The sequence below is a fragment of the Hydrogenophaga sp. 2FB genome, assembly GCF_005503365.1.
In the GTDB taxonomy this organism is placed as follows: domain Bacteria; phylum Pseudomonadota; class Gammaproteobacteria; order Burkholderiales; family Burkholderiaceae_C; genus Hydrogenophaga.
Genome location: NZ_SCML01000003.1, coordinates 109,011 through 208,475, shown reverse-complemented (window position 1 = coordinate 208,475; position 99,465 = coordinate 109,011). Strand labels below are relative to the sequence as shown.

General features: G+C 67.2%; 93 protein-coding genes, 1 pseudogene and 1 riboswitch. Of the genes and pseudogenes, 49 read left to right on the top strand and 45 right to left on the bottom strand.

From position 1 onward, the window contains the following. The first annotated feature begins 74 nt into the window (after window positions 1-74). The 13 genes and pseudogenes from FFS09_RS03220 (at window position 75) to FFS09_RS03160 (ending at window position 14,833) form a co-directional block, all read left to right on the top strand. Entirely contained in the window at window positions 75-839 is a 765-nt protein-coding gene (locus FFS09_RS03220) for a pseudouridine synthase (RefSeq protein ID WP_137917434.1), read from the top strand. Window positions 840-874: 35 nt separating this feature from the next. Continuing rightward, window positions 875-1,780: a LysR substrate-binding domain-containing protein gene (locus FFS09_RS03215; RefSeq protein ID WP_137917417.1), complete on the top strand. Its 906-nt coding sequence runs from the start codon at window positions 875-877 to the stop codon at window positions 1,778-1,780. Between the two features lie 153 nt (window positions 1,781-1,933). After that, the gene (locus FFS09_RS03210) at window positions 1,934-3,358 is read left to right on the top strand and encodes a nucleobase:cation symporter-2 family protein (protein WP_137917416.1); all 1,425 of its coding nucleotides are present in this window, start codon (window positions 1,934-1,936) and stop codon (window positions 3,356-3,358) included. Between the two features lies 1 nt (window position 3,359). Next, a complete protein-coding gene (locus FFS09_RS03205) occupies window positions 3,360-4,778 on the top strand; it encodes an 8-oxoguanine deaminase (protein ID WP_137917415.1) in 1,419 nt (472 codons plus the stop codon). Between the two features lie 68 nt (window positions 4,779-4,846). Continuing rightward, the gene (locus FFS09_RS03200; protein ID WP_137917414.1) at window positions 4,847-6,124 is read left to right on the top strand and encodes an esterase/lipase family protein; all 1,278 of its coding nucleotides are present in this window, start codon (window positions 4,847-4,849) and stop codon (window positions 6,122-6,124) included. Between the two features lie 119 nt (window positions 6,125-6,243). Next, complete coding sequence (gene htpG / locus FFS09_RS03195; RefSeq protein ID WP_137917413.1) at window positions 6,244-8,190, top strand: molecular chaperone HtpG; 1,947 nt, start codon at window positions 6,244-6,246, stop codon at window positions 8,188-8,190. Between the two features lie 115 nt (window positions 8,191-8,305). Next, entirely contained in the window at window positions 8,306-9,712 is a 1,407-nt protein-coding gene (locus tag FFS09_RS03190; protein ID WP_252374206.1) for a class I SAM-dependent methyltransferase, read from the top strand. Window positions 9,713-9,725: 13 nt separating this feature from the next. Then, window positions 9,726-11,048, top strand: coding sequence for a sensor histidine kinase (locus tag FFS09_RS03185; RefSeq protein WP_137917412.1), 1,323 nt, complete (start codon window positions 9,726-9,728; stop codon window positions 11,046-11,048). Beyond that, entirely contained in the window at window positions 11,049-12,230 is a 1,182-nt protein-coding gene (locus FFS09_RS03180; RefSeq protein WP_137917411.1) for a hybrid sensor histidine kinase/response regulator, read from the top strand. A 28-nt stretch (window positions 12,231-12,258) separates the two neighbouring features. Further along, window positions 12,259-13,215 (top strand): response regulator, encoded by a 957-nt coding sequence (locus FFS09_RS03175; protein WP_137917410.1) that lies wholly within the window; start codon window positions 12,259-12,261, stop codon window positions 13,213-13,215. Between the two features lie 96 nt (window positions 13,216-13,311). After that, window positions 13,312-13,629, top strand: a pseudogene (locus FFS09_RS03170) (hypothetical protein); the annotation flags it as partial. A gap of 108 nt (window positions 13,630-13,737) precedes the next feature. Beyond that, window positions 13,738-14,253, top strand: a complete 516-nt coding sequence (locus FFS09_RS03165; protein ID WP_171019847.1) for a type II toxin-antitoxin system Phd/YefM family antitoxin — start codon at window positions 13,738-13,740, stop codon at window positions 14,251-14,253. Further along, on the top strand, window positions 14,237-14,833 hold the full coding sequence (locus FFS09_RS03160) for a DUF6036 family nucleotidyltransferase (protein ID WP_212745039.1): 597 nt from the start codon (window positions 14,237-14,239) through the stop codon (window positions 14,831-14,833). The genes FFS09_RS03165 and FFS09_RS03160 overlap by 17 nt, the downstream gene beginning before the upstream one ends. 6 nt (window positions 14,834-14,839) lie before the next feature. Here the strand turns inward: FFS09_RS03160 and FFS09_RS03155 are convergent, their stop codons facing one another. The 5 genes from FFS09_RS03155 to FFS09_RS03135 all read right to left on the bottom strand — a co-directional run bounded on the left by FFS09_RS03155 (window position 14,840) and on the right by FFS09_RS03135 (window position 20,358). After that, entirely contained in the window at window positions 14,840-15,811 is a 972-nt protein-coding gene (locus FFS09_RS03155; RefSeq protein ID WP_137917407.1) for a flavin reductase, read from the bottom strand. 20 nt (window positions 15,812-15,831) lie between these two features. Next, the gene (locus FFS09_RS03150; protein ID WP_252374205.1) at window positions 15,832-16,929 is read right to left on the bottom strand and encodes an SDR family NAD(P)-dependent oxidoreductase; all 1,098 of its coding nucleotides are present in this window, start codon (window positions 16,927-16,929) and stop codon (window positions 15,832-15,834) included. A gap of 10 nt (window positions 16,930-16,939) precedes the next feature. Then, window positions 16,940-18,007 (bottom strand): LLM class flavin-dependent oxidoreductase, encoded by a 1,068-nt coding sequence (locus FFS09_RS03145; RefSeq protein ID WP_137917406.1) that lies wholly within the window; start codon window positions 18,005-18,007, stop codon window positions 16,940-16,942. 225 nt (window positions 18,008-18,232) lie between these two features. Then, entirely contained in the window at window positions 18,233-19,219 is a 987-nt protein-coding gene (locus FFS09_RS03140) for a Bug family tripartite tricarboxylate transporter substrate binding protein (protein WP_137917405.1), read from the bottom strand. Window positions 19,220-19,281: 62 nt separating this feature from the next. Beyond that, window positions 19,282-20,358, bottom strand: coding sequence for an LLM class flavin-dependent oxidoreductase (locus FFS09_RS03135; RefSeq protein WP_137917404.1), 1,077 nt, complete (start codon window positions 20,356-20,358; stop codon window positions 19,282-19,284). A 112-nt stretch (window positions 20,359-20,470) separates the two neighbouring features. Here FFS09_RS03135 and FFS09_RS03130 point away from each other — a divergent pair, with 112 nt between their 5' ends. Continuing rightward, window positions 20,471-21,427, top strand: a complete 957-nt coding sequence (locus tag FFS09_RS03130) for a LysR family transcriptional regulator (protein ID WP_137917403.1) — start codon at window positions 20,471-20,473, stop codon at window positions 21,425-21,427. On the opposite strand, the gene FFS09_RS03125 is transcribed toward FFS09_RS03130, so the two are convergent. Then, window positions 21,428-22,303 (bottom strand): SMP-30/gluconolactonase/LRE family protein, encoded by an 876-nt coding sequence (locus FFS09_RS03125; protein ID WP_137917402.1) that lies wholly within the window; start codon window positions 22,301-22,303, stop codon window positions 21,428-21,430. It abuts the gene before it with no gap. A 389-nt stretch (window positions 22,304-22,692) separates the two neighbouring features. Here FFS09_RS03125 and FFS09_RS03120 point away from each other — a divergent pair, with 389 nt between their 5' ends. Genes FFS09_RS03120 through FFS09_RS03080 form a run of 9 tightly spaced genes read left to right on the top strand, consistent with a single transcriptional unit; the run spans window position 22,693 to window position 32,310 of the window. Then, window positions 22,693-23,463, top strand: a complete 771-nt coding sequence (locus tag FFS09_RS03120; protein ID WP_137917401.1) for an enoyl-CoA hydratase/isomerase family protein — start codon at window positions 22,693-22,695, stop codon at window positions 23,461-23,463. Window positions 23,464-23,470: 7 nt separating this feature from the next. After that, window positions 23,471-25,612, top strand: a complete 2,142-nt coding sequence (locus FFS09_RS03115; protein WP_137917400.1) for an acetate--CoA ligase family protein — start codon at window positions 23,471-23,473, stop codon at window positions 25,610-25,612. 8 nt (window positions 25,613-25,620) lie between these two features. Next, on the top strand, window positions 25,621-26,823 hold the full coding sequence (locus FFS09_RS03110; protein WP_137917399.1) for an acyl-CoA dehydrogenase family protein: 1,203 nt from the start codon (window positions 25,621-25,623) through the stop codon (window positions 26,821-26,823). A 1-nt stretch (window position 26,824) separates the two neighbouring features. Beyond that, complete coding sequence (locus FFS09_RS03105) at window positions 26,825-27,787, top strand: acyl-CoA dehydrogenase family protein (protein ID WP_137917398.1); 963 nt, start codon at window positions 26,825-26,827, stop codon at window positions 27,785-27,787. 17 nt (window positions 27,788-27,804) lie between these two features. After that, window positions 27,805-28,563: an SDR family NAD(P)-dependent oxidoreductase gene (locus FFS09_RS03100; RefSeq protein ID WP_137917397.1), complete on the top strand. Its 759-nt coding sequence runs from the start codon at window positions 27,805-27,807 to the stop codon at window positions 28,561-28,563. A 25-nt stretch (window positions 28,564-28,588) separates the two neighbouring features. Beyond that, a complete protein-coding gene (locus FFS09_RS03095; RefSeq protein WP_137917396.1) occupies window positions 28,589-29,539 on the top strand; it encodes a tripartite tricarboxylate transporter substrate binding protein in 951 nt (316 codons plus the stop codon). Between the two features lie 11 nt (window positions 29,540-29,550). Next, complete coding sequence (locus tag FFS09_RS03090) at window positions 29,551-30,756, top strand: SDR family oxidoreductase (protein ID WP_137917395.1); 1,206 nt, start codon at window positions 29,551-29,553, stop codon at window positions 30,754-30,756. Beyond that, window positions 30,753-31,505, top strand: a complete 753-nt coding sequence (locus FFS09_RS03085) for a carboxymuconolactone decarboxylase family protein (protein WP_137917394.1) — start codon at window positions 30,753-30,755, stop codon at window positions 31,503-31,505. The genes FFS09_RS03090 and FFS09_RS03085 overlap by 4 nt, the downstream gene beginning before the upstream one ends. Window positions 31,506-31,533: 28 nt before the next feature. Next, the gene (locus FFS09_RS03080) at window positions 31,534-32,310 is read left to right on the top strand and encodes an enoyl-CoA hydratase/isomerase family protein (RefSeq protein WP_137917393.1); all 777 of its coding nucleotides are present in this window, start codon (window positions 31,534-31,536) and stop codon (window positions 32,308-32,310) included. Between the two features lie 22 nt (window positions 32,311-32,332). On the opposite strand, the gene FFS09_RS03075 is transcribed toward FFS09_RS03080, so the two are convergent. After that, complete coding sequence (locus FFS09_RS03075) at window positions 32,333-33,670, bottom strand: sulfatase family protein (RefSeq protein WP_137917392.1); 1,338 nt, start codon at window positions 33,668-33,670, stop codon at window positions 32,333-32,335. Beyond that, a complete protein-coding gene (locus tag FFS09_RS03070) occupies window positions 33,663-34,652 on the bottom strand; it encodes a Bug family tripartite tricarboxylate transporter substrate binding protein (RefSeq protein WP_171019846.1) in 990 nt (329 codons plus the stop codon). The genes FFS09_RS03075 and FFS09_RS03070 overlap by 8 nt, the downstream gene beginning before the upstream one ends. Before the next feature lie 161 nt (window positions 34,653-34,813). On the opposite strand from FFS09_RS03070, the gene FFS09_RS03065 reads away from it, so the two are divergent. After that, window positions 34,814-35,740 (top strand): LysR substrate-binding domain-containing protein, encoded by a 927-nt coding sequence (locus tag FFS09_RS03065; protein WP_137917390.1) that lies wholly within the window; start codon window positions 34,814-34,816, stop codon window positions 35,738-35,740. A gap of 5 nt (window positions 35,741-35,745) precedes the next feature. Here the strand turns inward: FFS09_RS03065 and FFS09_RS03060 are convergent, their stop codons facing one another. Next, the gene (locus FFS09_RS03060) at window positions 35,746-38,229 is read right to left on the bottom strand and encodes an autotransporter family protein (RefSeq protein WP_137917389.1); all 2,484 of its coding nucleotides are present in this window, start codon (window positions 38,227-38,229) and stop codon (window positions 35,746-35,748) included. A 213-nt stretch (window positions 38,230-38,442) separates the two neighbouring features. Between FFS09_RS03060 and ttcA the strand changes: the two genes are divergently transcribed. Continuing rightward, window positions 38,443-39,396, top strand: a complete 954-nt coding sequence (ttcA, locus tag FFS09_RS03055; RefSeq protein ID WP_137917388.1) for a tRNA 2-thiocytidine(32) synthetase TtcA — start codon at window positions 38,443-38,445, stop codon at window positions 39,394-39,396. Between the two features lie 36 nt (window positions 39,397-39,432). Beyond that, window positions 39,433-40,134, top strand: a complete 702-nt coding sequence (locus FFS09_RS03050; protein ID WP_137917387.1) for a hypothetical protein — start codon at window positions 39,433-39,435, stop codon at window positions 40,132-40,134. A 25-nt stretch (window positions 40,135-40,159) separates the two neighbouring features. Here FFS09_RS03050 and FFS09_RS03045 read toward each other — a convergent pair whose 3' ends face one another. Beyond that, complete coding sequence (locus FFS09_RS03045) at window positions 40,160-42,532, bottom strand: hybrid sensor histidine kinase/response regulator (protein WP_137917386.1); 2,373 nt, start codon at window positions 42,530-42,532, stop codon at window positions 40,160-40,162. Window positions 42,533-42,638: 106 nt separating this feature from the next. On the opposite strand from FFS09_RS03045, the gene FFS09_RS03040 reads away from it, so the two are divergent. Continuing rightward, window positions 42,639-43,280, top strand: a complete 642-nt coding sequence (locus tag FFS09_RS03040; RefSeq protein ID WP_137917385.1) for a histidine phosphatase family protein — start codon at window positions 42,639-42,641, stop codon at window positions 43,278-43,280. Further along, on the top strand, window positions 43,264-44,457 hold the full coding sequence (locus FFS09_RS03035) for a DSD1 family PLP-dependent enzyme (protein WP_137917384.1): 1,194 nt from the start codon (window positions 43,264-43,266) through the stop codon (window positions 44,455-44,457). The genes FFS09_RS03040 and FFS09_RS03035 overlap by 17 nt, the downstream gene beginning before the upstream one ends. Before the next feature lie 7 nt (window positions 44,458-44,464). On the opposite strand, the gene FFS09_RS03030 is transcribed toward FFS09_RS03035, so the two are convergent. Beyond that, on the bottom strand, window positions 44,465-45,475 hold the full coding sequence (locus FFS09_RS03030; RefSeq protein WP_252374204.1) for an SPOR domain-containing protein: 1,011 nt from the start codon (window positions 45,473-45,475) through the stop codon (window positions 44,465-44,467). Between the two features lie 61 nt (window positions 45,476-45,536). Further along, entirely contained in the window at window positions 45,537-46,511 is a 975-nt protein-coding gene (locus FFS09_RS03025; RefSeq protein ID WP_137917382.1) for a Bug family tripartite tricarboxylate transporter substrate binding protein, read from the bottom strand. Window positions 46,512-46,644: 133 nt separating this feature from the next. Here FFS09_RS03025 and FFS09_RS03020 point away from each other — a divergent pair, with 133 nt between their 5' ends. After that, window positions 46,645-47,532 (top strand): LysR family transcriptional regulator, encoded by an 888-nt coding sequence (locus FFS09_RS03020; protein ID WP_137917381.1) that lies wholly within the window; start codon window positions 46,645-46,647, stop codon window positions 47,530-47,532. 3 nt (window positions 47,533-47,535) lie between these two features. Here the strand turns inward: FFS09_RS03020 and FFS09_RS03015 are convergent, their stop codons facing one another. Genes FFS09_RS03015 through FFS09_RS03005 form a run of 3 tightly spaced genes read right to left on the bottom strand, consistent with a single transcriptional unit; the run spans window position 47,536 to window position 49,988 of the window. Continuing rightward, entirely contained in the window at window positions 47,536-48,366 is an 831-nt protein-coding gene (locus FFS09_RS03015) for an amidohydrolase family protein (protein WP_137917380.1), read from the bottom strand. Beyond that, window positions 48,363-49,199 carry an SDR family NAD(P)-dependent oxidoreductase gene (locus FFS09_RS03010; protein ID WP_137917379.1) on the bottom strand — a complete coding sequence of 279 codons (837 nt, stop codon included), beginning with the start codon at window positions 49,197-49,199 and terminating at the stop codon, window positions 48,363-48,365. The genes FFS09_RS03015 and FFS09_RS03010 overlap by 4 nt, the downstream gene beginning before the upstream one ends. Window positions 49,200-49,214: 15 nt before the next feature. Further along, window positions 49,215-49,988 carry an HpcH/HpaI aldolase family protein gene (locus FFS09_RS03005; RefSeq protein WP_252374203.1) on the bottom strand — a complete coding sequence of 258 codons (774 nt, stop codon included), beginning with the start codon at window positions 49,986-49,988 and terminating at the stop codon, window positions 49,215-49,217. Window positions 49,989-50,236: 248 nt separating this feature from the next. Between FFS09_RS03005 and FFS09_RS03000 the strand changes: the two genes are divergently transcribed. Beyond that, a complete protein-coding gene (locus FFS09_RS03000) occupies window positions 50,237-51,961 on the top strand; it encodes a lysoplasmalogenase family protein (RefSeq protein ID WP_137917377.1) in 1,725 nt (574 codons plus the stop codon). On the opposite strand, the gene FFS09_RS02995 is transcribed toward FFS09_RS03000, so the two are convergent. The 3 genes from FFS09_RS02995 to ruvA all read right to left on the bottom strand — a co-directional run bounded on the left by FFS09_RS02995 (window position 51,930) and on the right by ruvA (window position 55,301). Further along, the gene (locus FFS09_RS02995; RefSeq protein ID WP_137917376.1) at window positions 51,930-53,561 is read right to left on the bottom strand and encodes a rhomboid family protein; all 1,632 of its coding nucleotides are present in this window, start codon (window positions 53,559-53,561) and stop codon (window positions 51,930-51,932) included. The two genes, FFS09_RS03000 and FFS09_RS02995, sit on opposite strands and share 32 nt — an antisense overlap. A 23-nt stretch (window positions 53,562-53,584) precedes the next feature. Further along, complete coding sequence (ruvB, locus tag FFS09_RS02990; protein ID WP_137917375.1) at window positions 53,585-54,637, bottom strand: Holliday junction branch migration DNA helicase RuvB; 1,053 nt, start codon at window positions 54,635-54,637, stop codon at window positions 53,585-53,587. An 82-nt stretch (window positions 54,638-54,719) separates the two neighbouring features. Then, a complete protein-coding gene (gene ruvA / locus FFS09_RS02985; protein WP_137917374.1) occupies window positions 54,720-55,301 on the bottom strand; it encodes a Holliday junction branch migration protein RuvA in 582 nt (193 codons plus the stop codon). A 28-nt stretch (window positions 55,302-55,329) separates the two neighbouring features. Between ruvA and FFS09_RS02980 the strand changes: the two genes are divergently transcribed. The 3 genes from FFS09_RS02980 to ybeY are packed head-to-tail and all read left to right on the top strand — an operon-like array spanning window position 55,330 to window position 57,189. Then, the gene (locus FFS09_RS02980; RefSeq protein WP_137917373.1) at window positions 55,330-56,316 is read left to right on the top strand and encodes a PhoH family protein; all 987 of its coding nucleotides are present in this window, start codon (window positions 55,330-55,332) and stop codon (window positions 56,314-56,316) included. 13 nt (window positions 56,317-56,329) lie between these two features. Beyond that, window positions 56,330-56,734 (top strand): MliC family protein, encoded by a 405-nt coding sequence (locus FFS09_RS02975; protein WP_171019843.1) that lies wholly within the window; start codon window positions 56,330-56,332, stop codon window positions 56,732-56,734. Beyond that, a complete protein-coding gene (gene ybeY, locus FFS09_RS02970) occupies window positions 56,734-57,189 on the top strand; it encodes an rRNA maturation RNase YbeY (RefSeq protein ID WP_137917371.1) in 456 nt (151 codons plus the stop codon). The genes FFS09_RS02975 and ybeY overlap by 1 nt, the downstream gene beginning before the upstream one ends. Here ybeY and dtd read toward each other — a convergent pair. Both dtd and FFS09_RS02960 read right to left on the bottom strand, forming a co-directional pair. After that, entirely contained in the window at window positions 57,180-57,629 is a 450-nt protein-coding gene (dtd, locus tag FFS09_RS02965; protein ID WP_137917370.1) for a D-aminoacyl-tRNA deacylase, read from the bottom strand. The genes ybeY and dtd overlap by 10 nt on opposite strands. Further along, on the bottom strand, window positions 57,626-58,549 hold the full coding sequence (locus FFS09_RS02960) for a cation diffusion facilitator family transporter (protein ID WP_137917369.1): 924 nt from the start codon (window positions 58,547-58,549) through the stop codon (window positions 57,626-57,628). Before FFS09_RS02960 ends, dtd begins: the two co-directional genes overlap by 4 nt. On the opposite strand from FFS09_RS02960, the gene FFS09_RS02955 reads away from it, so the two are divergent. The 4 genes from FFS09_RS02955 to FFS09_RS02940 all read left to right on the top strand — a co-directional run bounded on the left by FFS09_RS02955 (window position 58,548) and on the right by FFS09_RS02940 (window position 62,032). After that, the gene (locus tag FFS09_RS02955) at window positions 58,548-60,083 is read left to right on the top strand and encodes a sensor histidine kinase (protein ID WP_252374202.1); all 1,536 of its coding nucleotides are present in this window, start codon (window positions 58,548-58,550) and stop codon (window positions 60,081-60,083) included. The two genes, FFS09_RS02960 and FFS09_RS02955, sit on opposite strands and share 2 nt — an antisense overlap. Continuing rightward, window positions 60,080-60,712, top strand: coding sequence for a response regulator transcription factor (locus tag FFS09_RS02950; protein ID WP_137917368.1), 633 nt, complete (start codon window positions 60,080-60,082; stop codon window positions 60,710-60,712). Before FFS09_RS02955 ends, FFS09_RS02950 begins: the two co-directional genes overlap by 4 nt. A gap of 104 nt (window positions 60,713-60,816) precedes the next feature. Then, window positions 60,817-61,311: a GlcG/HbpS family heme-binding protein gene (locus FFS09_RS02945; protein ID WP_137917367.1), complete on the top strand. Its 495-nt coding sequence runs from the start codon at window positions 60,817-60,819 to the stop codon at window positions 61,309-61,311. A gap of 37 nt (window positions 61,312-61,348) precedes the next feature. After that, on the top strand, window positions 61,349-62,032 hold the full coding sequence (locus FFS09_RS02940) for an ankyrin repeat domain-containing protein (RefSeq protein WP_137917366.1): 684 nt from the start codon (window positions 61,349-61,351) through the stop codon (window positions 62,030-62,032). 294 nt (window positions 62,033-62,326) lie between these two features. Here the strand turns inward: FFS09_RS02940 and tyrS are convergent, their stop codons facing one another. After that, on the bottom strand, window positions 62,327-63,577 hold the full coding sequence (gene tyrS / locus FFS09_RS02935; protein WP_137917365.1) for a tyrosine--tRNA ligase: 1,251 nt from the start codon (window positions 63,575-63,577) through the stop codon (window positions 62,327-62,329). 200 nt (window positions 63,578-63,777) lie between these two features. Here tyrS and FFS09_RS02930 point away from each other — a divergent pair, with 200 nt between their 5' ends. After that, window positions 63,778-65,148 carry a M23 family metallopeptidase gene (locus FFS09_RS02930; RefSeq protein WP_252374201.1) on the top strand — a complete coding sequence of 457 codons (1,371 nt, stop codon included), beginning with the start codon at window positions 63,778-63,780 and terminating at the stop codon, window positions 65,146-65,148. A gap of 69 nt (window positions 65,149-65,217) precedes the next feature. Here the strand turns inward: FFS09_RS02930 and erpA are convergent, their stop codons facing one another. From erpA to rplM, 5 genes are all read right to left on the bottom strand, one after another. After that, entirely contained in the window at window positions 65,218-65,583 is a 366-nt protein-coding gene (erpA, locus tag FFS09_RS02925) for an iron-sulfur cluster insertion protein ErpA (RefSeq protein WP_137917364.1), read from the bottom strand. Between the two features lie 87 nt (window positions 65,584-65,670). Then, the gene (locus FFS09_RS02920; protein ID WP_137917363.1) at window positions 65,671-66,069 is read right to left on the bottom strand and encodes a bactofilin family protein; all 399 of its coding nucleotides are present in this window, start codon (window positions 66,067-66,069) and stop codon (window positions 65,671-65,673) included. A gap of 29 nt (window positions 66,070-66,098) precedes the next feature. After that, window positions 66,099-66,740: a DUF6776 family protein gene (locus FFS09_RS02915; protein WP_354595862.1), complete on the bottom strand. Its 642-nt coding sequence runs from the start codon at window positions 66,738-66,740 to the stop codon at window positions 66,099-66,101. Between the two features lie 167 nt (window positions 66,741-66,907). Beyond that, complete coding sequence (rpsI, locus tag FFS09_RS02910; RefSeq protein ID WP_137917361.1) at window positions 66,908-67,300, bottom strand: 30S ribosomal protein S9; 393 nt, start codon at window positions 67,298-67,300, stop codon at window positions 66,908-66,910. 12 nt (window positions 67,301-67,312) lie between these two features. Next, the gene (gene rplM, locus FFS09_RS02905; protein ID WP_137917360.1) at window positions 67,313-67,744 is read right to left on the bottom strand and encodes a 50S ribosomal protein L13; all 432 of its coding nucleotides are present in this window, start codon (window positions 67,742-67,744) and stop codon (window positions 67,313-67,315) included. A gap of 192 nt (window positions 67,745-67,936) precedes the next feature. Here rplM and FFS09_RS02900 point away from each other — a divergent pair, with 192 nt between their 5' ends. The 6 genes from FFS09_RS02900 to FFS09_RS02875 all read left to right on the top strand — a co-directional run bounded on the left by FFS09_RS02900 (window position 67,937) and on the right by FFS09_RS02875 (window position 72,889). Next, window positions 67,937-68,854, top strand: a complete 918-nt coding sequence (locus FFS09_RS02900) for a 23S rRNA (adenine(2030)-N(6))-methyltransferase RlmJ (RefSeq protein ID WP_137917359.1) — start codon at window positions 67,937-67,939, stop codon at window positions 68,852-68,854. Between the two features lie 244 nt (window positions 68,855-69,098). Continuing rightward, window positions 69,099-70,121, top strand: a complete 1,023-nt coding sequence (gene paaA / locus FFS09_RS02895; protein ID WP_137917358.1) for a 1,2-phenylacetyl-CoA epoxidase subunit PaaA — start codon at window positions 69,099-69,101, stop codon at window positions 70,119-70,121. Further along, on the top strand, window positions 70,118-70,411 hold the full coding sequence (paaB, locus tag FFS09_RS02890) for a 1,2-phenylacetyl-CoA epoxidase subunit PaaB (protein ID WP_137917357.1): 294 nt from the start codon (window positions 70,118-70,120) through the stop codon (window positions 70,409-70,411). Before paaA ends, paaB begins: the two co-directional genes overlap by 4 nt. Next, complete coding sequence (gene paaC / locus FFS09_RS02885) at window positions 70,411-71,250, top strand: 1,2-phenylacetyl-CoA epoxidase subunit PaaC (protein WP_137917356.1); 840 nt, start codon at window positions 70,411-70,413, stop codon at window positions 71,248-71,250. The genes paaB and paaC overlap by 1 nt, the downstream gene beginning before the upstream one ends. Window positions 71,251-71,259: 9 nt before the next feature. Next, the gene (gene paaD / locus FFS09_RS02880) at window positions 71,260-71,778 is read left to right on the top strand and encodes a 1,2-phenylacetyl-CoA epoxidase subunit PaaD (RefSeq protein ID WP_137917355.1); all 519 of its coding nucleotides are present in this window, start codon (window positions 71,260-71,262) and stop codon (window positions 71,776-71,778) included. 4 nt (window positions 71,779-71,782) lie between these two features. After that, complete coding sequence (locus FFS09_RS02875; protein ID WP_137917354.1) at window positions 71,783-72,889, top strand: 2Fe-2S iron-sulfur cluster-binding protein; 1,107 nt, start codon at window positions 71,783-71,785, stop codon at window positions 72,887-72,889. Between the two features lie 3 nt (window positions 72,890-72,892). Here FFS09_RS02875 and FFS09_RS02870 read toward each other — a convergent pair whose 3' ends face one another. From FFS09_RS02870 to ahcY, 4 genes are all read right to left on the bottom strand, one after another. Continuing rightward, window positions 72,893-73,321, bottom strand: coding sequence for a septal ring lytic transglycosylase RlpA family protein (locus FFS09_RS02870; RefSeq protein WP_137917353.1), 429 nt, complete (start codon window positions 73,319-73,321; stop codon window positions 72,893-72,895). Beyond that, the gene (gene metF / locus FFS09_RS02865) at window positions 73,321-74,148 is read right to left on the bottom strand and encodes a methylenetetrahydrofolate reductase [NAD(P)H] (RefSeq protein ID WP_137917352.1); all 828 of its coding nucleotides are present in this window, start codon (window positions 74,146-74,148) and stop codon (window positions 73,321-73,323) included. The genes FFS09_RS02870 and metF overlap by 1 nt, the downstream gene beginning before the upstream one ends. An 18-nt stretch (window positions 74,149-74,166) precedes the next feature. After that, window positions 74,167-74,919 carry a TlyA family RNA methyltransferase gene (locus FFS09_RS02860; RefSeq protein ID WP_137917351.1) on the bottom strand — a complete coding sequence of 251 codons (753 nt, stop codon included), beginning with the start codon at window positions 74,917-74,919 and terminating at the stop codon, window positions 74,167-74,169. Window positions 74,920-75,037: 118 nt separating this feature from the next. Next, entirely contained in the window at window positions 75,038-76,471 is a 1,434-nt protein-coding gene (gene ahcY, locus FFS09_RS02855; protein WP_137917350.1) for an adenosylhomocysteinase, read from the bottom strand. 70 nt (window positions 76,472-76,541) lie between these two features. Continuing rightward, a riboswitch (S-adenosyl-L-homocysteine riboswitch) is annotated at window positions 76,542-76,630 on the bottom strand. A 102-nt stretch (window positions 76,631-76,732) separates the two neighbouring features. On the opposite strand from ahcY, the gene FFS09_RS02850 reads away from it, so the two are divergent. Genes FFS09_RS02850 through FFS09_RS02840 form a run of 3 tightly spaced genes read left to right on the top strand, consistent with a single transcriptional unit; the run spans window position 76,733 to window position 79,202 of the window. Next, window positions 76,733-77,530, top strand: a complete 798-nt coding sequence (locus FFS09_RS02850) for an HAD-IIB family hydrolase (RefSeq protein ID WP_137917349.1) — start codon at window positions 76,733-76,735, stop codon at window positions 77,528-77,530. Then, window positions 77,527-78,786: an MFS transporter gene (locus tag FFS09_RS02845; protein ID WP_137917348.1), complete on the top strand. Its 1,260-nt coding sequence runs from the start codon at window positions 77,527-77,529 to the stop codon at window positions 78,784-78,786. Before FFS09_RS02850 ends, FFS09_RS02845 begins: the two co-directional genes overlap by 4 nt. A gap of 35 nt (window positions 78,787-78,821) precedes the next feature. After that, a complete protein-coding gene (locus FFS09_RS02840; RefSeq protein ID WP_137917347.1) occupies window positions 78,822-79,202 on the top strand; it encodes a hypothetical protein in 381 nt (126 codons plus the stop codon). 4 nt (window positions 79,203-79,206) lie between these two features. Here FFS09_RS02840 and uvrA read toward each other — a convergent pair whose 3' ends face one another. Continuing rightward, window positions 79,207-85,134 carry an excinuclease ABC subunit UvrA gene (gene uvrA / locus FFS09_RS02835; protein ID WP_137917346.1) on the bottom strand — a complete coding sequence of 1,976 codons (5,928 nt, stop codon included), beginning with the start codon at window positions 85,132-85,134 and terminating at the stop codon, window positions 79,207-79,209. 131 nt (window positions 85,135-85,265) lie between these two features. On the opposite strand from uvrA, the gene FFS09_RS02830 reads away from it, so the two are divergent. Continuing rightward, window positions 85,266-86,402, top strand: coding sequence for an ABC transporter substrate-binding protein (locus FFS09_RS02830; RefSeq protein WP_137917345.1), 1,137 nt, complete (start codon window positions 85,266-85,268; stop codon window positions 86,400-86,402). Between the two features lie 4 nt (window positions 86,403-86,406). Here the strand turns inward: FFS09_RS02830 and FFS09_RS02825 are convergent, their stop codons facing one another. The 12 genes from FFS09_RS02825 to FFS09_RS02770 all read right to left on the bottom strand — a co-directional run bounded on the left by FFS09_RS02825 (window position 86,407) and on the right by FFS09_RS02770 (window position 97,217). Further along, window positions 86,407-86,844: a universal stress protein gene (locus FFS09_RS02825; protein ID WP_137917344.1), complete on the bottom strand. Its 438-nt coding sequence runs from the start codon at window positions 86,842-86,844 to the stop codon at window positions 86,407-86,409. 110 nt (window positions 86,845-86,954) lie between these two features. Further along, complete coding sequence (locus FFS09_RS02820; protein WP_137917343.1) at window positions 86,955-87,629, bottom strand: 2-hydroxychromene-2-carboxylate isomerase; 675 nt, start codon at window positions 87,627-87,629, stop codon at window positions 86,955-86,957. Window positions 87,630-87,650: 21 nt separating this feature from the next. Next, window positions 87,651-87,878 carry a DUF1289 domain-containing protein gene (locus FFS09_RS02815; protein ID WP_502703710.1) on the bottom strand — a complete coding sequence of 76 codons (228 nt, stop codon included), beginning with the start codon at window positions 87,876-87,878 and terminating at the stop codon, window positions 87,651-87,653. Beyond that, the gene (locus tag FFS09_RS02810; protein WP_137917342.1) at window positions 87,875-88,396 is read right to left on the bottom strand and encodes a YbaK/EbsC family protein; all 522 of its coding nucleotides are present in this window, start codon (window positions 88,394-88,396) and stop codon (window positions 87,875-87,877) included. The genes FFS09_RS02815 and FFS09_RS02810 overlap by 4 nt, the downstream gene beginning before the upstream one ends. Before the next feature lie 4 nt (window positions 88,397-88,400). Further along, complete coding sequence (rhtB, locus tag FFS09_RS02805) at window positions 88,401-89,042, bottom strand: homoserine/homoserine lactone efflux protein (RefSeq protein ID WP_137917341.1); 642 nt, start codon at window positions 89,040-89,042, stop codon at window positions 88,401-88,403. A gap of 13 nt (window positions 89,043-89,055) precedes the next feature. After that, entirely contained in the window at window positions 89,056-89,964 is a 909-nt protein-coding gene (locus FFS09_RS02800; RefSeq protein ID WP_137917340.1) for a hydroxymethylglutaryl-CoA lyase, read from the bottom strand. Window positions 89,965-89,995: 31 nt separating this feature from the next. After that, window positions 89,996-90,916, bottom strand: a complete 921-nt coding sequence (locus tag FFS09_RS02795) for a 2-hydroxyacid dehydrogenase (RefSeq protein WP_137917339.1) — start codon at window positions 90,914-90,916, stop codon at window positions 89,996-89,998. Window positions 90,917-90,951: 35 nt separating this feature from the next. Continuing rightward, window positions 90,952-92,970: an acetyl/propionyl/methylcrotonyl-CoA carboxylase subunit alpha gene (locus FFS09_RS02790; protein ID WP_137917338.1), complete on the bottom strand. Its 2,019-nt coding sequence runs from the start codon at window positions 92,968-92,970 to the stop codon at window positions 90,952-90,954. 7 nt (window positions 92,971-92,977) lie between these two features. Further along, the gene (locus FFS09_RS02785) at window positions 92,978-93,598 is read right to left on the bottom strand and encodes a DUF4126 domain-containing protein (protein WP_137917337.1); all 621 of its coding nucleotides are present in this window, start codon (window positions 93,596-93,598) and stop codon (window positions 92,978-92,980) included. 16 nt (window positions 93,599-93,614) lie between these two features. After that, window positions 93,615-94,406 (bottom strand): enoyl-CoA hydratase/isomerase family protein, encoded by a 792-nt coding sequence (locus FFS09_RS02780; RefSeq protein ID WP_137917336.1) that lies wholly within the window; start codon window positions 94,404-94,406, stop codon window positions 93,615-93,617. An 11-nt stretch (window positions 94,407-94,417) separates the two neighbouring features. Beyond that, window positions 94,418-95,554: an acyl-CoA dehydrogenase family protein gene (locus FFS09_RS02775; protein ID WP_137917335.1), complete on the bottom strand. Its 1,137-nt coding sequence runs from the start codon at window positions 95,552-95,554 to the stop codon at window positions 94,418-94,420. Window positions 95,555-95,594: 40 nt separating this feature from the next. Continuing rightward, window positions 95,595-97,217 (bottom strand): carboxyl transferase domain-containing protein, encoded by a 1,623-nt coding sequence (locus tag FFS09_RS02770; RefSeq protein ID WP_137917334.1) that lies wholly within the window; start codon window positions 97,215-97,217, stop codon window positions 95,595-95,597. Window positions 97,218-97,329: 112 nt separating this feature from the next. On the opposite strand from FFS09_RS02770, the gene FFS09_RS02765 reads away from it, so the two are divergent. After that, complete coding sequence (locus tag FFS09_RS02765; RefSeq protein WP_252374200.1) at window positions 97,330-98,382, top strand: AraC family transcriptional regulator; 1,053 nt, start codon at window positions 97,330-97,332, stop codon at window positions 98,380-98,382. Here FFS09_RS02765 and FFS09_RS02760 read toward each other — a convergent pair. Together FFS09_RS02760 and FFS09_RS02755 are read right to left on the bottom strand one after the other, a co-directional pair. Beyond that, window positions 98,347-99,009, bottom strand: coding sequence for an HAD family hydrolase (locus FFS09_RS02760; protein WP_137917333.1), 663 nt, complete (start codon window positions 99,007-99,009; stop codon window positions 98,347-98,349). The two genes, FFS09_RS02765 and FFS09_RS02760, sit on opposite strands and share 36 nt — an antisense overlap. Window positions 99,010-99,017: 8 nt before the next feature. Further along, on the bottom strand, window positions 99,018-99,410 hold the full coding sequence (locus tag FFS09_RS02755) for a YchJ family protein (protein WP_502703709.1): 393 nt from the start codon (window positions 99,408-99,410) through the stop codon (window positions 99,018-99,020). Between the last annotated feature and the right edge of the window lie 55 nt (window positions 99,411-99,465).

Genomic DNA, 99,465 nt, shown 5'->3' with positions numbered 1-99,465 from the left:
CGCCCCAGCAGCCCCACCGGCCCGACCTGGCCCGCGTCGGGAACGTGCGCGGCGAGATCCGCCTGAACAAACGCATGGCCGACCTCGGTCTGTGCTCGCGCCGCGAGGCCGACGAATGGATCTCGCGCGGCTGGGTGCTCGTCAATGGCGAACCCGCGGTCATGGGCATGCCGGTGCCACCCGATGCCCAGGTGGAGGTGCTGCCCCAGGCCCGCCACCAACAGGCGGGACAGGTCACCATCCTGCTGCACAAGCCCATGGGCTACGTGAGCGGCCAGCCCGAAGACGGGCACGAAGCCGCGGCCACCTTGATCGGCGCGCCCAGCCAGTGGCGCGGCGATGCGCGCACGCCCAGCGACGGCCGGCGCTTCGCGCCCGAGCACACGCGCGGCCTGGCGCCCGCGGGCCGGCTCGACATCGACTCCACCGGCCTGCTCGTGCTCACGCAAGACGGCCGCGTGGCGCGCACGCTGATCGGCGAAGCCAGCGGCGTGGAGAAGGAATACCTGGTGCGCGTGCACTTCGCGCCCAACGGCCCGCAGGGCGCCGGCGTGGTGGCGCAGGACGTGCAGGCCATCTTCCCGCCCGCGCAACTGGCCTTGCTGCGCCACGGCCTCAGCCTGGACGGCCAGGCGCTCAAACCCGCGCAGGTGGATTGGCAGAACCCCGAGCAGCTGCGCTTCGTGCTCACCGAAGGCAAAAAGCGCCAGATCCGCCGCATGTGCGAGCAGGTGGGTTTGCACGTGGTGGGCTTGAAGCGCATCCGCATCGGGCAGGTGGTGTTGGGCAACCTGCCGGTGGGGCAGTGGCGCTACCTCACGGCCGACGAGCGTTTCTGAGAGCGCGCCGGGGACAACGCAGCCGGAGGTGCGGGATGCACGCGAAAGTGGTTCGCTATTTCATCGAGGTGGTGCGCGCGGGCTCGATCCGCAAGGCCGCCGAGCAGCTGCATGTGGTGCCCACGGCGGTAAACCGCCAGATCCTCAACCTGGAGGAAGAGCTCGGCGCGCCGCTGTTCGAGCGCATCCACAACAAGCTCAAGCTCACGCCCATCGGCGAGATCGTGTTGGCCCACGCGCGCGCCACTTTGCGCGATTTCGACGCCGTGCGCCAGCACATCGACGCGGTGCGTGGCTTGCGCCAGGGCGAGGCGTCGCTGGTCACCACGGCCGGTCTGGCCGGCGCCTTTCTGCCCGCGGTGGTGCAGCGCTGCCGCGCGGCCCATCCGGGTATTCAGCTGAAGCTGCTGGACTTGCCGATTGCAGCCGTGCTGCGCGCCGTGACCGAGGGCGACGCCGATCTGGCGCTGGCCTACGACGTGCCCGAGACCGCCGGCTTGCGCACCCTGTTCGCGAGCGAATGGCCGTTGGGCGCGGTGGTGCCGCCCGGCCATGCGCTGGCGGCGCGCGCCACCACCACGCTGGCCGACTGTGTGGGTTTCCCGCTCATCTTCCCGGCGGCCTCGCTCTCGCTGCGGCCCATCCTCGATGGCGCGTTTGGCCGCTCCGCGGTCAGCGTGTCGCCCGTGGTCGAAACCACGTCGACCGCGCTCATGCGCCAACTCACCGCGCAGGGCGTGGGCATCACTTTGCTGAACCGGCTGGACGTGGCAGAAGACGTGCGTGCCGGCCGGCTGGTGTTCGTGCCCTTGCGCGACGCCGGCTTGCGGCCCCAGGGCCTGGCGCTGGTTTCGCGCGCCGGCACGCCGCTCAGCGCGGCCGCCGAGGTGCTGGCGCAGCAGCTCGTGGACGGGCTGGAGAGCGCGCTGGTCGGCGCCTGAAAAGAGGGCTCGAGAGGGGGGCTTGAGAGGGTGTGCACTTTTCGAGCACACCAGGGGCGATTTATTGACTTTGCGCTGCCACGGCAGGGCTCCTAGACTGCGCCCGCTGGTCGATGCGCCACCTTGTGCGCGAGCCGGCAGAAAGGCCCACACATGCTTCCCGAAACCACAACGACCCGCGCCGGAGACAACCCGACAAGCGACGCGGTCGACCAGAAAGTGCCCCTTCCACGCTGCGCGGCCCTGGGCCTGCAGCACGTCCTGGTGATGTACGCAGGCACCGTCGCGGTGCCGCTCATCGTCGGCGGCGCGTTGGGCCTGTCGAAGGCGGACATCGCCTTCCTCATCAACGCCGACCTTTTCGTGGCCGGCATCGCCACGCTGATCCAGGCGCTCGGCCTGTGGGGCTTCGGCATCCGCATGCCAGTGATGATGGGCGTGACCTTCGCGGCCGTCGGTCCGATGATCGCGATCGGCCTCGACCCCTCGCTGGGGCTGCAGGCGATTTACGGCGCCACCATCGCGGCGGGCATCTTCGGCATGCTGGTCGCGCCGCTCATGGGACGGCTGCTGGGCGTGTTCCCGCCACTCGTCACAGGCACCGTCATCACGCTGATCGGCGTCTCGCTGATGGGCGTGGCGATCAACTGGGCGGCGGGTGGGCAACCCACCGTTACGCGCATGGTCGATGGCGTGGCCCACGCCGTGACCAACCCGGACTACGGCGACCCGGCCAAGCTCGCCATCGCGGCGCTGGTGCTGCTGGTGGTGCTCGGCATCACGCGCTTTGGCAAAGGGCTGTGGGCCAACATCGCCATCCTGCTCGGCATCGTGGCGGGTGTGGTGGTGTCGCTGGCGCTGGGCTACATGAAGTTCGACGGCCTGGCCGAAGCCAGCTGGGTGGCGGTGACCACGCCGCTGCATTTCGGCATGCCGCGCTTCGAGTTCACGGCCATCATTTCCATGTGCATCGTGATGTTGATCACCCTGGTCGAATCGACCGGCATGTTCCTGGCATTGAGCGAGATCACCGGCAAGCGCATGACGCCCCAACTGCTCACCCGTGGCCTGCGTGCCGATGGCATGGGCACGCTGATCGGCGGCATCTTCAACACCTTCCCGTACACCTCGTTCTCGCAAAACGTGGGGCTCGTGACCGTGACCGGCGTGCGCTCGCGTTACGTGGCGGCGATGGCTGGCGGCTTCCTGATCCTGCTGGCGCTGTTCCCGAAGATCGCGCACATCGTGGCCTCGGTGCCCGCGTTCGTGCTGGGTGGCGCGGGCATCGTGATGTTCGGCATGGTGGCCGCCACCGGCGTGCGTATCCTCGGTTCCATCGACTACGGCAAGGAGCGCCACGCGCTCTACGTCATCGCGATCTCCATCGGCCTGGGGCTCATCCCCACGCTGTCGCCGAACTTTTTCCAGCACCTGCCGGCGTGGACGCATCCGCTCACGCACAGCGGCATCGTGCTCGGCACCTGCGCAGCGGTGGTGCTGAATCTTTTCTACCACGGCGTGCTCTCCCGGGAACGCTCTTTCGCGCTGGCCGCGCGCACTTCACATGGAACCGAATGACATGAGTCTTGCCCTTCACGGAACCCGCCCGCTGGTCCTTCGCCACGCCGACGTGGTCGTCACCATGGACGCCCAGCGGCGCGAGATCGCCGATGGCGCGGTGGTGGTGAATGGCCCGGCGATCGAGTGGGTGGGGCCTACTGCGGATCTGCCGGCGCCGTGGCGCGAAGCCATCGCCAGCGGCAGCGCCGAAGCGATCGACCTGCCAGGCCACGTGCTGATGCCGGGCCTGGTGAACACGCACCACCACATGTACCAGAGCCTCACGCGCGTGGTGCCAGAAGCGCAGGACGCCGAGCTGTTTGGCTGGCTCACCAACCTGTACCTGCTGTGGGCACAACTCACGCCCGAGATGGTGCGCGTGTCCACGCAAACGGCGATGGCCGAACTCCTGCTCTCGGGTTGCACGACCACCAGCGACCACCTCTATCTGTTCCCCAACGGCTCGCGGCTGGACGATTCCATCGAAGCGGCCGACGCCATGGGCATGCGCTTCCATGCCGCGCGCGGCAGCATGAGCGTGGGCCGCAGCGCCGGCGGCTTGCCGCCGGACTCGCTGGTGGAAACGGAAGCTGCGATCCTGGCCGACAGCGAGCGGCTCATCGGCCGCTGGCACGACGCCTCGCGCCACAGCATGCGGCGCATCGTGCTCGCGCCGTGCTCGCCGTTCTCGGTTTCGCGCGACCTGATGCGCGAGTCCGCCGTGCTGGCGCGTTCGCACGGCGTGTCGCTGCACACTCACCTGGCGGAAAACGACAACGACGTCGCCTACTCGCGCGAGAAGTTCGGCATGACGCCGGCCGAGTACGCCGAAGACCTCGGCTGGGTCGGTCGCGATGTGTGGCATGCCCACTGCGTCAAGCTCGACCCTGCCGGCATCGCGTTGTTCGGCCGCACCGGCACCGGCGTGGCGCATTGCCCCTGTTCCAACATGCGGCTGGGTTCCGGCATCGCCCCAGTGGGCGCGATGCGGCGTGCCGGCGTGCCGGTGGGGTTGGGTGTGGATGGCAGCGCCTCGAACGACGGCGCGCACATGCTGGGCGAGGTGCGCCAGGCCATGCTGCTGCAGCGCGTGGGCTTCGGCCCGAGCGCGCTTACCGCGCGCGAGGCGCTGGAGATCGCCACGCTGGGCGGTGCGCGTGTGCTGGGGCGGGACGACATCGGGGCCTTGATGCCCGGCATGTCGGCCGACCTGGTGGCCTTCGACCTGCGCGGCGTGACGCACGCGGGCGCTGGCCACGACCCGGTCGCCGCCCTGGTGTTCTGCCAGAGCGCCGACGCGGCGCTGAGCGTGATCAACGGCCGCGTGCGCGTGCGCGACGGGCGCCTGGTCGGCATGGAGATCGAACCCCTGCTGGTGCGCCACCGTGCGCTGGCGCGTTCGCTCTATGAATCGGCCCGGCACCCGCACACTGCCTGATGTGCATGGCCCCGGGCGGGGCCGCATCCTGTCACACACACAAAACCACACCGGGGCCACAATGGCCCATGGACACGCTCAAACCCAAGCCCGGCCGTGACGCCTTGCTGCGGCACGTGCGCCCCAGCGATCTGCAGGCCGCGCTGCGCCTGGCGACGCAGGCCACGACCGAGGTGATCGGCATCGCCGAGGGCGTGCACCAGGCGGTGCGCGCCCGGCTGGGCCTGCCGGCGGGCGCCGCGCCGCAACGCACGGCCGGCCTGACCGGCCAGATCTACCAGGGCATTCGCGGCGTCACGCAGCTCGTGGGCCATGGGCTGGACAGCGCGCTCGCCTCGCTGCTGCCGCTCGTGGACGACCCGGCCCACCACCCAGCACCCTCGCCCGCTCGCGAAGCCGTGTTGGCCGCGCTCAACGGCGTGCTGGGCGATCGCCTGCTGGAAACCGCCAACCCCTTGGTTCAGCCCATGGAACTGCGCCACAAAGGCCAGCGCCTGCCGCTGGATCGGCCGGCGTGGCTGCAGGAGCGCCTGGCGCCCGCATCGCCCCACCTGCTCGTGCTGTTGCATGGGCTGTGCATGAACGACACGCAATGGTTGCGCCACGGGCACGACCACGGCGCGTTTCTCGCGCAGGCGCTGGGCGCCACGCCGGTGTACCTGCGCTACAACAGTGGCCTGCACACCTCCACCAACGGCCGCGATCTCGCGCGCCAACTGGCGTCGCTCGCCCTGCAATGGCCGGTGCCGCTGGAATCGATCACCCTCATCGGGCACAGCATGGGTGGCCTGGTGGCGCGCGCCGCCTGCGAGGAGGCCGCACACGCCGGCTTGAGCTGGCGCTCGAAGCTCAAGCACCTGATCTTCCTGGGCACGCCGCACCACGGGGCGCCGCTGGAGCGCGCGGGGCACGGGGTGGATGTGCTGCTCGCCGCCACGCCGTTCACCGCGCCCTTTGCGCGTCTGGGCCAGTTGCGCAGCGCCGGCATCACCGATCTGCGCCACGGCCATGTGCGCGATGCGGACTGGGCCGGGCGCGAGCGCTTCGACTCCGCGCTGGACCACCGCGAGCCCTTGCCGCTGCCCGAGGGCGTGGCCTGTTTCACCGTGGCCGCCACGCTCGCACCGCAGCGCGGCCTGCTGGCCGAGCGCCTGAATGGCGACGGCCTGGTGCCGCTGCGCAGCGCGTTGGGCCAGCACGACGAACCCCGGCGCCGCCTGGTGTTCGCGCGCGGCAGCCAACGCACGGTGTACCGAACGGGGCACCTGGAGTTGCTCTCCAGCCCTGTGGTGGCGCAGCAACTGCTGCAATGGCTGGCGCCGCCGTCGGACGAGCCGATCGACTGACTTTCGCGCCGGGTGTTCGCGCGGCGCTTGAAGTTCCTCGAACAGCCCATAATTCCGCCTCCTGCTGCGCGGCTCCAAGCCCAGCGCGTTTTCTTTTGACTTCAAGCCAGTCGACTCCCATGAGCAAACAAACCCTCTCCTTCCAGGCCGAGGTGGCACAGCTGCTGCACCTGGTCACGCATTCGCTGTATTCGAACCCCGACATCTTCTTGCGCGAGCTGGTGTCCAACGCGTCCGACGCCTGCGACAAGCTGCGCTTCGAAGCGCTGAACAACGCGGCCCTGTTCGAAGACGCGCCCAACCTCGACGTGCGCGTGGATTTCGACCGCGACGCCAAGACGATCACCATCAGCGACAACGGCATCGGCATGAGCGCGCAGGAGGCCATCGACCACCTGGGCACGATTGCCAAGAGCGGTACCAAGGATTTCATGAGCCGCCTGAGCGGCGACCAGAAGCAGGACGCGCAACTCATTGGCCAGTTCGGCGTGGGCTTCTACTCCGGCTTCATCGTGGCCGACAAGATCACCGTCGAATCGCGACGCGCCGGCCTGCCGGCGGCCGAAGGCGTGCGCTGGACCAGCGGCGGCACCGGCGACTTTGAAGTCGAGACCATCGAGCGCGCCGCGCGCGGCACCAGCGTCATCCTGCACCTGCGCGACGACGCAAGCGACTACCTCGACCGCTGGAAGCTCAAGTCCATCATCGGCAAGTACTCCGACCACATCAGCCTGCCCATCCTCATGCAGAAGGAAGAATGGGACGCCGAGAAAAGCGCCTACGTGCGCCAGGACGAATGGGAAGCCGTCAACTCCGCCAACGCGCTGTGGGCGCGCAGCAAGAAGGACGTGAGCGACGAGCAGTACGCCGAGTTCTACAAGAACCTGAGCTACGACACCGAGGCGCCGCTGGCCTGGAGCCACAACCGCGTCGAGGGCAGCACCGAGTACACGCAACTGCTCTACATACCGGCCAAGGCACCGCAAGACCTGTGGAACCGCGACCGCAAGGCCGGCATCAAGCTCTACGTCAAGCGCGTCTTCATCATGGACGAGGCCGAGGCGCTCATGCCTTCGTACCTGCGCTGGGTCAAGGGCGTGGTCGACTCGGCCGACCTGCCGCTCAACGTGAGCCGCGAGCTGTTGCAGGAAAGCCGCGACGTGAAGGCGATCCGCGAAGGCAATACGCGCCGCGTGCTGGCCATGCTGGAAGACCTGGCCAAGAAAGACAAGGCGCCGCAAGCCACCGAAAGCGCCGATGGCGTGACCGACGTGGTGTCGGCGGAAGACAAGGCCGCCGCCGGGAAGGACGTGGGCAAGTACACGACGTTCTACGCCGAGTTCGGCGCGGTGCTCAAGGAAGGCCTGGGCGAAGACTTCGCCAACCGCGACAAGATCGCCAAGCTGCTGCGTTTTGCCAGCACCCACGGCACCGAGCTGACCGCGCTGGCCGACTACAAGGCCCGCATGAAGGAAGGCCAGGCCGCGATTTACTACATCACCGCCGACAACCGTGCCGCCGCGCAGAACAGCCCGCAGCTCGAGGTGTTCCGCAAGAAGGGCATCGAGGTGTTGCTGATGACCGACCGCGTGGACGAGTGGGCGCTGTCCTTCCTCAACGAATTCGATGGCACGCCGCTGCAAAGCGTGGCCAAGGGTGCGGTGGACCTGGGCTCGCTGCAGGACGAAGAAGAGAAAAAAGCCGCCGAGGCCGCGGCCGAAACCTTCAAGCCCGTGCTCGAACGCCTCAAGGAAAGCCTCAAGGACAAGGCCAAGGACGTGCGCGTCACTTCGCGCCTGGTCGACTCGCCGGCCTGCCTGGTGGTGGAAGACGGCGACTACTCGACGCAGCTGGCCCGCATGCTCAAGCAGGCCGGCCAGCCCGCGCCGCAGGTGCGTCCGATTCTGGAAGTCAACGCCGAGCACGCGCTGGTGAAGAAGCTCGAAGGCTCCGCGCACTTCGACGATCTGGCCCACATCCTGTTCGACCAGGCGCTGCTGGCCGAAGGCGGGCTGCCCGACGACCCCGCGGCATACGTCAAACGGGTTAATACGCTGCTAATTTGATTGCAGGGACTCCCCGCTGGCGGGGCGCTTGCGGTTGACTACACTCGGGGCCCTGGGAGTCCATCGAGGGGCAGTGCGAAGCAACTGCCCCGCCCATCAGTCAACTGGCCTCAACGTGTACCTACAGCGTCCCTTCGATCACGTCGTCACCTTTCGCAACAGCCAGGGAGAAAGCGCGCGCGGCACCCTGACCAGCCTGCAGCGCCGTTCCCTGGTGATGGAGATCTACAACCCGTATTCCATCGTCCAGGTCAGTGAGGTACTCAACGAGCTGACCATCCGCTCGGGCGACCAGATCATCTACAAGGGCAAGGCCGTGGTGGTCAGCTTGCTCAACACCGGGCTGATGGCCGTGGTGTCCGTGGCCTTGATCGACGAGTGGCTGGACCTCAACGCCATCCGCGGCGACATCAGCCAGGTGCGCGGCGAGGCCGAGCGCTTCGTGGCCGATTGGCAGGAGCGCTTCAAGATCAAACGGAGCTACCAGGTCACCATCAGCGAGTTTCGCTCCTTCCTCGCGGAGACCGCGCGCTGGACCGACCAGGCCGACATGTCGACCCTTCTGCCGCGCGAGCCGGACGGGCGCATCCGCGCCGACGTGTTCAGCGAGCTGGCCGAGCCCATCATGAAGAAGGGCGCCGAGTATTTCGTCTCGCTCGAAGCCGAAGGCGCCGCGGTGCCGGAAGAAGACTCCGTGGCCCACCGCAACTTCGCGCAGACCGCGCTGCACCCGCTGCTGCTGCGCGCGCCCTTCGTGTACCGCACCTTCGCCAAGCCCTTGGGCTACGCGGGTGACTACGAAATGGTCAACCAGATCCTGGCCGACCCCCGCCAGGGCAACAGCACCTATTTCCAAATCATTAACGCCTTCTTCCTGAAGGCCGCGGTGGCCGAGGCGCACCGCAACCGCATCGAGATCCTGGTCGAGTACCTCGGCCGCGCCGCCGCGCTGGCCCAGAAAGAGGGACGCAAGGTGCGCGTGCTCAACGTCGCGTGCGGCCCCGCCATCGAAATTCAGCGCTTCATCGCCACGGACCCCAATGCGTCCAGCCTGGAATTCACCTTGCTGGATTTCAGCGAGGTCACGCTGGAGTACACCCGGTCGTGCATCGAAGCCGCCGCCAAGACCGGCGGGCGTCCGGTGGAAGTGCACTACGTGCACGAGTCGGTGCACCAGTTGCTCAAGCGCGCATCCAAGCGCGACGACAGCCTGGACGCCGGCGTGTTCGATTTCGTCTACTGCGCCGGCCTGTTCGATTACCTCACCGACAAGGTCTGCTCGCGCCTGCTCGACTACTTCGTGGTGCGCACCCGCCCCGGTGGTTCGGTGATGGTCACCAACGTGCACTCGGTCAACCCGCAGAAGAACGTGATGGAGCACCTTCTGGAGTGGCACCTGATCTACCGCGACGAGAAAGGCCTGGAAGCCGTGCTGCCCGAGCCGCGCGAGGGCACCCGCATCTTCACCGATGTCACGGGTGTCAACGTCTTCGCGGAATTCCGCCTGCCCGAGAAAACCTGAGGCCACGCCACGCATGACGCCAGCCGCCTTGTCGCCCTACCACCAGCAACTCAGCGAGTTCCGGCTTGCCTATAGCAAGGCGGGTTCGATCGTCTCGATCGTGTTGGTGCTGATGGGCCTGGGGCTGGACTACACGCTGTACGCCGAGTCCTTCAGCACCCTGGCGCCAGCGCGTTTCCTGGTGGCCGGTCTGACGCTGGTCATCCTCTGGATGTTGCATTCGCCGATCGGGCTGCGCTGGGTGCGGCCCCTCACACTCGTGTGGCTGGCGCTGCCGCAGATCATGATCGCCTGGATGATCTGGGTCACCAACGGGGTGGACTCGATCTACTTCGTCGGCCTGCACCTGGCGCTCTATGCCACCGGCATCATCCTGCCCATCGCCTTCCTGGAAAGCCTCACCTTCGGCCTGTTCACCTACGCGCTGTATGCCCTGGCCTGCTATTTCCACCCCGAGGGGTTGAAAGACTTCAGCCAGTTCGCCGGCATCTCGCTGTTCATCCTGTTCTCCGCCACCATCAGTTCGTTCTGCACCTACTTCAACGAGCGCGGCCGCTTCAACATGTTTGCGCTGCAAAGACAGGTGTCCGAGAAGAACGAATCGCTCAAGCAGATCAACGACACCCTGGCCGAAGTCAAGGGCCAGTTGCTGCAGCGCGAAAAAATGGCGGCCATCGGCACGCTCTCGGCGGGTTTGCTGCACGAACTCAACAACCCGGTGAACTACAGCCTCATGGCCATCAACATGGGGTTGACCTCACCCGCCACCGAAGCCGACACCATGCTCAAGGAGAGCCTGGTCGACGCGCGCGAGGGCATGCAGCGCATCCAGAACATCGTCTCCGACCTCAAGACCTTCGCGTACCAGAAGCCCGGCCAGGACGGCCTGCGGCTGTTCCTGCTGGAGAACGCGGTGCGTTCGGGCCTGCGGCTGGCGGGCCACGAACTCAAGGGCATCGAGGTCAACGTGGACCTTCCCCAGGACTCCCACGTGATGGGCGACGAACCCGCCATCATCGGCGTGCTGATCAACCTCTTCAGCAATGCCGCCCACGCGATCACCGCCGCTCAACGCGAAACGCCCCGGATCGACATCCGCGTGGCCTCCCGCGACAAGCGCCTGTGCGTATCCGTGCGCGACAACGGCATGGGCATCGCGCCCGAGAACATGGAACGCGTGTTCGAGCCCTTCTTCACCACCCGCGACGTCGGTGCCGGCCTCGGGCTGGGCCTGAGCGTGAGCTACGGCATCGTGCAGCGCCATGGTGGCACGCTGGCGGTGGAGAGCGAAGCAGGCCACTGGACGGAGTTCACCTTTGACTTGCCGAGGCCCTGAATGAAACCCGACGACACCGGCATCTCGCGTGGTTCGCTGGGCGCCCACGCCATCCTCGTCGTGGACGACGAGCCCCAGGCCTGCAAGTGGTTTGCCCGCCTGTATGGCGACGAGTTCGTCGTGCTCACGGCCCATGGCGTGAACGACGCGCTCGCGCTGCTGGCGCAGCGTGGCGACGAGGTGGCCGTGCTGCTGACCGACTACGCCATGCCGCAGCGCGACGGCGTGTCGCTGCTGAGCGAGGTGCGGCAGCGGTACCCGCACATCGCGCGCCTGCTGGTGTCGGCCTACGCCGACAAGGACGTGGCCATGTCGGCCGTCAACCAGGGGCATGTGGAACAGATCCTTGAAAAGCCGCTCGACGAGGCCCTGACACGCCAGGCCTTGCGCGAGGCGCTCAACGCGAGCCAGGTGCGGGCGCGCGAGCGCGCCCTGGTGGAGCGGCGCTCGGCCACCTTGCGCGAAACCCTGGGATTTCTCGCGCACGAAGTCACCACGCCGCTGGCCACCGTGCAGGGCTACCTCACGGCCATGCGCGCGCGGCACCGCGACGCACCGGCCGACGGCAGTGGCGACGCGCGCATCCAGGAGCAGAAACCCGGCGACGTGCTCTTCATGATCGAAGCCGCGCAGCGCCGCGCCGAGTACGCGCAGTCGCTGGTGTCGACCTTCGTGCAGACCGCGCGCGATGCCTACCAGCCCGACGCCGCGCCCAACCTGCGCGCCAGCGATCTGGTGCAGGCCGTGCGCGACGAGTTTCCGTTCGACAACGACGAAGCGCAATGGCTCACCAGCGAGCTGAGCGCCGACTTCGTGCTGCCCGGGCGGCGCGACCTGCTCTACCTCGTGCTCTGCACGCTGGTGAAGAACGCCTTGCTGGCCCTGCGCGCCGAGCCGCCGCAACAACCCCGGGTGCACATCAGCCTGGGGCGTGAAGCGCCCGCGCCCGGTCTGCCCGCGCAGGCCGCCATCCATGTGAGCGACAACGGCGCCGGCATTCCACCGGACGTGCTCAAGCGCCTCACCGTCGAGCCGACCACCACCCGCGCCGACAACGGCGGCAGTGGCATGGGCCTGATCTTTTGCCGGCGCGTGATGACATCGTTGGGCGGTTCGATCCTGATCCGCTCGGAGGTGGGCCAAGGTGCCACCGTCTCGCTCTATTTCCCTAACGCTCAGTAACCAATAAGACTTTCTCAGGAGTGTCGCCGTGAAGCCCGTGAAAATTCTGTATGTCGATGACGAGGCCATGGCCCTGAAATACTTCGAGCGCCTGGTCAGCCCGCTGGCGCCCGTGCTCACCGCCGCCTCGGTGGAAGAAGGCAAGGCCGTGCTGGCCGAGCATGGCGCCGATGTCGCGGTGCTGGTGTGCGACCAACGCATGCCCGGCGCGTACGGCAACGAGCTGCTGCGCCACGCACGTGAGTACTACCCGAACATCGTGCGCATGTTGACCACCGCCTACTCCGAACTGGGCGATGCGATCGAGGCGATCAACACGGGCGAAATCTACCGCTACATCAACAAGCCCTGGGAGCTGGAGAGCCTTCGCGCCGACCTCAAGAACGCGCTGGAACTGGCCGAATTGCGGGGCGAACGCGACGACCTGATGCGCGACAAACTGCTGGCCCAGCAGAGCCAGCTGTTGGCCAACCGGCTGGCCAGTCTGGTGGCGGTGGCCGCGGCGGTCCACAGCGACGGGTTTGAGCAGGCGCTCCACCGCTTCGCCCAGGCCGTGCAGCTCACCGGCTGCGACGAGCCCAAGGTGGATTGGCACCGCTGGGAGCACGCCGACCTGGTGCAGGCGGAGGCGCTGCGCTCCGCGGCCATCGCCGGCCATCTGCGCCACTGGCTGCGCGAATTCGGCCCGCACCGGGACGGCGCTGGTGCGCTGGCGGTGCTGTCGCAAGCCGCGGGCGCCGAGTTGCGGGGTGACCATGTGCGTTTTTCCGACCGCGCTCCGTTGAGCGCGCTGCTCGGTGCCGGCGCAGGCGAAACCCCTGCTTCAGCGGATTGCGCCTGGCTGGCGTGGTTGCTCTGGCAAGGAGGCCTGGCGCAGGTGGACGCATCGACGGACGGCCCCGGCTGGACCGTACGCCCTGCCCCCGCGGCGGCGCTGCGACCCGACTGGCTGGCCGACGCCATCGAGACCCTCGGCAGACCTTGAAACGCGCTGTGGGCACATGAAACAGTGCGAAAACGAGGGCACTTTTTGCGGCGTGGGCGCTCACAATCCGACATGCACCCCATCAGGACCCACGCCATGAACACGGTTTTCACCTCCGCAGCGCGCCACAGTGCGGTCGCTGCCGCCGCCGCCCTGACCCTTCTTTCCGGGTGCGCGTCGGTGGGTGTGGGCGTGGGCATCCCGATCGGGCCGTTCTCCATTGGCGTGGGCCTGGGTTCTGGCGGCGTCAATGCGGGTGTGAGCACCGGTGTGGGCCCCGTGGGTGTGGGCGTGGGCGTCAACCAGCGCGGGCAGGTCAGTGCAGGAGCGGGTGTCGGCGCCAGCACCGGCATTGGCAACGGGAATGCGCGCGTGGGTGTGGGCGTGGGCACCAGCACGGTGATCCACGATCCGGACAACCACCGCTAGGCCTGCGCACACGATTTCTCCCCTGTGAGAATGGGCTGAACACGGCGCCATTCCGGGCGCCAGAATGGCCTTGATATGGATAAAATGTCCATTATGTCCATTCTCAACGACCTCCCGCAGATTCCCGCAACGCAGGCGAAACAGGCCTTCGGGGAAATGCTGGACCGCCTTCGCACCAGCAACGCCGTTGCGATCACGTCTCACGGACGGGTCAAGGCGCTCGTTTCCACGCCGGAGATGTGGTCCGAAAGAGAGTCGCAATTTGCACGCGACACGGATCTCCTGGAGCGCAAGCTGGCGCGAGCTCAGCAATCACGGGTTGAACTCGACCGGCTCCAGCGTCACGCCCATCTGGCCGTTGACTTGTTGTCCTCCTCGGCGGATCAACAAGCTCTGATCGTCAGCGAGGCCAAAGCAAGAGTCGCCAGATGGAGGGGCCATGCTTTGTGCAGTGACGACTACATCGACCGATGGAATCAACTGCTCTCTCTTCCGGTCCATGAATTGGCGAAAGAAATGATTGGTGACTGCGGCGGCTGGGGAAACGCACTGCGACAAAACACGCCTTTTTCCATGAAGAAGAAAACCACCGATGTCGCACAGGCTTGATCTGCTGTTCTCGGCTCTGGCGAAGGCAAAAAAACTCATTGGCCACAGTGAGTACGTGATCGTAGGAAGCCTGTCCGCGGTCGCCCTCGAAGACTCTGGTCGCCTTCCCCCGGAAATGGCGATGTCGAATGATTTCGACATGTACACCAAGGCCGACCCGGGGCGGATTCATGACGTCGCCGAAGCCCTTGGTGAAGGCAGCGCCTTCTTCGATGAAAACGACATGTACATCGACCCTGTCTCACCCAAGCTGCTCACGCTGCCAGAAGGGTGGGAGGATCGAATGAACGTGCTTGAGCGCGATGGCATCAAGGCTTACTTTCTTGAGCCCAACGACGCGGCGATCTCGAAGTACGCCCGAGGCGCACCGAACGATGAGCGCTGGATCAAGGCAGGGGTCAGGGCTCAACTGATCGACCTTGACGTTGTCGTCAGTCGACTGAGGAAAACAAGCTTTCTCGATGCCGCCGAAGAAGCGGCGACCCGCGCTCGTATCCACAAGGATATGGAGAGCACGCCCCCAACGCCGGAAGCCGACAGCCCATCACCGCACAAGAAAAGCCGCCGGCGCCGGCCTTGATCGCCCCTACCCGCGCAGCTTGGTGATCAACTCGTCCAGCGCGCCCGCCGCCCCCTGCGGATCGCGTTGCCGCAGGCAGGTCACGACCTTGCGGCGCAGCGGAAACAGGTCGGGCCGTGGCCGCACCGGGATCACGTGCGTCATGCGCTCGCGCAACACGGCGGTCATGGTCTGTGCCATCAGCATCAGGGCTTCGTTGTGCCCGGCCGCCGCGATCGCGGAGAAGAAGCGGCTGGCCGATTCGATGCGTTGCGCCAGCGGGTCGTCGTCCCGGTGGCGTTCGATCCCGTCCACGGCCGCCTCCACGGCGTCGAGCTCGGCCTCGCTGGCGCGCTCGCAGGCGAGCCGCAGCAGCGTGCCGTAGAGCGTGCGGTAGGCCTCGTCGAGATCGACCGAGCCCAGCTTGCCCTCCACCACCAGCGTGCGCAGCGACTCCGCGAGCATGCGGTACGCGCCCTTGTAGAACACCAGCGCGTGGTCCTCACTGCCCTCGTGCATGTGCTTGACTTCACCGATGAAGATGAGGTGGTCGCCCGCGTCGTGGCACGCGTGCACGCTGCATTCGAAGCTGGCCAGGCAGTCGTCGATGATCGGCATGTTCAAGGGTCCCGAACGCCAGGCCACACCCTCGAACTTGTCCACGATCTTGCTGGAGGCGAAACGGCCCGACAGCGCGTCCTGCCGCTGCGACAGGATGTTGATCGCGAACCCGTCGGATGCCGAGAAGGTGGGCACCAGGCTGCTGGCCTTGCGCAGGCTGAACAGCACCAGCGGCGGCTCCAGCGAGACGGAGCTGAAGGAGTTGCAGGTCAGGCCCACGGGCTGGCCGTTGGCGGTGGTGGTGATGACGGCCACACCGGTCGGGAAGCAGCCGAGCAGCTGGCGGAACAGCTTGGGCTCGATGGCGGCGCTGTGGGTCGTCGTCACGCGTTCCGTCAGGGGGGCTGCGGCAGGCGCGGTGGCGGTGGCTGCGGTCATGGCATGTCTCCTTGTTGTCTTCAAAGCGATCCGTAGAGGTTGACCAGCGAGGCCTTGAGGAAGCCCCCGTCGACCACGAGGTCCTGCCCATTCACGTAGGCGGACGCGTCGCTGGCGAGAAAGGCCACGGCGTCGCCGATGTCCTGCGGCAGGCCGATGCGGCGCGCGGGGATCTTCGAGACGCGGTCGTGCAGCTTGGCCTCGTCACGGTAGTGCGTCTCGGACAAGGGCGTGCGGATCATGCCTGGGCTTACCGAGTTGGCGCGCAGGCCGCGCGGTCCCCACTCCACCGCCATCTGGTGCGTCAGGGCACAGAGCGCGGCCTTGGCCGGCCCATAAGCGCCGGCGCGCGAGGCCACGTGCGCGGTGATCGAGGCAACGTTGACGATGCTGCCGGCCTGGCGCTCGAGCATCATCGGCACCAGGGCCTGCGCGCACAGCAGAGCGCCGCGCAGGTTCACACGAAACACACGGTCCCACAGATCGACCGGAAAGGTTTCCAGTTTCTCGGGGCCCGTCGTGATGGCCGCGTTGTTCACCAGCACATCGCAACGGCCGTAACGCTCGCGCACCAGTGCCGCCATGGCGGCGACGGAAGAGGGGTCGCCGATGTCGCAGCGCACGGCCAGCATGCCGTTCGCTTCGGTGGGTTGCTCGGGGTAGCTGATGTCGGCTTGCACCACCTGCGCACCCGCCGCACGCAGGCGTTCGCAGATGGCGGCCCCCAGACCGCCGGATGCGCCGGTGACCACGGCCACGCGGCCAGCGAAGGCTTGGGCGGCGAAGGCGCCGGCCGCAGCGCTGGCTTCCCCAGGGGCTTCACCCCAGGTGATGTGTGCGCGCACGCGGCCCTGTTCGTCGAGCCAGCCCTTGCTGGCCGCGTACTGGATCATCGCGTCGAACTTGGCATCCCACTCGGCGCTGCCCGCTTCGCTCGACAGGAAGCGCAGCACCGACGGCGCCAGCCGCACATGGTCAGCGCCGTCGCGGCTGCCGATGCGGGCGATGGCCTGCTCCAGCCGCTCGGTTGGTTGCGGATCGACCAACACATCAAGGCGGTTGAAGACCGAGGGCTCGACGAGGGAGATGGTGCCGGCGCTGGTGAGGTGCACACGCATGGCGATTCCTTCAGGCAGCCACTGCGTTGAGGGAACCGACTTCCTTGCGGATCGCTGGAATGATCTTCTCGCCCCACAGTTCGATCTGCCTGAGCATGGTCTTCTGGTCGAAGTCGCCCAGTTGCGTCTGCAGCGCGATGTGCTTCGGCTTCAGGATGCTGATCTCTTCGAGCATCTTGTCGATCACCTGGTTCACCGAACCCACCGGCAGGTTCTGGCGCAGCTGCTCAAAGGTCGGGTCCGTGGCCGACGGCACTTCCTTGACCATGTAGCCGTCGTCCGACTGCGCACGCCGGAACTTCAGGCTCTCCGAGATGCGCCGCTGGAAACGCGCGCAGTCGAGGTACGCATCGATCTCGGCCTGGTTGTCCGAGGCGTACGCACAGCGCAGGAAGCCGAACTTCACGTCCTCGTCGAGGTCCTTGCCGTTGTCGCTCGCCACCTTCTCCAGGCGGCCGCGCAACTCGGTGACCGCCGCGTTGCCGTTGAGCAAGGCGGTCACGAACAGGTTGTGCCCTTCGCGCACGCCGCGACCCAGGGCCACCGGGTTGCCCGAGGTGATCCACACCGGTGGCATCGGGCTTTGCACCGAGCGCACCGCGATGGAGCTGGGTGGCAGCTTGAGGAATTGTCCGTCGTACTCCACGATCTTCTGCGTCAGCCCCTTGGGAAGGATGTCGAGGAACTCGTTGTAGATCGCGGGCGCGTCGGCGATCTTCACGCCAAAGCGCTCGAACTCGAACTCCTGGTAGCCCGAGCCCACGCCCAGGTCCAGGCGGCCGTTGGAGACGGTGTCGGCAAAGCCCACCTCGGCCAGGAAACGCGCGGGGTGGTACAGCGGCAGAATGCACACCGCCGTGCCCAGGCGGATGCGCTGCGTCTTGGCCGCCATGTGCGCCACCATCATCAGCGGCGAGGGCGAGAGCGAGTAGTTGTTGAAGTGGTGCTCGGCGTACCACGCGCTGTTGAAGCCGGCCTGCTCGGCCACCACGGTCTGCTCGATCGAGTTCTGAATGACCTGCTGCGAAGTCTGGTGGTAGCCCCGTTGCTGGGCCAGGATGAATACGCCGAATTCCATGGTGTAGTGCCTCTGAAGAGTGGTCTGCAATGCGAAGAATTCTGCGGAGAGACGGTGCTGGCGGGAATACGGCACATGCGCGGTTCAGTCCTGCAGAAATAGCAGGAGTGGCCTGCGGCTCCCTCCCCCTCTGGGGAAGGCGCAAAGAAAAAACCCCGGGGAGCGACGCCTCACACAGAGGCATCACCGTCCCGGGGTTCACAGCCTGGCGCAGGCTGGGTGTGTTTACTTTTCCTTCAGGTTGGCCGCGATGGCCAGGCCCTGCCAGATCTTGGCATCCTTCTTGATCTCGTCCGCGTACTGCTTGGCCGTGCGCTTGGGCGGCACCACCATGTTCTGGCCTTCGATGCGCTTGCGCACTTCGTCGGACAGCTGCACGCGGTTGATCTCCTCGGCGAGCCGGTCGACGATGGCCTGCGGCGTGCCCGACGGCGCAAAGATGCCGTACCAGCCATCGGCCTCGAACTTGTAGCCCTGTTCGGCCAGCGTCGGCAGGTCTTGCGTCGCGGGCCAGCGCTGCGAGCCCGTCTGGCCCAGTCCCACCATGCGGCCGTCGCGCATGTGCGGAATGGGCGAAGCGATGTCCATGAAGCCCACGCCGATGTTGTTGGAGATGATGTCGGTCGCTTCGGACACGAGCGTCTTGTAGGCCACGTGCGGCATGTCCAGACCGTAGTGGGCCTTGATGCCTTCCATGGCCAGGTGGCCCGAAGACCCGTTGCCCCACGAACCGTACGAGAGCTTGCCGGGGTTGGCCTTGGCGTAGGCCACCATGTCGGCCAGGTTCTTGAAGCCAGTGGACGGATTGGCCACCAGCAGGATGCCGGCCGCGCCGACCTGGGCAACCGGCGTCAGGTCCTTCTCCGTGTTGTACGGCATCTTGGCGATCATCACCGGGTTGATCAGGATCGCCGACGAGGGCGCGAACAGCAGCGTGTAGCCATCGCCCGCGGCCTTGGCCACGGTGTCGCATGCGATCAGTCCGTTCGCGCCGGGTTTGGGTTCGACCACCACCGGTTGCCCCAACACTTTCTGCAGGGGCGTGCCGATCAGGCGGGCAAAGATGTCACCGCCCGCACCGGCCGAGCCGGCCACCACCAGGCGGATCGGGCGCGAAGGCCAGTCACCGGTATTGGCCTGGGCCTTGATACCCGCGCCGAGCAAAAGGCTGCTCATCAGCACGGTGCGGCGTTGGATTGGGAAGTTGTTCATGCAGGTCTCCTGTTTCTATGGGAAGCAAAGGGTCAAAAATCAAAAGGGGAGGTGCGGTGAAATCAGGCGGCAACCTCCGAAGTTTTCGTGTGGCGGCGCAGCTCCTTCTGGATCGCGGGGATGATTTTTTCGCCCCACAGTTCGATCTGCCTGAGCATGGTCTTCTGGTCGAAGTCGCCCAGTTGCGTCTGCAGCGCGATGTGCTTCGGTTTCAGGATGCTGATCTCTTCGAGCATCTTGTCGATCACCTGGTTCACCGAACCCACCGGCAGGTTCTGGCGCAGTTGCTCGAAGGTCGGGTCCGTCGCCGACGGCACTTCCTTGACCATGTAGCCGTCGTCCGATTGCGCACGGCGGAACTTCAGGCTCTCCGAGATGCGCCGCTGGAAACGCGCGCAGTCGAGGTACGCATCGATCTCGGCCTGGTTGTCCGAGGCGTACGCGCAGCGCAGGAAGCCGAACTTCACGTCCTCGTCGAGGTCCTTGCCGTTGTCGCTGGCCACCTTGTCCAGGCGGGCGCGCAACTCGCTGATCGCCGCGTTGCCGTTGAGCAAGGCGGTGACGAACAGGTTGTGCCCTTCGCGCACGCCGCGGCCCAGGGCCACCGGGTTGCCCGAGGTGATCCAGATGGGCGGCATCGGGCTTTGCACCGGGCGCACGGCAATCGAACTCGGGGGCAGCTTGAGGAATTGTCCGTCGTACTCCACGATCTTCTGCGTCAGCCCCTTGGGAAGGATGTCGAGGAACTCGTTGTAGATCGCGGGCGCGTCGGCGATCTTCACGCCAAAGCGCTCGAACTCGAACTCCTGGTAGCCCGAGCCCACGCCCAGGTCCAGGCGGCCGTTGGAGACGGTGTCGGCAAAGCCCACCTCGGCCAGGAAACGCGCGGGGTGGTACAGCGGCAGAATGCACACCGCCGTGCCCAGGCGGATGCGCTGCGTCTTGGCCGCCATGTGCGCCACCATCATCAGCGGCGAGGGCGAGAGCGAGTAGTTGTTGAAGTGGTGCTCGGCGTACCACGCGCTGTTGAAGCCGGCCTGCTCGGCCACCACGGTCTGCTCGATCGAGTTCTGGATGACCTGCTGCGAAGTCTGGTGGTAGCCTCGTTGCTGGGCCAGAATGAATACGCCAAATTCCATGTCGTGTCTCCGTCGAAAAGCTGCCCTGCACGGGCCAACGGATACTAGGCGCGACACCCGGCATTCGGTATCTCGGAATCAGCCGATCTGTACTGCGTAAATTGGAGGACTCATGGACAGATTGCGCGCCATGGAACTGTTTTCGTCGATCGCTCACACGCGGAATTTCTCCGAGACGGCACGCCGTTTCGGCATCTCGGCCACCGCCGTCTCGCGCATGATCACCGACATCGAAAACGAGCTGAAGGTCAAGCTGCTGCTGCGCTCGACGCGCCAGGTGGCGCTGACCGAATCGGGCCAGGAATACGCGCGCCAGCTGGAAGACATTTTGTGGCGCATCAACGAGCTGCGCGACAACATCACCGCCATCAGCACCGCGCCGCAAGGGCGGCTGCACGTGCACTCGCGCACCATGTTCGGCCTGCGCGTGTTGCCACCGCTGATCGCCGACTTCCGCAAGCGCTACCCCGACATCCACATCGAGTTGACCGTGTCCGAAGCCCCGGTGGACCTGCGGCGCAACCAGATCGACATCGACTTCCGCATCTCCCCGCCGGTGGAGGCAGGCATCAAACGCCGCATGCTGTTCGTGAGCGAGCGCTACCTGGTGGCGTCGCCGGCTTACCTCGCCACCCGGCCGCCGCTGCAGAAGCCCGAGGACATCCTGGAGCACGACTGCCTCGGTTATCAGCTGCCGGGTGACGAGTACCTCTGGCGCTTCAAGCAGCAGGAGCACGTCAGCGAGATCACCTTCAAGCCCCGCCACATCAGCAACAACGGCATTGCCCTGCTGGAGCTGGCGCGCATGGGCGAAGGCTTTGCGCTGCTCGACGACTACACGGTGCACAACGACCTGCGCCAGGACCGGCTGGTGCGGGTGCTGCCGGACTACCGCATCAGCAACAAGGGATTCGACGAAGGCATGTACGCCACCATCCTGGACACGGCCATCGTCCCGGCCAAGATCCGCCTGTTCATGGACTTCGTCGCCGAGCACGTGGCGGGCCCCGAACGGCGGTTCTCCGCCCACAGCAAAGCCACCGGACTTGCCGCCGAGCCGAGCGCGTAACTAGAGAGGCATGCGGCACAGAGGCCGCGCCGCACCCTGAAAGCCCAAGCCGGTCACCTTGAGCACCGCGCCATCCAGCGGCCCCGAGGCGCTCAGGCGGCCGCTGTTGCTGATCGACGTGACGAACAGATCGGCCATCGACGGGCCACCAAAACACAGCGCACTCGGGTGGGTGAGCGGCAACGCAATCCTGTGCGTGAGCCGGCCCTGCAGGTCGTAGCGGGCCAGCGCGCCCGCGCGCACCAGGGCGGTCCACAAACCGCCCTCGCTGTCGAAGCAGCAGCCATCCGGCCCGGAGCCCTCGGCATCGGTCTGCACGAACACCTGCTTGTCGGCCAGCGTTCCGTCGCTCCCCAAGGCATAGGAATAGACGGTCTTGCTGGCGCTGTCGGCCACGCAGAAGCGCCCGCTGACCGGGCTCACACCGGGCCCGTTGGTGATGCCCAGGCCCTCGTCCAGTTTGCGCAGTTGCAGGTCGGTGCCGAGCCGGTACAGGCCACCCAGCGGCGGCTCGTCGGGCTCGCGGAACACGTGCATGGTGCCGACGACAAAGCTCCCGTCGGGCAGCGAGATGCCGTCGTTGAAGCGCAGGTCCGGGTGGCTCACGTCCAGGCGCGCGAGGGTGCGCAAGTGCCCGTTGGCCAGGTCCAGCGCGGCGATCGCCTCTTTCAGCGCCAGCACGATGCGGCCATCGTGGTTGAACGCGAACGAACCCAGCGGCGGCGGCACCTCGTGGCGCGAGGTGACCGCGCCCGTCTCCGGGTTCAGCGCATAGACCACGCCCGCGCGACAGTCCAGCAGCCACAACCGTCCGCCATGCCACACCGGGCACTCACCCAATTCGGTCTTCAATTCACCCAGCCGTTTGATTTCCATTGCCTCGATCCATTGATTAAATTCGAAGCCATTCATTTCAATCAGTAAATGGCTATTGAATTGCAACAAAGGCGATTTTCCAATTCATTGGAAACCCCTTTTTCAGCGTCATTATCGGCGCCCCACTCCTCTATGACACAGCCTCTCCGTCGGCGATTCCTTCAGTTTCTGCAGAACACAATCCCGGATTGAATGGAAATCAAATAAAGACCCGACTTCTATACTCGATCGGACCGTGCAGGCACTGAAAAGATTGGCGGAATTCCACCCCATCGCCTGGAGACAAAACACCCTTATTTCTCCAGATCGAACGGGGCCATTGGCCTTCGCAGTGTGCTGTCCTTTTGTGATCTGCGCCGCGGCAAGCGGACTTCTTATCGAGGTGGTGTATGAGCGAAAAATGGGTTCGTCTGGACGTCTCCGACGGCGTGGGCCTGGTCACCATGGACCGCAAGCCGGTCAATGCCCTGAACCGGGAGATGCGCCGCCAGCTGGTCGCCACCTTCGACGAAATTTCCGAGCGCGAGGACATCCGTTGCGCCGTGCTGACCGGCGCCAACGGCGTGTTCTGCGCCGGCGCCGACCTGAAGGACCGCCCCAGCAGCGAGATCGCCGGCGACTTCCTGGACCACAACCGCATCACGCGCGAAACCGGCAACTCGATCCGCGAGTGCTCCAAGCCCGTGATCGCCGCGGTCAATGGCGTGGCGCTGGGCGCGGGCTTCGGCCTGGCGGCGGCGTGCGACATCCTCTACGCCTCCGAGAACGTCACCGTCGGCATGCCCGAGATCAACGTCGGCCTGGCCGGTGGCGCCTCCATGTTGAAGACCTTGTTCGGCCGCTCCACGCTGCGCCGCATGTTCTTCACCGGCCAGCGCCTGACGGCGCACGACCTGCTCAAGCGCAACGTGATCGAGGACGTGCTGTCGGAAGCCGACCTGCTGCCCGTGACGATGGCGCTGGCGCGCGAAATCGCGTCCAAGGCGCCGCTGGCGGTGGCCTATGCCAAGCGCGCCGCCAACATGGTGGACCTGATGCCCCAGCGCGATGCCTACCGCTTCGAGCAGGAGTTCACCGTGGCCCTGTCGAAGACCGAAGACGCCCGCGAAGCGCGCACCGCCTTCCTGGAAAAGCGCGCCCCGGTGTTCAAGGGACGGTGAGCACAACATGTTGACCCAGGTTCAAGCAGCCCCGGGCGCCGGGCTCGACGCGTTCTTCAACGCCACGGGCGTGGCCGTGATCGGCGCCTCCGACGACATCACCAAGATCGGCGGGCGGCCGGTGCAGCTGCTGCGCAAGTATGGCTACGCTGGCGCGATCTATCCGATCAACCCCAAGGGCGGCACCATCCAGGGCCTGCTGGCCTACGCCTCGATCCTCGACACGCCCACGGCGCCGGACCTCGCCATCCTGGCCGTGCCGATGGAAGCCACGCTGCAGGCCGTGCGCGACTGCGCCACGCGCGGTGTGCGCGGCGCGATCGTGCTTTCGGCCGGGTTCGCCGAAGCCGGCCCCGAAGGCGCGGCCGTGCAGGCCGAGATGGTCCGCGTGGCGCGCAGCCACGGCATGCGCCTGCTGGGCCCGAACTGCCTGGGCGCTGTGAACGTGGTGGACAAGCTGGTCGGCTCGTTCTCCATCGCGCTGGAACAGAACATGCCGCCCGTGGGGCAAGTGGGCATCGTCTCGCAGTCGGGCAACATCGGCAGCTTCACCATGAGCAACATGGCCCAGCGCGGGCTGGGTGTGAGCCGCTTCATCGCCACCGGCAACGAAGCCGACGTGGACGTGGCCGATGGCATCGCCTCGCTGGCGCAAGACCCCGACACGCGCATCATCCTGTGCTGCATGGAAACCTGCCGCGATGCGGCTCGGCTGATCACCGCGCTGGACCTCGCGCGCCAGCACCACAAGCCGGTCATCGCGCTCAAGATCGGCTCCACCGAACAAGGCCAGGCCGCCGCCGCCTCGCACACCGGCGCGCTCACCGGTTCGGACGCGGTGTTCGACGCCGTCTTCCGCCGCTACGGCGTGCTGCGCGTGCGCTCGTTCGAAGACCTGCTGAACGTGGGCCACGCCGCCGCCCTGCTGGGCACCGGGCGCCTGCCTGCCCACGACGCCGTCACGCTGGTCGCCGCCTCGGGGGGCTTCGGCATCATGATGGCCGACGCGATGGTGGAAGAAGGCCTGACCCTGCCGCAACTCGACGACAGCACGAAGCAGCTGATCCGCGAAGCCGTGCCCAACGCCGGCACCAACAACCCGGTGGACGCCTCGGCCCAGATGTCGGCCCGGCCGGACATCCTGTTGAAGATGCTGACCGCGCTGCAGAGCGATTCCAACGGCAGCACGCTGGTGCTGCTGCTGGCGCTCTCGCTGTACAACCCGCGCCTGCGTGGCGTGTACCTGGAGGCGCTGTCGAAGATCCGCCAGAGCCACCCCGACCGCCTGATGGTCCTCATCAGCCAGGGACCGGCCGATGCAGTGGCCGAGATCAACGCGCTGGGCATTCCGGTGTTCCCGAGCATTCCCGCGGCGGCCAGTGGTCTCAAAGGCCTGGTCACCCTCGGCCAGCTCACCGCGCTGCCGACGGCCCCGGCCTACGGCGGCCCCGTCGACCGTGTGGACCCCGCCGTGTTCCGCAACGAGTTCCACGCCAAGCAGGCGCTGGCCGCTGCCGGCATTTCGGTGCCGCGCGAAGCAGTGGTGACCTCGGCCGACGACGCCGTGCGCAGCGCGCAGGCCACGGGTTACCCGGTGGTGCTCAAGATCGCGTCGGAAGACATCGCGCACAAGACCGAAATCGGTGGCGTGGCGCTGAACCTGCAGGACGACGGCGCGGTGCGCGAAGCGTTCGATCGACTGATGGCCAACGCGAAGCAGCACGCACCGCAGGCGCGCCTGGACGGCGTGCTGGTCGCGCCCATGGTGCGCGGCGGTGTGGAACTGATCGCCGGTGTCTCGCGCGACCCGGTGTTCGGCCCGGTCGTGATGGTGGGCATGGGCGGCATCTACGCCGAGATCCTCAAGGACGTCGCGGTGCAGGTGGCCCCCGTCTCCGAAGACGAGGCCCTGCGCATGATCCGCAGCCTCAAGCTGTTCCCGCTGCTCGATGGCGCGCGCGGCCAGGCCAAGGCCGACGTGGTGGCCGCCGCCCGCACGGTGGCGCAGCTCTCCGAGTTCGCGTGCCGCCACGCCGCCGATGTCGCCGAGATCGACATGAACCCCATCCTCGTCAAGCCCGAGGGCCAGGGCGTGCTCGTGCTCGACGCGCTCATGGTCCCGACGGCTGGCCACCCCTCTGCACATTGAGGCCTCACATGCACATGGAAAAAAACCCGGCCATTCCGGACCCTGCGGCAGGCCCGTCGGTCTACCGCGACTATGCGCGCCAGTGGCTGCGCACCCACCTGCCCGCGCACATGCGCGCGGACAGCCTCGACTACCGCACGCCCACGCTGAACGAGTGCCGCGACTGGGAAGCGTCGATGTACGACGCGGGCCTGGCCGGCATGACCTGGCCCAAGGCCTATGGCGGCCTGGGCCTGACGCTGCGCGAGCACCTCGCGGTGAACAAGGAAGTGGGCGCGCTGGCCATGCCCGAGAGCGTGAGCTCGATCGGCAAGGAGCTGGCCGGCCCCATCATCCAGACCGTGGGCACGGAAGAACAGAAGCAGCTGTTCCTGCCGCGCATCCTCGCCATCCAGGACTACTGGTGCCAGGGCTTCTCCGAGCCCGACGCGGGCTCGGACCTCGCGCGCCTGCGCACCAAGGCCACGCCGGAAGGCGACAGCTGGCGCATCAATGGCCAGAAGATCTGGACCAGCGGCGCGGCCAAGGCGCAATACTGCCTGCTGCTCACGCGCACCGGCACGGTGGCCGACAAGCACCGCGGCATGCTGATGTTCGCCGTGCCCATGAACACGCCCGGCATCCGCGTGGTGCCCATCAAGTCCATCGACGGCAAGGACTCGTTCGCCGAGGTCTTCTTCGACAACGTGGTGGTGCCCGACAGCGCGCGCCTGGGCGAGCCGGACGAGGGCTGGAACGCCGCCATCCGCGTGTTGTCGATCGAACGCGCGACCAACCGCATGTACCGCGCCTGGCGCTTCGACTGCGAGCTGCGCCAGCTCATCGCCGCATGCAAGTCCGACCCGCAACTCGCGAAGCTGCTCGACGACGGCCACACCCAGCGCCGCATCGGCGACGTGGTGGGCGAGATCGACGCACTCAAGGGGCTGGTGGGGCGCACGGTGGAGCAGCTGATGGCGGGCAAGAGCATCGGTGCCCGCGGCTCGCTCACGAAACTCTATTGGTCGGAGTGCCACCAGGCCTTCATGGGCCTGGCGCTGTCGCTCGTGTCGCACGTGACGCCACGTTCCAGCGCGCTGGCGCAACGCGCGAAGAAACATTTCTCCACCGCCTACCTGTACGCGCGCGCCGAAACCATCTACGCCGGCACCACCGAGGTGCAGCTGGACATCATCGCGCAACGCATCATGAATTTGCCGAAGGACCTCTGAGATGAGCACGTCAGACAACGATCTCAAGCCCGAAGAGTTTGGCCAGGCGGCGGCTGCGGCCATCGCCGATGCGCAGACGCACAGCTTGCGCGAAGCCGGCCAGGTGCTCGCCAATGCCGGCCTGTGTGGCGTGTGCGCCGCCGAAGACGCGGGCGGCCTGGCGCTGGGCATCGAATTCGCCCTGCCCATCGTGGCCGAGGCGGGCAAGCTGCGCCTGCAATGGCCCTTGCTCGAAACCATTCTGGTCGCGCAGGCGCTCGGCGGCTCGCCGCTGGCCGCCGAGCTCGTGAGCGGTGCGCGCGTGGCCACCTGGGCGCTGCAAGGCAGTCTGAAGGACGGGTTCGCGGGCCACGCCCGCCACGCATCCCACTGCGACTGGGTACTGGTGGCCGACGGCGAAGGCGGTGCTGCGTTGGTGGACCTGGCCTCGGTCGAGATCCAGAACGATCTCGCGCTAGACCCGGAGCACCCCCAATCGTGGCTGGTGCTCGACAACGCCAAGGTGCGGGCCACGCTCGACGCCGACGCCTTCGCCACCTTGCAGCGCGACAGCCACATCCTGATCGCCGGCTGGGCCAACGGCGCGGCCGAAGGCGCCTTGACCACCACGGCCGACTACATGGCCACGCGCGTGCAGTTCGGCCGTCCGCTCTCGGCCAAACAGGCGGTGCGCCACCTGCTGGCCCGCATGCGCCTGTTGCAGGAAGCGTCCAACGCCGGCATCGAACGCGTGCTCTCCACCGACGAATACGGCAGCGTGCGCCGCACCCGGCCGGTGCTGGCCAACACCCTGGCCAACGCGGCCTTCGTCCTGGAAAAGGCCATCCACCTGCACGGCGGCATGGGCTTCACCTGGGAGCTGCCCCTGCACTATGCGCTGCGCGAAGTGCGCAAGTTCGACGCGGCCTTCGGCTCGGGCGCCCTCGCCCAGCAGAACGGCCTCGACTTCATCCAGTCCGTGTGACACCCCCAGGAAAAGCAATGAACCAGGATCTGCTCGGCCGCGTGGCCCTCATCACCGGCGCCGGCGCCGGCATCGGCAAGGAAACCGCCTTGCAAATGGCGGCGCGTGGCGCCACCGTGTGCGTGAACGACCTCAAGGAAGAACTCGTCACCCCCGTGGTGCACGAGATCACGGCGCACGGTGGCAAAGCCTTTTCCATCGTGCAGAACATCGCCAGCCGCGAAGGCATTCGCGATGCGATCCGGCGCTCGTTCGAACTCGGCGGGCGCTTTGACATTCTGGTCAACAACGCCGCCTGGGTGCGCTACCAGGCCATCCCCGACATCGCGCCCGAGACCATCGACCGCATGCTCGACGTCGGCTTCAAGTCCGTCATCTGGAGCCTGCAGGAAGCCGTGGCGGTGATGGACCCCGTGCGCGGTGGATCGATCGTGAACGTGGCCTCGGTGGCGGCGCTGCGCTCGGCCGCCAACTCGGTCGTGTACTCCGGCATCAAGGCGGCCATCCTGGGCGTGACCCGCGCGGCGGCCGCCGAGCTCGGCGCGCGCAACATCCGCGTGAACGCCGTGTGCCCCTCGGCCGTGCCCACCGAAGGCACGCAGCGCAACCGCGACGCCGAGCGCGACGCCAACCGCATTGCGCGCACCCCCCTGGGCCGCCTAGGCACGGTGGAAGACATCGCCCGCAGCATCTGCTTTCTCGCTGGCGACGACGCCGGCTTCATCACGGCGCAAGCCCTCACGGTGGATGGCGGCATCACGCTGACCAACATCTGATCGACATTCAACGGAGACACACGAGATGAACTTCAAGCAAGCAACGCAGGCGCTGGTGTGCGCCATGGCCCTCACGGCGAGCCTGGCCCAGGCGGCCTACCCGGACCGCACCATTCAACTCACCGCACCTTACGGCGCGGGCGGCTCATCGGACGGCATCGCGCGGGAGTTCGCCAACCTGCTCTCGACCGAACTCAAACAGACCGTGGTGGTGATGAACCAGCCGGGCGCCGCGGGCACGCTGCAGCTGCGCAACCTGCAGCGCGCCAAACCCGACGGCTACACGATTGGTCTGTACTCCTACAGCACGGTCACCTTCACTTCGCAGCTCATGAACGTGCCCTACAAGCGCGAGGACTTCACCTTGCTGGGCGGCCTGGCCGAATTCAGCTACGGCATCGTGGCCGCCGCGGACTCGCCGATCAACAACGCCAAGGACCTGGTCAACCAGTCGAAGACCGCCAAGGGCGTGTTCTTCGGCGTGACGGGCGCGCCCAACAACTTCCCGTTCCTGAAAATGCAGAAGATGACCGGTGGCAAGTTCGACCAGGTCACCTACAAGTCCTCGGCGGAATCGGTCATGGCCGCGCTGGGCAAGCAGATCGATGTGGCCCTGCAAGGCCCGTCGGAGTACGCCGAGCTGGTCAAGGCCGGCAAGATGAAAGTCATTGCTTCGGCCAGCGATTCCCGGCTGCCGTGGTTCCCGAACGTGCCCACGCTCAAGGAGCAGGGCTACGACGTCGGCATCACCGGCAAGCTCGGCATCGCAGCTTCCAAGGGCCTGCCCGACGACGTGAGAAAGACGCTGGAAGCGGCCATCCACAAAGTGGTGTCGGGTCAGAAGTTCAAGGACTTCGTGGCCAACGAGTACGGCATCATGAATTACCCCGCGAGCAGCGCCGAGTTCACGAAGGTGATCGACGATGGTTTTGGCCTCATGCGCGACATGATCCAGACCTACGACATCAAGAACTGACGCACGAAGACATGCAGACGGTTCTGATCACGGGTGCCGCGTCCGGCATCGGGCGCGACACCGCGCGCCTGTTTGCCCGCGCGGGCTGGCAATGCGTGCTGGTCGATCACAACGAGAAGGCCTTGCGCGAGGTGGGCCACAGCCTGCCGACGCCCACCTCGGCCGCGCACGTGCTGCGCACCATCGACCTCACCGACGCGCACCAGATCGCCTCGCTGCGCGAAGGCACACCGGCGCTGGATGCCATCCTCAACAACGCCGGCATGTCCGACGCCTCCAACACACCGCTGGTGGAGCAGGACCCGGCGCAGATGGGCCGCCTGCTCGCGCTCAACCTGGCCGCGCCCGCGGCCGTGGTCGATGCGTGCGCACCGCTGCTCAAGCCGGGCGCGCGCATCGTGAACGTGTCGTCGGGCGCGGGCCTGCACGCCATCCCCTGGCGCGGCGCGTACAGCCCGAGCAAGGCCGGGTTGATCGCGCAGACCCGCGCCCTGGCGCGGGCACGGCCGGACTGGTGCGCGGTGGTTCTCTGCCCGGGCTTTGTGCGCACGGAACTGGTCGCCGGGCTGATCGAGGCCGGGCGCATTCCGCCCGAACGCGCCGTGGCCAAGATCCCGCTCGGCCGCATGGCCGCGCCAGAAGAAATGGCGCAGGCGCTTTTCTTTCTGGGGAGCACCGGCGCGGCGCCGCTCAGCGGAGAAATCCTGGCGGTGAACGGCGGCTCGTCGATTTACGGCGGCAGCCAGGCCTTTGCGCCAGCCACGCTCGAGACGCTGCCCTCGGACTTGCCGACGCGGCTCGAGGTGGCGGGCGACGACAGCGCGCACTGGCAGCCCGTGGCGCCCACCACGTCGACAGAACCCCACTACCCTGCCTGCCTGGACATTTCGCCGCTGCACCGCGACGGCGGCCGCTTGCAGGCGGTGCACGAGGCCGCCATCCGCTTTGCCGCGCGCCATGCACAACAAGCGAGCCTGACCTTGCTGCTGCGGCCCGACCGGGACGGCCATTGGCAGGACGCGGGCGACGGCGCCGCGGCACGCATGCTGGTTGCGACGCTCGCGTGCGAATGGGGCAGCCGCGCGCTGCGCATCAACGCGCTGGAAGTGCCGCAGGGGCTGGACCCTCGAACCTTGCACCCGCTGCTGCGGTTCGTGAGCGGACCCGCCGCCCAGTACCTGACGGGGCAAACCCTGGTGTGCCGAGGCCTGCGATGAGCACCCCACCCGGCACCACCGAAGCGGCGCGCGCGCAGATCAAGGCCTATTTCATGGCGCAGCGCGGCTACTGGCGGCCCTGGGCCGAGACCATGCTGCAGGCCTGCCCCTCGTTCGTGGAACAGTACGCGCGCTATGCCGGCCATCCCGCGCGCACGGGTCCCCTGACCGAGCGCATGGTGGAACTGATCTACGTGGCGCTCGATGCCTCGTCGTCGCATCTCTTCGAGTCCGGTCTTCAAACCCACATGAAGCGCGCCCTCGACGTCGGCGCGACGCAGGGCGACATCTTCGATGTGCTGCACCTCGTGGCGGTTCAGGGCGTCGCCAGCGTGTGCCAGGCCACCGACATCCTCGCCGAGCTGACCGGCGGTTCCGATGCGACCCCCATCGACGAGAAGCGCCAGGCGCGCATCGACCCGCTCGGCGCCCAACACGCGCTCGACCTGCGCGCCATGGCGCGGCTGGACCCTGGCTATACCGATGTGCTGCTCGACTTCATCGAACAAGGGCGTCCCGGTGCCGGACTGAGCCCCGCCGAGCGCAGTCTGGTCCAGCTCGCATTGCACGCCTGCTTCACGGCCTTCAACCCCGGCGCGGTGCGACACATCGTGAAGACGGCGCTGTCGCAAGGGCTCGCGTCGGCCGAACTGCTGCAGGCCATTCAACTGGGCGCTCACCTGGCCGTGCACGGCACCGCCCTGGGTGCCAACGTCTTCCGGCAAGTGGCCGGCACCGAGACGACCTGAGAAGTCTGAACCACCGAGGCCACCACACATGCCCGTTCTCCTCGACATGCGGGATGGCGTCGCCATCGTCACGTTGAACCGACCCGAAGCGATGAACGCCATCGATCCGGACATGCGCGCCGAACTGCGCCAGGTCTGGCGCCGGGTGTCGGAGGACGACACGGTCCGCTGCGCGGTGCTCACCGGCGCGGGCAGCACCGCCTTCTGCACCGGATCCGATCTCAAGAAAACCATGCCGCCGGCCGAGAGCTTCGCGCAACTGGCCTTCACGGGAACAGGCCAGGAACCGATGACCGCCGGCATGGACATGGACACCCCCATCGTCTGCGCCATCAACGGCCACGCCTTCGGCGGTGGCCTGGAACTCGCACTCGCCTGCGACATCCGGCTGGCGTCGACGAACGCCCAGTTCGCGCTGCCGGAAGTGCGGCTGGGCACCCTCCCGGCCGCGGGTGGCACGCAGCGTCTGCCGCGGCTGGTCAGCCCGTCCGATGCCATGATGATGCTGCTGACCGGTGACCGCTTCGGCGCGGTCGAGGCCCTTCGCATGGGGCTGGTGAGCGAGGTTCTGCCACCCGCCGAACTCATGGAGAGCGCACTCGCGATCGCGCGACGCATTGCGCAAAACGCGCCGCTCTCGGTGCGGGCGATCAAACGCCTGGTGCGCACCGGCCTGGAGATGCCCCTGGACAAGGCACTGCAGACGGAATACCACGTCTTCGGACTGCTCCGGGACACCGAAGACCGCATCGAAGGCCGGCGTGCCTTCCAGGAAAAACGCACCCCGGTCTACCGGGGACGCTGACGGCCACAGCCGCCAACGCCGCTCAACGCGCCGGCATGTCCTTCGCGGAATAGCCCAGGTGCACCGCCGCGTCCTCGGGGATCGGCGGTACGCTCTCGCTCCAGGTCTCCCAGTCCTCCCGCATCGCAGCCAGGCGCTGCAGGTCGCGCCCCGACTGGTTCGCGCGTTCACGCTCGTCCCGCGCCAGGTTGAACAGGTACTCGTGGCCATCGACCCGCAGGTACTTCCAGTCGCCTCGCCGCAGGGCCCGCTGCCCGCGGTGCTTCATGCGCCAGTACAGGGGTCGCTCGAAGACATGGTCCTGCTCGCGCAGCACCTGCAGCAGCGACACGCCGTCCAGCGGAAAGTCCGGATCGGGCGCCACATGCGCCGCGTCCAGCACCGTGGCCGACCAGTCCATCGTCATGCACTGCTGGACCGACACACCACCCGCGCGAACCGTGGAGGGCCAGTGCGCGATCCACGGCACGCGAATGCCGCCTTCGGTGAGGTCCATCTTGCCGCCCACGAGAGGCCAGCTGTCGGAGAAGCGTTCGCCACCGTTGTCGCTGGTGAAGATGACCAGTGTGTCGCGGTCCAGCCCGTGGCGGCGCAGGGCCTCCATGACCCAGCCGATCCCCTCGTCCATGTGGTGGATCATGCGGCGGTAGGTGTCCACGTTGCCGCCGTGCAGGTGGAACAGGTTGTCGCTCACCTCGGCGGAGACTTGTGCGTCGTCGCGCGTCTCCCAGGGCCAGTGCGGCGCCGTGTAGTGCATGCTGAGGAAAAAGGGCTGGCTGCGGTCTTGCGCCATGCGCTCGACATAGTCCACCGCGCGCCGGGAGATCAGGTCGGTGAGGTAGCCCTCTTCTTGCCGCTCTTCCTCACCGAACCACAGGTCGTGCGCGCCGCCCGAACTGCAATGGGTCCAGTAGTCGACACCGCCCGACATCGGGCCGAAGTATTCCTCGTAGCCCGAGCGCAAGGGGCCGAAGTGCGGCGGGTAGCCCAGGTGCCACTTGCCCATCAGCGCCGTGCGGTAGCCCGCGTTCTTCAGCAACGAGGCCACGGTCGGGTGTGAAGGCGGCAGCCCCAGCACGTTGCTGCTGCGCGTGCGGCTGCTGATCGGTTCGTCCGCGCCGCCACGCAGCCGGTACCGGTAGCGCGCCGTGGCCAGCGCGAAGCGCGTGGGCGAGCAGACGGGGGAGTTGGCGTAGCCCTGCGTGAAGCGCATGCCGGCGGCCGCGAGGCCGTCGAGCACCGGCGACACCGCGCCAAAGGACGCATCGCGCCCGCCGTAACAACCGAGATCGGCGAAACCCAGATCGTCGGCGACGATGAAGATGACGTTGGGGCGCGTGGCCCCAGTCTCCTCAGTCATTGGCGCGGAAGCCGGTGGCCTTCAAGACAGCGGCCCACCGGGCGGTTTCGGCGGCCAGGTCTTTTTCGAAGGCAGCGCCGCTTTCATCGGCCACCTCGAAGTTCTGCGCCTCCAGTTTCGTGCGCACGGACGCTTCGGCATGCGCCTTCTTGAAGGCGGCGAGGATGGTGTCCGATACCGCTTTCGGCACCGCCGCGGGCGCGAGCACGCCAAACCACACCGTCGTGGTCAGGTCGTTGAGGCCCAGCTCGGCCAGCGTGGGAACCTGCGGCAACGATGCCGTGCGCCGCGCACCGGTCACGGCCATCGGCACCAGCTTGCCGGCCTGGATTTGCGGGACCGCCATCGCCAGTTGCGTGAAGCCGAGCGGCACCTGGCCAGCGATCAGGTCGTTGACCTGTGGCGACGAGCCCTTGTAGGGGATGTGCACCATGTCGGCCTGGAGCTTTTCATTGAGCTGGTAGCCCAGGAAGTGCGACGGCGTGCCGGGACTGAAGGACGCGTACGGCACCTGTCCTTTGCGGCCAGCGATCCAGGTGCGCAGCTCGGCGTAGTTCTTCGCGCCCACCGACGGGTGCGTGACCAGCACCATCGGCGACTCCACGCCCTTCACCAAGGGACGGAAGTCGCTGAGCTTCCACTTCAGGTTCGGGTATGCGGCGGGGTTGATGGTCAACATCGACTGCGTACCGATCAGGAGCGTGTGGCCGTCCGCGGGCGCGCGCAGGACGATCTCCGCCGCGAGGTTGCCGTTGGCACCGGGCTTGTTGTCCACGATGAAGGTGCCGCCGGTCTGGCGGTTCAGCTGCTCCGCGATGATGCGCGCATAAATGTCGGGCGCGCTGCCGGCAGAGCTGCCCACCGTCAGCGTGACCGGTTTGCTGGGCCAGGTCTGGGCGTGGGCGGGCAGGACCGCGAGGCCGGCGACGGCGGCCAGAAGGGTGAGCGCCACGGCAGCGCGGCGGCGGTTGAGATGGGGCATGGATGTCTCCGGATGGCGCCAGCGCCCCCACGAAAATGGGTGCCGATCGAAAACCGCAAGGCTACTGTCGCGCGTGCTTGGGCACAATTGAAGATTCGACGGCGAGGTATTCCAGTTCTTCATACCTTGCAGCGTCGAAACCCAGCGATGAGGCCCGTGCCATGAACATTTCCCGAATCAAGTTGCGGCATCTGCACTGCCTGGTGGTGGTCGGGCAGGAACTGAGCATGGTGCGCGCGGCGCAGCAGCTGTCGCTCACCCAGCCGGCCGTGTCGAAGACCATCGCTGAACTCGAAGCCATCGTCGGCCGGCCCTTGCTGGAGCGCCACGGTCGCGGCGTGGCGCTCACGCCCGCGGGCAAGGTGCTGGTGGACTACGCGGGGGCGGGCCTGCGCAACCTGCGCGAAGGGCTGGACGCGGCGGCCGGCCAACCGCAGTCGCACCAGATCACCGTGTCGGTCGGGGCCCTGCCCAATGTGTCGGCCACCTTGTTGCCGCGCGCGTTCGAGGCCATGCGCGCCGCGCTGCCCAGCGTTTACATCCGCGTGGCGGGCGGCACCAACGCGCAACTCATGGGCCGCTTGCGCCAGGGCGAACTGGACATGGTGTTTGGCCGCCTGGCGGAACCGTCGGACATGCTGGACCTGGAGTTCGAGCACCTCTATTCGGAAGACCTGGTCGCGCTGGCGCGGCCCGGCCATCCACTGGCCGGCAGCCGCAAGGTCGCGCCCACGGCGCTCTCGCGCTACACGCTGATCCTGCCGTCCGCCGGCACGCCCATTCGCCGCACGGTGGACGCGTTCCTGGTGACGCACCGCGTGGCGTTGCCGGAATACGTCGTCGACACGCTCGACGTGGCGTTCTCGTTGCAACTGGTGCGGCAGACCGATGCGATCTGGTTCGCACCCGAGGGGCTCATCGAGAGCTTCCGCCCGATCGATCTGGTCGGCCTGCGGCTGCCCCGCGACGGCATGACCGGCGCCGTCGGTCTCACGGTGCGGCGCGGCGCCGAACCGACGGCCGGCGCCGGGCTGCTGCTCGCTGCCCTGCGCGAGCAGGCCCGGTCAACGCATTCGGCGCGGGACTGAGGCCCTCACCACTGCAGCTGCACGCCCACGCTGCCGCTCAGGCCGCTCTTGGTGTGCGCGTTGCCGCCCGACGCCCACAGCTGGCCCAGTTCGCCGTAGACACTGGAGCGCTCCGACACCGCCAGCGTAGCGCCCACGGCCAGTTCGGCGCTGCGCCCGCCCGCGCGGGTGTCGATGCCGGTGTGGCTGGCGACCGTGCCCGTGCCGAAGCCCGCGCGATCGGTGCCGCTGGCGGTGGTGAAGAGGTTGACGCGGCCGTAGGGCTGCAGGCGGCCGAGACCGGTGGCGAACTCGCCCTGCACGCGCGCGCCCAGGCGCAAGGTCCAACCGGTGTCGCTGCTGTGGCCCACCGTGGTCGCGCCGGGCAGCGTGGTGTTGCTCACGTCCAGCGTCTGGACCATCAGTTGCGCCTGCGGCTCCAACACCCAGCCCGCGCCCAGTGGCAGTGACTGCCCCAGCTCCACCGACCCGAGCAGGCTCAGGCCCTTGAGATGGGAGGCGGCGCTCGCACCCGGACGGAGCCGGGCGCGGTGCACGCCGGCTTGCAGCGCGCTGTCGACATAGAAGCCGCTGTCGCGCCGGTGGGTGGCATATGCGCCGAGGTACATGCTGAACAGATCGGTCTTGCCCACGGTGCCGTGCGCACCAGCGGCCAGGCCGCTCACGCGCGAGCTGCCGGCCAGTTGGCCCACGTACACACCGGCGGTCGAGTTCGCATCGCCCCACACCGGCGTGCCTACCTGCAGACCGTTGAGGCGGCCCTGGCTGTCGGGGCTGACCGTGCCGGCCTGCGCGGTGATGCGGTCGGTGCTGATGAAGCGCGCCCAGCCCTGGCGCCGCGCATCGGGCGACAGGACGCGCGAACCCATGCGCAAATGCAGGTTGCCCAACATCGCCTGATCGGCCTGGCGCAATTGTTGAGGTGCGGCGGCCACGAGCGCCACCTCCTGGCGGTAGGCGTTGGCGTCGGTGCGCAGGTACCAGTTCTCGCCCGCGCCCGCCGCGTCGCCGGCGTACAAGCGGTATTCGTAGGCGCCACTGTTGACCTGGCCGCCCACCAGGCTGAACGCATCGCGCGTGGTCTGTGCCGTGGACGTGGCGCCGTTGATGGCGTTCACGAGCAGGATGCCGTCGCCCGTGGTGAGCCCGCCCAGGCCGGGCAAGGGCACGACCTCGATCCGGGTCTGGCCGGTCGGCGTGGCGGCGGCGCCATCGAGCACCAGGCGATCGCCGGCGTTCGCGCCCGCCCCCAGGCGCAGGGTGCCGTTGCCGCTCGTGTACGGCCCCGCCACCGTGAGCGTGGTGCCGGCCATGCTGCCCACGGTGGACACGGTGCCGTTGTTCGTGAGCGCGGCCAGTTGCTGGTTGAAGCCGGCCAGGTCCAGCGCCGCACCGGCGGCGACGGTGTGGGCGGAAGTCGCGCTGAAGGCCTGGGTGGCCCCGGCGGCCAGGGTGCCGGCGTTGACCTGGGTCGCGCCGTAGTAGGTGTTGAGCCCGCCCAGCACGAAACGGTCGGTCGAGGCCACGCGCAGCCCGCCCGCGCCACTGATCACGCCATCAAAGCGCCCGCTGGCGGCCGTGATGTCCAGGGTGCGTGCGCCCAGCAGCACGCTGCCCGAACCGCTGAGGTTGCGGATGGCGGCGCCCGTGGTCGTGCCCGAGATGTCAAACACCCCCGGCGCGGCGATGTCCACGAGCCGGGAGTTCGCGATCGCTCCCGTGCCCAACAGGGCCAGCCTGCCGTCGCGGATGAACGTGGCGCCGGTGTAATTGTTGACGGTTGCGTTGCCCGCGAACGACACGAGGCCCGCGCCGGTCTTGATCACATCGCCGGTGCCGGTGATGCCGACCCCTGCGCTGAAGGTGATCGCGTTGGCGGCATTGACGGGGTTGAGCGTCAGGTGGTACCCGTTCAGGTCAATGCCGACGTGCGGCATCCCGATGGGGGTGATGCCTGTGCTGAATTCGAAACCACCACCCGCCGCGTTCGACGCTTCGAAGGAGAGGCTTCCCATCAACTTGGTGTACTTGAAGAAGCGAACCATGTTCACCCCTTCGTTGCGCGCGCCCACGCCACCGATACCGTACAGCTGCACCTGGGCCTGGCTTTCGTTGTTGCCCAGGCGCAGCAGCGAGCTCGAGGCGTTCACCTGCACCGCGCCCAACGAGATCGGAGCGCCGCTGAGCAGGAAGACATAGTTGTTGGCGGCGCCGACCACATTGAGCGAGAACACCGCGCGATCGCCCGCGCCCGGCACCACGCCGCCCGACCAGCGGGTCGTGTTCGACCATTGGTTCGTCGCGAAGGCGGTGCCGGTCCAGCCGATGTCGGCGGCGCTGGCGCTCGCACCGAGCGATCCGAGTGCCCCCAGCACGGCGGCTTGCAGGATGCGCTGGTGGCCGCGCGACGGGGCGCTGCGCAGCCGATCCCCGGTACGCGCAGGGCGATGCTTTGCGGAATGCAGGGGGTATTGCGCGGGCAAACTCACGGGGCAGCTCTCCTTTTGATAGTAGTTATGCTAGATATCCAAAGATTTTGATGCTACATCTTTTGACAATAGAAGCGCTTTGTTGCCACCGCCTGCCCGCCGCGCACGCCCTTGGCGCCTGCCACGGACATGGGGTCGCAGTGACAATCGGCCTGCACCGCCCCTGAAATGCCCGAGCGACCGACAATACGGACCAACGAACCAGCGCCCGCGATGCGCCGATCGATTGATTTTTTTGCCACCATGAACATCGAACTCGAAAACCACAAACTCGAAAAGCGCCTGTGCCGCGAAGTCGGCCGCGCGATCGTGGACTACAACATGATCGAAGAAGGCGACCGCGTGATGGTCTGCCTCTCGGGCGGCAAGGACAGCTACGGCATGCTCGACATCCTGCAGAAGCTACAGGCGCGCGCGCCGATCGACTTCGAGCTGATCGTGGTCAACCTCGACCAGAAACAGCCCGGCTTTCCGGCCGACATCCTGCCCGCCTACCTCACGAAGCTCGGCGTGAAGTTCCACATCGAGAACCAGGACACGTACTCCATCGTCAAGCGCGTGATCCCCGAGGGCAAGACCATGTGCAGCCTGTGCAGCCGGCTGCGCCGCGGCATCCTGTACCGCGTGGCGAGCGAACTGGGCGCGACCAAGATCGCCCTCGGCCACCACCGCGACGACATCCTGCAGACGCTGATGCTCAACATGTTCTTCGGCGCCAAGCTCAAGGGCATGCCGCCCAAGCTGGTGAGCGACGACGGCCAGCACGTGGTGATCCGCCCCATGGCGTACGTGCCCGAGACGGACCTGATCCGCTGGGCCGAGCTGCGGCAGTTCCCCATCATTCCCTGCACGCTGTGCGGCAGCCAGGAGAACCTGCAGCGCAAGCAGGTCGGCCTGATGCTCAAGGACTGGGAGAAGCGTTTCCCGGGCCGCGTGGAGAACATGTTCACCGCCTTGCAGAACATCGTGCCCAGCCACCTGATGGACCGCTCGCTGTTTCCGTTTGAAACCATCCGGGCCACCGGCGAGGCCAGCGAAGACGGCGACAAGGCGTTCGATGACGAGCCCCTGCCCCAGGCCTCCAGACCGGCGCTTGCGCAGCGCGTGGCACCAGAAGGGAACGCAACGGCCCCTGCCATGGTCGTACCCATTGCGGTTGCGCACTGACACCTTTCGCCCGCGCAACCGCCTCCAGGAGGCACCATGAACGTCACACAACCGATCCGCATCCTCAAGGCCCTGGGCCTGGCCATTGCCCTGGTGGTCTTGAGCGGCTGCGCCAGCGTCTACCTGGTGGACAACCAGGTGCAGAGTTTCGCGCGCTGGGCCGACCAGCCGGGCGTGAAGCCGGGCACGCCGGTCACGATCCCGCAAGCGCCCCAGATCTACCGCTTTGACCGCCTGCCCTCGCAGCGCGAAGGCAAGGTGGCGGCCGGCCAGGACGAGCTGGAAAACCTTGCTACGCTGGCGCTCGCCAAGGTCGGCTGGACGCGCGCCGCGGCCGGCACGTCGTCGCCCTGGACGGTGCAGGTGGACGCCAGCACCCTGCGCCTGCCCCGCGCGCCCTGGGAAAGCCCGTACAACGGCTATTGGGGTGGCTACTGGGGCCCGGGCTTCGGTTATGGCATGCCGGGGCGCGACTACGTGGTGACGGGCCGCGGCCAGGTGATCTGGATGCCGATGTACCCGCCCATGATGATGGAGTCGCCCTACTACAAGCGCGAACTCGCGCTGGTGATCCGGCATGCCGCCAGCGGCAAGGTGGTGTACGAAACGCGCGCCGCGCACGACGGCCGCTGGAACAGCACGAATGGCCTGTGGTCCGCGATGCTGGACGCCGCGCTGCGCGACTTCCCGGCGCCCCCCGAGGGGCTGCGCCAGGTCAACATCGAAGTGCCGCGCTGAGGGCGCGGACTTCGACGGCCCGGCGTCAGGCTGTCGCGCGTTCCAGCAATTCGCGGATCGCCTTGCCCAGCGCGTCCATGCTGTCCTGCTTGCCCATCACCTCGATCACACCGACCGCGCTCGCCTCGACGTGCAGCTTGTCGTCGATGTGCCCGGAGACGATGGCCACGCGCAGGTCCGGGCGCAGGATTCGGGCCTCGCGCGCCACGTCCACACCCGACATGCCGGGCATGTTCTGGTCGGTCACGATCAGGTCCACCGGATCGTCCGGGTTCGCGCGCAACCAGGCCATGGCCGCCTCGCCCGATTCGAAGGTGGTGGTGCGGTAGCCCTGCTTGCGCAGCAGGCGCCCGACGAGAAACACCAGCGCCTCGTAGTCGTCGATGTAGAGCACGTGCTTGTCCGGCGTGGCCTGCTCGGGAGCGGGCGTTTCGACCGGGGCGATCGGCACAGCCGCGGCGTCGCCGTGTGCACCCTCGTCGGCCAGCGGCAGATAGACGTCGAAGCGCGAGCCCTCGCCCACGCGGCTGTGCACCGCAATGGCACCCCGGTGGGCTCTGACGATGCCGTGCACCACGGCCAACCCCAGACCGGTGCCGGTGCCCGGCGCCTTGGTGGTGAAAAAGGGCTCGAAGACGCGGTGCTGCGTGGCCTCGTCCATGCCCGGGCCGTTGTCGGCCACGCTCAGGCAGGCATAGGCCCCGCCCGCCAGGCCCAACTGCAGGGCCTGTGAGGCGTCCACCCGCACCTCGCGCAGCGCCACGGTGATGTCGCCCGAAGAGCCGTCCATCGCCTGCCAGGCGTTGGTGCACAGGTTCATCAGCACCTGCTGCATCTGCGTGGCGTCGGCCAGCACCGGCAACTCGGCTTCCGGCAGCAGCGCGACCAGCTTGAGGCCAGCCGGCAGCAGCGAGCGCATGAGGCCCAGGGCCTCTTCCACCATGGGCGTGAGCGGCTGGCGCAGCATCTCCTGCGTCTGGCGCCGGCTGAAGGTCAGGATCTGCTGCACCAGTTGCCGCGCGCGAATGGCCGCGCGGTGGATCTCCACCAGGCTTTCCTGCGCGGGGTGGTGTTCCCCCACGTCCTCGCGCGCCAGCACCAGGTTGCCCAGGATGGCGGCGAGCAGGTTGTTGAAGTCGTGCGCCACACCGCCGGCGAGCGTGCCGATCGCCTCCATCTTTTGCGATTCGCGCAGCTGCACCTCCAGCGCGCGGTGCTGGGCCTCGGCGTGCTTGTGTTCGGTGATGTCGGTGTGGGTGCCCACCACGCGGGTTGGCCAGCCGTTTTCGTCGCGCGTGATCGCCATGCCGCGCGAGAGCACCCACTTCCAGGCGCCGTTCTTGCAGCGGATGCGGTGCTCGTTGCGGTACACCGGCACCCGACCGTCGAAGTGGGCCTGGCGGTCGGCCAGCATCTGCGGCACGTCTTCCGGATGGGTGATCGCATCAAGCTCGGCCGAGAGATTGGGAATGTCTGCGTCGTCGTAGCCGAACATGGCCTTGATGCCGCGCGAGAAGAACTCCTCGCCGGTGACCAGGTTCCAGTCCCACACGCCGTCGCCCGCGCTCTCCAGTGCCAGTTTCCACAGCGCCTCGCTGTCGTGCAGCGCGGCCTCGGCCTGCTTGCGGTCGGTGATGTCGAGCAGCACGCCCACGCGCAGGAAACCGTTCGCATCGGCCGAAACGGCGCACGAGCGGTTGCAGATCCACTTGATCCGCCCGTCGGGCAATACGACGCGGAACTCGGTCTCCAGGTTGACCTGCCCGGCCAGGATCGCCAGCCAGTCCCGCTCCAGCATGGCCTGGTCCTCGGGATGGAAGTAGCGCGCGAGCAGCGTGGGGTTGCGCATCAGGTCCTCGGCCTCGAAGCCGTAGATGTCCCGGATGCCCTCGCTCAGGAAGCGGTACTCGCGCGCGCCATCGTGGCGCACATGCACCGCGAACACCGCGCCGGGCATCTGGGAGGTGATGAGCCGCAGTTGCTCCTCGCTCTCGCGCAGGGCCTTCTGGGCATGCACGCGCTCGGTGATGTCTTCCACCGTGCCTTCGTAGTACAGCAGCTCGCCCTGGTCGTCGCGCACGCTGTGCGCGTTCTCGCTCACCCAACGGCGTTCGCGCGTGTGGTGCCGGTAGATCTCCGAGATGAAGCCGCGCGCGAAGCCGTCGTGCTCGAGCAGGCGCTTGAACTCGGCGCGGCGCTGCGGCTCGACATACCACTCGCTGCCGATGTCTTTCACGCGCGACATCATCTCGGCCTCGGACACGTAGCCGTTGAGTGCCACCAGCGCCTGGTTGGCGCGCAGCAAGTGCCCGTCGGGGGCACAGCGGTAGGCTCCGATCGGCAGGAAGTTGAAGAGGGTGGAAAAATCCCCGTTCAAGGGAGAGAGCGGTGGTCTCATGCGGGCGATTGTGTCCCAAACCAACGCCCTCTCAAGCCCGATAAACCGTCAAAATACCCCGGTCAGTAAATTCAAATTTACATCGTCCTGCCACCAAGGAATTCTTTTGCAAGTCACCCGCATTCTTGCCGTGCGCCATGGCGAAACCGCCTGGAATCGCGACACCCGCATCCAGGGCCACACCGACATCGCGCTCAACGAACGGGGCCGCTGGCAGGCCGAGCAACTGGCGCAGTCGTTGCGCGACGAGCCCATTGCCGCGATCTATGCCAGCGACCTGGGTCGCGCGTTCGACACCGCGCAGGCGGTGGCCCGCATCAAAGGCCTGGACGTGGCGCCGCACAAAGGTTTGCGCGAACGCCATTTCGGCCGCTTCGAAGGCCAGACCTGGGCCGAACTGGAAAGCCGCTGGCCCACCGAAGCGCTGGCCTGGCGCAAGCGCATGCCCGACTTCGCACCAGCCGGTGGTGAATCGCTGGAGCAGTTGCAGCGGCGCGTGATCCCCACCGTGCTGGACCTGGCCTCGCGCCACCCGGGCGAGCAGGTGTTGATGGTCGCGCATGGGGGCGTGCTCGACATCCTCTACCGCGCCGCCACCCGGCTGGAGTTGACCGCGCCGCGCAGCTGGGAATTGCCCAACGCCGCGGTCAACCGCCTGCTGTGGTCGCCCGAGGGATTGACGCTGGTGGGCTGGGCCGACACCGCCCACCTGCAAACGGAAGCCACGCTCGATGAACGCAGTACATGACCCGCTGACGCCCATCGCGCCATGGCACCACCGCGCGCAAAGCCTGCTGGGGCAGCGCGTGGACCACATCGACACGCCCGCGCTGGTGGTCGACCTCGACGCGATGGAGCGCAACCTCGCGCACATGGCCGCCTATGCGAGAGCACACAACCTGCGCCTGCGGCCCCACGCCAAGATGCACAAGAGCGCCGAAATCGCGCGCCTGCAGATGGCGCACGGCGCGGTCGGCGTGTGCGTGCAGAAGACCGACGAAGCAATTGCGCTGGCGATGGGCGGCGTGACCGACATCACCATCACCAACGAAGTGATCGCCGAAGCCAAGCTGCAGCGCCTGGCGTGCGCCGTGCGCGATCTGCCCACGCGCTTCGGCATCGCGGTGGACAGCGCGGTGGGCGTGGCGCGACTGGCCCAGGCACTGCAAGAGGCGCAGGTCGTCGGTGACGCCCGCATCGACGTGTTGGTGGAAATTGACGTGGGCCAGGGCCGTTGCGGCGTGGCGCCAGGCGAAGCGGCGGTGGACCTGACACGCCTGATCGCCCAACACCCGGTGCTGCGCTTTGCCGGCCTGCAGGCCTACCACGGCGGCGCCCAACACCGCCGCGACCCGGCCGAGCGCGCGCAGGCGATCGCCGAAGCCGCCTGGGCGGCCGCGCTCACCCGCGAGCGCCTGCTGGCCGCGGGCTTCGAGGTGCCGTTGATCACCGGCGCGGGCACCGGCACCTTCGTGCTGGAAACCGCCAGCCATGTGTGGGGCGAGTTGCAGGTGGGCTCCTACCTGTTCATGGACGCGGACTACGCGCGCAACGAAAGCGCGCCGCTGGCGCCGCAGTTCGAACATGCGCTGTTCGTGAAGAGCCAGGTAATGAGCCGCGGCAAGGAACATGCGGTGTGCGATGCGGGCCACAAGAGCCACGCCATCGACAGCGGCCTGCCCATGGTGTGGAGCCCGCCGGGCCTGGTGTTCGCCAATGGCGGCGACGAGCACGGTCTGCTGCGCGCGGCCTACGCCGGCCAGCCCCTGTCCCTGCCCCAGCTGGGCGACACGGTATGGCTGGTGCCCGGGCATTGCGATCCCACGGTCAACCTGTACGACGTGATGATCGGTGTGCGCGGTGGGCTGGTCGATGGCAAGGTCGAGCGCGTGATCCGCGTGGACGCGCGCGGCGCGCGGGGCTGACGCCCGCTCAAGGCCGAAACACCACCGCGTCCAGACCCAGGGCGCGAATGCGCGCCGCCGCTTCGTCGGCCTGCGCGCGGCTGGCAAACGGGCCGACGCGCACGCGCGTGAGCGGTCCGTTGGGCCGCTCGACCGTCTGCAGGAGGGCGGCAAACCCCGCGTCGGCCAGGCGCGCATGGGCCTTCTCGGCGTTGGCGCGGTCGGCGAACAGGCCGACGTTGATGCCATGGGCCTGCTGCAGCGTGTTGTCCGCGGTCGGCTTGACGGCGCTCGGCAAGCGCACGGGTTCGGGCAACGCCGGCGGTGGCGCCGCTGCCATCGGAGGGGGCGCCGGCTCGGGCTCGGGCGCCACCACGGCGGGTGGCACGGGAAGGACCGGCGGCTCGGGAGTCGCAGCCGGTGCGGGCGTTGGTGCTGGTGCTGGTGTCGGTGCAGCCGCGACGCCCGCTTGCGGGGGGTGTGCCAACGCCGATCCTGGCGAACCCGGAACCAGGTAAACGCCGACGGCAACCGCCACCAGCAAGCCATTGAGCAGCGCCAACACCCACAGACGCCGCCTGGAACTCGCCTGCTGTGCCAGCGTCGCGCAGGCTTCTCGCAGGGTGCTCGCTTCGCGCACCGCGCGCGTCATACGCCGGCGCGTGTCGGTGTGCAGGATCGCGTGGCCATAGGCACCGGGAAGGGCAATGCTCAGCAACAGCAGCGCACCGAGCACACCCCATTCCACGCCTCGCGGCCACTGCAGGAAATGCCGCCCCAGGCCGATCGCCAGCAGCGCCAGGCCACCGACGCCCACCACATACACCAGCGCCGCGCCCCAGAGCTGGCGAAACACCATCCAGTTCAGCGTGAGGAAACCCGCCGCCGGGTTCCACACCGGGCTGGCGCGCCCGGCCTCGTCGAAGCGCTCGAACACCTGCAGGCACTGCGCGGTGTTCACGGGCCCCAATGCCGCGCGGTAGAGCGCCGTGGTGGCGCTCTCGGGAACCTGGGCAGCGGGCGGCGGGGTCGCGGGCATGCCGGATTCTGGCATGCAAAACGGGCAACCCGAGGGGTGCTTGCCCGGGGGCCTATCCGTTCTACTCGGGCTTCACCGAGATGTTCGTTTCCTTGAGCAGGGTGACGAACTTCTGCGCCTCGTCGATCAGATACTTGCGATACGCCTCGGTCGACACGGCCGCGGGCGCGCTCACCGAGAGTTCGGCGAAGCGCTTCTGCACCGCTGGGCTGGCGACGACGGCTGCGAGATCGCTGTTGATCTTCTTCACGATAGCCTCCGGCGTTCCCGCCGGTGCCACCAGACCCCACCACAGCGGCAGCGACATCTTGATGCCCTCCTCCTGCAAGGTCTTGACGTTGGGCAACGCGGGCTCGCGCTCGGGCGAGGTCACGGCGATCGCCTTGAGCTTGCCCGACTGCACATGCGGGAGTGCGGAGCCCGCGATCATCATGGCCATCGACACGCGGCCGGAGAGCAGTTCGGGAATGAACTGCGCCTCGCCACGGTAGGGCACGTGGAGCATGCCCGCGCCCAGCGACACGTTGACGTATTCCATGCCGATGTGCGGCACCGCCCCCGCGCCGGCGGAGGCGTAGCTGGCCTTGCCGGGGTTCGCCTTGGCATAGGCGGCCAGGCCGCGCAGGTCCGAGTAGGGTTCGTTCACACCGGCGACGATGATCATGCTGGTGGCCGTCACCGGGCCGATGGCCGCGTAAGCCACCGCCGGGTCGTAGGCCTTGCCATGCATGAGCGGGTTCATGGCCACGGGGCCCGTCGCCGTCTGCATCAGCGTGTAGCCATCGGGCGCGGCACCCATCAGGGCCTGAGTGGCCACCAGGCCATTGGCACCAGCCTTGTTGTCGACGACCACCGGTTGGCCCCACTTGGCCTGCAGGCCATCGGCGACCAGACGGGCATAGACATCGGAGGCGCCACCGGCCGGCGCGTGCACGATCAGCTTGACCGGGCGCGTGGGCCAGTTGCCTTGCGCGGCGACCCCGGTCACGGTCAGCACACCGAGCGCAAGGGTGGCTAGCATGGGTCGAAAAAACATGGTGTTGTCTCCTGTTGTGAACGGCGGCTCGAAGGTCCTGGACCGCCCTGGAGAAAACTATACGAAGCATTGACCATAAAGAAAAGTCAAATAATTTTTGAAAGCATTGAACAAACTTTGATAATCGACCGCCATGCAATTCACCATCAAGCAACTGCGCGTGTTTGTCACCGTGGCCCGCACCTCGAGCTTTGTCGAGGCAGCCAATGTGCTGCACCTGACCAGCGCGGCGCTGAGCGTAACCGTGAAGTCGCTGGAGGAGATCGCGGGCTTTGCCGTGTTCGAACGCACCACGCGTTCGGTGCGCCTCACGCCGCAAGGCGCGGCGATGCTGCCATTGGCCGAACAGCTGTTGACCGAACACCAGAAATTGCACGAATCGGTGCGCCACATTGCGCAGAACAAATCGGGCATCGTGCGCGTGGGTGCGAGCCAGCTGCTCAGCTGCTCGATCCTGCCGCCGGCCATCACCGACTTCCAGGCGTTGTGGCCGGACATTGACGTCACCCTCGTGCCCGCGCCTTACGACAACGTGCAGGACATGCTGCAGCGCAAGGAGGTGGACATCGGCGTCGGCCCTGAGCGCGCCTGCGAACCCGGCATGACCTCGGAGCTGCTGTTCGCGTCCGGCCTCAGCCTGGTGTGCTCCACGCGCCACCGGCTGGCGGGTTCGAAGACCGTGCGCTGGAGTTCGCTGAAAGACGAACACGTGCTGCTCGCCGACCACCGCGCCGCCACGCTGCTGGCGCGTGATTCGAAACATGTGGTGGACTTTCAGAACGCGCGCGAGGTCGGGCACTTCTCCACCGCGCTGGCGCTCGTGTCGGAGAACGGCGGCGTGATGTTCGCGCCCGAGTTCACCACGCCGCTGCTCAGGCCCTACAACCTGGTGATGATCCCGATGGGCGCGCCCAAGGCAAGGCGCCAGTTCATGTTGTTCCGCAACGAGCGGGCGGGTTTGAGCGCGGCGGCGCGGTTGCTCACCGAGTTTTTCGCGCAGCGGTTTCGCGCGATGGGTTGACCCTCAGGTCGCAAATTCGAACAGGCGCGCCGCGTTGTCGTGCATCACCTTGCGCCGGTCCACCGCATCGGGCAACAGCTCGCCGGCGAGCGCGAGCACCGTGCCGACATCGATGCGCGATGTGGCGCGCAGGAACGGCCAGTCCGTGCCCCAGATGCAGGCGTCGGGCGTGAACGCTTCCAGCAACGCCCGCGCGTAGACCCTGGCGTCGGCGTGCGGGTAGGCCTCGGCCGAGAACTTGGCCTGGCCCGAGAGCTTCACCACCGCCCGGCCGCGGCGCCCGAGGTCCAGCAGCGCCTGAAAGCCCGGCTGCGCCAAGCCGGCGCCCGGCACGGGCCGGCCGCAGTGGTCCACCAGCACACGCACGCCCGAGTTTTGCAGCAGCGGCAGGAGGCCGAGCAACTGATCGCCATGCACCTGGATCTGCAGGAACATGTCGAGTTCTTCCAGCAGACGCACCAGCGGCGCACAACCCCGGTAGTGCGCCACCCCGTTGAGGCTGGCGTTGAACGCCACGCCGACCACGCCCTGCCGCCGCAGGTCTTCGAGCGCATCGCGCTGCGTGCTATTGGGCATCACGGCGATGCCTTTGTAGCGGCCGCCGCTGCGCGCTATTGCGTCGAGCATGCAGCGATTGTCTTCGCCATAGCCCGAGTTGGGCTCGACCAGCAAGGCGTGCGTCACGCCATACGCGCGGTACACCTGGGCCAGGTCGTCGGCGGTGCCGATCTCGGCGCCGGCCGGGGCGTACACCGTGTCGGCGGCGTAGGGAAAGCGCACGGGGTCGAACACGTGCACATGGCAATCGATCTTGGGTTCGGTGAACAAGCTCATGTGGGATCTTGAGGCTTGCGGCGTGTGCCGGGTGTGATGCCGCTGCGGCCACCGTCGACGGGCAACACGACGCCGTTGATGTACGAGGCTTCAGCGGACGCGAGAAAGCAGGCGGCGGCGGCCACTTCGTCGGGATAAGCGGGTCGACCCAAAGGCGTTTGCGCCACCAGCGGGGCAAAACGTGGATGTGATGGTGCACCGCGCTCGACCATCATGGCGCGCGCGACGCAGTTGACGCGGATGCCATAGGCACTGAACTCGTCCGCCATCACGTGCGTCAGCGGCACGATGCCACCTTTGGCGGCGGAGTACGCGGGAATCTGCGGGTTGCCCAGGCTGCCGTCGATCGAGCCGATGTGCACGATGGCCGCACCGCCGTGCGCGCTCGCGGCGCGCTTGAGCAGCGGCAGGAAGGCCTGCGTCGCGTGCACGGGACCGAGCAGGTTGACCTGCACCGCGCGCATCCACTCGGCGGCGGTCGAGCCTTCCACCGTGCCCATCGTCGACTCGAAGTGGCCATTGACCAGCACATGCACCGGCCCCATCGCTCCGCCACAGCGCGCCACCACGTCGAGCAGTGCTTGCGCATCGCAGGCGTCGGCAATCAACACGTCGGCACGGCCGCCAGCGACACGGATTTCACCGGCCAGGGCCTCCAGCGCGCTGGCGTCCTCGTCCACCAGCCAGACGTGCGCGCCTTCCTGCGCGAAGGCACGGGCGCACACCGCCCCCACGTGCAGGTTGCGCGCGCCGCCGGCGATGCCGAACGCACCGCCGCCCCGGTTCGAGATCGACACCACCACGGCGGTCTGGTTGTCAAAGCGATGCTGCATCGGGTTCCTGCGTGTTCAAACGGTCTCCGCTGCCGCGGCGCGCCGCCCTTCGCGGAACACCGCCACCGAGTTCTTTGCGGCTTGCGACAACATGAAGATGTCGCCGCCCGCCGAGACAAAACGGAAGCCTTGTTCGACGCGCTGGAGCGCGGCCTGCGGACCCGAGCACAGGATACCCGCGACCTTGCCGGCGGCGCGCGTGCGCGCGCAGATGGACGCGATGGCTTCACGCACTTCGGGTTGGTCCGATTCGCTCATCGGCGGGCAACCGAAGGCGATCGCCAGATCGTTCGGGCCGATGAAGATGCCGTCCAGCCCATCGACCGCCAGGATCTCGTCCAGCGCGTCGAAGCCGGCGCGTGTCTCCACCATCGCGAGTTTCACGATCTCGTCGTTGGCCTTGGGGAAGTAGTCGGGGCCGCCGTAGACCTGGCCGCGCACCGGTGCATAGGAGCGCACGCCGTGCGGGTAATAGCGGCAGGCGCTCACGAAAGCTTCGGCTTCTTTGGCGCTGTTGATCATGGGACAGATGACGCTGTACGCGCCGGCGTCGAGCACGCGGCCGATGTGGGTGGCGTCGTTGGCGGCCAGACGCGCCATCGGCATCGTGGGCGTGGCCGACAGCACCTGGAACATGTGCAGCATCTGTTCGAAGCTGATCATGCCGTGCTGCAAGTCCAGCGTGGCCACGTCGTAGCCCTGGTGGCCCAGCATCTCGGCCGTAATCGGCGAGGGAATGGACAGCCATGCACTCACCACTGCACCACCGTCTGCCCAGATGGCTTTCATGGGATTCGCCCGCATTCGCATCTCCTGTGTCGGTTTCGTTGACCGGGTGTCAACACGGGCTCGAATGTAGGCCGCATCGGCCGAAAAGATAAGCTAAACAAATTTCGCTTTTATTAGAAAAACATTGACAGCTGGCAACCACCCGCAGGACGCCAATGCGACAAGACCCTGGGGTAGATGCTCACACCACCAGCACGGGTTGCGACCCAGAATGCGCGCATGCGCCAGCCCCACGACCGCCCTCCGCCATGAGCCCGAGCCAGATCATCGTGCTGGCCACGCCCGTGTTCTTCGCGCTGATCGCGGTGGAAGTCGCCGTCGGCCTGAAGCGCCGGCGCAACACCTACCGGCTGGACGATGCCATCAGCAGCATCGGCCTGGGCATGCTCAGCCAGATCAGCGCGGTATTCACGCGGCTGCTGCGCGTGGGCATCTACACCGCCGTGTACTCGGCGGTCGCGATCTGGCCCGAGCACCCGTTCTGGACCACGTGGGCGGGTTGGCTCACCGCGCTGGTGTTCTACGACTTCTGCTACTACTGGCTGCACCGCGCCGGACACGAAAGCGCGGTGTTCTGGGCCGCGCACGTGGTGCACCACCAGAGTGAGGATTACAACCTCTCGACCGCGCTGCGCCAGACCAGTTCGGGCGCGCTGCTGGGCTGGGTGTTCTACCTGCCGATGGCGGTGGCGGGCGTGCCGCCGCTGGTGTTCGCCGTGGTCGCGCTGGTCGACCTGCTCTACCAGTTCTGGGTGCACACCGAACACGTGGGCAAGCTCGGCGGGTTCGATCGCTGGTTCTGCAGCCCCTCCAACCACCGCGTGCACCACGCCGTGAACGATCGCTATGTGGACCGCAACTACGGCGGCATCCTGATCGTGTGGGACCGGCTGTTCGGCAGCTTTATCGAAGAAGATGAACCGTGCGTCTATGGCACGCGCAAGCCGCTGCGCAGCTGGGACCCGCTGTGGGCGAATGGCGAGGTGTACTGGAGCCTGCTCAAGGATTCGTGGCACACACGGCGCTGGGTCGACAAGCTGCGCGTGTGGTTCAAGCCCCCGGGTTGGCGACCGGCCGACGTGGCGGCGCGCTTTCCTTCGTCGGCCTTCGACATGGCGCATGTGCAGCGCTACGCGCCGCCCATGACACGCGGCGTGCGGTGGTTCGCGGGCGCGCAGTTCGCGCTGTTGCTCGTCGGCGTGGCCGGCTTCCTGTGGTTCGCCGACGCCTGGCCGCTCTCGCGCAGCGCCGTGGTGTTCGCCGTGCTGCTGGTCGCGCTGTGGGCCATCTCCGCGGTGATGCAGGGGCGCATCGGCATGGGCGAGGCGCTGCTCATCGAGTGCGGCGCGCTGTCCATGGCCTGCGCGGCCTTGGGCTGGATCGAGCTGCACCGCGTGTTCAAGCCGCTGGCCATGTTCGTGGCGATGGCCGTGGTGTTCGCGCACACGCGCGGAGCGACACATCGGCTGTTGCTGTGCGCGCTCGCCTTCTCACTGGCAGGTGACGCATTCCTGATGTTCCCGGGCTACTTCATCCCTGGGCTCGTGGCCTTCCTGCTCGCGCACCTGGCGTACACAGTGCTGTTCCGGCAGGACGCACCCTGGTTCGCGAGCCGGCGCGCGCTCGCTGCCACGCTGGGCATCGGCGTGGCTATCTATGCATTCCTCTGGTGGGGCGGATTGCCACCCGCCTTGCGCGCGCCGGTGGCGGCCTACGTGCTGGCGATCGCGCTGATGGCGGCGCAAGCCATGGGCCGCGCCACGGTGCGGCGCGATCGCGCGGCGGTCACCGTTGCGCTGGGCACCGGCTTTTTCATGCTCAGCGATGCGCTGCTGGCCACCAACCGGTTTGTGGTGCCGCTGCCGATGTCCCAGGTCTGGGTGCTGGGCACCTACTACGCGGCGCAGGTGCTCATCGTGGCGGGCATGCTGCGCGGCGCACTCAAGGGTTCCGGGCCTTCAAGCGCGCATTGATCTGTTTCAACCGGGTCGAGAGCGCTGCCTGGCGGGCGCTGGCCTGCGCCACGTCCACCGTGCCCCGGTGCTTGCCCACTTCGAGCGTCATCACCTCCAGCACGGTGGCGTAGAGCTCGCGAAGATCGTCCAGCATCGGCGTGGCGGCATCGGTCTTCGAGGCGCCGAGCAACCGGGTCACCTCCCGGTAGGCCGGCATGTGCCGCTGCTCCATCGCATCGATCAGTTGCGCATCGGTCATGCTGCCCGCCTGCTGCGCCTTGACGTCTTTCTGAAACGCCTCTTCCGCCGCCCGCATGCGCGGGAGCACATCCTTCAACACCGCCTGCGATTCGAACAACTGCCGGTGGTCGACGCCCGGCTGCGCGGTGCGCGCGAGGCCGCCCACCATCAACAACACCAGGCACAGCGCGATCACCTGCTGGCGGCGGCGCTGCGCGGCGCTAGCGCGTTCGTCCAGCAACTCGACCAGCACCCACGCCAACACAGCGCCCGCGACCAGCCCACCCACGTGCGCGGCGTTGTCGATGCCCGAGCGCGCGAACCCTTGCACCAGCATGATCGCCACGAACACGCCCTGGCTGGTCAGCAGCTGCGTCACCATGGCCTTGGGCACGCGCTCGCGATGCTGATACACCCCCACCAACAGGGCACCCAGCACACCGAACACGGCGCCCGACGCGCCCACCGAAATCGCCTGCTGCGACGAGAAATGCAGGCTGAGCGCGCTGCCCGTCAGGCCCGCGCCCAGGTAGATCAACAGGAACTGGCCGTTGCCAAACCACTGGCACACACGCCGCCCCGCGTCCCACAGCGCGAACATGTTGAGCGCCAGATGCAGCACACCACCGTGCAGCACCGTCGCCGTCAGCAAGCGCCAGACTTCGCCATCGCGCACCACGGCCGTGGCCGAGTTCGCGCCCCAGGCGAACAGATCGGCCGACTCGGGCTTCATCGCGCTCATGCCGTCGAACAGGTTGAGCAGCCACACCGCCACGTTCACCGCGATCACCGCGTACAGCGCCCACGGGGTTGGGGTGAGCACGCGCAGGCGCTCCTCGAAAGCCTCGTGCGCCCGCGCTTCGTCGAGCCGCCCGTTCAAGGCCAGCAGGGCTTGCCCGGTGGCGTGGCGCTGAAAAGCCTGCAACGCGGCTTGCACGGCGGGTTGGCGCTCGGCCTTGCGCAAGGGCGTGAGCACGATGCCGCGCTTGAGGCCACGGCGGAACAGCCCTGCCGTCGCCGCCTGCGACGCAGCGCCTTCGCGCAACAGGATCTGGAGGTGGTCCTGTCCCTGCACCGACAGGTGCGACACATCGGTGATGTCGCTCCAGGGAATCGTCTGCCCCTTGAGCAGGTAGCCGCCGATGCCGTCACGGCCCACGCTGAGGATGGGGTGCGCGCTCAGCAAGGGCTGCAACAGCAGCCAGGCCACGAGCCCGAAAAAGAGCGCCAGCACACCCAGGAACCAGGCGCCACGTGACGTGCCCAGCGCGGCCGCCGCCAACGCCAGCGCCATGAGCCCCACCAGTGCAACCACCCAGACCGTGCTGCTGCGCCAGGTTGCGCGAAACACCTGGCGGCCGACCATGCCCTCTTCCATCCCCACCTCCGGGTTGTGCGTTTCTATTCGCTGAACAGCTCGTTCGCCGTGCTGGGCGGCGCCACGCCCAGGTGGCGGTACGCCGCCAGGGTGGCGATGCGCCCGCGTGGCGTGCGCTGCAGAAAGCCCTGCTGGATCAGATAGGGCTCGATCACGTCCTCGATCGTGTCGCGCTCTTCGCCGATGCTGGCGGCGATGTTGTCCAGGCCGACCGGCCCGCCGTCAAAGCGGTGGATCACGGCTTCGAGCAGCTTGCGGTCCATCAGGTCGAAGCCTTGAGGGTCCACGTCGAGCATGGCGAGCGCGCGGTGGGCGATGTCTTTGGTGATGGTGCCGTTGCCCTTCACGTCCGCGAAATCGCGCACGCGGCGCAGCAGGCGGTTGGCGATGCGCGGCGTGCCGCGCGAACGGCGTGCGATCTCGAAACCGCCTTCTTCGTCCATCGGCGCGTTGAGCAAACCCGCGCTGCGCTTGACGATGCGCGCGAGTTCTTCGGCGGTGTAGAACTCCAGCCGCGCCACGATGCCGAAGCGGTCGCGCAGCGGGTTGGTGAGCATGCCCGCGCGCGTGGTCGCGCCCACCAGCGTGAAGGGCTGCAGGTCCAGCTTGATGCTGCGCGCCGCCGGGCCTTCGCCGATCATGATGTCGATCTGGTAGTCCTCCAGCGCGGGGTACAGGATTTCCTCGACGACCGGGCTGAGCCGGTGGATCTCGTCGATGAACAGCACGTCATTCGCTTCGAGGTTGGTCAGCAGCGCGGCCAGGTCCTTGGGCTTTTCGAGCACCGGCCCGCTGGTCTGGCGCAGGTTCACGCCCAACTCCTGCGCAATGATGTGCGACAGCGTGGTCTTGCCCAGGCCGGGCGGGCCGAACAGCAGCACGTGGTCCAGCGCCTCGCTGCGCTTCTTGGCCGCGCCGATGAAGATCTCGAGCTGCTCGCGCACCTTGACCTGGCCCACGTACTCGTCGAGCAGCTTGGGGCGCAGCGCGCGCTCGATCGCCTCTTCCTTGGGCGAGGCCGGCGCGGCGGACACCACGCGCGGCGCGGGAGCGAAATCGTCGGTCTGGATGGTCATGCGTCGCTCCGTAGGGCCGCCCCAAGGAGCGACAGCCCCTGCGGGGGGCAGCGCAGTACACGCAGTGACAAGCGTGGGGGCTTCATTTCGCCAGTGCTTTCAGGGCCAGCTTGATGCCCTCGCTCACCCCCACGTCCTTGGGCAGGGCCTTGAGCGCGGCGGTGGCGTCCTTGTCGCTGTAGCCCAGCGCCATCAAGGCCTGCTGGATGTCGCTCTGCACATCGCTCTGCGCCGGGCCGGCGCCGCCGGGCAGGTTCAGGTCGGCGCCGAGCTTGCCCTTGAGTTCGAGCAGCAGGCGTTCGGCGGTCTTCTTGCCGATGCCGGGCACCTTGACGATGCGCCCGCTTTCCTGCGCGCTCACGGCCTGCGCCAGATCGGCCACGCTCATGCCCGAGAGCACCGAAAGCGCGGTGCGCGGGCCCACGCCGCTGATCTTGATGAGCTGGCGGAAGGCCTCGCGTTCGCCCGACGAGCCAAAGCCGTACAGAATCTGCGCGTCCTCGCGCACCACGAAGTGCGTGAGCAGCGCCACTTTCTCGCCGGTGGCGGGCAGGTTGTAGAAGGTGCTCATGGGCACGTCCACCTCGTAGCCCACGCCATGACAATCCAGCAGGATCTGGGGCGGATTTTTTTCCAGCAGCGTACCGGTCAACTTGCCTATCATCGGAACATCCTTTCAAGGAATTATCGGCTTGATTCTCAGACACACCTTCTCCCCACCGGACAACACCCGCATGGCGCACCTCTGCGGTCCGATGGACAGCCACATCCGCAGCATCGAGGCGGCCCTGCAGGTCAAAGTGGCGCACCGCTTCGAACAGTTCCGCATCGAAGGCCCCAAAGCCAAGGCCAACCAGGCGCTGGAAACGCTGCAGGCGCTGTACGAAATGGCCAAGAAGCCCATCCCCGCCGAACAGGTGCAACTCATGCTCAGCGGCGACACCGCCCTGGCCGACCCGGGCGATGGCGCGCTGGCCATGCAGACCCGGCGCGGCGAGGTGCGCGGGCGCACGCCCAACCAGGCGCGTTACCTGGAGAACATGTCCACGCACGACATCACCTTCGGCATCGGCCCTGCCGGTACCGGCAAGACCTACCTGGCCGTGGCCTGCGCGGTGGACGCGCTGGAGCGCAGCGCGGTGCAGCGCATCGTGCTCACGCGCCCGGCCGTCGAAGCGGGCGAGAAGCTCGGCTTCCTCCCCGGCGACCTGGGCCAGAAGGTGGACCCGTACCTGCGCCCGCTGTACGACGCGCTGTACGACCTGATGGGTGCGGAGAAGGTGCAGAAGGCCTTTGAGCGCCAGCAGATCGAGATCGCGCCGCTGGCCTTCATGCGCGGGCGCACGCTCAACCACGCCTTCGTGATCCTGGACGAGGCGCAGAACACCACGGTCGAGCAGATGAAGATGTTCCTCACGCGCATCGGCTTTGGCAGCAAGGCGGTGATCACCGGTGACGTGAGCCAGATCGATTTGCCCCCCACACAAATGAGCGGCCTGATCGATGCCGAGCGCGTGTTGAAGCGCGTGCAAGGCATCGCGTTCACCCGCCTGTCCAGCGCCGACGTGGTGCGCCACCCGCTGGTCGCGCGCATCGTGGACGCCTACGACGCACGCCCCTCCAACCGCGATGACGCCATCGCACCGCCTGCGAAGCGCGCGCGCCGCGCCGCCCACTGACACTCGCCTGACCATGCTCGCACGCACCCTGCTCGCCGGCGTTCTTGCCGCGCTGGCCCTCAACGCCTCGGCCCAGGGCAGCAAGCCCTCCCCAGCACCGGCCGCCCAACAACCTTCGCTGATCTTCAGCAGCCAGTCGGTGCGCTACCGCTGCGATGGCGATGCGGAGATCGAGCTGGCCTACCTGAACCTGAGCAACGGCACCACTTTTGCGGCGCTGCACCACAATCACCGCACGCTCATGCTGCAGGGCCGCAAGGCCACCACCGGCGTGCGCTTCTTCGCGCTGGACGAGAAGCTCCGCCTGAGCTGGTACACGCAGGGCATGAAGGGCGAGTTGAGCGCCATCGCCACCGACCCCAACGTGCAAGACCAGATCCTGATGTCCAACTGCTTCGCCCAACCGGCCCAACGCTGATGGCACTTCCCTCGCTCAGCCTGTCCCTGCAGTTCAGCGACCTGCAGGACGCCGCCACCCACCGCGCCGCGTTGCCGCGCCACAGCGTGGTGCGCTGCATCCGCCACGCGCTCGACGCCGATGCCGAGATCACCGTGCGCATCGTCGACGCCGAAGAAGGCCAGGCGCTCAACCGCGACTACCGCGGCCGCGACTATGCCACCAACGTGCTCACCTTCGACTACGCCACCGAACCGGTGGTGACGGCCGACCTGGTGCTGTGCGCGCCGGTGGTCGCGCGCGAAGCGGCCGAGCTGAAGAAGACCCTGGCGCAGCACTACGCACACCTGCTGGTGCACGGCACGCTGCACGCACAGGGCTGGGACCACGAGACCAGCGAAGAAGATGCCGAGGAAATGGAAGCGCGCGAAATTCAAATCCTCGCCGGCCTGGGCCAACCGAATCCCTACGCCTGATTCGACATCCGCAAGGGAATGGTCACCGGCCCGTCGTTGACCAGGTGCACCTGCATGTCGGCCCCGAAGCGGCCCGCCGCCACCACCGGGTGCGCGGCCCTTGCAGCCTTCACGAACGCGTCGTAGAGCGCCTCGCCCAGCGCCGGCGGCGCGGCGTCCGTGAAGCCCGGTCGGTTGCCGCTCTTCGTGTCGGCCGCCAGGGTGAACTGGCTCACGATCAACAAGCCGCCGCCGATGTCCTGCACGCTGCGGTTCATCTTGCCCGCCTCGTCGCCAAAGATGCGCAGCTTCAGCACCTTGGCCAGCAGCTTCTCGCCCACCGCTTCGGTGTCGTCGGGCTCCGCGCACAGCAGCACCAACAGACCCGCGCCGATGGCGCCCACCGTCTCGCCCGCGATGTCCACACGGGCTTCGCTCACACGCTGCAGCAGCGAGATCATTTCACATCGTCCTCGTCAAAAAAATGCGTTTCCACATGGGTGGGCAGCAGTTGGATGGTGGCGCGCAGCCCGGGCACAGCGTTCATCAGGTCCCGCTCCACCTGGGCGCGCATCGACGCCGCGCGCCCCAGCGACCACGCGGCCGGCATGTGCATGTGCAAGTCGACGAAGCGGCGCTGCCCCGCGCGCCGCGTGCTCACGTGGTCGAAGCGGATGGCGGTGTCGTGCGTGCGCGAGAAGCCGTCGAGCGCGGCCTGGATCGCGGCCATCACCTCGGGTTCGACCGCCTCGTCCATCAGACCCTGCGACGAACGCCACAGCAGGCGCCCACCTTCCTTGAGGATGTTGAGCGCCACCAGCATGGCCACCAGCGGATCGAGCCAGAGCCAGCCTGTCAGGGACACCAGCACGACACCGAGCACCACGCCGCCCGAGGTCCACACATCGGAGAACAGATGCTTGGCGTCGGCCTCCAGCGCGATCGAGCGGTGCTCCTTCGCAGCGCGCAGCATCACCCACGCCAGCGCGCCGTTGAGCACCGAACTGGCCACGGACAACGCCAGGCCCCAGCCCACCTGCTCGATGGGCTGCGGGTCGAACAGCCGTTGGCTGGCGGCCCAGACAATGCCCAGCGCCGCCGCGACGATGAGGATGCCCTCGAAGCCCGAGGAAAAGTACTCGGCCTTGTGGTGGCCATAGGGATGGTCTTCATCGGCCGGTCGCGCGGCGATGGTCACCATCACCAGCCCGAACACCGCGCTGGCCAGGTTCACCAGCGACTCCATCGCGTCGGACAGCAGGCCCACCGAATCGGTGATCACCCAGGCCAGGGTCTTGAGCGCGATCGTCACCACCGCCACCACGATCGAGGCCATCAGCAGGCGCCGCGGCGTGAGCAAACGAATCGAGGGAGAGGTCATGCCGCGATTGTGCCGGGGCCAGCGCCACGCCCATGCCCATGCCAGAATCCGCCGCATGCGGCAACAGGCGTGGCAGGGTTTGAAGTGGTGGGTGTCTGGCGGGGTCTTGCTGGCCCTGGCGGGCGCGGTGGGGCTCGCGCGCCAGTCGCTCGACGAGCAGCGCGCACTGTTCGAGACCGACGCGCGCATCGTGCACCGGCTGCTGAGCCAGCAGGTGGTGCAGCACGACGCGATCCTGGCCACGCTGGCGCTGCTGCAGCCTGCGCCGCTCGACTCCCCCACCACCTCGCCCGAGCAGCGGCTGCCCGCGCTGTACCCGCAAATTCTGGCCGTGCAACGGCGCGACCCCGACCAGGCCTGGCCCGACGCGCAGCTGACCCGCGCCGAAGCCGCGTCGCACGTGCAGCGCCGCGCCGCGCTCGGCGCCACCAATCTCGCGAACGGGCGCTACCAACTGGTGTTGTCCGCCACGCCCACCAGCTACGCGCTCGATCTGGACATGCGCGCGATGGTGCCGTGGACCGAGTGGCCCATGGAACCGCAGAGCAGCCCGGTGCGCGTGGTGCTGGAGCAGGCGGGCGAGCGCTACGTCATCCAGCCCGGCGCCCAGGCCTCGCAGACCGGCTGGCACTGGGAAGCGCGCAAGCCATTGGCCAGCGAAAGCCAGTCGTTCGACGTGGTGAGCACCTTGACGGTGGGCCCAGGCCAGTTGCCCTGGACGCGCATGCTGGCGTGGGCCTTGATCGTGGCGGCCCTGTTGACCGCGCTGCGGCACCTGCAGCGCCAGCGCGCGGCGCGCCGACGCGCCGAAGAACTGCTGCGCCTGGGCCAGGTGGCGCGCCTGAACACCCTGGGCGAACTCGCCGCCGGCATGGCGCACGAACTCAACCAGCCCCTCACCGCCGTGCTGGCCAACACGCAGGCCGCGCAGCGCCTGCTCGACGACGAGCCACCCGAACTGGCCACCGCGCGTGGCGCCATGGCGCAGGCGGTGGCACAGGCACGCCGCGCCGCCGAGGTGGTGGGCCGTTTGCGCCGCGCGGTCGAACGGCCCGATGCCAGCGGCTCGCTGCAAGCGGTGAACCTGAACGAGGCCGTGAAGCGCGCGCTCTACCTGCTCGAGCCCGAATGCCAACGCCGTGGCGTGACGCCGGTGCTGGACGGCGCTGATGCGGTGACCGTGCAGGCCGACGCGGTCGCGCTGGACCAGATCGTGCACAACCTGATCTTCAACGCGCTGCAAGCGCTGGAGCAGGTGCCCCCGGCCCAGCGCTCGCTCACCCTCACGCTCGGCGCGCACGACGGGCGTGGTGAACTGCTGGTGGCCGACAGCGGACCGGGCATCGCGCCCGAAGTCCTGCCGCGCCTGTTCGAGCCCTTCTTCTCGACGCGCGACGGCGGCCTGGGGCTGGGCCTGAGCCTGTGCGAAACCTTGGCCAACGGCATGGGCGGATCGCTGGGCGCGGCCAACCGCGCGCTCGGTGGCGCCGTGTTCAGCCTGAAGCTGCCCTTGAGCACAGGAGACCGTTCGTGAACACACCCGACACCTTGTCACCCACGGTGCACCTGCTCGACGACGACGAGGCGGTGCGCGACAGCCTGGCCTTGTTGATCGGCACCGTGGGCCTGCGCGTGCAGGCCTGGAGCGACCCGCAAGCGTTTCTGGCGCAGTTCGATCGCGACGGCATCGGCGCCATCGTGCTGGACGTGCGCATGCCCGGCATCAGCGGCCTGAGCGTGCTCGACACCTTGATCGAACAAGGCGTGGGCCAGCCGGTGATCATGCTCACCGGCCACGGCACGGTGGACATGTGCCGCCGTGCCTTCAAGGCCGGCGCGGCCGAGTTCCTGGAAAAGCCGGTGAACGACGAGGCCCTGCTCGAAGCGCTGCAGAACGCCGTGCGCCAGCACGTGCGCTCGCGCCAGCGCCAGGAAGCCGACCGCGCGGCGCGCGAGCGCTATGCGCAACTCTCAGAGCGCGAGCGCGAGGTGCTGGGCCTGATCGTCGAAGGCCTGACCAACAAGGAGATTGGCCGCGCGCTCGGCCTGTCGCCGCGCACGGTGGAGACACACCGCGCCAACCTGTTCGCCAAGCTGCAGGCGCCTTCGCTGGCGCAGCTGATCCGGCACTACGCCACGCTGGTGGACGACAGCACTGCGTAGTTCTACGGAGGCCCGCGCGTAGCCGCCCGAATGGTGGTTTCGCGCTGCGATTTTTACAGTTCTCCCACGGTTGATCGAACCGTTTCACAACACCGGAGAACACCATGCAAGCCTTCGCCAAAGCCACCCTGATTGCCCTCTCGCTCACCGCCGCCGGCCTCGCCAGCGCCCAGGGCGTGCGCGTGGAAAAGAACATGTCGCTCGACCTCGCGACACAGATTGCTGCCGCCACCGTCGCGTCCTGCAGCGCCGCCGGCTACAACGTGGCGGCCACGGTGGTCGACCGCGCCGGCACGGTGCGTGCCGTCATGCGCGCCGACAACGCCGGCCCGCACACGCTCGAAGCCAGCCGCCTGAAGGCCTACACCTCGGCCTCGGCCAAGAACACCACGCTCGCCATCATGGAAGGCTCGCAGAAGAACCCCGCCGCCGCCAACCTGGGCGACATCCCCGGCTACCTGCTGCTCGGCGGCGGCGTGCCGGTGAAGGTGGGCAACGAAGTGATCGGCGCGGTCGGCGTGGGCGGTGCGCCCGGCGGCCACCTGGACGAGCAGTGCGCGATCGCCGCGCTCGACAAGGTCAAGGACCAACTGAAGTAATCACACCCACCGCCCGCTTTTCGAGAGGAGTCCTGTCATGAACCGTCGAACCTGGTCCGCATGGTTGCTCACCCTGGCCCTCTCGCCCGCGTGGGCGCAGGTGGGGCCCAGCCCCTCGGAGGCCGCCAGCTACAGCGGCCTGCACGCGGCCGCCCACCAGGGCAACGCCGCGAAAATCGCGCAGCTGGTGGCCAATGGCGCGGCGGTGAACGCCAGCGACGCGCGCGGCCGCACGCCCTTGCACGTCGCCACCTTCGCGCGGCAGCGCGAGGCGGTGCGTGCACTGGTGAAAGCAGGCGCCGACATCAACCGGCTGGAAAACGACCGCTATGACGCGGTGACGATCGCCTCGGTCGCCGACGACGAGGACACACTGCGCGTGCTGCTGCAACTGGGCGCCGGCGCGAAGCAGATCACCAGCCGCTACGACGGCACCGCCTTGATCGCGGCCGCGCATCTTGGTCACGACGGCGTCGTGCGCCAACTCATCGCCGCGGGCGCGCCGCTGGACCACGTGAACAACCTGCACTGGACGGCGACGATCGAATCCATCGTGCTGGGCGATGGCGGTGCGCGTCACCAGGCCACGCTCAAGGCGCTGATCGACGCGGGCGCGAATCTGCAACTGGCGGACCGCACGGGGCAGACGCCTCTCGCACTCGCAAAGTCCCGTGGCTACTCGGCCATGGTGGCGATGCTGGAGAAGGCTGGGGCTCGTTGAGTCTTTCGCTCGCAGGCTTCTTCGTGGCCTGAGCGCCAGGGGTGGCGGGCTCCGCGACTGTCCCCCGGGCGGCTACGCCGCCCTCCTCCTTTACGTCGCTGCGCCCGCCACCCCTGTCACTCAGGCAGCCAACATAAGGGCACTCAAATGGCAACAGACCGACAACACTTCGGATCGGGGAGCCTGGGTGCTCTGCGCAGCGGGGTAAAGGAGGAGCCGGCTCCAGCCGGCGGGGGACACCCGCGGAGCAGAGCGCCCAGGCTCTCCGAGCCCGCGAGGCAGCAGACAGAAGCCTCAGCCCAAAGTCACCCGAGCGAACTTGCGCTTGCCCACCTGCACCACGAAGGTCCCGGCCGGCAACTTCAAGCCTTTGTCGCTGATCACCGTCCCATCGACACGCACACCACCACCCTCGATCAGGCGGTTGGCCTCGCTGTTCGAAGGCGCCAGCCCGGCCGACTTCAACAGCGGTGCGATGCCCAAGGGCGCGCCCGACAGCGACACCTCGGGAATTTCATCGGGAACACCGCCCTTGCTGCGGTTGATGAAATCCTGCTCCGCCGCCTCCGCCGCTGCGGCGCTGTGAAAGCGCGCGGTGATCTCCTTGGCCAGCGCCACCTTCGCGTCTTTCGGGTTCGCGCCATCGGCGATCGCCTTCTTCAGCGAATCGATGTGCGCCAGCGATTTGAACGACAGCAGCGTGTACCAACGCCACATCAGCGTGTCCGAGATGCTCAGCACCTTGGCGAACATCGTGTTCGGCTCTTCCGTGATGCCGATATAGTTGTTCTTGCTCTTGGACATTTTTTCCACGCCGTCCAGGCCTTCGAGCAGCGGCATCGTCAGGATGCACTGCGGCGACTGGCCATATTCGGCTTGCAGGTGACGCCCCATCAGAAGGTTGAACTTCTGATCGGTGCCACCGAGCTCCAGATCGCTCTTGAGCGCCACCGAGTCGTAACCCTGCATCAGCGGGTACAGAAACTCGTGCACGCTGATCGGCGTGCCCGCCTTGAAGCGGTCGTGGAAATCGTTGCGTTCCATCATGCGTGCCACGGTGTACTTGGCCGCGAGCTGGATCATGCCCATCGAACCCAGCGGCAGACTCCATTCGCTGTTGTAGCGAATCTCGGTGCGCGCCGGGTCCAGCACCAGGCTGGCCTGCTTGTAGTACGTCTCGGCGTTGGCCTTGATCTGTTCGGGTGTCAGCGGCGGGCGCGTGTTGTTGCGTCCCGAGGGGTCGCCAATCAGGCTGGTGAAATCGCCGATCAGGAAAATCACCTGATGCCCCAGGTCCTGCAACTGGCGCATCTTGTTGAGCACCACGGTGTGACCGACGTGGATGTCGGGCGCGGTCGGGTCCAGCCCCAGCTTGATGCGCAGCGGTTCACCACTGGTTTCCGACTGTGACAATTTTTTGATCCAGTCCGCCTGTGGAATCAATTCTTCGCACCCGCGCAGCGTGACGCCCAGCGCTTCTCTGACGCCGTCCGTCAATGGGACATTTTTTTGAGGACTTTCGGATTCGTTCGCAGGGGCGGTCATACGGGTTTCTTCAGATGCGGAGGAGGGGGCACCGTTTAAAATGCCCGGTGCTGGTGACGGATTTTAGTTGGCGCACTTTTTGCACGATATCAAGTCCATCAGTCACCGCCCGAGCGTTTGGGTGAACTTGTTCCGCCTCAAACGCTCTTTTTCTGTGCGCGGCTCCCCCGTTGGGAGCGGCCCCTACCGGAAAACCGATTTTGACCCGTCCGCTACTCCACACGCTGGCACAGCTTATTGGTGCCACAAGCCAGAGCCTCTCGCGCCACCCCCGCCGCATCATGGGCGGTTTGGGCGTGCTGCTGCTGGGCACCGGCGTGACCGCCTTCGGCATCGCGCCCCTCGCGCCCGATGCCTCCAACATCCCGGTGCACCAGGTCATTGAAGCCTTGAACGCACCGGCGCAAGCCGATCTCGACGCGCTGGCTGCCTCGCCCCTCACGGCAGCGCCCATGGTGCTGTTTCGCACCGAGGCCACCCGCCGCGACGACACCGCCCAGAGCCTGCTGCAGCGCCTGGGCGTGCCGGACTCTACCGCCCAGGCCTTCCTGCGCAACGACCCCCTGGCCCGCCAACTGCTGCAATCCGGCCGCGCCGGCCGGCTGGTCAGCGTGGAAGCCACCGACCGCCATGAGCTGCTGCGCCTGACCGCGCGCTGGCTCTCCGCCGACGAAAGCAATTTCACCCGCCTGGTCGTGGAAAAGTCCGACAGCGGCGTGCTCAACTCGCGCCTTGAGCAAGGCGCCCTCACGGCATCCACCCGACTGGCCAGCGGCACGATCCGCAGCTCGCTCTTCGCGGCCACCGACGCGGCCAACATTCCCGAGCCCATCGCCATCCAGTTGGCCGAAATGTTCTCCAGCAACATCGACTTCCGCCGCGACCTGCGCCAGGGCGACCGCTTCAGCGTGGTCTATGAAAGCCTGGAAGCCGACGGCGAGAGTCTGCGCACCGGCCGCGTGCTGAGCGCCGAATTCGTCAACGATGGCACGGAACATGAAGCCGTGTGGTTTGAAGAGCCGGGCCAAAAGGGCGGTTACTACGGCTTCGACGGCCAGAGCGCGCGCCGCTACTACCTGGCCTCGCCGCTGGAGTTCTCCCGCGTTAGCAGCGGCTACGGCATCCGCTTCCACCCCATCACGGGCGGGCGCAAGGCGCACATGGGCGTTGACTACGCCGCCCCCACCGGCACCCCCGTGCGCACCATTGGTGACGGCACGGTCGAGTTCGCCGGGGTGCAACGTGGCTACGGCAACGTCATCTACGTCCGCCACCGAAACAACCAGGTCACCGTCTACGCCCACCTGAGCCGCATTGGCGTGCGCCAGGGCCAGCGTGTTGGCCAGGGCGATTTCATCGGCGCCGTGGGTACCACAGGCGCCTCCACCGGCCCGCACCTGCACCTGGAGTTCCGCGACAATGGCGTGCATGTCGATCCGCTGTCCATCGCGCGCCAGAGCGAGTCCATTCCTGTGTCTCCCGCCCTGCGCCAGCGCTTTGACGCCGTGGCCCAGATGCAGCGCCTGCAACTGGATGCCGCGGCCAGCATCCAGCAGGCCAGCGCCCAGTAAGGCGCATTGCCTTGCTGACCACAAAAAAGGGAGCCGACGGCTCCCTTTTTTGTGGTGCTCAGCTGAACGTCAGACGCTGAAGCTCGAGCCGCAACCACAGGTGGTCGTGGCATTGGGGTTCTTGATCACGAACTGCGCGCCTTCCAAGTCTTCCTTGTAGTCGATCTCGGCGCCCACCAGGTACTGGTAGCTCATCGCGTCGATCAAGAGAGACACGCCATTCTTGGTCATGGTGGTGTCGTCTTCGTTCGTGATTTCATCGAACGTGAAACCGTACTGGAAGCCTGAGCAACCGCCGCCTTGCACGAACACCCGCAATTTGAGGTCGGGATTGCCCTCTTCGGCCACCAACTCCGCCACTTTGGCCGCCGCGCTGTCGGTGAAAACCAGCGGGGCCGGCATGTCGGTCGGGATCTGTTCGGCCACTGCATTCATGGGATACCTCTTGTCGAAAGGGCGGGTGCAACGCACCCGAAGAAACTATTGGCTTCGATACTACGGCAAAGCGCCGGGGAACGCCTCTCAGCCGTTGTTTGCCGCCAGCTTCAGTGTGGGTTTGTCCTCGACACCGCTGGCCATCGGCTTGAGTTGGCCAGAGATGGTGGCACCCTGGTGCATTTCCAGGGCCTTGTAGGACACATCTCCTTCGATACGCGCCTTGGGCTGCAGTTCCAGCAACTCGAACGCGAGCACGGGACCCTTGACGTGGCCGTTGATGATCACGTGATCGGCATGGATCTGCCCGGTCACCACCGCCACCTCGCTGATCACCAGAATGCTGGCCCGCTCGTCGCTGGCCCGGATGTCGCCCACCACTTCGCCGTCGATGCGCAAACCATCGTGAAAGAGCACGTTGCCCTCGATGCGGGTGCCCTGGGCAATCAGACTCTTGATGGGGGGCTGCTTCTTTTTCGCGAACATGAGGCTCTCCTGACGGCGGACCGTGTGGGTCACAGATTGAAAGATTGCATGGACCTGACCGAGTTGCCCTGCAGGATTTTGGCGGTCACATTTTCTACCACGGCCTGCGCCGGCACGTCCACCACGCCCTCCAGGCGCAGATAGCCCTTGATCAGCACGGGTTGCGGCCCAGGCGCCTGTTTGACCGACCAGGGCTTGCCGGCGAGTTTGCCGGACAACGTCACCTCCAGGGTCCCCTTGAATTCGGGGGCGTTCTTGGCGGCCTGGATCATGAGCACCTGCCACTTCAGCTGGGTGTCTGAAAGCCGCTCGGCCTGCAGGCCGCGGATGCTCAGCGCATCGCTGCCCGAGCCCGGGATCAGGCGTTCGAAAAAGCCCAGATCGCTGCGCAACAGTTCGTTGTCGGCCTGCAGTTGCCGGATCTGAACCATCAACTGTTCCTGCGCCGCACGTTCGGTGATCAGCAAGCTGTCAGACGTGTTGGCCACCAACTGGGCCTCGCTCAGATCGGTGCGCAGAATCTGCACCTCGCGGCGCAACTCCACCAGCTCCTGTTGGGCATTGCGATCCAGCCCGGCAATGTCTTTGCCAAACTCAAACGCCCAGACCGCCAGCGCGCCCGAAAACCCCAGCAGCAGCGCGCCCAGCACCCAGCGAAAAGGCCACGGCATCGCGCTGCGCACCGAGACCCTCGGGGCACTGACCGTCAACCTTCGTCGCAACAGGCGAAACCGCATTCAGACCCTTAAAAGTGCAAGCAAACGCAACCCTGCCCCAGAAAGCAAAAACCGCCCCAAGTTTGAACTTGAAGGCGGCTTCTGGAGCATGTGCAGCGTGCTTAGCGCTTGCTGAACTGCTTGCGGCGGCGCGCAGAGCGCAGACCGACCTTTTTACGTTCCACTTCGCGCGCATCGCGCGTCACGAAGCCTGCTTGCGACAGACCCGACTTGAGCGTCGCGTCGTAGTCGATCAGGGCGCGGGTGATGCCGTGGCGCACCGCACCGGCCTGGCCGGATTCGCCGCCGCCGTGCACGTTGACCTGGATGTCGAAGGTTTCGGCATGGTTGGTCAGCACCAGGGGCTGCTTGGCGATCATGATGGACGTCTCACGACCGAAGTAGGCTTGGATGTCCTTGCCATTCACCGTGATGTTGCCGCTGCCTTTTTTCAGAAACACGCGGGCGACGCTGGATTTGCGACGGCCGGTTCCGTTGTTCCATTCACCAATCATCTCAAGGCTCCTTTAGATTTCCAGCACTTGCGGCTGTTGGGCGGTGTGCGGGTGCTCTGCACCGCCGTACACCTTGAGCTTCTTGATCATGGCGTAGCCGAGCGGGCCCTTGGGCAGCATGCCCTTGACGGCCTTCTCGAGTGCGCGGCCTGGGTGCTTGGCCTGCATGTCGCGGAAGTTGGTGCCATAGATACCGCCGGGGAAGCCCGAGTGGCGGTAGTACACCTTGTCGAGGGCTTTGTTGCCCGTGACGCGGAGCTTGGCTGCGTTGATGATGACGATGAAGTCACCGGTATCGACGTGAGGCGTATAAATGGCCTTGTGTTTGCCGCGCAAACGGAGAGCAACTTCACTGGCTACTCGTCCGAGGACCTTGTCGGTCGCGTCAATCACAAACCACTCGTGCGTCACGTCAGCGGGTTTGGCGCTGAACGTTTTGGTCATGAGTTTTCTCTGTAGGAGAGGGTTTGGCGGCTCTTTTCCACGGTCGGTCGTTCTCTGACGGAACGCTCTTAGGTGGGTTTGAAGTCTTCGCCGCGGAGCCAGCAAATCGCTGCGAAGCCTTCGATTGTACGAAATTCCAGGCCTTGACGGCAAATTTGCGGATTCGTTGGTCGAGCCGGCTACCATCAGGGCATGTTCAGCTACCGACACGCCTTCCACGCCGGCAACCATGCGGATGTGCTCAAGCACATCACCTTGATCGCCACACTGCGCCATTTGATGCAGAAAGAAGCGGGGCTGACCTTGATCGACACCCACGCCGGCGCCGGGCTCTACCGCCTGGATGGCGACTACACCGAAACCGGGGCCGAGGCCAAGGACGGTGTGGTCAAGCTCATGGGCGCGCTGCGGGCCGCCGACCGGCCAGAGGTCAAGGCCGTCGCACCCGCGATCGATGACTATCTGGATCTGGTGGCCAGCTTTAACCCCTCCGGATCCTTGCGTGTCTACCCCGGGTCGCCCTTCGTCATGCACCAGTTGCTGCGGGCCGAATCGCGCGATCGGCTCAAGCTGTTCGAGTTGCATCCGACCGACAGCCGAACACTCTCCGCCAACATCGCCCAACTGGAAGCTGGCCGCCTCGTCACGGTAGCGCGGCAGGACGGCTTCGAAGGCGTCAAGCCGATGTTGCCGCCTCCTCCTTCGGCCACCGGCTCGAAGCGGGCACTGGTGCTGATCGACCCGAGCTACGAGATCAAAAGCGATTACGCAAAAGTGAGCGCCTGCATACAAGAGCTCATCAAACGTTTTCCCACGGGCACCTACCTGGTTTGGTACCCCGTGATTCCTCGGCCGGAAGCGCACGATTTGCCGCGCCGCCTGCGCACGCTGTCGAACCAGGCGCAAAAGCCTTGGCTCAACGCCACGCTGGCCATCGGCCAGGATCCCTCGCATGGCCCGGAGGATCGGCCCGGCCTGACCGCCAGCGGCATGTTCGTGATCAACCCACCGCACACGCTCAAAGGCGCCCTGCAGGACGTGTTGCCACAGCTGCTGACCCACCTCGGACGCGGGCGCGGCAAATCACAGGCGCTCGAGTCTGGCGGCTGAGGTCAACGGGGCCGGGCCAGCGTCATGCTCCCAAGCCAAGCGGAACGGCGACGATCACGGAGCCACGAACGGGATGTTGGGGTGAAAGCAGGCGGTCAGGCATGCGGGCACTTGCCGGACGGATTCAACCCGCCCGGCAAGCAAACGTAGGGGCCGGCTGGCTTTTCCCGAGTTAACCGACCAGGCGGTTGGCGAACTGAATATACTGGCGCCACGGCTTCCCAAACGGGGCCAGGAGACGCCGATGTATACCCAGTCGTTCAATGTGCCGGACGCCGCAGACCCGCAGACCGCAGCGCTCAAGGCGGTTCCCTTGGTGGAAGCCGATGCGGCGCTGCAGGCGCATTTCGATGCCGCCATCGACGCCGACGGCAAGATCGAGCCGCGCGACTGGATGCCGGAGGCATACCGAAAGACGCTGGTGCGTCAGATCAGCCAGCACGCGCACAGCGAGATCGTGGGCATGCTGCCCGAGGGCAACTGGATTTCGCGCGCGCCAAGTCTGAAGCGCAAAACCATCCTGGTGGCCAAGGTGCAGGACGAGGCCGGTCATGGGCTGTACCTCTATAGCGCCGCCGAAACCCTGGGCACCAGCCGCGACCAGATGTTCGACGCGCTGCACTCGGGCAAGGCCAAGTACAGCTCGATCTTCAACTACCCAACGCTGACCTGGGCCGACGTCGGCGTGATCGGCTGGCTGGTGGACGGCGCGGCGATCATGAACCAGATTCCGCTGTGCCGCTGCAGCTATGGCCCGTACGCGCGCGCGATGATCCGTGTCTGCAAGGAGGAGAGCTTCCACCAGCGCCAGGGCTTCGAATCGCTCATGGTGATGGTGCAGGGCACCACCGAACAGAAGGCCATGGTGCAGGACGCCGTGAACCGCTGGTGGTGGAAGTGCCTGGCCATGTTCGGCCCGCCCGACGCCGACAGCCCCAACAGCGTGCAAGGCATGCGCTGGGGCATCAAGCGCATCAGCAACGACGACCTGCGCCAGAAGTTTGTGGACGCGACCGTGCCGCAGGCCGAGGTTCTCGGCGTCACCCTGCCCGATCCGGAGCTGAAGTGGAGTGCCGAGCGCGGTCACCACGACTACGGCCAGATCGATTGGGACGAGTTCTGGGCGGTGGTGAATGGCGACGGCCCGTGCAACAAGGAACGCCTGGCCACGCGCGTGAAAGCCTGGGACGACGGCGCCTGGGTGCGCGAAGCCGCCCTCGCCCACGCCCGCAAGCAACAGGAACGCACGCTGAAGGAGGCCGCATGACCACCGCTCTCAAAGAATGGCCGCTCTGGGAGGTCTTCGTGCGCAGCAAGCAGGGCCTGGAACACAAACACTGCGGCAGCCTGCACGCAAGCGACGCGCAACACGCGCTGCACCTGGCGCGCGACGTGTACACGCGGCGCCAGGAAGGCGTGAGCATCTGGGTGGTGCAGTCCAGCAGCATCACCGCCAGCGAACCCGACAGCAAGGACAGTTTCTTCGACCCGGCCGCCGACAAGGTGTACCGGCACCCGACGTTCTACGAGATCCCGGACAAAGTGGGGCACATGTGATGAGCAGCGCACCCGTCGACTACCTGCTGCACTTGGCCGACAACGCGCTGATCCTCGGCCAGCGCAACGCCGAGTGGTGTGGCCACGGCCCGATCCTGGAAGAAGACCTTGCGCTGGCCAACAACAGCCTGGACCTGCTCGGTCAGGCGCGCCTGCTCTACCAGCACGCGGCCACGCTCATCAACGCCGACGCGGCCGAAGCGCAGCGCTTCGCCCACCTGCGCGGCGCGCGCGCGAACGGCGCGCTGACCGAAGACACCCTGGCCTACTTTCGCGACACGCACGAATTCCGCAACCACACCTTGCTGGAACTGCCTCACAGCGGCCCGTTGGCCGGCACGGTGCGCGGCGACCGCGACTTCGCGACCACGATCGCGCGCAACTTTCTCTACAGCGCGCTCATGGTGTTGGTCTGGAGCCGGCTGCAGACCTCGACCGACGCGCAGCTTGCCGCGATCGCGGCCAAGTCGCTGAAGGAAGTGCGCTACCACCTGCGCCACGCCAGCGACTGGCTGGTGCGCCTGGGCGATGGCACCGACGCATCACACGCCCGCGCACAAGCCGCGCTCAACCACCTGCGGCCCTACTGCCAGGCGTTCTGGATCGGCAGCGACGCCGAAACGGCTGCGGTGCAAAACGGCACCGGTGTCGATGTGGCCTGCCTCCAGATCGAGTGGGATGCGTTGGTCGACGACACCCTGAACGAAGCCACGCTGCAGCGCCCTGCCGCGCAGGGCCACGTGCCGCAAGGCCAGCGCGGCGTGCATTCCGAGCACATGGGTTTCCTGCTCGCGGAAATGCAGGGCCTGGCGCGTGCGCACCCGCACGCGGTGTGGTGAGGTACCGCCATGCAGGAAGCCGCCGTCGCTGAACGCGAGCACGCCGCGATCTGGCGCGCGCTCGCCGACCTGAGCGACCCGGAGATTCCAGTGGTCAGCCTGCGCGAACTCGGCATCCTGCGCGGCGTGCGCACCGGCTCCGACGGCGTGCCCGAGGTCGTGATCACACCGACCTACAGCGGTTGCCCTGCCATGGGCCAGATCGAGGACGACGTGCGCGCCGCGCTGGCCCAAGCCGGCATCCAGGCACGCGTGGTCACGCAACTCGCGCCCGCCTGGACCACCGACTGGATGAGCGAAGCCGCACGCGAAAAACTGCGCGCCTACGGCATCGCGCCGCCGCAATGCGGCAGCAACGACAACGTGCTGACGTTTTCGCGCCATGCCGCGCGGCGCGAAACCGTACCCTGCCCGCAATGCGGCTCGACCCACACCACCGAGACGTCGCCCTTCGGCTCCACCGCCTGCAAGTCGATGTACCGCTGCCTCGACTGCCTTGAACCGTTCGACTACTTCAAGCCGTACTGACGCCATGACCACCGCCACCCGCTTCCACGATCTCCCGATCGCCCGCATCAGCCCCGAAGCCGCGGGTGCCGTGGCGATCACGTTGGCGATCCCGCCCGAGCAGCGCGACGCTTTCGCCTTCGAACCGGGCCAGTTCCTCACCGTGCGCGCCAGCATCGATGGGCAGGACGTGCGACGCAGCTACTCCATCAGCAGCCCGCGCAGCCTGCTCACACTGCACGGCGAACTCACGCTGGGCATTCGCCCGGTGGACGGCGGCGTGTTTTCGAACTGGGCCGCCACGTCGCTCAAGAGCGGTGACACGCTCAAGGCCATGCCACCCGACGGCCGCTTCACCGTGCACAAGCCGCGTGCGGTGCACCGCGTGGGCTTCGCCGCCGGCTCGGGCATCACGCCCATCCTCTCGCTCATGGCCAGCACGCTGGAGGAATCGCCCACGTCGAAATTCACCCTGGTGTATGGCAACCGCCGCATGGGCAGCGTGATGTTCAACGAAGCGCTGCAGGACCTCAAGGACCGCTACGCGAGCCGCCTCACGCTGATCCACATCCTCTCGCGCCAGGCGCAGGAAGTGCCGTTGCTTGAAGGCCGCATCGACGCCGACAAGGTACGCGCGCTCATCGCCACGCTGCTGCCCGTCGCGAGCATGGACGAGGTCTTCATCTGCGGCCCTGAGGCCATGATCGAGGCCACCGAGAAGGCATTGCTCGATGCGGGCGTGCGGCCCGACCGCCTGCACACCGAACGCTTCACCTCGCCCACGCTCGACGCCCTGCCCGCCGCGCAACGCCAGGCCGTCGTGCTCGGCCATCCGGCCGTGCGCGTCGAAGGCGAAGTCGCATTGACCGTGGTGCTCGATGGCAAGCCGCACGAGCTGCGCATGAACCGCGACGAGCGCGTGCTGGACGTGGCGCTGAACGCCGGGCTGGATCTGCCGTGGTCGTGCCGGGGCGGCGTGTGCTGCACCTGCCGCGCCAAGGTGCTGGAAGGCACCGTGCAGATGGAGAAAAACTTCACGCTCGAGCCCTGGGAAACCGACAAGGGCTTCGTGCTGAGTTGCCAGGCCCGCCCCACCACCGACCGCGTGGTGGTCAGCTACGACGAACGCTGACGCTCAATCGCGAAACACGAGCACCGGGGCCACCCCGGTCTGCAACATGCCGATCGCGGCGGCCGCCGCACGGCTCAGGTCGATCACGCGCCCTTTGGTGAACGGCCCACGGTCGTTGATGCGCACCGTCACTTCCTTGCCGGTGGTCGCATGGCGCACGCGCACGCGGGTGCCAAACGGCAGGGTCTTGTGGGCAGCGGTGAGTTCGTTCGTGTTGAAGGTTTCACCACTGGCGGTGCGCCGGCCGTGGAACTTTTCGCCGTACCACGACGCCAAGCCGCGATCGATTTCTTCCCCTGCTTCGGACGGCAATGACGGTGCCGGCGACGATTCGCTCGGCTCAGGCTCGCCATCCCACGGCGCGCGCGTGGCGCAACCGCCCAGCCACAGCACCGTGGCCAGCGTGAGGATGAGGGCCGGCCGCAAACGCATCACAGGCCCAGGCGCTGGACGATGTCCATCGTGGCGACGCTCTGGTTCATGGTGTAGAAGTGCAGGCCGGGCACACCGCCGGCGCGCAGACGATCGCACAAATCGCTCACCACGTCGAGGCCGAAAGATTTGATCGACGCGGTGTCGTCGCCGAACGCTTGCAGCCGCATGCGGATCCAGCGCGGGATCTCGGCGCCGCAGGCGTCGGAGAAACGCATCAGCTGGGTCGAGCTGGTGATCGGCATGATGCCCGGCACCACCGGCACGTCCACGCCCGCGCGCCGCAGGTCGTCCACGTAGCGGAAGTAGGCGTCGCTGTTGAAGAAGTACTGCGTGATGCCCGAATCGGCACCGGCCTTCACCTTGGCCGCGAACGCATCGAGATCGGCCAGCGGCGACTTGGCCTGCGGGTGCGTTTCGGGATATGCCGCGACCTCGATGTGGAAGGCACTACCGGTTTCGGCACGCACGAAAGCCACGAGGTCGCTCGCATAACGGAACTCACCGCCCATGCCGTAACCGCTCGGCAGATCACCACGCAGCGCCACGATGCGGCGAATGCCGGCCGCCTTGTAGGCCGCGAGGCGCTCGCGAATGCTTTCGCGCGACTGGCCGATGCAGCTCAGGTGCGGCGCGGCCGGGCAACCTTCGCCCATGATCTCGGTCACGGCCTGCAGCGTGCCGTCCTGCGTCGAACCGCCGGCGCCGAAGGTCACCGAGCAGAACTCGGGCTTGAGCGTGTACAGCTGCTGGCGCACCGCGCGCAGCTTGACCGCGCCTTCGGGCGTCTTGGTCGGGAAAAATTCCAGGCTGATCGGAAGACTCATCGTCCCATCCTCGTTTTTTTACACAGTCGCAGAGACAAAAAATTCGCGGTTGCCGTCGCCCCCGGTGATCGGGCTGTCGAAGTAGTCCCGCACCGTCAGGCCGTTGTCGATGCACGCCTGTTCGATGCGCTCGCGCACCAGCGCGTAGCTCGCCGCGTCCTTCACCAGACCGCCCTTGCCGATGTGCTCGGGCTGCAGTTCGAACTGCGGCTTGACGAGCATCAACAGGTACCCGCCCGGTGCCAGCAACGGCACCACCGCCGGCCACACCAGCGTCTGCGAGATGAACGACAGGTCGCCGACGATCACGTCGAACGGCGGCGCGCCACCCGCGTCCACCAGCATCTCGGCCGTCAGCTCGCGCGCGTTGCACTTCTCGATGCAAACCACGCGCGGGTCGCTGCGCAGCTGCGGGTGCAGCTGGCCCTGTCCCACGTCCACGCCCACCACCTGCGATGCGCCACGCTGCAACAGACAGTCGGTGAAACCACCGCTGCTCTGCCCCACGTCGAGGCAGTGCAGGCCAGTCACCACCAGGCCGGTGCGCTTCAGCGCGCCTTCGAGCTTGAGACCACCGCGCGAGACGTAGCGCGTCTCCGCCGTGTCCAGCAGACGCAGCTCCACCGTGTCGCGCAGTTCCTCACCGTTTTTGGCGACGGCTTTCCAGTCGTGGTCAGCCAGGCGCCACTGCACGCCAGCGGCGATGAGCCGCTGGGCCTGCGAACGGGTGGCTGCCAGGCCACGTTCAACAAGGAGTTGATCGGCTCTCATCAAAGATGACCACGCCACGAACGCCAACCCGCCATCCAGAGATGCCGCGGAACCGGCTTTGCCGGGCCGCAAGCATCGCCCCCTTGAGGGGGTCGCGCAAAGCGCGGCGGGGGTGCGCTCAATACCGGTACGTGTCCGGCTTGTACGGGCCGGCCTTGCTCACGCCGATGTACGCAGCCTGCTCGTCCGTCAACTCGGTGAGCATCGCGCCGACCTTCTTCAGGTGCAGGCGCGCCACCTTCTCGTCCAGGTGCTTGGGCAGCACGTAGACCTCGCCGACCTTGTACTTCTGCGGCTGCGTGAACAGCTCGATCTGCGCGATGGTCTGGTTCGCGAAGCTCGACGACATCACGAAGCTGGGGTGGCCGGTGCCGCAACCCAGGTTCACCAGGCGACCCTTGGCCAGCATGATGATCTTCTTGCCGTCGGGGAAGGTCACGTGGTCGACCTGGGGCTTGATCTCGTCCCAGGTGTACTTCTCGATCGAGGCGATGTCGATCTCGTTGTCGAAGTGGCCGATGTTGCAGACGATGGCCTGGTCCTTCATCGCGGCCATGTGGTCGTGCGTGATGATGGACTTGTTGCCGGTGGTGGTGACGAAGATGTCGGCCTTGTCGGCGGCGTACTCCATGGTCACGACCTTGTAGCCTTCCATCGCGGCCTGCAGGGCGTTGATGGGGTCGATCTCGGTCACCCACACTTGTGCGGACAGGGCGCGCAGCGCTTGCGCGGAGCCCTTGCCCACGTCACCGTAGCCGGCGACCACGGCGACCTTGCCGGCGATCATCACGTCGGTGGCGCGCTTGATGCCGTCGACCAGCGATTCGCGGCAGCCATACAGGTTGTCGAACTTGCTCTTGGTGACCGAGTCGTTCACGTTGATGGCGCGGAACGGCAGCGTGCCCTTGGCGCTCATTTCCTTCAGGCGGTGCACGCCGGTGGTGGTCTCTTCGGTCACGCCGATGATCTGCGCGGCCTTGCGGGTGTACCAGGTCGGGTCTTGCGCGAGCTTGGCCTTGATGGCGGCGAACAGGCAGGTTTCTTCTTCGCTGGTCGGCTTGCTGATGACCGACGCATCCTTCTCGGCCTTCTGGCCCAGGATCATGAGCAGCGTGGCGTCGCCGCCGTCGTCCAGGATCATGTTCGGGCCTTCGCCTTCGGTGCCGGCGGCGCCGAATTCAAAGATGCGGTGGGTGAAGTCCCAGTACTCGGTGAGCGTCTCGCCCTTGTGCGCGAACACCGGCGTGCCTTGCGCCACCAGCGCGGCAGCGGCGTGGTCTTGCGTGGAGAAGATGTTGCACGAGGCCCAGCGCACATTCGCGCCCAGGGCTTGCAGCGTTTCGACCAGCACCGCGGTCTGGATCGTCATGTGGATGCTGCCGGTGATGCGCGCGCCCTTGAGCGGCTTGGCGGCGGCGAATTCTTCGCGGATGGCCATCAGGCCGGGCATTTCGGTCTCGGCGATCTTGATTTCCTTGCGGCCCCAGGCGGCCAGGGAAATGTCGGCGATCGCGCTGTCGGTCGCGGCGGGGGTGTTCAGACGTGCATTCATGGTGGTTTCGCTCCGTTAAGGATGGACAAACCACATCGCGTACTGAGTAAAAAAGGACTCATCGCACGGATGTGGATGAGCGTGGTTGCATGTATGGTCCGAGCCTCACGCCCTGCTGCTGACGGTGTCAGTGGGGGCGCTGCAACGCTCCTCGGATCGCGGGATTCTACCGCAGCGGCCCCGATTTACCCCTCGCCGCATGTCGCCGGTGGCACCTGGCGGCACGTGGGCCCTGTGCGACACTGCCGGCCTTCCATGCGCATGAACCCCCTCTCCCTCTGGCCCGCCGAGGCCCGCGCTCGCATCCACGGCGTGCTGACCGACATCGACGACACGCTCACCACCGAGGGCGCTATCACGCCCGAAGCGCTGGATGCCCTGCACCGCTTGCGCGCGGCCGGCCTGCCGGTGTTCGCCATCACAGGCCGGCCCGCCGGCTGGAGCGAGGCCTTCGCGCTGGCCTGGCCGGTGGATGCGATCGTGGCGGAGAACGGTGCTGTGGCGCTGTGGCGCGGTGCTGCGGGCGAGCTGCGCCGGGACTACCTGCAGGACGCGGCCACGCGCGCCGCCAACTTTCAGACATTGCAAACCGTTGCGCAACGCGTGCTCGCCGAGCTGCCGAACACGCGCCTGGCCACCGACAGCCCGGGGCGCGAGACCGACATCGCGATCGACCACAGCGAGTTCGCGCACCTGAGCGAAGCGGACATCGCGCGCGTGGTGCAACTCATGAAGCAGGAAGGCCTCAACGCGACCGTGAGCTCGATCCACATCAACGGCTGGATCGGCGAGCACGACAAGCTCGCCGGCGCGCGCTGGATCGTGCGGTCGCACCTGGGCCGCGCGCTCGACGACGAGCTGGATCGCTGGGTGTATGTGGGCGACTCGACCAACGACGCGCGCATGTTCCACCACTTCCCGCACAGTGTGGGCGTGGCCAACATTGCGCGCTTCTGGGACGCGCTGGCTTACAAGCCGCGCTACGTCACGTCCGGTGAGCGCGGCGTGGGCTTCGCGCAGGTGGCCGACGCGGTGCTGAGCGCGCGGGCCGCTGCATGAGCGAACACCCGCTGCCACCGCGCCACACCGGCGCCCGCCCGGCCAACCCGCCCGACCATGCGCGGCTCGGCCTGGTCGCGATCTTCGGCTCCACCTTCTTCGAGCTGGTGGGTTACTTCATGCTCACACCGCTGCTGTTGCTGCGCTTGAAGGGGGGTGGCGAATCGACCGCGCTGGCCGGCCTGTTCGCTGCCAGTGGCTGGCTCGGCGTGTTCCTCATGACGCCCTTCGCCTCGGCGATCACGCAGCGCCTGGGCCGGCGGCCCACGCTCTGGCTGGCCGCGCTGATCCCGGTGATCGCCACCGCGGGCTTCGCGTTCACGCCGCTGCTGTGGCTGTGGTTCGTGTTCAAGATCGCGGCGGGCATGGCCTCGGGCCTGCGCTGGGTGCTGGCCGAGGCCATCGTGGCCGAGTTCTCGCCGCCCGGGCAGCGCGGGCGCTACGTCGGCATCTTTGAAACCATGGTGGGCGTCACCTTCGTGGTCGGCCCGCTGATGCTGGCCTGGGTGGGCGCGGACAGCGACGCGGCACTGTGGATCGCGCTGGGCTTCATGACGCTCGGCCTGCTCTGGAGCCTGCTCATTCCGCGCCTGCCCGATGCGACCGATGCGCACAGCGCCAAGGTCGGCCTCTCGGGTGTGTGGCATGCGCTGCTGGCGCACCCGTTGATCATGACGGTGGGCTTCGTTGGCGGCTTCTTCGAGAGCGGCCTCACGTCCATCCTGCCGTTGTACGGTCTGGCGCTCGGCCTGGGCGCGACGGCCGCTGCCCTGCTGGTCTCGGCCAGCGGCCTCGGCAGCGCGATCATGATGCTGCCCGCGGGCGTGCTGGCCGACCGCATGGCCCACCACCCGCAGCAGCGCTGGGGCGATGGGCGCAGCGTGCGGCTGGCGATTCTGCGTTGGTGCGCGCTGATCACCCTGCTGGCCACGCTGGTCATTCCCTTCGTCGCGGGCACGCCCTGGCTGGCCGCGCCGGTGGCCTTCCTGTGGGGCGGCGCGGGCGGCTGCCTCTACACGCTGGCGATGATCGACATCGGCTCGCGCGAAGAAGGCATCACGCTCGTGAACAGCACCGCCGTGCTGGTGCTGTCGTACACACTGGGCGGCGTGCTCGCGCCCGCGCTCGGTGCCGCTGCGCTGCAGTGGGCGCCCACGATCGGGTTCCCGGCGCTGCTGCTCGCGGTGGCCGGCATGGGCTGCTGGCTGTTGAGACGGGGCGCGTCGCCCCCACCTGAAGGAACCCCGCGCGGCTGAGCGGCTCCCACCCTGACAAGCGAAAGGATCTTCCCATGGCCATTCCCTGGCTGGTTGCCCTGAAAGTGATCCCCTGGGGCGACGTGATCGAACACGCGCCCAAGGTGCTCAACGCCGCGCGCAAGCTGATGGACCGGCAAAAAACGCCTGCCGCCGCAACGCCCCCGCCCGAGCCCCTGGAAATGGGCGGTGCACCGCCCACGCTGGGCGAGCTGAAGAACCGCCTGATCGAAGCGCGCCAGTTGATCGATCAGCAAGCCACCACGCAGGCGCAGATGGCGCAGACCCTGGCCGAACTCGCCGAGCAGAACGCACGCCTGGTGGTCGCCGTCGACCTGCTGCGCAAACGCACGCGCCTGCTGCTGGTCGCGGCAGCGGTGCTGGCGATCGGCGTGGTCTGGCTCTTCGCGCGCTGAACGCTCAAGCCCGCGCCAGCACCGGCCCCAGCACGCGCCCGGTGTGCGTGTCCAGCCGCACCACCGCCTCAGGCGGTGCCGCCGCCACGATGCGGCCACCGCCATTACCGCCTTCGGGACCCAGGTCGATGATCCAGTCGGCTTCGGCCATCACGTCCAGGTCGTGCTCGATCACCACCACGCTGTGGCCGCCGTTCACCAGGCGGTGCAGCACGCGGATGAGTTTTTCCACATCGGCCATGTGCAGGCCCACCGTGGGTTCGTCGAGCACGTAGAGCGTGTGCGGGGCTTTCTGGCCTCTTCGTGTGATGTCGTCGCGCACCTTGCTCAGCTCGGTCACGAGCTTGATGCGTTGTGCCTCGCCACCCGAGAGCGTCGGGCTGGGCTGGCCCAGCGTGAGGTAACCCAGACCCACGTCCTTGAGCAGTTGCAGCGGGTGCGCGATGTTGGGCATGCTGGCGAAGAAATCCACCGCCTCGTCCACCTCCATCTGCAGCACGTCGCCGATGCTCTTGCCCTTCCAGGTGACCGCCAGGGTCTCGGGGTTGAAGCGCGCGCCGTGGCAGACCTCGCACGGTACTTTCACGTCGGGCAGGAAGCTCATTTCGATGGTGCGCATGCCCTGGCCTTCGCAGCCCGGGCAGCGGCCTTCGCCGGTGTTGAAGCTGAAGCGTCCCGGCCCGTAGCCGCGTGCCTTGGCTTCGAGCGTGTCGGCGAAGAGCTTGCGCACCGTGTCCCAGAAACCGATGTAGGTCGCGGGGCAGCTGCGCGGCGTTTTGCCGATCGGCGTCTGGTCGACTTCGAGCACGCGGTCCACGGTTTCGAAGCCGCTGACGCTGGCGCAGCCGCTCCACGCGGGGTGCTTGCCTTTGTCCATGGCGTCGCGTCCGGCCTTGGTGCTGCGCTGGCTCACGGCGGCGGCGACGTTGGTCAGGAGCACGTCGCGCGCCAGTGTGGACTTGCCGGAACCGGACACGCCGGTGATGACGACGAGGCGTTGCAGGGGGACGGCGGCGTCGAGGTTGTCCAGGTTGTGGAGGTTGGCGCCATGGACCTGGAGCCAGTGAATTTCTCCCTCCCCCGCTGGGGATGGGTTGGCGTCGGCCGGGGTCACGGCGCGCCGAGCCTGCAGCGGATGTTTCATCGCGTGCAGCAGATAACGCCCGGTCACCGAATCCGCATGGGCCGACAGATCGTCCACCGACCCCTGCGCCACCACGCGCCCACCGCGCTTGCCGGCGCTGGGGCCGATGTCGATGATGTGGTCGGCGCGGCGGATGGTGTCTTCGTCGTGCTCCACCACCACCAGCGTATTGCCCTGGTCGCCGAGCTTGTGCAGCGCATTGAGCAGGATCGCGTTGTCACGCGCGTGCAGGCCGATGGTGGGCTCGTCCAGCACGTAGCACACACCCTGCAGGTTGCTGCCGAGTTGCGCCGCCAGGCGGATGCGTTGCGCCTCGCCGCCGCTGAGCGTGGGCGCGCCGCGGTCGAGCGTGAGGTAGTTCAGGCCCACCTCCTCCAGGAACGCGAGGCGGCTTTCGATCTCGGGCAACAGGTCGCGCGCGATGTCGGCTTCGCGCGCGGTCAGCGCCAGGTCTTTCATCAACCCTTGCACCCAGGCGCGCACGTCGCGCACCGAGAGGCGCGCGACGCTGGTGATGCCCACATCAAAGAACTTCACCGCGCGCGCCTGCGGGTTCAGGCGCGTGCCTTCGCAAGCCGGGCAGGCCTCGTCCACGAGGTCGTCCACCTCGGGTTCGGCAAAGCTCTGCTCGCGGCCCTTCTCCTTGTCGTCGCGCACCGAGTCGTCGAGCACCTTGCGCTGGTCGCGCGAGAGCTTCACGCCCGTGCCCACGCAGTCGGGGCACCAGCCGTGCTTGCTGTTGTAAGAGAACAGGCGCGGGTCGAGCTCGGGGTAGCTCGTGGCGCAGATGGGGCAGGCGCGCGTGGTGGAGAACACCTCCAGTTGGCCCAGCTCGCGCGTGGACGCACCCTCGGCCAGCGCCTGCGCCAGGCCATCGAGCGGCGTGAGCACGTGCACCACACCCTTGCCGATCTCCAGGGCCTTGTTGAGCTGGTGGCGCAACTCGGTTTCGTGGTCCGCGCTCACCACGAAATCGGCCACGGGCAACTCGATCGTGTGTTCCTTGAAGCGGTCGATGCGCGGGAAACCGGTGGTGGGCAGGAACTCGCCGTCGACGCGCAGGTGGGTATGACCCCGCGGGCGCGCCCAGTCGGCCAGCTCCGTGTACACGCCTTTGCGGTTGACCACGAGCGGCGCGAGCAGGCCGATGTGCTGGCCTTTGTAGCGCGCGAGGATGGCGGCCACGATGCTGTCGGCGCTCTGCGGCATCACCGCCGCGCCGTCGTGCACGCAGTGTTGCGTGCCGAGCTTCACGTAGAGCAGGCGCAGGAAGTGCCAGACCTCGGTGGTCGTGCCAACGGTGGACTTGCGGCCGCCACGCGAGAGGCGCTGTTCGATCGCGACCGTGGGCGGGATGCCGTAGACCGCGTCCACCTCGGGGCGGCCCGCGGGCTGCACGATGCTGCGCGCGTAGGCGTTCAGGCTTTCCAGGTAACGCCGCTGGCCTTCGTTGAACAGGATGTCGAACGCCAGCGTGGACTTGCCCGAACCGCTCACGCCCGAGATCACATTGAACTTGCCGCGCGGGATGTTCACGCTCAGGTTCTTGAGGTTGTGTTCCTTGGCGTTGACGATGCGGATCGCATGGTCGTTGGGTGTCTCGATGCGCGCGCGCGCCGGCATCCATTCGCCCACATGACCTTCGTTCACCGCGTGCACTGCGCCCATGCTCATGGCGTAGTCGCGCAAGGCTTTGGCGGTGTGGCTGCTGGCGTGTTCGCGCACCGATTCGGGCGGCCCCTCGGCCACGATCAGGCCACCGGCGTCGCCGCCTTCGGGGCCGAGGTCGATCAGCCAGTCGGCCGCGCGGATCACGTCCAGGTTGTGCTCGATCACCACCAGCGAATGGCCGGCGTCGAGCAGCTTGCGCAGGCTGCGCATGAGCTTGGCGATGTCGTCGAAGTGCAGACCGGTGGTGGGCTCGTCGAACAGGAACAGCGTGCCTTTGCGCGCCATCGCCTGGCGGCTGGCGCTGCTGCTCTTCGAGGCTTCTGCTAGGAAGCCCGCGAGCTTGAGGCGCTGCGCCTCGCCACCCGAAAGCGTGGGCACGGGTTGGCCCAGCTTCACGTACTCCAGGCCCACGTCGACGATGGGCTGCAGCACGCGAATGACGTCGCGGTCGCCCGAGAACATCGTGGCCGCCTCGCTCACGGTGAGGTCGAGCACGTCGGCCACGTTGAGCATGCGGCCACCGCGCTGGATCCGCACCTCGAGAATTTCGGGCCGGTAGCGCTTGCCGTCGCAGTCCGGGCAGCGCAGGTAGACGTCGCTCAGGAACTGCATCTCCACGTGCTCGAAGCCCGAGCCACCGCAGGTGGGGCAGCGCCCGTCGCCGCTGTTGAAGCTGAACTTGGCCGGCGTGTAGCTGCGCTGGCGCGCGAGCGGCGCTTCGGCGAACAGCGAACGGATGGCGTCCCACGCGCCGACGTAGCTCACCGGGTTGGAACGCGCGGTCTTGCCGATGGGCGACTGGTCGACGAACACCACCTCACTCAAGTGGTCGGCCCCCAGCAGGCGGTCGTGCGCGCCCGGGCTGTCGGTGGACTTGCCAAAGTGGCGCAGCAAGGCGGGCGCGAGCACGTCCTGGATCAAACTGGATTTGCCCGAGCCCGACACGCCCGTGACCACCACCAGGCGCTGCAGCGGGAACTCGACCGAGACGCTCTTCAGGTTGTGTTCGCGCGCGCCTTCAAGGATGAGGCGCGGCGTGCTGTCGGTCACCATGCGCTTGAAGCCCATGCCGATGGTCTTGCGCGAACCGAGGTAGGCGCCGGTGAGCGTGTCGGCCGAGCGGATCGCTTCGGGTGTGCCATCGAACACGATCTGCCCGCCGCGCTCGCCGGGGCCAGGGCCCATGTCGATCAGGCGGTCGGCCGCGAGCATCACGGCCGGATCGTGCTCCACCACCACGAGTGTGTTGCCCGCGTCGCGCAGGCGCAGCATGGCATCGTTGATGCGCGCCATGTCGCGCGGGTGCAGGCCGATGCTGGGTTCGTCGAGCACGAACAAGGTGTTCACCAGCGAGGTGCCGAGCGCGGTCGTAAGGTTGATGCGCTGCACCTCGCCGCCGCTGAGCGTTCGGCTCTGGCGGTCGAGCGTGAGGTAGCCGATGCCGACCTCGCAGAGGTAGCGGATGCGGGTGTTGATTTCGTCGAGCAGGAGTTTGAGGGCTTGCGCCTGGCCGGCGACCGGCTCCTTCCCCCCCAGGGGAACGGTCGGGATGGGGGTTTGCGCGCCCACATGCCCCAGAGAAGCGAAGAACACGCGCAACTTGTCCAGCGACATCAACATCAAGTCGTGCAGACACAGACCCGGCAAATCCTCCAGTTGCTCGCGGGTCCACTTCACGCCCTGCGGCATGTACCGCTTGCCCTCAGGCAACACCGCATCCGCCTGTCCCTTCGTGCCGAGGCGCCACAGCAAACTGTCGGTCTTGAGGCGTGCACCATGGCAACTCGGGCATTCGGTGTAGCTGCGGTACTTCGACAAGAGCACGCGGATGTGCATCTTGTAGGCCTTGCTCTCCAGGTACTCGAAGAAGCGGTCCACGCCGTACCACTGCTGGTTCCACTTGCCGTTCCACTGCGGCGAGCCGGCCTTTACCCAATGCTGCTGATCGGGGGTGAGCTGGGCCCAGGCCGTGTCGCGCGGAATGCCCGCGGCTTCGGCGTGCCGCATCATGTCGTCCTGGCATTCCTTCCACGCAGGCGTCTGGAACACCTTGATGGCACCGGCGCGCAGCGTGAGCTTGTCGTTTGGAATGACCAGGCCGTAGTCGACGCCGATGACACGCCCGAAGCCCCGGCAAGCCTCGCAAGCTCCCACCGCGGAGTTGAACGAGAACATCGACGGTGTGGGCTCGGTGTAGCGGATATCGCTCTCGGGGCAATGCAGGCCCGTGGAAAAACGCCAGATCTCCGGCTCGCCCTCTTCCGCCAGCACGTACACCATCAGCTTGCCGCTGCCGCGCTTCAAGCCGGCCTCGATCGCCTCCATGGCGCGCGCCGGCTCGACCGTGCCGATGCGGAAGCGGTCGGCCACCACGTCGAGCACTTTCACGGATTCGCTGGCCACCACCGCTTTGGCCTTGCCTTTGGCCGCGGGCTTGGCGTCCGTCGCCGGCGCCGCGGCGCGCTGCACCACGCGCTCGGCCTGCACGCGCGTGTAGCCGCTGGCCGAGAGCCATTGTTCGATTTCCTCGGGCGTGGTGCTGGCGGGTAGCTCGACCGGGAAGGTCAGCACCAGGCGCGGGTCGCCCCGTTGCGCGCTGCGCTGCTGCATCTCGGCATAAATGGATTCCGGCGAATCGTGGCGCACCGGCAGCGCGGTGTCGCGGTCGAACAGGTCGGCGCCGCGCGCGAACAGCAGTTTCAAGTGATCGTTGAGCTCCGTCATGGTGCCCACGGTGGAGCGCGAGGAGCGCACCGGGTTGGTCTGGTCGATCGCGATCGCGGGTGGCACGCCCTCCACCTTGTCCACCGCCGGCTTGTCCATGCGGTCGAGGAACTGCCGCGCGTAGGCGCTGAAGGTCTCGACGTAGCGGCGCTGGCCTTCGGCGAACAGCGTGTCGAACACCAGGCTGGACTTGCCCGAGCCGCTGGGGCCCGTGACCACGGTGAGCTCGCCGGTGCGGATGTCGAGGTCGAGGTTCTTGAGGTTGTGCTGGCGCGCGCCGCGGATACGGATCAGCCCGGTGCCACCTTCTGTCGGTCGATCGCGCTCCTGGGCGTCGGGCGCGGTAGAAAGCGCGTCCGCAGGCAAATCGGCGGGCAGGAAGGCATCAGACATGCAGGGGCTCCAGAAAGGGGAGGAAAGATTCTACGGAGCCGCGCGCCACACGCCTTGTTGCGCATGTCATACCCACAATTTTCCGGTCCCGCAGGCGCTGCATGGACTCGGCCACATCAGGAGACATCACCATGACACACCACCACCGCACGCTTTTTTTCAAACCCTGGGCCACGCTGTGGCTGGCGGGCTTGCTGGCCTTCGGCGCACCGGCCTGGGCGCAACTGCGCATCGGCATGCCTTCGGGTTTCACGGGCTCGGTGGCGGCCGGCGTGAAGGAGAACCACGAGGGCGCCCGGCTGTACTTCGACACCATCAACGCGCGCGGCGGCGTCCACGGCCAGAAGATCGAGCTGATCACGGTCGATGACAAGTTCGACCCCAAGGTCACGGTGGAAGTGTCGCGCGCGCTCATCACGCAGCAGCGCGTGCTGGCGCTGTTTCTGAACCGGGGCACACCCCACTCGCAGGCGCTGCTGCCGCTGCTGGCCGAACTCAAGGTGCCGCTGGTGGGCCCGAGCACCGGCGCCATGGTGCTGCACGAGCCGGTGAACCCCTGGGTGTTCAACGTGCGCGCCACCTACCAGCGCGAGGCGGCCAAAGCCATCGAACACCTGGGCAGCACCGGCATCACGCGCATCGCCGTGCTGGAGACCGACGATTCCTTCGGCGCCGACTCGGCCGCGGGCGCGCTCAAAGGCTTCGCCAAAGCCAACCTGAAGCCCGTGTTGCACGAAAAGTTTCCACGCGACAAGCCCGACTTCACCGAATTGGCCAAGCAGTTGCACGGCAGCAATTCGCAGGCGGTGATGGTGATCGGCTCGGCCGGCAACACCGCCAACGCGGTCAAGGCGATCCGCGCGACGGGCTCCCGCACGCAGGTGGTCACGCTGTCGAACAACGCGTCCGACGGCTTCATCAAGCTCCTGGGCGAGCACGCACGCGGCGTGATCGTGACGCAGGTGTTCCCCAACGAGCGCTCGGTGGCCTACCCGCTGATCAAGGAAGCCCAGGAATTCGCGAAGGCCAAGGGCATGCCCGGCGTATCACCCGCGATGATGGAAGGCTATGCCGCCGCCAAGGTGTTGACCGAAGGCCTGCGCCGTGCCGGCCCCAACCCCACGCCCGTCACGCTGCGCGACGCACTGGACAACCTGCGCAACTACGACCTGGGTGGCCTCACGGTGCAGTACAGCCCGAGCAACCACACCGGCCTGGATTTCGCCGATCTGTCCATCGTCGACGCCAACGGCAAGTTCAGAAGGTGACGTTTCAGGATTTGACGATGAGCACGGGCACTTTGGAGTGCGTTAGCACCTTCTGCGCCACGCTGCCCAGGATGAGCGCCTTCACGCCCCGGTGGCCGTGCGAGCCCATCACGATCAGGTCGCAGTGCTCGGCGGCGGCCGTTTCGATAATGCCTTCGTAGACCACGTTGCGCTCGATGGTGTCGCCCACACAGGGCACGCCGGCGGCTTCGCACACCTGGCGCAACGCGTCCAGCGCCTGCCCAGCCGAGGCTTTCGCCTCGGTCAGGTAGGCCTGCAGGCCCACCGCGGACGCATCACCAATGCCGATGTAGGGGAACGGGTCGATCACGTTGACACCCACGATCTGCGCGTTCAGGCTCTTGGCCAGCTGCACCGCGGTCTGTGTGGCGTTGTCCGCTACGTCCGAGCCGTCGGTGGGCACGAGGATCTTCTTGAACATGGAGGCTCTCCTGTGGTGTGGTTGCGTGCGGGCACCCAGGGCCGCACGTCCACCGCACGGTACTTCAATTCGGCGATCTTGCCCACCGTGGCGGGCAAGATGCCCGCGCCTCAGGCTTGCGGCCGGCGCACGCCTTCGGGCCGCTGGGCGGCGCTGGCCCACTGGGTGTCGAACCAGGCATCGCCCTCGAGACAGGCGCGCAGCATGGGCAGCGCGTCAAAGCCCCAGAACACGCGGCCCTCCAGCACCATCGCCGGCACGCCGAACAGGCCCAGCGACAGCGCCTCGTCGGTGTTGGCGCGCAGGCGCTGCTTCACCACGTCGCTGTCGGGCGCGTGCCAGGGTTTGTCGCGCTGGGCCATGTGGTCCTCCAGCACCGCCTGCAAAGCCGCCAGCCGCGCCGGGTCGGTGGCGTCCAGTCCACCGCGCCACACATGGTGCAGCAGTTGCTCGGTGACGTAGCGGTTGGTCTCCCCCGGTGCGTCGTCGGTGGCGCAGCTCAGCCCCAGGCGCAGCAGGGGCAGCGGGTTGAACGGGTGCGCGGCCGGCAATTCGAGCGCCACGCCGTGGTGGTGCCCCAACCAGCTCACCTGGCGGTAGGTCCAGTCGCGCTTGGCCGGTATCTCGGCCGGGCCGAGTTGGCCGTTGGCCTTGAGCAGCGCGGCGAACAGGATGGGTTTGTAGCGCACGTGCACGCTGTGGCCCATGAGCGCCTCGGGCAGGCGATCGAACGCCAGGTGGGCGTAGGGCGAGATCGGGTCGTAGTAGAAGGTGATGTCTCTCATGGCGCTTCTTGAGGTTTTTCTTCAGCGCGGCTGCTGGCGCGCTTCGATGTCTTGCCAGATGCGCAACTTGTCCGCGTCGCTCGCGCGTCCCCAGGCCACGATCTCGTCGAGGGTGCGATAGCAGCCCTCGCACCAACCCGAGGCGGCGTTCATGCGGCAGATCGAGATGCAGGGCGAGGGCACGCCGGGTGCCAACGCGGCGCGGCGGCGTGCGGCCTGCAAGGTCACGGGAGCCGGCGGCAGGGTCACGGCGCAACAGCCTCGGTGGTGACGTCGTGCACCGGCGCGCCACTGAGCGCCTGCAACTGCGAGGGGCTCAACCGGAATACCGCGTGCGGGTGGCCGGCGGCCGCCCAGATCTCGTCGAAGCGAAACAGTTGCGCGTCGATCAACGCGACGGGTGGCGTGGCGTGCGCCACCGGCGACACACCGCCGATGGAAAACCCGGTGCGGGCCTTCACGAAGTCGGCATCGGCACGGCCGAGCTTGCCGCCTTCGGCGCTGCACACCAGGGCCTGCACCTTCTTTTCGTCCACGCGCAGGTCGCCCGAGGTGATCACCAGCACCGCCGCATCGTCGTGCTTGCGGCGAAAGATGATGCTCTTGGCGATCTGCCCCAGCGCAACGCCGAGCGCGTCGGCCGCCTGTTGCGCGGTGCGCGCGGCATCGTCGAGCATCACCGGGTTGTGGGGGTGGCCGGCGTCCTGCAGCACGCGCGCCACGCGCTGCACGGACTCGGGCAAGGTCTGAAGTTCGGCACCGCACATGCGATCAGGCTCCCCGCTTGACCAGCAACAGGCTCGCGCCCATGGCCATGAGCACACCGCCGAACACGCGGTTCTGCGCCCGCCGCGCCCGCGCGGTGGCGAGCCAGGCCTGCATGCGCGACGCGAGGAAGGCGTAGCCGTGCATCACGATCAGGTCCACCGTGATAGTGGTGGCCAGCAGGATCAGCAGTTGAAGCCACAGCGTGCGCTGCGGGTCGATGAACTGCGGCAGCACCGCCACCATGAACACGATGCCCTTGGGGTTGGTGACGTTGGTGAAGAAGCCGGTGATGAAACGCTCGCGCGCCGACGGCACCGCCCTGGGCGCCGCCGGCGCGTCGCCCGCATCCACCACGGTCGGCACGGCCGCGCGCCATTGCTTGAAGCCAAGCCAGATGAGGTAGGCCGCGCCGGCGAACTTCACCACCATGAACGCGGTGGCCGACGCCAGCAACAGCGCGCCCACCCCCACGCCCGCCACGAGCAGGACCACCGCCAGCCCGACCTGCAGGCCCGCGATCGTCACGCTGGTCTTCTTCACGCCGTGGCTCAGGCCGTGCGCCATCGACAGCACCGCGCCCGAACCCGGCGAGAGCGCAATCGCCCACGAGGCGACGAAATAAGCCAACCAGACTTGCCATTCCATGTGTGTTTCTCCTTCAGCCGACCCTTTTGGCGAGCAGCGCGCGCGCCACGCGCGAGCCGGTCGGGCGACCCAGCTGTTCACTGATGTAAACGCCCGCATCCACCAGGGCGTCGAGGTCGATGCCGGTTTCGATGCCCATGCCGTGCAGCAAGTACACCACGTCTTCGGTCGCCACATTGCCGGTGGCGCCTTTGGCATAGGGACACCCGCCGAGGCCCGCCACCGATGACTGGAAGTTCCAGACACCCATTTCAAGCGCCGCGAGCGTGTTGGACAGCGCCTGGCCATAGGTGTCGTGGAAGTGGCCCGACACAGCGTCGATGCCGTAGTGCTTCAGCGTCATCTCGATCGCCGCCTGCACCTTGCGCGGCGTGCCCACGCCGATCGTGTCGGCCACGTCCACCCGCTGCACGCCGATGTCCGCCATCAGGCCCGCCAGATAGCCCACGCGCTCGGGCGCGATCTCGCCTTCGTAGGGGCAGCCCACGGTGCAACTCATCGCACCGCGCACGCGGATGCCCGCGGCCAGTGCGGCCTCGACCACGGGGGCAAAGCGCTCGATGCTCTCGGCGATGGAGCAGTTGATGTTCTTTTGGCTGAAGGCCTCGCTGGCCGCGCCGAACACCACGATCTCGTCGGGCTTGTCCTGCACCGCCGCTTCGAAGCCCTTGAGGTTGGGCGTGAGCACCGAGTAGCGCACGCCGCTCTGGCGCTGGATGCTCGACATGACGTCGTGGTTGTCGGCCATCTGCGGCACCCATTTCGGGCTCACGTAGCTGGTGACCTCGATCTCCCGCAGGCCAGCGGCCTGCAGGCGGCGCACCAGCTCGACCTTGGTGGCGGCAGGCACCGGTTGTTTTTCGTTCTGCAGGCCGTCGCGCGGGCCGACGTCGATCAGTTGGACGCGGGAAGGGAGTTTCATGGGGTTCAGTCTGCCTCTTGAGGGGAACGGGTCAATAGCCAAGCACCGGATCCACCAGGCCCACCACCGCTTCACCGCGCTCGAACGCGAGGATCTTGCCGGCGATCTGCGCAATGCTCTCTTCGCGCAGCGTGCGCGCCGAGGTGTGGGGCGTGATGGTGATGGCCGGGTGCGTCCAGAACGGGTGCCCGGCGGGCAGCGGCTCGGTGCGGAACACGTCGAGCGTGGCGCCGGCAAGGTGGCCGCTGTCCAGCAGCGCCAGCAGGTCTTCTTCGACCAGGTGCGCGCCGCGCGCCACGTTGATCACGTAGGCGCCGGGCCGCAGCAGTGAAAGCGTGTCGTGGTTCAGGATGTTGCGGGTATCGAGCGTGAGCGGCAGGAGGTTGACCAGCACGCGGCACGACGACAGGAAGGTGCGAAAGGCGCTCGGCCCGGCGTAACACGCCACGCCTTCGACCGACCGGGGCGATCGGCTCCACCCACGCACGGGAAATTCAAACTGCCGCAGCGCTTGCGTGACGCGCTCGCCCAACACGCCCAGGCCCATGACGCCAACCGGGAAATCGTTGCGCACGCGCGGCTTGCGTTGCACCCACAGGCCTTGCGCCACGTCGGCTTCGTAGCGGTCGAACTCGCGGAAGTAGCGGATCACGGCGTGGCACACGTACTCGGCCATCTGCACCGCCATGCCCGCGTCGTCGAGCCGAACGATCTTCATCGAGGAAGGCAACTGGAGCTTGAGCAGCGCATCGACCCCGGCGCCGATGTTGAACATGGCCTTGAGGCCCTGTTGCTCATCGATGAACTGTTGCGGCGGCTGCCAGACGACCGCGTGGTCGGCGGGCGGCGCGCCCGGATGCCATTCGGTGATGGTGGCGTGCGGCAAGGCCATGCGAAGGCCGGCCAGCCAGGGTTCGGCCTTGGTGTTGGCGCAGCAAAGGGTGATGTTCATGCGCGAAGCTTAGGCCATTCCACCCGCGTGCGTGGTCAAGCCACCGCGAGCTTGAGCAGTTCCGCGCCTTCGTTCACCTGGTCGCCTGGCGCGTAGAGCAGCTCGTCCACGGTGCCGTCTGCGGGTGCGGCGATGGTGTGCTCCATCTTCATGGCTTCCATCACGGCCAGCGCCTGGCCCTTCTTCACCGCATCGCCTGCCTTGACGGCGAACGACACCACCTTGCCCGGCATGGGCGCGGTGAGGCGGCCGCCTTCGTGCGCGGTTTCACCGGCGTGCGCCAGCGCGTCGATCTCGACGATCTGCGTCGCGCCCAGGGCGCAGAAGATGTGCACGTTCTCGTCGACCTGCCAGGTCTGCACCGTCTGGCGCTGGCCGTTGAAACGCAGGTCCATGCGCACGCCGCTGTCGTGCGTGCCTTGCGACGGCAGGGCATCGAAAGCCAGCGCGCCGCTCACGCCCCCGATGGCGAGCTGCAGCGCGCCGTCGTGCAGGTAGCTCAAGTAGGCCAACAGGGTCTCGCCCTGGTACTCGAAGTCGAAGCGGCGCACGGTGATGCCGTGCGCACGCCAGCCGTCGCGGCGCGAGAACGGGTCCGCACCTTCCAGGGCGCGTTCGGTCAACAGGGTCTGCGCCACCGCGGCCGCCACCGCCAGCGGCTGGCCCACCTTGTCCTGGTTGAACAGAGCCGCGGCCTCGCGCGGGATCAGCGCGGTGTCCAGGTCGGCCTGCGCGAATGAATGGCTGTTGACCACATGGCGCAGGAACTGCACGTTGGTCGACAGGCCGACGATGCGCGTCTCGGCCAGCGCCGCGTCCAGGCGCGACAAAGCCTCTTCGCGCGTGGCGCCGTGCACGATCAGCTTGGCGACCATGGAGTCGTAGAACGGGCTGATGGTGTCGCCCTCGCGCACGCCGTCGTCCACGCGCACCGTGCCGCGTTCGAAAGCGGTGCAGGCGGGCTTGCCGTAGACCGTGAGCGTGCCGGTGGCGGGCAGGAAGTTGTTGTCCGGCGTTTCGGCGCAGATGCGTGCTTCGATGGCATGGCCGTGGATGCGCAGGTCTTCCTGCTTCAAGGGCAGCGGCTCGCCGCTGGCCACGCGCAGTTGCCACTCCACCAGGTCGAGACCGGTGATGGCTTCGGTGACGGGATGCTCCACCTGCAGGCGCGTGTTCATCTCCATGAAGTAGAAGCGCATGCCGCCTTCGGGTGGCTGCTCGACGATGAACTCCACCGTGCCCGCGCCCACGTAGTTCACCGCCTTGGCCGCCGCCACGGCGGCCGCGCCCATCTGCGCGCGCAGCTCGGGCGTCATGCCCGGCGCCGGCGCCTCTTCCAGCACCTTCTGGTGGCGGCGCTGCACCGAGCAGTCGCGCTCGAACAGGTAGACGCAGTTGCCTTGCGTGTCGCCAAACACCTGGATTTCGATGTGGCGCGGGCGCTGCACGTACTTTTCGATCAGCACTGCGTCGCTGCCAAAGCTGTTGATGGCCTCGCGCTGGCAACTCGCGAGCGCGGCGGCGAAGTCCTCGGACTTCTCGACCACGCGCATGCCTTTGCCACCACCGCCAGCACTGGCCTTGATGAGCGCTGGGTAACCGATGCGGTCGGCCTCGCGTTGCAGCAACGCCGGGTCCTGGTCGCGGCCGTGGTAACCGGGCACCAGCGGCACGCCAGCCTTTTCCATCAGTTGCTTGGACTCGGCCTTGAGCCCCATGGCCAGGATGGCGGAGGCCGGCGGGCCAATGAAGGCGATGCCTGCGTCGGCGCAGGCGTTGGCGAAGGCGTCGTTCTCGCTCAGGAAACCGTAGCCCGGGTGGATCGCCTGCGCGCCCGTTGCCTTGGCGGCTTCGATGATGCGCTCCCAGCGCAGGTAGCTGTCCTTGGGTGCGCTGCCGCCGATGTGCACCGCCTCGTCGCACGCCGCCACGTGTTTGGCGCTGGCGTCCGCGTCGGAGTACACCGCCACGGAACGCATACCCAGGCGGCGCGCGGTGGCGGCGACACGGCAGGCAATCTCGCCCCTGTTGGCAATCAGGATCTTGTTGAACATGGGTTTCCTAAGCGGTGACAGTGAAGAAAGAGCGCGCACGGCGGAACACCGCGCGCAGGAACTTGAAGAGCATCCAGGTAGCGATCCACATCAGCACGACGGTGATGGCCAGCAGCACCACGAAGACCAACGGGTGGTTCGTGGCGAGCCAGAGCGCGCCGACCACCAGGCCGTCTTCCACCAGGCTCATCGCGACGTTGGAAAACGGTTCGGGTGACGCATTGATCGCCGCGCGGGTCGTGGTCTTGGCGGCCTGGCTGGTGGCGGCGAGCGAGCCGCCCAGCAAGGCCGCGGCCAAGGCCATGGTGCCGCTGTCGGCACCGAACACGCCAGCGGCGAGCGCGGCGCCGGCGGGAATGCGCACCACGCTGTTGACCATGTCCCACAGCGAATCGACCACCGGGATCTTGTCGGCAAAGAATTCGAGGAACAACATGAAGCCCGCCGTGCCCAGCAGCACCGGGTGCTGCAGCGCCTGCAGGCCGCTGGGCAGCTCCATCCAGCCCAGTGCACCGGACAGGCCGACGAGAAAGACCACGGCGTACAGGCGGAAACCGCTGGCCCAGCCCAGCGCGCCGGCGAGTGCCAGCAGCTCGGGTGTGCCCAGGGTGTTGAACCAGGTGGCCATGGTGTGCCGTCTCTGCTCAGGCCGCGGGCAGCCAGCCGGCGGGGCGCTTCTGCAGGAAGGACTGCAGGCCTTCTCGGCCTTCGTCACTCGCCCGGATGTCGGCGATGCGGCGCGCGGTTTCGGCGCGCAGCGCCTCGGTGATCGGCACGCCGCTCACATCGCGCGCCAGGCGCTTGCATTCGCGCACCGCCTTCGGGCCGTTGGCCACCAGCGTGGCAACGATCTCGTCCACCTTGGCGTCCAGCGTGTCGGGCGTGGCAAGTTCGTGCACCATGCCCAGCGCGTGAGCACGCACGGCGCTGAAGCGCTCGGCCGTGACCATGTAGCGGCGCGAGGCCTGCGCACCCAGCGCGCGCGCCACGTAGGGGCTGATGGTGGCGGGCAGCAGACCCAGGCGCGCTTCGGAGAGGCAGAAAGTCGCGCCCTCGACCGCCACCAGCACGTCGCAGATCGCCGCCAGCCCCATGCCGCCGGCGTAACAGTCGCCCTGGATGCGACCGACCACCGGCACCGGGCACTGGTCCAGCGTCCACAGCATGTCGGCGAGTTGTTGCGCGTCGGCGCGATTCTGGTCCCAGCTGTAGCCGGCCATGGTCTTCATCCAGTTCAGGTCGGCGCCGGCGCAGAAGGCCTTGCCGTGCGCGCCGAGCACGACCACGCGCAGGTCTTCGTCCTTCGCCAGCTCGATGAAGGTCGCGGTGAGCGCGGCGATCACATCGTCGTTGAACGCGTTGCGCACGTCAGGGCGGTTGAGCCATACGCGCGCCACGTGCGGTGTGGGGCGGGAAACATCCAGGACTTCACTCATGTTCTTCGACCTCAATAACGTTTGGCGACTTCTTCAAGCATCACTTCGGTAGCGCCGCCACCGATGGCGAGCACACGCGCATCGCGCCACAGGCGTTCGATCGCCGTCTCGCGGATGTAGCCCATGCCACCGTGGAATTGCTGGCAGGTCTGCACCACTTCGTTGACCAACTCGCCGGTGAGGGCTTTGAGCATGGAGACTTCCTGCACGATGTCGTGGCCCTGGGTCACGCTCCAGGCGCAGTGGTACATGAACTGCCGCGCCGCGCGGGTCTTGGCGTCGAGCATCGAAATGCGCTGGCGGATGGTCTGCTTGTCCCACAGCGTGGCACCAAAGGCCTGGCGCTGGCGCACGTAGTCCAGCGTGAGTTGCAGGGCCTGCGTGCAGTGGCCCACCGCCATGGCGGCCAGCGCGATGCGTTCGGTCTGGAAGTTCTTCATCACCGAATAGAAGCCCTTGCCCTCTTCGCCGAGCAGGTTCTCTTGCGGGATGCGCACGTTGTCGAAAATCAGCTCGGCTGTGTCACTCGAAAGCCATCCGGTCTTGTGCAGCGCGCGGCCCACGGTGAACCCTGGCGTGCCTTTTTCGACGATGAACATGGTCACGTCGTGGCGCGCGCTGCCGGTCTTGGCGGCAACGAAATACAGGTCGGCGTGCACGCCGTTGGTGATGAACATCTTGGTGCCGTTGAGCACCCATTCGTTGCCATCTTTTTTCGCCGTGGTGCGGATGCCCGCCACATCGGAGCCCGCGCCGGGCTCGGTGATGCCAACCGCCGTGATCATCTCGCCCGCCGTGACCCTCTTCAGGTACTTCGCCTTCTGCGCCGCGTTGCCGGCGTGGTGCAGGTGCGGGCCGGCCATGTCGGTGTGCACCAGCACGGTGATGATGAAGCCGGCGAAGGTAGATTGCGACAGCGCTTCGGCGAACACCAGGTTGGTCAGCGCATCGGCATCGCCGCCGCCGTAATCGCCCTCGAACATGAGCCCCAGCAGACCGGCCTGGCCCATGCGGCGCAGCACGTCGCGCGGCACCATGCCGGCCTCTTCCCAGGCCGCGGCGTGCGGCTCGACCTCACGCGACAGAAAACGCGCCACCTGCTCGCGCAGCACTTCGTGGTCGGGGTTGTCGTAGATCGTTTTTGTCATGTGCTTGTCTCCGTCCGCTGCGTGGCCGTGCGTTGTCGGGCTACATCCGGAAGACGCCGAACTTCGGCTCACCGATCGGCGTGTTGAGCGCGGCCGACAGGGCCAGGCCCAGCACGCGGCGGGTGTCCGCCGGGTCGATCACGCCGTCGTCCCAAAGGCGCGCGCTGGCGTAGTAGGGGTGCGACTGGTGGGCAAACTGGTCGAGCATGGGTTGCTTGAAGGCGGCCTCTTCCTCGGCGCTCCAACTGCCGCCTTTGGCCTCGATGCCGTCGCGCCGCACGGTGGCCAGCACGCTGGCGGCCTGTTCGCCACCCATCACGCCGATGCGCGCGTTGGGCCACATCCAGAGGAAACGCGGGCTGTAGGCGCGGCCGCACATGCCGTAGTTGCCGGCGCCATAGCTACCGCCAATGATCACGGTGTACTTGGGCACCTGCGCGGTGGCCACGGCCGTGACCATCTTCGCGCCATGGCGCGCGATGCCTTCGCTTTCGTACTTGCGGCCGACCATGAACCCGGTGATGTTCTGCAGGAACAGCAGCGGCACCTTGCGCTGGCAGCACAGCTCGATGAAGTGCGCGCCCTTCTGCGCGCTCTCGGAGAACAGCACGCCGTTGTTGGCGACGATGCCGATCGGCATGCCTTCAATGTGCGCGAAGCCACAGACCAGCGTGGCGCCGTAGCGCGCCTTGAATTCGTGGAACTCGCTGCCGTCGACGATGCGCGCGATGATCTCGCGCACGTCGTACGGTTTGCGCGTGTCCACCGGGATCACACCGTAGATTTCCTTCGGGTCGTACAACGGCGCGCGCGGCTCGCGCAAGGCCTGCGTGGCGTCCTTGCGGCGGTTGAGCGTGGCCACGGCCTGGCGCGCGAGCGCGAGCGCGTGCGCGTCGTTCTGGGCCAGGTGGTCGGCCACGCCGGAGAGGCGCGTGTGCACGTCGCCACCGCCAAGGTCTTCGGCGCTCACGATCTCGCCAATGGCCGCCTTCACCAGCGGCGGGCCGCCCAGGAAGATGGTGCCCTGGTTCTTGACGATGATGGTTTCGTCGCTCATGGCGGGCACGTACGCGCCGCCGGCCGTGCACGAGCCCATGACCACGGCGATCTGCGCGATGCCGTTGGCGCTCATGTTGGCCTGGTTGTAGAAGATGCGCCCGAAGTGCTCGCGGTCGGGAAACACGTCGTCCTGGTTCGGCAGGTTGGCCCCCCCCGAGTCCACCAGGTAGATGCACATCAGGTTGTTCTGCAACGCCACCTCTTGCGCGCGCAGGTGCTTCTTCACCGTCATGGGGTAGTAGGTGCCACCTTTCACCGTGGCGTCGTTGCAGACGATCATGCAGTCGACGCCACTGACGCGGCCGATGCCGACGATCACGCCGGCGCAGGGCGCGCTGTCGGTGCCGTCCCGGTCGGGATACATGTTGAACGCGGCCAATGGGCTGAGTTCGAGGAAGGGGGTACCCGGGTCCAGCAGCTTCTGCACGCGGTCGCGTGGCAGCAGCTTGCCGCGCGCGGTGTGCTTGGCGCGGGCCGCCTCGCCACCGCCGAGCGTGGCCTTGTCGATCTGGGCGCGAAGGTCATCGACGACCGCGCGCATGGCCTGGGCGTTGGCCTGGAAGTCGGCGGAACGGGCGTTGAGTTGTGTCTCCAGGATCGGCATGGTGGCATCCGTTGTGGTGTTTCGGGTCATTGTGGAGGATAGACAGGCCAAGAGGGTCTTGCCAGCCACATGGGTTGCAAATCGTGCCAATGCCGAGGAAACTTGCGCCACCATGCCGACACCCACGCCCCGCTCTCCACTGGACCCCTCCCGCCTCCTGGTCGGCCCCGCGGTCACCCCGATGGCCTTCGTCCGTGCCATGGTGGAGGCCTACCAGGCCCGCGGCATGCGCGCCACCCGCGCGCTGAAACTGGCACACATTGCGCCAGAGGACGTGCGAAAAATCGGCGCGCGCATCACCGCGGCGCAGATGGAGGCGGTGTCGGATGCGGCCATGCGCGAGCTGGACGACGAAGGCCTGGGGTGTTTCGCGCGCGCCCTGCCCTGGGGCAGCTACGGCATGCTGGCGCGAGCCTCGCTGTCGGCCCCCGATCTGGGATTGGCGGTCAAACGCTGGTGCCGCCACCACAGCCTGCTCACCGACGACGTGCGGCTGTCACTGGAGATTGCGGGGGACACCGCGCGCATCGCTGTGCACCCGGACCGCCGCGCGCAGCAGCCCACGGAGTTCTGCGTGGTATCGGTCCTGCGCAACATCCACGGGCTGGCGAGCTGGTATGTCGATTCGCGCATTCCACTGCGCGGTGCGCAGTTCCCTTACGGCGCGCCAGCGCATGTGGACGCCTACGCGGTGCTGTTCGACGGCCCCAGCGCATTCCACGCCGACCATGCTGCCATCGAATTCGATGCCAGCTACCTCGTGCTGCCGATGCGGCGCGACGAGGCCGCGATGAACCAGATGCTGCAGCACGCCTTGCCACTCACGGTGCGCTCCTACCGGCGCGACCGCCTCTTGGTGCACCGCGTGCGCCAGTTGCTGGCCACGCAGCCCATGAACACGCACAACGCGGACGACCTGGCGGCCCTGCTCAACGTCTCGGCCCGCACGCTGCACCGGCAACTGAAGGACGAAGGCGCTTCGCTGCAGGCGCTCAAGGACGAGGTGCGGCGCCAGCGCGCCACCGAGCTGCTGCTGCGCACGCGCCGGCCCATCAAGCAGGTGGCGCAGGACAGCGGGTTTCAGAACGAGAAGAGCTTCATCCGCGCGTTTCGCGGCTGGACCGGCCGTTCACCCGGCGAGTGGCGCAGCGAACAGGCGCCGTAACTCGTCCATGTGGCCGAACACACGCGCCACCGGCAGGCCACCGAACGCGCGGCCATGGCCTTCGGGACAGTAGCCCCACACGGTCGCCCCCGCCGCAATGCCTGCCTGCGCGCCGGTGCCCGTGTCTTCGATCACCAGGCAGCGCGCCGGGTCAACACCCAGGTGCGCCGCGGCGGCCAGGTACACGTCGGGTGCGGGCTTGGAGCGTGGCTGGTCGTGGCCGCTGAAGACGCGATCATCGAAATACGGCAGCAAGCCGACGTGATCGAGCTGCATCACGACCTTGGGCCGGTCGGCACCCGAGGCGCAGGCAATCCGGCCTTCGACCTGGCGGTGAATGGCGGCCACCGCGTCCACCGCGCCCTGCACCGCCTGGAGCTCGGCCAGCAGGCGTTTGTTGCGGCGCTCGTAGAAGGCCTGCATCCAGGCCTCGGTGAGGGGCTTGCCGGTTTCGGCCTCGATGCGCGCGCGTTCGTCGCGCACCGCCTTGCCGATGAAGATCTGAAAGCACTCGGCCTGGGTGAGCGCCCAGCCGCTCTCGTTGAGCACCTCGCGCAGCACCCCGTTGGTGATGGGCTCGCTGTCCACCAGCACGCCGTCGCAATCAAAAAGCACTGCGTCAAACATCTTGTCCTTCAGTTAAGGATGTCGCCATCCAAATAAAACCATTGCCCGTCCCCGCGCACAAACCGGCTGCGCTCGTGCAGTCGGTGGCCGCGGCCCTGCACCCGCGAGCGCGCCACGAACTCGACCTCGGCGTGCGTGGCGTCGATGGGCGTGTGGCGCTTCACCGCAAGCCCCAGCCACTTCGCGCCGCCATCCAGCTCCAGCGAGGCCGGTCGCTGGCTCGCATGCCAGGTGGCCAGCAAGTGCGCCACATCGCCCCGCACGAAGGCGGTATAGCGCGAGCGCATCAGCGATTCGGCGTCGGGCGCGGGCACACCGGTGCCGAGGTAGCGGCCACAGCAGGCATCGAACGCTGGGCCACGGCCACAGGGGCAGGCATCTTTCGTTGTGGGCATAGGCATGAATTATCGATTCCCTGGCAAGCGTGGGGATATCGCCTGACGGTGTTCCAATGCC

Coding starts and splice junctions, on each gene's coding strand:
- FFS09_RS03015 (WP_137917380.1), bottom strand. CDS start 48,366: ATGAGCTTGTTCACCGAACCCAAGATCGATTGCCATGTGCACGTGTTC.
- FFS09_RS03120 (WP_137917401.1), top strand. CDS start 22,693: ATGAGCGAAAAATGGGTTCGTCTGGACGTCTCCGACGGCGTGGGCCTG.
- FFS09_RS02875 (WP_137917354.1), top strand. CDS start 71,783: ATGACCACCGCCACCCGCTTCCACGATCTCCCGATCGCCCGCATCAGC.
- paaB (WP_137917357.1), top strand. CDS start 70,118: ATGACCACCGCTCTCAAAGAATGGCCGCTCTGGGAGGTCTTCGTGCGC.
- FFS09_RS03150 (WP_252374205.1), bottom strand. CDS start 16,929: ATGCGTGTGCACCTCACCAGCGCCGGCACCATCTCCCTCGTCGAGCCC.
- FFS09_RS02975 (WP_171019843.1), top strand. CDS start 56,330: ATGCTCGCACGCACCCTGCTCGCCGGCGTTCTTGCCGCGCTGGCCCTC.
- FFS09_RS03210 (WP_137917416.1), top strand. CDS start 1,934: ATGCTTCCCGAAACCACAACGACCCGCGCCGGAGACAACCCGACAAGC.
- FFS09_RS02840 (WP_137917347.1), top strand. CDS start 78,822: ATGGCCATTCCCTGGCTGGTTGCCCTGAAAGTGATCCCCTGGGGCGAC.
- FFS09_RS03200 (WP_137917414.1), top strand. CDS start 4,847: ATGGACACGCTCAAACCCAAGCCCGGCCGTGACGCCTTGCTGCGGCAC.
- FFS09_RS03100 (WP_137917397.1), top strand. CDS start 27,805: ATGAACCAGGATCTGCTCGGCCGCGTGGCCCTCATCACCGGCGCCGGC.
- FFS09_RS02995 (WP_137917376.1), bottom strand. CDS start 53,561: ATGGAAGAGGGCATGGTCGGCCGCCAGGTGTTTCGCGCAACCTGGCGC.
- FFS09_RS03160 (WP_212745039.1), top strand. CDS start 14,237: ATGTCGCACAGGCTTGATCTGCTGTTCTCGGCTCTGGCGAAGGCAAAA.
- ahcY (WP_137917350.1), bottom strand. CDS start 76,471: ATGAATGCACGTCTGAACACCCCCGCCGCGACCGACAGCGCGATCGCC.
- FFS09_RS02770 (WP_137917334.1), bottom strand. CDS start 97,217: ATGCCGATCCTGGAGACACAACTCAACGCCCGTTCCGCCGACTTCCAG.
- rplM (WP_137917360.1), bottom strand. CDS start 67,744: ATGACCAAAACGTTCAGCGCCAAACCCGCTGACGTGACGCACGAGTGG.
- FFS09_RS02825 (WP_137917344.1), bottom strand. CDS start 86,844: ATGTTCAAGAAGATCCTCGTGCCCACCGACGGCTCGGACGTAGCGGAC.
- FFS09_RS02755 (WP_502703709.1), bottom strand. CDS start 99,410: ATGCCTATGCCCACAACGAAAGATGCCTGCCCCTGTGGCCGTGGCCCA.
- FFS09_RS03215 (WP_137917417.1), top strand. CDS start 875: ATGCACGCGAAAGTGGTTCGCTATTTCATCGAGGTGGTGCGCGCGGGC.
- tyrS (WP_137917365.1), bottom strand. CDS start 63,577: ATGACCGCCCCTGCGAACGAATCCGAAAGTCCTCAAAAAAATGTCCCA.
- FFS09_RS03085 (WP_137917394.1), top strand. CDS start 30,753: ATGAGCACCCCACCCGGCACCACCGAAGCGGCGCGCGCGCAGATCAAG.
- FFS09_RS02785 (WP_137917337.1), bottom strand. CDS start 93,598: ATGGCCACCTGGTTCAACACCCTGGGCACACCCGAGCTGCTGGCACTC.
- FFS09_RS02915 (WP_354595862.1), bottom strand. CDS start 66,740: ATGCCGTGGCCTTTTCGCTGGGTGCTGGGCGCGCTGCTGCTGGGGTTT.
- uvrA (WP_137917346.1), bottom strand. CDS start 85,134: ATGTCTGATGCCTTCCTGCCCGCCGATTTGCCTGCGGACGCGCTTTCT.
- FFS09_RS03180 (WP_137917411.1), top strand. CDS start 11,049: ATGAAACCCGACGACACCGGCATCTCGCGTGGTTCGCTGGGCGCCCAC.
- htpG (WP_137917413.1), top strand. CDS start 6,244: ATGAGCAAACAAACCCTCTCCTTCCAGGCCGAGGTGGCACAGCTGCTG.
- FFS09_RS02945 (WP_137917367.1), top strand. CDS start 60,817: ATGCAAGCCTTCGCCAAAGCCACCCTGATTGCCCTCTCGCTCACCGCC.
- rpsI (WP_137917361.1), bottom strand. CDS start 67,300: ATGATTGGTGAATGGAACAACGGAACCGGCCGTCGCAAATCCAGCGTC.
- FFS09_RS02795 (WP_137917339.1), bottom strand. CDS start 90,916: ATGAACATCACCCTTTGCTGCGCCAACACCAAGGCCGAACCCTGGCTG.
- FFS09_RS03025 (WP_137917382.1), bottom strand. CDS start 46,511: ATGTTTTTTCGACCCATGCTAGCCACCCTTGCGCTCGGTGTGCTGACC.
- FFS09_RS02790 (WP_137917338.1), bottom strand. CDS start 92,970: ATGTTCAACAAGATCCTGATTGCCAACAGGGGCGAGATTGCCTGCCGT.
- FFS09_RS03220 (WP_137917434.1), top strand. CDS start 75: ATGGCCGACCTCGGTCTGTGCTCGCGCCGCGAGGCCGACGAATGGATC.
- FFS09_RS03000 (WP_137917377.1), top strand. CDS start 50,237: ATGAGCCCGAGCCAGATCATCGTGCTGGCCACGCCCGTGTTCTTCGCG.
- FFS09_RS03125 (WP_137917402.1), bottom strand. CDS start 22,303: ATGGAAATCAAACGGCTGGGTGAATTGAAGACCGAATTGGGTGAGTGC.
- FFS09_RS03105 (WP_137917398.1), top strand. CDS start 26,825: ATGAGCACGTCAGACAACGATCTCAAGCCCGAAGAGTTTGGCCAGGCG.
- FFS09_RS03080 (WP_137917393.1), top strand. CDS start 31,534: ATGCCCGTTCTCCTCGACATGCGGGATGGCGTCGCCATCGTCACGTTG.
- FFS09_RS03050 (WP_137917387.1), top strand. CDS start 39,433: ATGAACGTCACACAACCGATCCGCATCCTCAAGGCCCTGGGCCTGGCC.
- FFS09_RS03030 (WP_252374204.1), bottom strand. CDS start 45,475: ATGCCCGCGACCCCGCCGCCCGCTGCCCAGGTTCCCGAGAGCGCCACC.
- FFS09_RS03145 (WP_137917406.1), bottom strand. CDS start 18,007: ATGGAATTCGGCGTATTCATCCTGGCCCAGCAACGGGGCTACCACCAG.
- FFS09_RS02810 (WP_137917342.1), bottom strand. CDS start 88,396: ATGTGCGGTGCCGAACTTCAGACCTTGCCCGAGTCCGTGCAGCGCGTG.
- FFS09_RS03135 (WP_137917404.1), bottom strand. CDS start 20,358: ATGGAATTTGGCGTATTCATTCTGGCCCAGCAACGAGGCTACCACCAG.
- paaA (WP_137917358.1), top strand. CDS start 69,099: ATGTATACCCAGTCGTTCAATGTGCCGGACGCCGCAGACCCGCAGACC.
- erpA (WP_137917364.1), bottom strand. CDS start 65,583: ATGAATGCAGTGGCCGAACAGATCCCGACCGACATGCCGGCCCCGCTG.
- FFS09_RS03130 (WP_137917403.1), top strand. CDS start 20,471: ATGGACAGATTGCGCGCCATGGAACTGTTTTCGTCGATCGCTCACACG.
- FFS09_RS02920 (WP_137917363.1), bottom strand. CDS start 66,069: ATGTTCGCGAAAAAGAAGCAGCCCCCCATCAAGAGTCTGATTGCCCAG.
- FFS09_RS02820 (WP_137917343.1), bottom strand. CDS start 87,629: ATGAGAGACATCACCTTCTACTACGACCCGATCTCGCCCTACGCCCAC.
- FFS09_RS03090 (WP_137917395.1), top strand. CDS start 29,551: ATGCAGACGGTTCTGATCACGGGTGCCGCGTCCGGCATCGGGCGCGAC.
- FFS09_RS02845 (WP_137917348.1), top strand. CDS start 77,527: ATGAGCGAACACCCGCTGCCACCGCGCCACACCGGCGCCCGCCCGGCC.
- FFS09_RS02860 (WP_137917351.1), bottom strand. CDS start 74,919: ATGAGAGCCGATCAACTCCTTGTTGAACGTGGCCTGGCAGCCACCCGT.
- FFS09_RS02765 (WP_252374200.1), top strand. CDS start 97,330: ATGCCGACACCCACGCCCCGCTCTCCACTGGACCCCTCCCGCCTCCTG.
- FFS09_RS03095 (WP_137917396.1), top strand. CDS start 28,589: ATGAACTTCAAGCAAGCAACGCAGGCGCTGGTGTGCGCCATGGCCCTC.
- FFS09_RS03205 (WP_137917415.1), top strand. CDS start 3,360: ATGAGTCTTGCCCTTCACGGAACCCGCCCGCTGGTCCTTCGCCACGCC.
- FFS09_RS03010 (WP_137917379.1), bottom strand. CDS start 49,199: ATGCAGCATCGCTTTGACAACCAGACCGCCGTGGTGGTGTCGATCTCG.
- FFS09_RS03005 (WP_252374203.1), bottom strand. CDS start 49,988: ATGAAAGCCATCTGGGCAGACGGTGGTGCAGTGGTGAGTGCATGGCTG.
- FFS09_RS02960 (WP_137917369.1), bottom strand. CDS start 58,549: ATGACCTCTCCCTCGATTCGTTTGCTCACGCCGCGGCGCCTGCTGATG.
- FFS09_RS03075 (WP_137917392.1), bottom strand. CDS start 33,670: ATGACTGAGGAGACTGGGGCCACGCGCCCCAACGTCATCTTCATCGTC.
- FFS09_RS03035 (WP_137917384.1), top strand. CDS start 43,264: ATGAACGCAGTACATGACCCGCTGACGCCCATCGCGCCATGGCACCAC.
- FFS09_RS03070 (WP_171019846.1), bottom strand. CDS start 34,652: ATGCCCCATCTCAACCGCCGCCGCGCTGCCGTGGCGCTCACCCTTCTG.
- FFS09_RS03185 (WP_137917412.1), top strand. CDS start 9,726: ATGACGCCAGCCGCCTTGTCGCCCTACCACCAGCAACTCAGCGAGTTC.
- ttcA (WP_137917388.1), top strand. CDS start 38,443: ATGCGCCGATCGATTGATTTTTTTGCCACCATGAACATCGAACTCGAA.
- FFS09_RS03110 (WP_137917399.1), top strand. CDS start 25,621: ATGCACATGGAAAAAAACCCGGCCATTCCGGACCCTGCGGCAGGCCCG.
- FFS09_RS02940 (WP_137917366.1), top strand. CDS start 61,349: ATGAACCGTCGAACCTGGTCCGCATGGTTGCTCACCCTGGCCCTCTCG.
- dtd (WP_137917370.1), bottom strand. CDS start 57,629: ATGATCTCGCTGCTGCAGCGTGTGAGCGAAGCCCGTGTGGACATCGCG.
- FFS09_RS02830 (WP_137917345.1), top strand. CDS start 85,266: ATGACACACCACCACCGCACGCTTTTTTTCAAACCCTGGGCCACGCTG.
- FFS09_RS03020 (WP_137917381.1), top strand. CDS start 46,645: ATGCAATTCACCATCAAGCAACTGCGCGTGTTTGTCACCGTGGCCCGC.
- FFS09_RS02775 (WP_137917335.1), bottom strand. CDS start 95,554: ATGACAAAAACGATCTACGACAACCCCGACCACGAAGTGCTGCGCGAG.
- rhtB (WP_137917341.1), bottom strand. CDS start 89,042: ATGGAATGGCAAGTCTGGTTGGCTTATTTCGTCGCCTCGTGGGCGATT.
- paaD (WP_137917355.1), top strand. CDS start 71,260: ATGCAGGAAGCCGCCGTCGCTGAACGCGAGCACGCCGCGATCTGGCGC.
- ruvA (WP_137917374.1), bottom strand. CDS start 55,301: ATGATAGGCAAGTTGACCGGTACGCTGCTGGAAAAAAATCCGCCCCAG.
- FFS09_RS02800 (WP_137917340.1), bottom strand. CDS start 89,964: ATGAAACTCCCTTCCCGCGTCCAACTGATCGACGTCGGCCCGCGCGAC.
- FFS09_RS03045 (WP_137917386.1), bottom strand. CDS start 42,532: ATGAGACCACCGCTCTCTCCCTTGAACGGGGATTTTTCCACCCTCTTC.
- FFS09_RS03140 (WP_137917405.1), bottom strand. CDS start 19,219: ATGAACAACTTCCCAATCCAACGCCGCACCGTGCTGATGAGCAGCCTT.
- ybeY (WP_137917371.1), top strand. CDS start 56,734: ATGGCACTTCCCTCGCTCAGCCTGTCCCTGCAGTTCAGCGACCTGCAG.
- metF (WP_137917352.1), bottom strand. CDS start 74,148: ATGAGTCTTCCGATCAGCCTGGAATTTTTCCCGACCAAGACGCCCGAA.
- FFS09_RS02760 (WP_137917333.1), bottom strand. CDS start 99,009: ATGTTTGACGCAGTGCTTTTTGATTGCGACGGCGTGCTGGTGGACAGC.
- FFS09_RS02850 (WP_137917349.1), top strand. CDS start 76,733: ATGAACCCCCTCTCCCTCTGGCCCGCCGAGGCCCGCGCTCGCATCCAC.
- FFS09_RS02870 (WP_137917353.1), bottom strand. CDS start 73,321: ATGCGTTTGCGGCCGGCCCTCATCCTCACGCTGGCCACGGTGCTGTGG.
- FFS09_RS03165 (WP_171019847.1), top strand. CDS start 13,738: ATGTCCATTCTCAACGACCTCCCGCAGATTCCCGCAACGCAGGCGAAA.
- FFS09_RS02955 (WP_252374202.1), top strand. CDS start 58,548: ATGCCGCGATTGTGCCGGGGCCAGCGCCACGCCCATGCCCATGCCAGA.
- FFS09_RS03065 (WP_137917390.1), top strand. CDS start 34,814: ATGAACATTTCCCGAATCAAGTTGCGGCATCTGCACTGCCTGGTGGTG.
- paaC (WP_137917356.1), top strand. CDS start 70,411: ATGAGCAGCGCACCCGTCGACTACCTGCTGCACTTGGCCGACAACGCG.
- ruvB (WP_137917375.1), bottom strand. CDS start 54,637: ATGACCATCCAGACCGACGATTTCGCTCCCGCGCCGCGCGTGGTGTCC.
- FFS09_RS02780 (WP_137917336.1), bottom strand. CDS start 94,406: ATGAGTGAAGTCCTGGATGTTTCCCGCCCCACACCGCACGTGGCGCGC.
- FFS09_RS03155 (WP_137917407.1), bottom strand. CDS start 15,811: ATGACCGCAGCCACCGCCACCGCGCCTGCCGCAGCCCCCCTGACGGAA.
- FFS09_RS02900 (WP_137917359.1), top strand. CDS start 67,937: ATGTTCAGCTACCGACACGCCTTCCACGCCGGCAACCATGCGGATGTG.
- FFS09_RS03115 (WP_137917400.1), top strand. CDS start 23,471: ATGTTGACCCAGGTTCAAGCAGCCCCGGGCGCCGGGCTCGACGCGTTC.